We start from the raw sequence: 115,343 nt of genomic DNA, 5'->3' as shown, positions 1-115,343 counted from the left end.
GATGAAAGCCGAGCAGACGATCCGCGACATGGTAACCGTCCCCATGCCTAACAGTCAGGGATATAATGTGTCACTTTTCTTCCAGGATTATTTTCCGGGATACAAACGGGTCAAACTGAACCTGAAAGGTGTTCTTTCAGGCGGACTACCCTTTATTGCTCCACGAACGAAATACGAAGACGTAAAAAGCACTTTCCGTACCCCTGCTTACAAACGTGTCGACCTGGGATTCTCCTACCAACTGGCCGGAGAGTCGGATGCGATCATGGACAGGGGCTTTTTCCGCCATCTGAAGAACATTTGGGTAGGGATCGACGTATTTAACTTATTCGATATAAAAAATGTTAGTTCCTATTATTGGATCACCAACATCGACAATCAGCAGTTTGCCGTACCGAATTACCTGACAGGCCGTCAACTCAATGCCCGTCTGATAGTTGATTTCTAAGAATATACTATTCATATAGCGTAAAAGAGCCAATAAAAGATTCCCCCTTTCATTGGCTCTTTTAATTATTGGCAAAATGACACATTATTACCTCTAATAATTAGTGAAAATTTTCTTGATTCTTCAAAAAAGAATGTACCTTTGCCTGCAAAACAAAAAGCATTATCAATTATTAAATTATTATTGACATGGAAATTACACATATTGAGCATCTGGGCATTGCAGTGAAAAGCATCGAAGCTTGTCTGCCGTATTACGAAGAAATTTTAGGTATGAAATGCTACAACATCGAAGAAGTTGCAGACCAAAAAGTAAAAACAGCATTCTTCAAAGTTGGCCAGACAAAAATCGAATTACTGGAACCGACCAGCGAAGACAGTACTATCGCTAAGTTTATCGAAAAGAAAGGCGAAGGCATTCACCACATTGCATTTGCCGTACCTGATGTACAGGCAGCATTGGATGAAGCTGAAGCAAAAGGCGTTAAACTGATCGACAAAGCTCCCCGCGGTGGTGCAGAAGGCTTAAACATTGCATTCCTTCACCCGAAATCAACTTGCAGCGTACTGACAGAGCTTTGCATGCCGGGTAAATAAGATAATAACTTCATTTCTAACAACAAATCAGAAATACAATGAGTAACCAACTTGAAAAAGTAAAAGAGCTTATCGCTCTTCGCGAACAAGCCCGTCTCGGTGGTGGAGAAAAAAGAATCGAGTCTCAACACAAAAAAGGCAAGTACACAGCACGCGAACGTATCGCCATGCTGCTTGACGAAGGTAGTTTCGAGGAGTTTGATATGTTCGTTCAACACCGTTGTACCAACTTCGGTATCGAAAAAACAAAATTCCTGGGTGATGGCGTTGTAACAGGTTATGGTACGATCGACGGCCGCCTGGTTTACGTCTACGCACAAGATTTCACAGTATTCGGCGGTGCTTTGTCAGAGTCATTAGCTATGAAGATCTGTAAAGTAATGGATCAGGCCATGAAGATGGGTGCCCCTGTCATCGGTCTGAATGATTCAGGTGGAGCACGTATCCAGGAAGGTGTTAACGCATTGGCCGGTTATGCTGAAATTTTCCAGCGTAATATCCTGGCTTCAGGCGTTGTGCCGCAGATCTCCGGTATCTTTGGCCCATGTGCCGGTGGTGCCGTTTATTCTCCTGCTTTGACAGACTTCAACATCATGACACGCGGAACAAGCTATATGTTCCTGACAGGTCCGAAAGTAGTAAAAACAGTTACCGGAGAAGATGTAACTCAGGAAGAACTGGGTGGAGCAAGCGTGCACACCACCAAATCGGGTGTGGCTCACTTCGCTGTCGACACAGAAGAAGACGGTCTGCAGTTGATCCGTAAATTAATCAGCTTCCTGCCGCAGAACAACCTGGAAGAAACTCCGCTGATCGAATGTAAAGATCCGATCGATCGCCTGGACGACGTATTAAATGATATTATCCCTGATAACACCAACCAGTCATACGACATGTATGAAGTGATCGGTACAATCATCGACAACGGTGAATTCCTCGAAGTACACGCTGATTACGCTAAAAATATCATCGTAGGTTTCGCCCGCTTCAACGGTCAGACAGTTGGTATCGTAGCCAACCAGCCGAAAGTGATGGCAGGATGTCTGGACAGCAACGCTTCTCGCAAGGCTGGCCGCTTCGTTCGTTTCTGCGACGCATTCAACATTCCTCTGGTAACATTGGTAGACGTTCCGGGATTCCTGCCGGGAACAGGCCAGGAATATAACGGCGTTATCCTTCACGGAGCCAAATTGCTTTATGCTTACGGTGAAGCAACTGTACCTAAAATCACAGTTACCCTGCGTAAATCTTACGGTGGTGCTTACTGCGTGATGAGTTCTAAACACCTGCGTGGTGATATGAACTACGCATGGCCAACCGCTGAAATCGCCGTAATGGGCCCAAGCGGTGCTGTAGAAGTTATCTTCGCAAAAGAAGTTGCCGCATCCGAAGATCCTGCAAAAGCAACAGCAGAAAAAGAAGCAGAATACAAGAAAGCATTTGCAAATCCTTACAATGCTGCTCAATACGGTTATATCGACGATGTGATCGAACCGCGTAATACTCGCTTCCGTATCATTCGTGCTTTACAACAATTGCAGACTAAGAAGTTAAGCAATCCTGCTAAGAAACATGACAATCTGCCTCTATAATTCTTAAAACAGGAAAATGAATATGATTAAAAAAAGATTTGGAGTATTGCTGCTGTTCGTTTTGCTCGTTTCATTCGGGGCACAGGCGCAGCGTGCAGCCTCCATGCGAATAAATGAAGTGCTGGTCATCAACGACGATAATTTCGTTGACGACTATGGCAAACGCCACCCCTGGATAGAATTATTCAATACTTCTGCCGGAACGGTTAATATCGCAGGATGTTTTTTGACAGATGACAAAAACAATCCGAAAAAATATCCGATTCCAAAGGGTGATGTACTTACTCAAATACCACCCCGTCAGCATACATTATTCTGGGCTGACGGAGAACCGAGCCGTGGTACTTTCCATGTCAACTTCACATTAGATCCGTCCAAAGAGAATTATATCGGTCTATACGATGCTGACGGTAAAACACTGATCGATGAAATTACTATTCCGGCTGCACAAAAAAGTGACATTAGCTATGGTAGAATAATCGACGGAGGAGAAGAATGGGCTATACTTCCAAAAGTTACTCCCAGCACAAACAACCTGACGTTAGACTCTAACGAAAAGATTGAAAACTTCAAAACGAACGATTCTCTAGGTATTGGTATGACCATTACAGCTATGGCTGTTGTGTTCCTCGGATTACTCCTACTCTTCCTTATCTTTAAACAGGTAGGTAAAGCAGCTATCGCAGCTAGCAAACGTAACGCTCAGAAAGCCGGTGCTCCGGTTTCAGCCAGCGCTCCGGACGAAGTATCAGGAGAAGTTTTTGCAGCAATTTCCGCTGCTTTGTATGAAATGAGCGACGACAACCACGATGTTGAGAACACTGTCCTCACCATTCGTAAAGTTGCCCGTACTTATTCCCCGTGGAGCTCGAAGATCTATAGCTTACGTGATGTACCCAGAAAGTAATTATCTCTAAAAACAAACAAGAATGAAAAGTTTTAAATATACCATCAACGGTAACGTATATAAAGTACACATCAATTCAGTGGTTGACGATATCGCTGAAGTAGAAGTAAACGGTACTCCCTATCAGGTAAAGATGGAAAAACCGGCAAAAAAACAAATGGTAACTCTGAAACGTCCGGCACAGGCTCCAACTACCCCCAGTGGCGAATCAGTTATTACCCGGCCGGCTGCATCTACCACACAGGGTGCCATCAAATCTCCGCTTCCCGGCGTGATCCTGCAATTGAAATGTAATGTAGGCGATACTGTCAAGAGAGGACAGGTTCTACTTATTCTCGAGGCTATGAAGATGGAAAACAACATCAACGCAGACCGCGACGGAAAGATTATTGAAATTAAAGTACATAAAGGGGATTCTGTACTGGAAGGTGCCGATCTCGTTGTAATCGGATAAGAGTATGCAAGAGAGTTTTATGTCATTCCTGGGTGACAACCTACAGTTGTTCCTCACCTACACAGGAGTATATAATGCAACTCCGGGGCATCTCGTTATGCTACTGGTTGGTTTGCTTTTTATATTCCTTGCGATAAAATACGAGTTTGAACCCATGCTTCTAATCCCTATCGGATTCGGTATCCTGATCGGTAATATTCCTTTCAAAGATGCAGGACTTCAGGTAGGTATCTACGAACAAGGGTCTGTACTGAACATCCTCTACCAGGGTGTAACCTCCGGGTGGTATCCACCATTGATCTTCCTCGGTATCGGGGCCATGACCGATTTCTCCGCTTTGATATCCAATCCTAAGCTGATGTTGATCGGTGCTGCTGCCCAGTTCGGTATCTTCGGAGCTTATATTATTGCTCTTCAGATGGGATTCGAACCGAACCAGGCCGGTGCTATCGGTATTATCGGTGGTGCTGACGGTCCTACGGCTATCTTCCTATCTTCAAAACTGGCTCCGAACCTGATGGGTGCTATTGCGGTGTCGGCCTACTCATATATGGCGTTGGTACCAATTATCCAGCCACCATTTATGAGACTGCTTACTACGCAGAAGGAACGTTTGATCCGCATGAAACCGCCGAGAGCTGTATCTTCTACCGAGAAGATTATTTTCCCAATTATCGGTCTGTTGCTGACTTGTTTCCTGGTACCTTCCGGTCTGCCTTTGCTGGGTATGCTGTTCTTCGGAAACCTGTTGAAAGAAAGTGGTGTAACACGTCGTCTGGCTGAAACAGCCCGCGGCCCGCTGATCGATACGATCACGATCCTGTTGGGTATCACTGTCGGTGCTTCTACGCAGGCTACTCAATTCTTAACACTAAACTCGGTTAAGATCTTCGGTTTGGGTGCATTATCTTTCGTGATCGCAACCTGTGCCGGTATCCTGTTCGTTAAATTCTTCAACCTGTTCCTCAAAGAAGGTAACAAGATCAACCCGCTTATCGGTAATGCCGGTGTATCTGCCGTACCCGACTCGGCACGTATCTCTCAGGTAGTAGGTTTGGAATATGACCCAAGCAACTATCTGTTGATGCACGCTATGGGTCCGAACGTAGCAGGTGTGATCGGTTCTGCCGTTGCAGCCGGTATCTTGTTAGGATTCCTCGGATAATCAATCAGATTATATACTCAAAAAGGGACTGTATCAACAACGATACAGTCCCTTTTTATTTACTCGTACTTTCTATTAAACATTCTGTTCGATCATCATCGGATCTGTTTCAGGATTAGTGACTTCTTCCAGCGTCGTTCCCACAAACAACCATACCATCAGTAGGACAATAGCAATAATTACACCGATGACCAGCCATAGATTTTTCTTTTTCATACCTTATCTGCAATTTCTGTTTATATTGTATTAGGTTAAAACAGCACAAGATGTTATTTAGTTTAAAAAGAAAAGTATCTATCTTTTATTAAGCTGGCTTTGCAGCTTGGCATAATGCTCTGCCGTCATCTGTAAATAAGAGGCGATCAGGTATTGGGGAACTCTTTTGAGAAGCATCTGAATCTCATGATTTTCTATATAATACCGGATGCGCTCAGCCGGAGACAGACTCCTCATCCTAAAATACTTCTCCTCATACTCTATGGCATGTTTTTCCAGAATGGCATAGATTAGACAGGCAAAATCGTCAAAACTCTTCCACAAATATTCAAAATTCCTCCGGCTAACACAAAGAACTGTTGTCTTTTCACTTGCCCTCACACAAAGGAAAGACTTCTTATGCCCCAGAAAACCATGAAACGAGGTACAGAAATCGCCCTCTTTAAAGAAACGGACAACATGCTCTCTCCCATCCTTTTCAAAATAGCATATACAAAAGCCTTCCGATATAAAATATAAATTATTACACGCTGACCCGGCAGAGATCAACAATTCCTTTTTAGAAAATTCTTTTTGTTCGCAGCAGGTTAACAAAGCCTCACAAAGCTCGTCAGATACCGGATAATATTGTTTCAAATATTCATACATAAGCCTGACTGTTTGGTATCCATCAGTTCCCGGAGTGGATGTATCAAAAAAGAAAGAAGGCGCAGGAACTGTAATCTACACTCATTCTGGAGGCTCTAGACTGCCCACGATGATAAGTATAAACAACAGCCCACGCCCTTTATCTTGATCATACAAAACAATGTATGTAATTAACAAGAAAAGAAACGTGAGCGTTTGCTGCCTACTATCCTTACCATCGTTAGAAAGTGTCTAGATTTCCAAAATGAGGATAATATTTTTTAAACGCTTCTCGTTTATTCATATATTGCAGACCTTGCAACTCTTTGCATCAGACACTGCATTCAATACAAAGATACATGAAAAAGGATATAATCAAAAGAGAAACGCCTGTTTCGATAGAAAAAAACTATTTATGTTATTTATATATTTTTATTCCGACGAGCCAATATCTTGGCAAAAGTCTCGGGAGTCATATTCAAATAGGAAGCTATACAATATTGGGGCACATGTTTCATCAAATGCTGAATCTCATGTGTTTCACTATAATGTTTTACCCGGTCTTCCGCACAGTTGCTACGCATCAGGTAATACATTTCTTCACGCTCTATTGCGTAATTTTCAAAAACCTTATAGAAGAGCAATACAAAATCATGATATTCATGCCAAAAATAATCAAAATTATCACGGCTAACGCAAAGAACAAGTGTATCTTCTGTTGCTTTCAAATTCAAAAATGCCTTTTGACGAGAAAGGAAAGTATGAAACAACATTCCAAAATCGCCCTCTTTGAAAAAATGAAGTATATACTCCTTACCGTCCTTTACATAGAAGCAAGAGCAGAACCCTCTCATTATAAAATAGATATTATGACATTCCCAGTCTTCACTGACAAATAGTTCACCCTTTTTAAAGTGAACAAAAGGACACTTGTCGAATAATTCATCACACAATTTATCAGATACCGGATAATATTCTCTCAAATAGCGACACATCAAATTATAGGTTTCATCGTATAAGTCTTCCATATTCCTCTTTATTGGCTTTTGTTGGATCAATCATCAATCCTTTAGATAATACTTACTATTTCTAATTGACACAAAGCCATTATTTGTGACAGTTTAGATTAACAAAAACACCTCAAGAACCTTTATTAGCCAAAAGCCGATAAAAACCAGGGCATTGTTTATTTACAAAGTTAGAGAACTGTCAACAAATATTTCTTAATCTAAAATAAGATCAAACCAGGGAAGCCAAAGTTATCGGTGGATAGAAGAATTCATCTGTAAACTATCCCAAACCTGTATGCTATCTTTTTGACGTATACTATCCGAATTTATTCCTATCGAATCGGTAGCGTGAAATACCGGCATCTTATCCATATCCAAATGATGATCCATTCCTTCCGGAATATTGAAAAACAGATAGCTTCCAATTGAACTAACTATAAGCAAGCCTATCGCCGCAGCATACCATTTATACGGTTTATACCGTTCAAACCGAATTACAACAGGAGTACTTTCTTCCTCAATCATCAATCTCATGCGTTTCAAAGTATCCTGACACACTTTACAATGGATTAAATGAAACTGAAAATCTTCCGTTTCCCCCCAGCTCATCTTATTTTTCAAATAAGCCAGTAAATCTTCCTCTCTATACTCTTTACATGTATCCATTCAAATCCTCCTTTCCTTCTTTCAACAGCATTTCCAGAAAACGCTCTTTCAATATTTTACGTACCCGCGACACATCCTGACGCAATTTAACCTCCATTTTTCGGATCTCATCACCGGATAATTCGGGGGCTACTATTACTGCGATCTCCCGATAGGTCTTTTTTTCGATATAATATAATTGCAAAGCTTCCACTTTATTCTCCATACCACAAACCAGTCTGCTATACCAAGGTTCGCACCTATCCCATAAGATTGTCAAAAAAGCACATTTCACCTCATATTCGTTTTGTATATCTACTCCCCAAAGAGGATTACCCCTATTCATACCTTCCTCAAACAAATAACTTATATCGGTCGGTTGAAAGATTACGTCAGACATAACAGCCGGATCATCCAATGAGAGTATTTCTTTTCGTGCCGTATTCCTACGCTCCGCTTCATAACACTTATTTATACAAATACGGCTAATATAATGCCTGAAATGGGTAGCCGTTTCAAACACCGGAAGTAAACCGGCAACTGTCTTATCGTGTAATAACAGCGATGCATCACTCCACACATCTGCAATAGTCTCCTCTTTATACTGTTGGGAGAAAAGATGGCCGGATACAATATATTCCGCCATCTTTTTAACTAACAAATAAATAACAGACCATAACTCTTCATCCTCCTTTTCCAGATAATGGAATACTCCCCTCAAAGGTAAAGGATAACGCTTATTACAAGCTGCTTCGCACCTATCTTCCAAATCCCAGGGCGACTTGATGGAGTCACACGCACGAAACAAAAGGACGTTTTCATCCTTCGATATCATTTTTGAAAGTTTATAGGCCAAAGTATGGGGAGGGACTGCCAAGTCAGCATCAATAGTCGGCGAGATATTATCCTGCCACAAACGATCAACTATTCGCTTTCTCATAAAAAACAGATAGCGTAGAAATGGCTCCATATCTTTTTGCTTCCGAATAAAACCTGCATAATCCATTCTTGAATAAAAAAGATTCAGAAGCCCCCTCCTCCACTGCCTGAATTTCTCCCGATCTTCCCAGGCATCATCCGGAGGTTGCGGCAACAAAGAACACAAAACATCCGTTTCCTCCTCTACCGATGAAAGTAACTTCCATTCAATAAGCCGATACCGCTCACATTCCTTTCTGATTATCTCCGATATAATTTTTTTTATTGTGCCAGTCATAGTTATCTGTTTTAATCTACATGCAAATAGTTTCAACACCTGAATTTCAAGACAAATATAACAACACACATCGCTAGAATATCTTAATCTATATCAAGATTTATCACAAATAAGAGCTATACATTTGTCACAAAACGGCAAAACACGACAAGTATAATAAACAATCATACTAATTAAATACAGAACAATATGAAGAACATCTATTATTTACTGGCAGCAACATCAATTTCCATAGCAACTTTTACTGCTTGTGGTAGCTCCAAACCACTCCCTCAAGGTGATGTAGAAATAATTGTACCTTGTTCTGGTTCTAACTATTCGACGAACAACGAATATGTACGTGCCAGTGCTATGGGATTATCGACAGATATGAATATCGCCAAGAAAAAAGCATTATCTTCTGCACGATCGGAAATAGCGACAGCGATCGAAGCTAAAGTTAAAATATTAACAGAGGATTATATCTCATCTTATCAGAACGGAGAAAATGATGAAAGTAAAAGGCGTTTTCAAGAAATGGCACGCACAGTAGTCAACAGGAAGTTAAACGGAGTACGCACTATATGCGAACAAACCATGAAAAGCCCGGAAGGGAATTATAAGGTGTACGTTGCCGTTGAATTAGCCAACAATGAGCTATTAAAGGATATTGTGAAAAACATACAGGAAGACAAAACACTAAGAACTGATTTTGAATACGAGAAGTTTAAAAAACTTTTTGAAGAAGAAATGGGCAAAACAGAATAACCATCTTACAATTCACAAATAATGAAACGGCTTCATCCTCTTTTATACTTCTTATGTTTGTTGACAACTTCTATTCTCCAGGGACAATCCCTTCAAGAGGAGTATATACACTTTGCACAGAAACAGCAACAGGAATACGCAGACTTCAGAAGAAAAGAGAATGAAGCTTTTTCTAAATTTCTACAGAAAGACTGGACTGGTTATCATCAGGAAAATCCGGTAGAACGACCTGCCAAGCCAAGTCCTAAAGAACCTCTATTCACACAGAAGCACCCGGGATATAAACCGGTCGATATTCCGAAAGTTGTCGACAGACCAGTTAATAATCCCAGTTCCGCACAAGAGAAAGACGAATGGTTGAAAGAGCCGTTCATCCTATCCGGCATATCGGAAAAAGAGATTGCTTATGCCTGGGAGTCACTCAGTCAAACCACGTATGAACCTTTTATACGCCATTCTCTTCAAATGAAGAAAGAGAACCACTGGTGCGATTGGGCCTATGTCCTGTTCATTCGCCAGTTAGCCGACAAGTTATGCCGAGAATCCGACAACAATTCAAAAATTATCATACAAATGTTTCTTTTATGCCAATCGGAATATAAAGTCAGATGCGGACGCAGTGGCGATCAGCTGGTGTTACTTATTCCCACTGATTGTATGCTCTATAATAAAATGTACCTGAACATTGATAATGAGAAATATTTTATATTTGGCTACGAAACATATAATCGTCAACCGGTTTATACTTTCCAAAAAGATTTCGACCTGTCCAGTCGAAAAGTCAGTATGTATATATTACCCGGACAAACAATGTCGGCAGAGACTCTTTACTCCCGGGTTTATTCAAACCGGCAGATCACTATAAATGCAAATACAAATAAATCTCTGATCGATTTATATAAAGAGTATCCCCAATGTGATTTTAGTGTTTACCTGAAAGCACCGGCCAGTCAGGAAGTAAGCCTTTCGGTTCTTCCATCCTTAAAGAAAGCTATTCACGGGAAAACAACAAAAGAAGCTGCCGGTATTCTATTGTATTTCGTACAAACGGCATTCAAATACCAAACAGATCAGCAACAATTCGGTTTCGAAAAACCATTCTTTATCGATGAATGTTTCTACTATCCGGCCTGCGACTGTGAAGACCGTGCCGTACTATATGCTTTCTTAATACGTACACTTTTAAATCTGAACGTAGTTCTACTGGACTACCCTCAACATATAGCTACAGCTGTTTGCTTCGATGAAAATATACCCGGGGACCATTTGGATATAGATGGCAAACGATATATGATCTGTGATCCGAGCTATATTAATGCAGGAATAGGGATGGCTATGCCGGCATTAAAAAATACAGAAGCGAAAATAATAAGATAAGAGTCTTAATCTATATTAAGATTTATTTGAAACAACAGAAATATATTTGCACTCAACTAATACGCTCACAGCATGAATAACTTTACTTATCGAATAGTCTTATTAATCTGCATGTTAACCATATTCACCAACATACAGGCACAAAAAACAACCGGGCACTCCGAAAATATCCGTCCATCATGGATGGACAACCCTCCTATCCCTGGAAACAATACTTTTTATTATCGCACCATCGTCAATCAATCATCGACGCTGGAACAGGCACGCAATAACAGTTTGACAGACTTGTCCGAATATATTAAAAAGGAAATGGATATTTCCGGCGAAATACGGATACGTACCACATCAGATATGGTAAACGACAAAGAAGATATCCAGTCTTACTTCGAATATAATTATGACATAAAAAGCCAGCCTCAAAAAATCATTTACAACAAAGTAGACGAATACTGGGAATACATCTGTTATCCGGACGGTTCCTGTAAATATAGTTTACATACCTTATATATGATCGCGAAGGAAAGCAACAAACGGGCCGCATTCGACCAGATACGCTTCACGCGCAAATACGGGATCAGTGCCGTTGCACGTTCGATCATACCCGGCTGGGGACAATTATACAAAGGCAGTACAGCCAAAGGATTATGTATCATGGGAGGAGAAGTAGCTCTTGCCGGAGGTATTATCTCTTTCGAAAGCATGAGAAGCAATTACAGGAAGAAAATACGGCAAACGCAAAATGCCGATCATATTCGTAACTACTCTACCAAAGCCAATAACTGCACTACATTCCGGAATATCTGTATAGGAGGAGCCGCTGCTCTATATGTCTATAACCTGGTCGACGCTCTGGTAGCAAACGGAGCTAAACGAACAATTATCCGGAAAAACAAAATAACCTATTATCCGGTAGCCTCTCCTGATTGTAATGGTGTCGGTTTATCCTATCATTTTTAATTCACATAATAAACAACTATAAACATGAACAGACTTAAGTATTTGATTTTGATTTGCTCTGCGATTCTTTTTTGCGGAGTGACCTCTTCCTGTACGGAAGACGAAGCGGAAGTAAACGGTAATGTACATGGATACGTTTCGGATGAAACTACCGGCGAACCAATCCGCACAGCCAGCGTCACCCTAAATCCGGGAGGTAAAAAAACAGCAACCGGCAGTGACGGACGTTTTGAATACAACGACCTGGAAGCCGGACAGTACACCTTACAGGTTTCTAAAGACGGTTATCAAACCAATACGGCCGGAGTTACCATCATCGCTGGACAAACGGCACAATGCGATATCTTATTAAAACCTGGCACCGGCAATCTGGCAGCCAATAAGACAGAACTCAACTTCGGAAAAGACAATACCATTCTTGCTTTCGAAGTAGTAAACACCGGAAAAACAGAAATTCAGTGGAACATAAAAAAAGATTGCAGTTGGATTAAAGATATAGACCCTATATCCGGCACTACTGCCGCTGACAAAAAAAGTCCGGTCAGCATCACAATAGATCGTAGCAAACTGGAAGCCGGAAAAACTAATGCAACGACAATCATCATTACCTCCAATTCCGGAACGGCAGAAATAAATGTACTTGCCGAAAGTAAAAGTACGACTCCCGATCCGGATGATCCGGAAACTCCCGGCGAAGATATCAATATCACAGCCGGTCTGCTGGCCTATTACACTTTCGACAACAGTGATGCAAGCGATATCAGTGGAAACAAAATGAATGGGGTAGCCCTGAACGAACCAGAGTTTACAACCGACTCACCATCCGGAAAAGGAAAAGCCCTTTTCCTCAATGCAGCCAAGGAACAACTAGTAAATATACCATACAATCCGCTAAAGGGTAAATACAGCTACTCTATCTCTTTTTGGATCAAAGATTTCGGATCACTTGGATACATCATCGGAGGTGTCAGTAAAAGTTGGATCGGAGAATGCTATCCGCGAATTTACGTGGCAGATAACAAATTCGGATTTTCTCACGAAGGTTTCAGTATGCCACTCATGGGATCTATAGAACCTGATCCATTTACTTACCCGGTGAAACAATTACAAAACGGGAAATGGTATTCTATTGTCTTCACTGCTTCTGCCAACAAGGATAACAAAGTGGAAAAACTATTGTACATAGACGGGAACCTGGCGGACAACCTAACCGCCAAATATAACGTCGGTAATGATGATTCCAGCACTAAAATACAGATAGGCGGTACACTTGACGGTCAGGCTACAGACGCCATGAATATGAAAATAGATAATGTACGTCTCTACGACCGGCCACTGACAGCTGCCGAAGTAGAAACTATTTATACTTCTGAAAAAGCACAGTAAAAACAAACAGATAATCAACTGAAGGTGTGCTACCTGCAATAGCGAAGGTAACACACCTTTTTATTCTTTCTATTGCCATGAGACCAATACGACTACTGCTCTGTTTCATATTATGTACGAGTTATATCCATGCACAGCAATCCGAATCCGACAGAGAGCTATTGGAACAACTACGTCAGGAATACAAAGACTTCCGAAGACAAAGAGAACAGGAATACGCAAAATATCTTCAACAAACATGGATTGATTTCCAGCTTTACAAAGGGCTGAATCGATTCAACCAACCTAAGCCGGATACAATACCCGATGCATTACCGGACCAATCTATTTACTCCGATGAAATAACTTCATACAAAATAAGTGATACGCCGGGTAACACATTTATTCCTCCAATAGAAATCAACTCACAACAACAGGAAAAACAGACATACCAGGCAATCATACCTTTTTATGGTACCACTTTTCCTCTAACTCATATCCCACCCCCATCCGTACTTAATGGAACCGGGAAAGATATGATCGGACATTTGTGGAAAAGTTTCGGATGCAAAGAAACCGATCAGCTAATAGCTGATATCTTCTCATTCAAAATAAAGCATAAACTCAACGACTGGGGATTATTTTTACTTGTCAAAGAAGTCTGCAACCACCTGCCTCAACTTTCTGACGAAAATGTATGTACTCTGTTCAGGCATTTCATATTATTCAGTTATGGGTATAACGTACGTCTCGGCATCATCGACCGGACTATAGTACTACTTGTTCCTTTCCGGGAAACTGTTTATAATCAACCTTTTCTGTATGAAGATAAAAAAAAGTATTTCTTATTTACCGATAAGGCACTCCAATCTTCTACGATCGTCAGGACACTTCCTCTATTTAAAGATAAAACCGAAAAAGTCCTTTCATTGGAAATCAAAGAGAATATGGATCTGGGAAATGATTCATTCGACATTTCCCATACTTATCAGGATACCAGCTTTAACATAACAATAAATAGAGAGCGTACCCGCTTCTTTCAAAATATCCCTTCTACCGATTTAACCATTTATACAAATGCCATGGCTGACCCTATATTCGAGGATAGTCTTTTCTCCTTTCTGAACCAATTCAATGATCTTGAAAACGTACCGGAGACATTAAATGATCTGCTCCATTTCTGCCAATCAACTTTCACTTATAAGACAGACGAAGAACAATTCGGATACGAGAAAACGTTCTTTCCCGAAGAAACATTCTTCTATCCCTTCTCCGATTGTGAAGACCGGGCGGTTTTATTTGCCCATATAGTTCGCAAGACACTGAAACTCGATACTATTTTATTAAAGTATAGCAACCACGTTGTAACAGGAGTTGCCTTAAAAGGGAATATCCCCGGTACTTATATACAATTTGACAAAAAACGCTATCTGCTATGTGATCCCAGTTACCGCAAAGCCGATATCGGGCAATGTATGCCTGATTACAAAAATGAAATACCACAGATTGTTCCATTACAATAAACCCGTCAACAAATCTTTCTTACTTTGATTTTCTTAATCTAAGTCAAGATTTACAAATAAACAACTATTTACCTTTGTGGAAAATATAACTTTCAATTATAAACACTTAAAAAACAAACTTGTATGAAAAAAGTATTATTATTTTTCGCATTTATCATGTCAGTCTTAACTATTCAGGCGCAAGACGTTTTCAAAAAAGGAGATAATATGGTAAGTGCCAGTGTAGGAGTCGGTAACGGTATTCCGGTTGCCGTATCATACGAACGTGGTATTGTCGATAATCTGTTTGGCGGAAACGGTTCCATCGGACTTGGTGGTTATCTGGGATATTACTCGGATAAAGACGAAATCAATTATGAAGGGATAAAAGCCGGTTGGAAATACAACGACATTATGATCGGTGTAAGAGGAAACCTGCATTATCAATTTATTGAAAAGTTAGACACTTATGCAGGATTAATGCTCGGTTATGAAATTGTAAAAGCAAAAGCCATAACTGAAGGATATGACGAAAAATATACCGGTAGTGCAGACGGAAGTGGAATAGGTTTCTCCATTCACGTGGGTGGCCGCTACTATTTCACTGACAATTTCGGAGCATTTGCCGAAGTTGGATACGGAATTGCTTATGCAAATCTGGGTGTCAGCTTAAAATTCTAACATAACCGTAAGATGAAACAAACCCTGATTGTTTTATTTCTTTTAGTCACGTTCTTCGCCTCTGCACAAAAGTCAGCTTTTAACGGAACATGGTACGCCAAAGAACCAGATCCTTCTACAGGCAAAACCTTTGCTGTCAGTCTGAAAGTCAAAGACGGAGAAATAAAAAAAGGACAAGTAGCTTCTATTTCCATGAAAGATAACAAGGGAGAAAACGGGAAACTGGAGTCTGCTGTACTGGAAGGAAACACGGTCATGATCACCTATTCGACTAAAGATGGCGGAATACACAAAGGTTCACTGGTCTACAACGAAAGCGAGAAAACCGTATTCTGGAAATTATTGTCGTCTGAAAACGGAAAGACACTGGCACCGGATGAACTTAAACTTGATGCTCATCATTATTGATGGCATCATCTTCAATAATAACAAAGGGGCTTTTGAGCCCCTTTGTTATTTTCTATTATTTTAACCCCCAATATCCGGGATATACTAAAAACTACATTGTATCTAACAACTACAAAAACATTAGTCATATCTTTCATTGATACTTATCATCCAAGCGGATAATCAACTCATTATCACCTCCACAAAATAACAAGTCCCTCTATTCGTCCGCTTATTCGGTACGTTATTTCGCTTTAAAAGCTTGCCGAAGTTGAGTATCATCGTTTTTGTGATGATAAAACCGGGGTGTTTTTCGGCTATAATATCCAGTATTTCGGTAGCGAGCAAAGGTTTCAAGCCCTCCGTATCTTCCGGGATCGTGAAATAACGAAGGAACAATTGCTCTTCGGCCGGGACTTGCTGGAAACGCTGGTTGTTCTCCACGATTGCAGCTTCCTCCTCGTGCGTAAACCAGAAACGCTCGCCACGGCGCAACATCTCTTTTGCTTCGGCGTAAAGCTGTCCGTAATCGACCGGCTGAAGATAATCGATCAGGCCTTCGATCTCTACACAGACGAAACGACGGCTTCCGGTCGGATCGGTCAGCAAATCAAAATTATTACTGGTAGCGATAAAAGTAGCATAACGACGAAGGCTGCGCGTCGAACTCTGATAAGGCAAGCGGGCATTGACCACCGCCTTCTGCAACACATGCTTCAGAAAACTCTGGTGTGAAGCCTTCACCGAGTCGAACTCGTCGATATTGATCAACGCATAGCGGTGCAAAGCCAGTTCCGCCTCCTTCTTATTGCCGAAATCGATGCTGTCCGTATAAAAAGGACGGAGCGCCGGCGGTAATAAGTTCAGGCAAAAAGTTGACTTTCCGCACCCCTGGTCACCCACCAGCAAAGGCGTCGTACTGTTCCCGTGATCCTTATCCATCTGCATCCAATGGGCTACCATGCTCAGGAACCAACGGTAAAAACAATCCTGCCACAGCGGATTACTGTTAGGTACCCGGTCTGCCAGCGCCCGGATATGTGGTTTACCATCCCAGGCCGGAAGGTTAGCCAGGAACGACTCGATCGGATGATACGACGGGATCTGGTCGGAATGTACATACCGGTCGATGTCCTTATCCCACACATTCAGCCCCTCTTTCTGCGCCTCCAGGCAGATAGTATTACGAACCTTCTGTGTATAAGGATGATAAACAAACTGGATAACCGATCGATCCAGATATTCCACCTCCCCGTTCATCTCATTCAAACGGAAATAATAACGCCGCGACATAAACTCTTCCAACTGCATCACCAGCGAAAAACATTCCGGCAAAGGTAATTTGCCTTCCCCTACCTTCTTCAGCAAATAAACCGAACGGAATACACTGCGTATCAGTACCTTCTGAGGTTTCAGCAAGTCATACCGCAGCATCCATCCTACCGCTTCCTCCTCCGGTATTCCCAGACGGCAACAGTTTTGCGCCATCTCTGTAAATAATGCCTGAAGATCGTTACCGCCGATAGCGGCAAATTTACGGACAACCTCAACCAGCGCCACACTGAAAAGCGTAGCAACCTGCGAGTTACGCTCCAACCCCGGCAACAAGCGGTCGACCGGATCGACCGGAGCATCCTGCACGATACGCAGTTCACCCTCGGAAGGCATCTGCAAAGGTTGCTCTATCCGGATAGCCACCGCATCCGGATTATAATACAACCCGGCATCGTAACTGATCCGGGTACCCCGCGAAAGCACCGGCTCCTTCAACGTGACCATACTGCTCAACTGAGGCTGGTAATACCTGACTGCCAACTGGTAAGCTGCCGCATGAAATAATTTCGCCTTCTCTTCCGAGCGGGGTAACTTTCCGTCCGGCAAGGTAAACGGCACGATTATCTTCACCGACTTGCCGCTCAACCCGATAAAAGCCAATAACGTCTGCGGCATGGCGGAAGCTTCTTCGCGCACACGAGCAGCCTCTGCCATATCCGACAAGCCGTTCACTTCCAAAACAATACATCCCGTATAGGTCTTTATCCGAACCTGCCCCTCTTCTTTTCGATAAGTGGCGCCCCAAACGATAACCGGCAATTTCCCAGTCCATTCATTAAGATATCCAGGCAATGTAAAACAGAGCCTGTTACGTACTGCTGCAATCTGTTCTGCCAGACTGTCGGAACGCAACGTTTCCACAACCGCTTCCAGGTTGCGGATCTGCACCATTAGTTGCTCTTTCTTATAACGGTATTGTGTAACTTTCATTCGAACGGGTATCTTTCAAATTTAAAATACTTCATTTCTTTACGCAGGCGCGGACTCATCCTGAAACAAACGCGTTTCGCTTTCACCCGATGGGGAGTACAATCCTTTTTGTCCTCATATCCTTCACTGGCAGCCGAAAGATATAAATCACCCATATCCTTGAGTTCTACGGAATATCCGTCTTTAAGGCATTCCCTAATCACATCGCTCAGCTCGCAGACGGTTGCCAGCACATCTCCGCGCGTCAATGAACAACGGTCGGCTATCACTTCAGCCAACTTTTCGGTTGTAACTCGTCCCGTACTAACCGGAACACCATAAAACAGCTTCTTTTCTACCGGACCTGTCTTATCCGTTTTTGCTCGGACTACATAGAAATGTGCCATAAATAAGGAGTTTTTATTAATAATAATACTAGTAAACTTCACCAAGACGGGCATTTCAGCCCATTTTACACCCGGATCTGAACGATGCTCACACCCGGGTCTCAATCCCCTCGACACCCGGATGGCGGCAACTTTATCTCCTTACAAATATAAGAAAAATATTGCATACAAACAATGTTTTTCAATAGTTTATTTCATTTTTTCTTATTATATTATTCATATAAAAAGGAGTAAAAACCGGGCGTTCCGGCAAATAAAAAAGTGATAGTATGGTGATAGATAGTGATAGTTTATTTTACATACTATCACGCTATAAATAGGTAATAATCTTATATTTATAATAAAAAGTGATAGTGTGATAGTTGTTTTTTATAAAATCTGTGTATATTTGTCAGATATGAGAGAACTACTTTAGTAAAAATAAAAGGAGTATAGAACCACTAAATTGAATATAAAATGGGACTTTTTAGCAGACCTACAGTACCATCGCCTTCCGGCGGGCATTCGTTCGTTGATGTAATTCAAAATGAGGGCAACAATACGGGACGCGGACTTATCGCCTGGCGACATCCCAGCAGTGACTTCAACACCCATTCAAAAATACTTGTCCGCAAAGGAGAAGAGGCCATTTTTGAAAACGGCGCCAGCGAGTGGGCGGTCTTTCCCAGTGGGACGGAATGCGAATTGAAGACACAGAACATTGCAGTGATACGGTCTTTCCGTGAAGCATTGTCCGGCGGAAAGAGTTATTTCCCTTGCCGGGTTTATTTCGTATCCGTCGAAGAATTTGAAATTCCCTGGGGTACCATAGATCCCATCGGATACACATGCCCTTTGCTGGGTGCCGGTGCCCAGTTGAGAGGCGGCGGTATTTATGTCATACGCGTTATCGATACGGAAACTTTTGTTAAGAAGGTGTTACGCGACAACAACAGCTACACAATAGATCATTTGAAAGAAAAGCTGTTCGAACGTGTTTACCAGGAAATTGCCGATATCATTTCTTCGGTATTGGAGAAGAACGGCATCAATTCGATGGAGTGCTCGAAAAAGAAAAAGGAGATAGCACAACTCAGCCTGCCGGACATTCAGAAGTTACTGGAAGCTTACGGTATCATGCTGGTCGACTTCACCGTCAGTCTCGAACTGGACGAAGAACAACGCCAGATGTACGAACAAGCTGTCCGCCTGCAACGCATGAGTGCACAAGGCGAAGCACAAGCCCGTATCATCGGCGCACATAGCAAAGTGGAAGAACTCCACACGATGGGGAATGCCTACGCCACCATCAAGGGGATGGATATGCTTCAGACGATTGCAGAAAATCCGGGAGCCGGCGGTATAGCCAGCGCAGGTGCCGGCCTGGGAATGGGCATGGCGGCCGGTGGAACGTTTGCCAATATCACCCAATCCGTATTTCCCGGCAACCAGGTTCAGCAACCCGCACAGGCACCGGCACAGCCCGATCCGATGGAGTCGTTGCAAAAGATGAAGCAAATGCTGGATGCCGGATTGATACCGCAAGCTGCCTACGACCAGAAAGTGGCAGAGATATTAAGCAGATTGTAATACCCTATATCTAATCATATTTATGAAAACAACATTAATCCGTATTGTTTTTACATTGGTGTTCCTGGTGGTCTTCAACACTTTGTTTTTTCTGCTGAGTGGCACAGACAATCCTACTTCCGTATGGGTTTCGTATGCGTATATCCATGTGGCGTATTTCACCATACTCTTCCTGCCCGTATTGAAAACGAAGGGGGATGCTTCTTACTACCTGTCTTCCGTCCTCTACGGACAGGCCATAACGTATTTCATCCTGGAGTTGATAGCCGGTGTGGTTTTCATTATCTACCGGATGGAATCGCCTGTTTGGTCGCTGGTGGTACAGACCGCTCTCTGGCTGATTTTCGTAGTCCTCATTTTAGGAAATGCCTGGGCGAATCAGGCCACCGCGCAATCGCTTGAAAAACGCAAGCAGGATATAGATGCTTACCAATCGATGCGGATGAGCCTGAAAAGACTGATGGCGAAAACAGACAAACCGGAACTTAAACGACTGATCGCCGATTGTTCCGATAAGTTGGAAGCCAGTTCTTCGCGGCAAACTCAAGAGTCTGAAAAGATCGACATCGAGATAGAACAGGCGATCGCTTCCCTGCGACAATCCATAACGGGAGACGATGTTGAAGAATCCACGTCATTAGCCAGACAGTTGGCAGGCCTGATCGAAGAAAGAAAAACAATATTAAAATATTCTCATTAACTTATTAACTCATTTAATATTTGATATTATGGCAGAAACTATGCAATTGCAGATCGTGAAGTGCCCGGCATGTAATCAGACGCTCACTTCATTCAGTGCTTTTAAGTCGACAGCAACATGTCCCCGTTGCGGCACCGTGATGAAGAACCCGTTGGCGACCGCTAAAGAAGAAGTTCGCCCTGAACGTATCATCCCGTTCACTACACAGGAAGGCGATTTTGAAAAATGTTTGGTGAATACCCTGATCAATCAGGATTTCGTTCCCAAGAACATCTTCGAATCCATCAACACCGACAATGTGTTCCGTGCTTATTTGCCGATGTATCTTTTTGAAGGTACTTACCAATCTTCATGGAGCTGCGAATCATCTTACGAAGACCAGAAAGTAGATATTTCGAGAAACTGGACAGACAGCGGCAAGACTATTTCGACAAAGACCGTAAAGAAATGGCGTCCGCAAAACGGTAATGCAGCAGGCAATTTTGCATTCTTATGCCTTGCCAATGAAGACAGTGAAGACTTACCGGTAGAACTCCGGAATTTCACCTATCAGTTCCCCTACGACGTGATGATGTCAAAACAGTTTGACGGTGATATGCTGAACGATGAAGATGAACGCATGATAACCATTCCCCGTAATGCCGACACCAATATAGTATGGCAGAAACACGGGAAAGATTTGGTAGACGACACGGCACAGGATGCTGCACTCAACCAAATCGGCGATCAGGAAATCCGTAATTTCCGCGCGTCTTCCAGTTTCAACCTGGCTACGAAAGGGGAATACATCCTGGCTCCGTTCTGGTTTGTGTACTACACTTACAACAACCAGCGGTATAATTTTATGATGGACGGAACCGGACAGCGTACCTCTTACAACTATCCGATAGATCAGGACGAAGTAGATTTTGTCAATGGAAAAGAGAAGATCAAGAAAATCGTCAAATGGCTTTGGTTGCTGTGCTTTGTATTAATGTACCTCATCAACATCACAGCCGGTATTGTATTCCTCGCCATCTGGTTCGTCGGCAAGTTTATCGTGAACAAGATGATGGATAATCAGATCCAGGCTCATTTACAGGAATCGAAAGTTGCCCGCCAGGCTAGTGCGGCCAGACTGGGAGTATAACAAAAAATATTATTCCGACACAACTGCTTATCGGGTTCGCTTAAATGCCCGATAAGCAGTTTTTGTTTTATTTATAGCAAAGACAGGAACGACCGCTTTCGAGCCGCCGTTATCCCAACACCTTATTCTTCGCGATCGTAGCCTGGAATTCTTTCAGGTAGAACGGTTCGAAATAGGCGACATCTTCAAACTGTCCGGCAGCAAAAGCCTTTTCCGCCAGGGGAATCATATTGACAGCCAGGGGATGGATACCATCGATAAAAACGGCATTCGGCGAAGCGATCACTTCGCGGCACTTTGCGGCACCGTTGCCAAAGAAACAGACAGTTCCTTTTTCCAGGTAAGCGGCATAAGTCTGCTCATCCACGACATCGGCCGATGTTGCACGTATAGTGTTCAGGTCGGCATCATAGATAGTGGCATACACTTCCATACGGCGTGCATCGAGCATGGCGCAATACAGCCCGCCATCAGCCAGCGGTTGTTGACGGATAGCGGTAGCAGCCAGAATATCGAGCGTATGGATACCGATCAGCGGAATGCCAAAACCGAAACATAACCCTTTCGCTACGGAAACGCCGATACGCAGGCCAGTATAAGAACCGGGGCCACTGCTGACGGCCACTGCATCCAGCGTCAATGCTTTTGCTTTCAGTACAGCAAGAGCTTCTTCTACAAATACACCCAGTAAGGCGGCATGCGAAGGTCCGTCGAAAGAGGTCTTTTCAAAAAGCACCTCCCCGTCTGCCGATAGGGCCAGGGAACAGACCAATGTTGAAGTATCAATATTTAAAATACAAGACATAACAGTTGATAGTTGACGGTTGATAGTTGGCAGGTATTTTTTGATCGGACACTGCCGGTTATCAACCGGATTAATTGGTCGCAAAAGTACTAAATCGTCTTTACACGAATGAGAAAATAACGAACTTTTTATACATAGAACCAAATAATTGTCAACTGTCAACTGTCAACTATCAACTGAATACCCTATCTTTGCACAAATTTTTAGAACAATGATACAATCAATGACTGGATTCGGTAAGGTTACAGCCGAACTTCCTTCAAAAAAGGTAACCGTAGAAGTAAAAGCGCTCAACAGCAAACAGCTGGATTTATCAACCCGCATTCCGTCTATCTACAAAGACAAGGAAATGCAGATCCGCAGCCAGTTGCTCCAATCGCTTGAACGGGGTAAGGTCGATTTCAGCATTTACATTGAATATATAGGGAAGGATACTCCCACGCAGATCAATCTGACAGCTTTTGAAAGCTACTACAATCAGATCAAAGAGATTGCGGAAAAACTGAATATAGATGTACCCGCCGACTGGTTCCAGACATTACTGAAGATGCCGGACGTCATCAAGTCGGAAATCGTTGAAGTGGACGAAAGCGAGTGGGAAGTCGTTTTCACTGCGGTAAAAGAGGCCATCAAGCATCTTTGCGACTTCCGTATCCAGGAAGGTGCCATGCTGCAAAAGCTGTTTGAGGAAAAGATCGGCAACATCGCCCGCCTGCTTTCCGAAGTGGAAGAATACGAAGGCGAACGTATCGAAAAGATCAAAGCCCGCATCATGGATAACCTCACAAAGGTTGCCAACCAGGATTACGACAAGAACCGTTTCGAGCAGGAAATGATCTACTACATCGAAAAGCTGGATGTAAACGAAGAAAAGAACCGCCTCGACAACCATCTGAAATATTTCATCAGCACGATGAAGGACGGACACGGACAGGGTAAGAAACTCGGTTTCATCGCTCAGGAAATGGGACGCGAGATCAACACCCTCGGTTCGAAAAGCAATCATGCGGAAATGCAGAAGATCGTCGTTCAGATGAAAGACGAACTGGAACAGATCAAAGAACAGGTACTAAACGTTTTATAATATGGCTGGTAAACTAATTATATTCTCCGCCCCGTCAGGCTCAGGTAAATCAACCATTATCAACTATCTGCTGAAGCAGAACCTGAACCTGCATTTCTCTATCTCGGCGACAAGCCGTGCACCGCGCGGAACAGAAAAGGACGGGGTGGAATATTATTTCCTGACTCCCGACGAATTCCGTGCCCGCATCGCTGCCAATGAGTTTCTGGAATACGAGGAAGTATATACCGACAAATATTACGGCACACTGAAAAGCGAGGTGGAGCGCCAACTGAACGAAGGCAACAACATCATATTCGACGTCGACGTGGTAGGCGGCTGCAACATCAAGAAATTCTATGGCGACCGTGCCCTGTCGGTATTTATCCAACCGCCCAGCGTGGCTCATCTGCGCGAACGACTGGAAGGACGCGGCACCGATGCGCCGGAAGTAATCGAAAGCCGTATCGCGAAAGCGGAATTCGAACTGGGATTCATCCCCCACTTCGATGTCTGCATTGTGAACGACGATCTTGCCACTGCACAGGCCGAAGCTTTTGAAGTAATAAAAAACTTCCTGTCATAACCATGAGTACCAACGGAAAATTATCCCGCAAATGGGGATACATCTTTGCCCTGACCGGCATAGCCGCCCTGGGTACCTGCATCGCAGGCCTTATTTATAAAGAATATCTGATCGCTTCTGCTACCGGGATCGTTTTCGGTGCACAAGTATTCAACTTTATCAAGTGGTTCAAACAACGGTAAAAGAAAACAGGATACTGAAAACCGGAATCTTCTCCGGTTCTTTCAACCCGGTTCACATCGGTCATCTGGCTTTGGCCAACTGGCTGTGTGAATTTGCAGGGTTGGATGAGGTCTGGTTCGTTATTACTCCGCATAACCCACTGAAAGAAAAAGAGGAACTGATGGACGACCAGCTCCGTTACGAACTGGTGAAAGCCTCCATTGCCGGTTATCCGAAATTCCGTGCCAGCAACTTCGAGTTCTCCCTGCCCCAGCCGACTTACACGATCGACACGCTTCGCGCGCTCGAACAGGCCTACCCCGACCGCCGGTTCCACTTTATCATGGGAGCCGACAACTGGGCTTTTATCGGACGCTGGAAAGAATCGGAAGCACTGGTATCCGGCTACCCTATCCTGGTCTATCCCCGCAAAGGATATGAGATCCATATACCAGACAGTCTCCCCACCGTCCGTGCGGTAGACGCCCCGCTGATGGAAATATCATCCACTTTCATCCGCCGGTCACTGAAGGCAGGCAAAGATGTACGCTTCTTCCTCCCCGAAGCGATACGTAATCATAAGTGCCTTTTAAATATATAATTAAGTAAACTACTCCCTACTTTTAGCCGATAAATAAGAAAAGTTTTGTACTTTTGCGCCGTATTATACAAAATAATAGCGTAATGAATCTATTAGAACTGAGTGAACAGGAAATCATAAGACGCAATAGCATGGAGCAATTGCGCCAAATGGGGATAGAACCTTATCCCGCTGCCGAGTACGTAACAAACGCATATTCCAATGAAATAAAGGCATCCTTTAAAGACGATGCAGAACCCCGTCCTGTAACCATTGCAGGCCGTATCATGAGCCGCCGTATCATGGGCAAGGCTTCCTTCATGGAGTTGCAGGATTCGGAAGGCAGAATACAGGTGTATATCTCCCGTGATGATATCTGCCCGGACGAAAACAAAGATTTATATAACGTCGTTTTCAAGAAGCTGCTTGATATCGGAGACATTGTAGGAATCAAAGGTTTTGTATTCCGCACACAGATGGGTGAAATCTCCGTACATGCACAAGAGATAACAGTATTATCCAAATCACTCAGACCGCTGCCTATCGTTAAATACAAAGACGGTGTAGCTTATGACGGATTTAACGATCCCGAACTACGTTACCGTCAGCGTTATATCGACCTGATCGTAAACGATGGCGTAAAGGATATTTTCATGAAACGTGCAAAAGTGATCAAAACAATGCGCGCTGTGCTCGACGAAGCCGGATATACGGAAGTAGAGACTCCGATCCTTCAGTCTATCGCCGGTGGTGCAAGTGCACGTCCGTTTATCACGCATCATAACTCATTGGATATTGACCTTTATCTGCGTATCGCTACCGAACTGTACCTGAAAAGACTGATCGTCGGTGGTTTCGAAGGAGTTTACGAAATCGGGAAAAACTTCCGTAACGAAGGTATGGACCGGACGCACAACCCGGAATTTACCTGCATGGAGTTGTATGTCCAATATAAGGATTACAACTGGATGATGAGTTTCACGGAACTATTGCTCGAAAAGATATGTATGGCAGTCAACGGCACATGCGAAACCGTAGTCGACGGCAAGACCATCAGCTTCAAGGCTCCTTTCCGTCGCTTACCTATCCTGGAAGCCATTAAGGAAAAGACCGGCTACGACCTGGAAGGCAAGAACGAAGATGAAATCCGTGCAATTTGTAAAGAATTGAAGATGGAGATCGACGATACGATGGGTAAAGGTAAGCTGATCGATGAAATCTTCGGAGAATTCTGCGAAGGTACATTCATCCAGCCGACATTCATTATCGACTATCCGGTTGAAATGAGCCCGCTTACTAAGATACACCGTAGCAAACCGGGACTGACAGAACGTTTCGAATTGATGGTGAACGGTAAAGAGTTGGCAAATGCTTATAGCGAGCTGAACGACCCGATCGACCAGGAAGAGCGTTTCAAGGATCAGTTGAAGTTGAGCGAAAAAGGGGATGATGAAGCGATGTTCATCGACCAAGACTTCCTGCGCGCACTGCAATTCGGTATGCCTCCTACATCCGGTATCGGTATCGGCATCGACCGTTTGGTGATGTTGATGACCGGTCAGACAACCATCCAGGAAGTATTGTTCTTCCCGCAGATGCGTCCTGAAAAGACTGTAAAGAAAGATGCAGCCGATAAATACGTGGCATTGGGTATCGATGAAGCCTGGGTTCCCGCCTTGCAGAAAGCCGGTTATCTGACAGTCGACACCTTGAAGGAAGTCAACCCCAATAAGCTGCGCCAGGAGCTTTGTGAAATGAACAAGAAGTATAAGCTGGAACTGCAAAATCCTGCGGCCGAAGAGGTCGAAGCATGGATTGCAAATGCAGCCAAATAATAAGGTGGTACCATGAATTTACCCGGAAAAATTGCAATAATGGGAGGTGGTAGCTGGGCTACCGCCTTAGCCAAGATTGTACTTTCTACACAGGATAGTATTAATTGGTATATGCGCCGGCAGGATCAGGTGGACGATTTCATTAAGATGGGACATAACCCCGGTTATCTGTCTGCCGTTAAGTTCGATACCGACAAAATAAACTTTTACACTGATATTAACGAGGTAATTCAGGACTCCGATACACTGATCTTTGCAACCCCCTCTCCGTTCCTGAAACAACACCTGATGAAGGTTACGACACCGTTGAACGAAAAGTTCATCATTTCGGCCATCAAAGGGATCGTTCCGGACGAGAACATGCTGATTGCCGACTACTTTGCCGAATATTACAATGTCCCGATGGAGAACATTGCCGTAATAGGCGGCCCGTGTCATGCAGAAGAGATCGCACTCGAGCGTCTTTCCTATATCACGCTTGCCTGTTCAAATATCGAACATGCAAAGGCTATTTCATCCGTCTTTCAAAATCCATACCTGAACAACTCCTGTTGCAAGGATGTCAGAGGGATAGAATATGCATCCGTTCTGAAGAATGTCTATGCGATCGTAGCAGGTATCTGCCACGGCATGAAATATGGTGATAACTTCCTGGCTGTTTTCATTTGTAACGCCATTGAAGAGATGCGTAACTTCCTGAACTCGGTGCACAGCCTGGAACGAGACGTGACCGACTCGGTATATCTCGGCGACCTGCTGGTGACTGCTTATTCACGCTTCAGCCGCAACCGTACTTTCGGCACCATGATCGGAAAAGGATATTCGGTCAAGATAGCCCAGCTGGAAATGGAAATGATCGCCGAAGGGTATTACGGCACCAAGTGTATCCACGAAATAAACGAAAGATATAAGGTGAAGATGCCGATCCTGGATGCCTTATACGATATATTATATGAAAGAAAATCGCCGACTACCATCATACGGCAGTTGACAGAAACATTTAAATAGGTATGAAAAACATCAGTCTTAACATCGACAAAGCACTGGGCGCTGTTACAAAGGAACAGGTGTACGCACAGGAAGCGAAGGCAAACGAATGTATTGCCACTTTACATAATGGGAACGGAGCCGGTAACGACTTTCTGGGTTGGTTACATCTTCCTTCTTCTATCACCGATGCAGAGTTAACAGACATCGAAAATACAGCAAATGTACTTCGTTCCAAATGCGAAGTGGTTGTTGCCATCGGTATCGGAGGTAGCTACCTGGGTACAAAAGCTGTAGTTGAAGCCTTGAATAATAGTTTCGACTGGTTGCAGTCTGACCGTAAGAACCCGGTTGTTCTATATGCCGGACAGAATATCGGCGAAGATTATCTGTACGAATTGTGCGAAGTGCTGAAAGGCAAACAGTTCGGTCTGATCAATATCTCCAAATCCGGTACGACAACCGAACCTGCTCTGGCATTCCGTATGCTGAAGAAACAGCTGGAAGATGCCGTAGGTAAGGAAGAAGCAAAACACCGCATCGTTGCTATCACAGATGCTAAGAGAGGTGCTCTTCGTACGTTGGCTGATCAGGAAGGTTATAAGACATTTATCATCCCCGACAATGTAGGCGGACGTTTCTCCGTACTGACTCCGGTTGGTTTGCTGCCTATCGCAGTAGCAGGTATCAGTATCCGCGACCTGGTGGCCGGTGCTGTTTCTCTGGAAAAGGCTACGGGTATCGAAGTACCTTTCGCTGAAAACCTGTCGGCTATCTACGCTGCTACCCGCAACGAATTATATAAGAGCGGTAAGAAGATCGAGATCCTTGCCAACTTCCACCCGAAATTGCATTATATCGGCGAATGGTGGAAACAGTTGTACGGCGAAAGCGAAGGTAAAGACGGAAAGGGTATTTTCCCGGCTTCTGTCGACCTGACAACCGACCTGCACTCAATGGGCCAGTGGATACAGGAAGGCGAACGCATCATCTTCGAAACGGTTATCTCTGTTGAAGAACCGACCCATAAAGTGATCGTTCCGACCGATGAAGCCAACTTGGACGGATTGAACTTCCTGGCAGGCAAACGTGTCGACGAAGTAAATAAGATGGCGGAACTGGGTACTCAGCTGGCACACGTAGACGGCGGTGTTCCCAACATCAAGATCACCATGCCGGAAGTAAATGCTTATTACATCGGCCAGTTGTTCTATTTCTTCGAAAAAGCATGCGGTATCAGCGGTTACATGTTGGGCGTCAACCCGTTCGACCAGCCGGGTGTTGAAGCTTACAAGAAAAACATGTTCGCGTTGCTGAACAAGCCCGGATATGAAAAAGAAAGCGAAGCGATCCGCAAGAAACTATAAGACGGATATTCAGTAATCATAAAAAGAGGGAGAATCGGTTCATTCCGGATTCTCCCTCTTTTTGTTTAAACGAAAGTCATTTCTTATTTACATACGGTACCGTATCCCGGCCATTGCCGTTCCCATATGTCCGAAACCGACCTCTACAAAGCCGGCCATTTGTCTTCCCAGCTCTATACCGATAGGTGAAACCTGATACATAAAGAAGGCTTTTACGCGGGTATCTTCGTCGGGCTTATTCTCTTCATTGATAAAAGACGCTTTTGCCGTTGCAATAGCGATTCCGGCATTCACCCGGGAGTACAACGTGATAAAGTTATAATTATACCAGTTATATTTGAAGGAAGGACAAATAGAGTGGTATGAGTTGAAAAAGTCGCCGACTATTTTGTCGCCGGCAAGAATACGCTTGTCACTGTTCGTATAAGAATAGACCAGGCCGATACCCCAGTCTTCATCCGGATAGAAGAGATAGCTGATATTTAATGCACCGAACTTACCCTTATCATCATACAAATCGACCGACTCGGCAGAGGGATCGAAATAACGCTCATAATGGTGCAGCAAATCGGCTACCGGAAGACCACCATAACTCAAAGAAACCTCATGCTGCATATCAGTCCAGTCCTGGGCTTTACTCTGGAAGCACAGAGCAAACAGCATCATCGTAAACAATAGTACACTCTTCTTCATACTCATCCATTTTTATTCGTTATTACTGCACCCGCTTTTACGGGTTGTTCACACCAAAGATAAAAAATAAGTACAAGATTTTTCGTAACTTTGCAAAGATTATTAAGAATAAGAACAGAATGATACAAGAAGCTGTCAACCGTTATCTGCTAAAGCGTAAGCAGACCTCTCTTTCACCCAAAGCCGTACTTTTCGATATGGATGGCGTACTCTACGACTCAATGCGTTTTCACGCCCGCGCCTGGTACGAAACGGCCATGAATCACCATCTTCAGGCTGTGCAGGCGGACTTCTATATGTTTGAAGGCCGTACCGGCGAAAGTACGATCAACGAATTATACCGGCGCACGTTCCAACGCGACGCTACCGATAAGGAAAAACAAGAGCTATATGACGAGAAAGCAATGCTTTTCAACAAATACAACGACGGCAAGGCGATGACCGGTGCCGGGGATGTGCTGAAACAGGCTCAAACCCACGGACTACAAACACTGGTCGTTACCGGTTCCGGACAGCATAGCCTGATCAATAAGTTGGAGCATACCTATCCCGGTTGTTTCAGCCGCGAGAAGATGGTAACTGCCTTCGATGTGAAATACGGCAAACCACATCCCGAACCTTACCTGATGGGACTGGAAAAAGCCGGCGTCCGTGCGAATGAAGCATTCGTCGTGGAGAACGCTCCGATGGGTGTAGAAGCCGGTGTTGCCGCTGGTATCTTTACCATCGCCGTCAACACAGGCCCCCTGCCCGACAAAGTATTATTGGATGCCGGAGCCGATCTGCTCTATCCGGATATGGAGAGCCTGGCAAAGGATTGGGATAATATTATGAAATGTATGGGATAAACGCAAAAAGGCGGGTTTGAAACCCGCCCTTATGAAATATCGTCTTTTGATTTACTTTTATTTCACATAATCCGCCTTGTTCAGGAAGTCGAAACTCTGCTGGCAGCTTTCCACCGGATCGTTGTTGGTGTATTCTTCCACTTCAACATACCAGTCTTTTACCTTGTTAGCATACATCTGGTCGAAGATCGGTTTGAAATCGATCTTTCCGCTTGCACCGATCTCCATGTCGTCCTTGATATGGATCGTCTTGAACTGGCGCGGACGGGCTTTCAGGTAAGCAACCGGATCGGCACCTCCTTCTTTCACCCAATAAACGTCCATCTGGAAGAACACATGGTTCGGACTTACGTTATCCAACAGGAAGTCGTAGATCAACTGATCGTCGATCTTACGGAATTCGAAAGCATGATTATGATAACCGAATGCGATGCTGGCTGCAGCCGTCTTATAACCTACCGTATTGAAATAGTCGCAATACATCTTCAGGTCGTCGAGTGTCGTCTGGTCGTTTACCGGCATCCAGGGCTGAACCATATATTTAACCCCCAGTTCGTTGTGGGCAGCAATAGCCTTGTCCCACCAACTCATTACTTCAGCTTCTTTTTCTTTTGTAAACTCCTGTCCCAGGTGGGCGCTGGTACATTTCATACCCAAGTCGTTACACATTTTCTTGAACTCGGCAGGAGCCATACCGTAGATCTTACCGTTGTCGTAGCCTGCTGTTTCGAGATTTGTATAACCCATTTTGGAAGCAGCTTCCAGTACCTTCTGAATTCCTTCTTCTTTTACAAGGTCTCTCAAAGAATACAACTGTAAACCGATATGTTTGGTCGATTCTGAAGTAGCTCCTTTCCCGGCACAAGAAGATAATAACTGAGGAGCAACCATACCTCCTGCAAGCATCATAGAGGCGCGCTTTAAAAAGTCTCGTCTGTTTTGCATAGTAGTAAATAAATTAAGTTTGATTGAGAATTTGTACAAAAGTAAGACTATAATCGAAGGATACTAACATTATTTCGTTAAAATCTGTCAACTACCGACTGAACTGTCAACAGGGAAATCTGTTATCTTTACAACATCTATAAACACGAACGAAATGACAACAGTAAAAACAAGAAAAGGTAAACACCTTCTCCTCACCGAATGTATCCGCAGGCGAGTCGAAAGCAAGCGGTCGATGGGGAAAGATAGTACGGCCGACCTCTACCAGGCAGCCGGCCACCGGTTCCTCGAGTTCCTGGGGGAAAAGGACATTTATCTCAACGAGATCACCCCGACACAGGTGAGCGACTTCCAGGGCTATCTGCAAGCAAAAAACCTGAGGATCAACACCATCAACAGCTATACCAGCAGCTTGCGGGCCATATTCAACTCCGTGCTGAACGACCACCCCTTCAAGATGGGAAAACATCCTTTCCTGCATCTGAAACTGAAACGGGATGTAACGGTCAGGCAACCACTCACATCGGCCGGCATTGAGAAGATCGCCACAACCGACTTCAGCCACGATCCCCGGCTGGCATTCAGGGCCGACCTTTCCCTCTTCAGTTTCATGGCCTATGGAATGCCTTTCGTCGACATGATCCACCTGAAGAAAAGCAACATACAAGGCCGCGATATCGTTTACAACCGCCACAAGACAGGTATACAGATACGGATGCAAATCACCCCCGGCATGTGGCATATCATCCGGAAATACCGCAACGACGGCGAATATCTTTTCCCGGTGATGTCGAAGCCTGTCACCCACAGTCAATACAAAGGGATGCTGGCCGCCTACAACAAAGCGCTGAAAACGATCGGCAAGCTGTTGAAGATACATCCCAACCTGACCTCGTATGTCATGCGGCGCAGTTGGGCGGCAGAAGCGCAACGGCGGCATGTCTCGGTCTCGGTGATCGGCAAGGGAATGGGGCACACGTCAGAGAAAACAACGCGTTACTACCTCGGACAACTCGACCAGTCCGAGCTGAACAAGGCCAACCGGGCAATCACTAAATCCATAAACTTACTATTGGTAAAAAATGTGAAAGGTGGTACCGGGAAGAGTGCTTATTTATGAAATAAGGCTGTACAGAAAATGTTTGTTGAATATCCAACGATATTTTTTGTTACCCACTGCTTATGCGCAACAAATGTAGAAGATTAAACGGAATAAAGGAAGTAAAACGGGAACATTTTTTTTCCTGAGGCGGCAATCTCTTACACCGTATAGCGGTTTTTACTTTTTTATAGATGTTTTTGGTGAATATGTTACTTGTTATGCCCTCCTGCGGATATGTAGGGGTATGACGAGCCGCCCTTCTCATGCTTTAACATCCATTATTCTAATATTTGTTTTTAAAACACCCGGAGTTTAACACTTTAGGAAGGGGAAATACGGGAAATAAACATTTATTCAGACCTCTTTTACCCTATTACAATCTACTTGGCAGGGGGTATTTAACTTATTTCATAAATAAGTTGAACTGTAAAACAAACACTAGTATGAACAAAAGTAAACTCGAATCGATTATAGCCCGTAAACTGGACAAACCTGTAGGCGAAACCCACCTGTTTGTTAATACGATGTTGGAATCCATCGCAGAAGCGCTGGCAGCAAACGAAGAAATCAATTTACGCAATTTCGGAAAACTCTATCCCAACCGCCGGAAAGAACGCCTGGTACGTAACCCCAAAAACGGTGTCCCCTGTATGCTTAAACCGACCCTGTCGGTCAAATTCACTCCCGGGAAAGGCCTGATCGATTACATAAATATAAAATAACACGCTGCACTGCGGAACCGGTGCGCGATGAATAATAATCTTAAAATTTAAAATCATGAGTGCTAAATACAAATTAGTCAAGCGGAAAGATTTTTCCAAGGATGCACCCGAGGACGCAATAAAATATTTTGCGCAGTTAGTGAACAACGGAACCGTCGGTTTCGAGGAAATATGTGGCGATGTGGCCGAGGAAACAGCCTTGACCAGCGCTGATGTAAAGAGCTGCATTGACCGTGCCGCTCATCATATTGCTAAAAATGTAAAAGAAGGCCGCCTGGTCCAGATGGGTGAACTGGGCAGCTTTCTGCTCTCAGGAGGAAGCAAAGGCTCCGCTACCCCGGACACGTTCGATGCTGCCACGATGATGAAGAAGCCGAAGGTTCAATATATCCCCGGAAAGCTTCTCCAGGATATACGTGGAAAAGTAAACTTTGAACGCGTAAAGGAAAAAACAGAAAAGACACCCGGCGGAGGTGGTGAAGACGACCGTCCGGTAATCGAATAACCCCGCTCCGGAAGCACCGGAAGCCCCTTACCGACCTCTGCGGCACCCATCGTCCGAGAGTCGCGGCAACCGGCTTCCGGAGGGTGCGGCACCTTTGTTCCGAAGGGTGCGGCACCCATCACCGGAGAGGTGCGGCACCCTTACTAAGAGGGCTGCGGCACCCCTGGGAGGAAGGCTGCGGCACCTCTCGGCAACTCCCTACGGCACCCTTTTTCATCAGTCCCCCGATCCGCGTCATCCGCGTCTGAAAACACATTGTATTACAATTATTTAAACAAATGACCCAACGTAAACTGACATATCTGGTAACCGCCCTGTTGCTCCTTCTTTCCGCCTGCTCCAACGAAATTCGCGTAGGAGGAGACGGCGACGACCCGGCAGTCGCCACCCTGTCTTACCTGCGGGTATCCCTCCGCTGTCCGCCCTCCTCCACAGGCAACGGCACCCGCTCGAACCCCGCCGGGGGCGAAACGGGCAACGGAAGCGAGACCGGACTCGACAACGAGAACCGCATCGACAACTTCCTCCTCCTCTTCTACCGGGCCGCAGCACGCAGCAACGCCCCGGCAGGCACGCCGATCGACAAGATACTGTATTTCGACCGCGCGGCGAACGAAAAAGACACCACGACCCTGATCGCCGTCGACCTCCCCGAAGGAGAATACGACCTGCTGGTAGCATCCAACACGGGCGACCTACGCCCTTCCTTCAGCGGCAAGACGCTCGGCGACATCCGCGACTACCTCCTCACCTCCGCCTGGACAGAGGACAAAGGCACCTGCTCCCGTTTCGTCATGACCTCCGACGGACATACCGCCGACCGCGTCACCCTATGCGGCAACCCCGAAAACAATCCCGCCGACGCAACCGTCGAAGTGGAGCGCCTGGCGGCACGCATCGACTACCGCACCACGCAAACCGCCTATCCGGTAGCCGACCCCGACTACGGCAACGCCCGGGTTTCCATCCTCGGCGCAGCCATCCTCAACAAAATGCAGGCGGGCAGCTACTTCCTCAAACGGGTAACCGACGCCGATACCGACGGCCGTCTCACCGCAGCATCCCCCGTCGAATACTTGGGCGACGAACTCCCCGCAACCGGCGGCCCGCAGCAAAACTACGTGGTCGACCCCTGGAGCCTTCGCAAAACAAACATCGATGTTTCCGCGCTCTACGCGAATTACTATACCTCCTTTGGCAACACCCCCGCAGACTGGGAAAACGTCGCCACCTCCGGCACACCCGCAGGCGACTGGCTACGGCTGGGCTACACGATGGAAAACACCATCAGCCGCGAACACCAGACCGATGCCTACTGTACCACCGTCGTCTTCCGCGCCCGCTACATCCCGCAAGGGTTCAGCGAAGGACAGACCTTCTACGTCTGCAACGGCCGGCTCTACGCTTCGCACGAAGAAGCCGCGAAAGAAGGCGCGACCTACCGGATGCCCGTCCACGAATATCCCGGCGGCATCTGCTACTACACCTGGCGCGTGCGTCACTCCAACGACGGCGACGACACCCGGCAAGGCATCATGGAATATGCCATCGTGCGCAACAATATTTACCGGCTGAAAATCTCCGGTATAGACCGCCTGGGCGGCGAAGTCCCCTTCCCGGCTCCCGACCCCGAGCCCACACCGCCCGACGAACCGGGGCCCGGCCCTGAACCTGACCCGGGTCCTGATCCCGGTCCTGATCCTGGTCCCGGCCCCGAACCCGGAAACAACGGAATAAACATAGAAGCCTCCGTCGAAACATGGACTAAGATGGATGGAGACAATATTTACTTATAAACAGAATAAAGATGAAACTCAACACGACGATATTCCGGCTATTACCGCTCCTGGCGCTCCTCGGTGCAGGCCTCTTTTCGTGCGACTCGATCCGCGAAGACCTGCCCCCCTGCCGACGCCACCTGCAATTCTCCTATACCTATAATATGAAGTTCGCCGACGCCTTCGCCCACGAGATGACCAACCAGCAGAAAGCCAAACAGATGGAACTCTATATCTACGACAAGGAAGGCCGTTTCCTCTCCTCGCACACCGTAGCCGGAGAGGAACTGACGGCCAACCGCGTAGAACTCGACCTCGCCCCCGGCACCTACCGGCTGATGGCATGGGGCGGACTGAACGAGGCGGACTACACCTGGAGCACGCCCCAACCGCGCGACCCGATCGGCGACTGGAAGATGGCCGTCAAACCCGACTCCGCCAACATCGTCGGCCGCGAACTCTCGGGACTGTTCCACGGACAGCAGGAACTCACGGTAAAAGATACGGAGGATGGCACCGACATCCTCTTCCCGCTCGTCAAGAACACCAACAAACTCCGTCTCGTCCTGATCGACACCAACAGCGGAACCGCCATCGATCCCGCCGGCTTCAAGGTCGCAGCCACGACAGTGGTCGGCAATCTCGACGCATCGAACGCCCCGCTCTCCTCCGATACCTTCACCTGGCTGCCCTACTATACAGGCACCGGCCGGGTGAACGCCTCCGATGGCAAACCGGCCTACTCCGCCGCCATCTACGAACTCAACACACTCCGCCTGCTCGACGGCACGGCTACCTCGCTCCGCATCATCCAACAGGGCGAAACGGCTCCTTTCCTCAGCGTCGACCTGACCGGCTTCCTGCTCCTCACCCGCATGGAAAGCCACGACATCAGCGCACAGGAATATCTCGACCGCCAGGACGAATACACCATCCTGGTCTACCTCGACATGCGGAGCGGCAAAGCACATTATCTTGAAATCATCGTCAACGACTGGACGATCCGGCTCGACGATATAAATCTGGGAAAGGAGACACACTATGAGCAATAAACAGGCCCTATACATACTGTTTATTGCGGGGCTGGCAGGCTTTTTGCTTGTAGCCGCCCTGTCCGGATGCTCCGCTGAGACAGCAGGGGCATCCGGAATCCCCGCAGATAAACCCGTGCCCGTCACCATCAGGGTCGCCCCCGAAAAGACGGAGACTGCTACCGCCACAAAGGCCGGCGACACATCACTCGCCACCGCCCCGGAAATTTCCGCAGACGGCAAGATCGATGCACTCGACATCTATATTATAAATGATAAAGGAAATGTCGAGAAGCATGTAACCGAGACGGATTTCACGATCTCCGGTAGCGGCGATGGTAACGGCGACCAAGCGACCACCTCGTCGTCCATCGAACTGCTTCCCGGTGCAAAAACAGTCTATGCCTTTGCCAATTGCAGGGGCAGCGGCTTCTCCGCCCTGAAGCTGGCTAGCGGCTCCGGTGACTGGACAGACGTGCCGGATGCCGTCACTAACAACACCGCATTCAACGTTATCCCGGAGATAACCGACGCCAACGGTTTCCCCATGTCCGCCTTTACCTCCTGGGAAGTAACCGAGAGTTCCGAAGCGCCCTACACCGTCCTACTCGTTCGCATGGCTGCAAGAATGGAGATAACGATTGAAGATGAGAGAGAGAGCACAACCAATAAGATCACCTCCCTGACGATCAAAGATTTCTTACGAGCAAACACCTCCCTTTTCCGGACTGCTATCGGAAAAGACAACCCCACAGCCGGCACATCGACCCCGGCCGACTGGGAATGGGTACAGCCTTCCGGTAGCACGGATGCCCCGTCGATCGCCCCTTTCTACCTGCATGAAATAATTGAAACAACGTCCGCATTCGGCGTATCGATGCAGATCGATGGCGAAACAAACCCGCGCACAACGACATTTCATCAGGCCATCCCCCGCAACCGTGTCTATCCGCTGACCATCCACCTGACCGACTATTCACTGAATATAACGGGCACGTACGAACTGGCTGCGATCGGCACGATAGCGGTAAGTAAGAATATAGGCAACGGCTACACGATCGAACTTCCGGAAGGATGCAGCAACGTCAAGATCGACATCCAACTGAAAGAAAACGGGATGGAAAAGAAGAGTGGCGTAACATGGTCTTGCAACCCGACTCCCGAATATTTCACCTGCAACCTGTCAGGAGAGAATGCCACCCTCGTACTTTCGAGCGAGGCCATCCCGGCAACAGTCGTTGCAGCTCAAAATATTACCGTCAGTGCCGAGTTCACGAAAAGCGGCAACCGGATAACCCGTTCGTTCCCCCTGACTATCCAAGTCAGCCCGCTGACCGACGACCTGACGAAAGCCGCCCCCGGCTCCCAACCCATCCATATAGAACTATAAAACAAAAACCGGATATGAGAAGCAGAAAGAACATATACATCCGCCTGATAGCCTTGTCGATAACCTTCGCCCTTTCCTCGTTGGCTTGGGGACAGACGGTTAAAAATTATTATAAAAACGATTACTCCTCATATTCAATCCAATACAAAACAAAGACCAAGTGGCACGACTTACGCACAATAAAAGATGACACTGATGTAAAAGACAAGTTCGATGAAAACGAGACCTTCACAGTCACAGTAGACGGAAGCTATCAAAACATACAGCCTTCGCATGTACTTATCGACACGATCTATGTTCATAAAGGATCAAAATACCTGCTTTCGTTGCCTGACCGATCGGAAAATAGTTACAGCATAAGAAGTTATCAGCGATGGTATAATTTAAAGACGGGTAAGACTTTTGAGGTGGGGAGTGATGGCGTTACCGTCGACACAAATGAGTTAGTAAAGGATTTATTGTACCCTAAAGATTATAAAACCCAAGATATAGAAAAACCCGCTCGCTTTACTAACGGGTATGTAGGAGATCCTTTGGCTTTAACCTCTGCAATGGCATCTATACCGGCCCTCGATATGTATTTCTATTATCCTAAGGAGGAGCAATATAATAAATTCCCAAAAGAAAACGAAAAAACCCTGGTCAACCCTGATAATAATGAATACCTGATAGCCTGCGATGTGTCTGGGTATACCGACTATAAGGATGGCTTTGAGATAGATTCTGAGATGCATTTTGGAGGCTCCGACTGGAAAACATACACCGAACCCACCCTTTCACACCGCATCATCTACTGCATACGAGCCATTGAGAATGAGAAGGATTGGCGTTATAAGTTTTTTACTGACAACAAGAACGAAGATAAGTACCTGGAAGAATACGAAATCAACATGCCGGCCATACGCATTCCCGACAAAACACAGGAAATGGTATGTATCGCTACCGCAGCCAATGCGTATGCCGTGCCGACAAACACGAATGATACAGAAACACTTACTGTTAATCTAATAGATGGAGACGGTGCTGGAAGTAATAAATCCGATATACAATTATGTGATGCCGATGGAAATACTTTAACCTCATCGACATTAAGCGGAACCAACCGCATCATCCATTTCAAATACCCCGGCAATCCAGACACCAATGGCACGCTATCCGTCACGGACGGCTCTACCGCCACTATCCTAGTAACCAAAAAAGTTGGTGGCAAGACTTTCCGTATCGCCCGTTTCAAGCTCACCTTTAATAAAAGTTCCGTCTTACTGACACAAAGCCAGATCAACCTGATCGATAATCCAACCAGTACCTCAGGAGCAAAGGCTGATGCATCGTTAACAGAATATACATACCGCACGCCAAAATACCTGGAAGAACATTATACCTGCGTCACAGATCTGGACTTCGATTTTCCCTCTGAAATTGCCGGTAAATACGGGCAACCACAGGTCTACCCTTATCCCCTCGGATGGTCTGAAAGCAGCTACGGCTTCTACGACGGTAGTGCCCAAAAACGTGAAGGATCCGGTGATAATGTAAATTTCATGGGGCAAGGTGGTGGCCGAGAACTCCCTCAATGGGGATATTATGCTATTCTAAACGACTATGTCGAAAATGGAAATACAACTTGGGGGCTGAACTCCTCTGTACCAACAGCCCCTACATTATCAAAAGAAAACAGAAAAGGGAAAGACAGTTCCTACCACCTGTATGTCGATGCATCCGACCAACCGGGAATGATTGCCCGCCTAACATTCGATCATCCTCTTTGTCCGGGTTCCCAGCTGTTCGTGAGCGCCTGGGTGAAAGTGGCACAGCCATATAACACTGGAATGTTTGCTAAGTCAGATAATGCCGCCATGCTGTTTACGATTATGGGAGTTACAGAAGGTGAAACTGGTAAAGAGAGAGACAGAAGCTACACTCCGATCTACCGCTACCAGACCGGACAGATACCGGGTACTTATACCGCCAAGACTCACCCCAACATCCCCGGCTTTGGTGGTGAAGATGATTGTAACCAATGGCTACACGTCCATTTCTCCTTTACCAACAAAAGTGCATTGCAAACCGCTTACGATTCTTACGTCTTGCAGATAGACAACAACAGTGCCTCGACCAAAGGCGGCGACATGTATATAGACGATATCCGTGTCTATATAGCCTCTCCCAAAGTCGAGGTAAAGCAAAAATCACCGACTTGCCATGCCAACAATGTCGATGCCTTATTACAAATGACTCTCGATTGGGATCGCCTGTTGTCGCGGCTAGGGGTGGAAGAACTAACAACAGAACCAACAGGGGATATAGCAAAAGCACACGTCAGCTTCTGCTTCGTCGACTCCGCAAAGTTTATCTCCGCATACAATAAGATTTCCAATCCAATCAATAATGAGGAAGCATGCAAGACAGCATTTAAGGAATCAATTATAAAACTGGCCTACCCCACCCAAAAAGGCAGTACTCTCCAAACTAGTTCTTATGAGTTCGGAAAATTGCTTTTCAATCCTTATTATAGTGATAACAATGAGTATAATGATAAGGAGACCAATATACAAGATATTACGGATGCTAAAGATGCCGGGCATTTCTATCGCCTGGGTGATGGTCTGGGAAAGGCGCTTGTTGCCGATATTCATTGTGCACTGGAGCCTTTCCGTACCTATTTCCTGGTATTGGAAGAAAATCACGGGGAAGTTCATGATGGAGATAATTTAGTACCGGACATAGAACGATTCAAATACTACTATAATGCACCGCTGGCAGCAAATTCATGCGTAGCCAAAACGAGCTTCCAACTGGAAGCGCAGAACAGTATCAAGGTGAACGGCATGCTTTCGGAAAACTCAGATCATACGTTCTGTAACGGCCAGATCGTCAACTTCGGCGTACAGCTCAAAGCCGACACCGATGGTTCGGGGGAGGTAAAACCTATCACAGAAAACGTTTATTACGACTGGTATCTGAATTCGCTGGAAGAATTTCAGAAAGAACCGGGCAGTGTCGGTACAACAACTACCACCGGCAGCAATAGTGTCCATCAGGCCCTGATAAACTTCCGCGAAAGTTGTCCCGATGCCACCACCCCGGATGAATGGACAACGGCTAGCCAATCAGATAAAGACTTATTGGCCACCCTGGTAAAGGAAAATAAGCTGATCCTAAGACAAGCTACCCTGAATACCCATGCCACAGACAATGGCGATAATAAGTTCAAGCTCGTAGTCGTCCCTATTCCGCTCGAACTGGGAGAGACCGATAAAAAGACCATCATCTGCACAGACCCGATGGAAATACAACTGGATATCAACGGAAATGCCCCGGTAGCCCACGTCGGCTTCGAGGATGTGGTTTATCCCGACGAAAGAACTGACAATCCCGATAAGACTTACTTCCCAACCATCCGGGCAAGCAAAGGGATACAGGAAGCCTGCAACTCAGAGAACGCTTTGTTGGAGATTCCTTTGAGAAACATCAAACTCAATTCAGCAGGTACGTCGACGACCAGTTCTACAACAGCTCCATCATTCACAATAAACACCGCCCATCCTTACCTGTACCTGATAGACTCTAACGATCCAGTTGTAGCAAACAAAATAGCTAAGATAAACGAAACAGGAACCTTTGATAGCCACACATGGCCGGTCGCTACCATAAAGGCTATAAATGCTGTACCAAACAGCACCAGCGATATATCCAAAACTGCCGACCAGTATATCCGTGTCTATTTCGAGACTCCCACCACAGCTACATTGGAAGGAATGTCAGCTCCCAAGTTCCGCGAAGGTTACTGGTACACATTAATGGCCTATTTCGAAGAAAGCGGTACTTCGTCCCTTTCAACCACCGCCACCTGCGAAGGCAACCTCACCTTCAACCTGAAGGTCGTCCCCGAATACCAGAAATGGTCAGGCCCCGCCGACGGCTCCGGCAACTGGAACAACGACAACAACTGGCTCCGCTCCACTGCCGACGAACTGCATATGACCGGCTCCAATGCCAACAGTTACAACAACGGCTATAATACGTCCGGCGAAACTTATTACGGCTTTGTCCCGATGAGATTCACAAAGGTTACCATTCCCGAAGGAAAGCAGGTACAATTATACGAGGCTACTCCAAACACGACTTCTATTGGAAGTTCTGACCATCCGATCCTCGATCTAGCTAAGTCCGCCACCATAACGAATCCGGCAACAACGCATATCGAATACGATCTGATGGTAAAGGAAGCTACTACCCCATCAAGTAACAATGTCGCATACAACTGCGAAACTTATTATACCAACACCGTCGACCAGATCCATTTTGAACCGTCGACCGCCATGCCGCACACTGAACTCCTGACCTACAATAAAGCCTGGATCGATTACAAACTGGCAGGTAGCCGTTGGTACACACTAGCCTCTCCACTACAATCCGTAGTGGCCGGCGATTGGTATACCCCAAAAACAGGCAGCCAGGCAACGGAGTACTTCAAAGATATTAAATTTAACACGACCGAATACAACCGCTTCCAACCATCCGTTTATCAACGTGGATGGAAACAACAAGCCAATATGATAACAATAGGTAGCAGCAGTGGCAAAACAGTCGCCGTAGCCGGTAATTGGAGCGGAGTATACAATGATGTGGCTGTACCCTACACGCCAGGATTGGGCTTCTCCGTCAAAGTTCTCAACCTGTCGACAACAACAACCCCGGCAACCGATCCGGCAATAGCTTTATTCCGCTTCCCGAAAGCAGATACACAGTATAGTTATTACGACTCCGGTACTACCATTACCGGCAATCAGGTTAATGTACGCACAGATGAAGAGCAAAAGAAAGCCGGCAAGCTGATATCCAACGAACTAAAGCCTACAGGATCAACACCCGATACCCCAACAATCAACATCACACTTGGGGAAAACACAGCCAGTAAGGATGCCGACTATCATTTGATCGGCAACCCCTTCATGGCATACCTGAGTACAAAGGAGTTCTTTAAAGCAAACAAAAATCTAGAATCGAAGTACTGGCTGGTAACAGGCGATAACCAAACCGCCGCCGTTGGTGGTACTGACGACAGCGACTGGATAACGACGAACACAAAGGAAGCAGCACCGATCGCCCCGCTCCAATCGTTCTTCGTAAAAAAAGCAGAGACATCAACGTATGCAGATAATAATACGGTAACCTTCAGTGCCAACATGCAGGCATTAGCCCCCACCGGCACCTCCGCAAGTTCCGCCGCCTTAAAATCATCCTCCCCGCTCCCACTCCTCACGCTTGTTGCCACCACCGCCGACGGACGCCAAAGCCGCGCCGTCATTGCCTACGACCGGACAGCCTCCGAAGAGTACACAGCGAATGAGGATGCCGAACTCTTCCTCGACTCCAATCTGGGCGACCTCCCGTCCATCTACACCGTAGCCGGAACAATGGCCGCCAGCATCAACCGTACCTCCGTCCTGTGGAACATCCCGGTCGGCACGTACAGCAATCGCAGTGGAAACAATGGAAATAACCCGGAAACAGTCACCCTCACTTTCGAAGGTCTCGACCGCTTCACCAGCACCACCCTCTATGACGTCGAAAAGAAAACAGAGACAGCCCTGCACCACAACAGCAGTATCACAATAGCCGCCAACACATACGGCCGCTACTTCCTGCGTGCAGGTACCCCCACCGGTAATGAGAAGATCGAAACAGAAACGATCCGTATCTACACGATTGCCCGCGGGCAACTGATCGTCACCGCCACGGAGAACCTTCAAACCGTCGCCATCTATGATTTTGCCGGCCGGTTGCTTCGTTACTCAGATACCCCGTCGGGCTGTCTCTTCACGACGCATCTCGACAAAGGCAACTACATTGTCCGTGCAACCAGCGAACATCAACAACAAACCTCTAAAATACAGATACGATGAATTACTTTTGATGCAATACCTGCTTCATCTTCATATGCCGGTATTGCTTAATGATCAGTTTGCGGCTGCGCATGATCTGGTACCTGTAGATAACGCAAGCTGTAATGAAATAAGCACCGGCCTGTATCCAGAGCGTTCGGTACTCATGGGCGACCTCATTCAGGCTGGCACCTGCCGTATTGATCCGGATAAAACCTTGTATCCCCGGCGTGGAAGGGAACAGATACCCAACCGCTTTCCAGAACGGCGGGATCGCTTCTTTCGGCCAGGATACCCCGGAAATGAACAGCAAGATAACCGAAGTGAAAACAAACACCAGCATCGGCGATTCGCGGCTCGTCATAAAGCCGGACAGTGTCATCGACAGGAAGATGGATGCAAACAGATAAGGCAGCACAAACAACATGACTGTCCACGGCTCTCCCACCTGCGGCAAAGAGAACAACTTCGGAACTACCGCCAAAGCCCAGATACATACGACAACATATAATAAAAGGTAAGTAAGCGATTTCCCGAATACGATACGCAACGTTCCGTTAAAATGGCGGCTGACCGGCACCAGGCTGTGGAAACGGTTCTTCTCGCGCGCCGTCCCTCCCAGCATACCGATCCCCAGGATCAGTGTCTGCTGAATAACCAGTATCAGGATAGCCGGCACCAGAAAGCTGGCAAAGCCGTTCTGCGAGTTAAACAGGGCGACCGACTCATACGGGATGGGATTGATCGTGATCTGTTCCTGCTCGATCGTCGACGACGGGTTGTTCTGCGCCCGTATCTCTCTACCTATTTCCAGAGACACTTCGGTAGTTGCCAGCAGGAACGCTTTATAAAACAAAAGGGCGCTCATATCGCAATAAAGAGAGACTGTGGCCTGTTTTCCTTTGTGTATATTTTTACTGAACTCGCTCGGAAAATAGAGGATACCATACGCCTTTTTCTCATTCAGCATCCGCTTCGCCTCTTCCATATCCGCACAGACAGCGACCACCTTCACATCGGCTGTAGCATCCACCTTACGGATATATTCGCGGCTCAGGTAGGAGTCCGACTGGTCAACCACCACCATTTTGGCATTGTGCACCACCTCATTGTTATAGATGAACGCATACAAAAGCGGGTAGACGAACGGAACCAGGAAGAAAAAGATCATAACCCCTGAGTCTTTGAATACATTCTTCAGTTCATCTTTCCAGATAAAAAAGGTATCCTGAATGCCTTCTTTGATTATATATCGTAAACGATGTTCTCTTTTCATTACTTTCAGTTTTACGGAATATATTTAAAGTACAGCAATGCATTTTTAAGATGTTTCCCGATCAAGAAAGGCAGGATCAGGAAACCGGCCAGCCAGGCATATTCAGTCCATGAATAGAACAAGTCTCTCCCGTTTAACGCCTGATCCACATAGATCAGGAAATAATGCCGCAGAGGGAACAAAGTACTCAGAGCCTGTAACGTTGGATCCATACCCAGAACCGGGAAGGAGAAACCGACAATCGAGAAAGCGATCATCCCGAACAGGCTGGCAAAGCTCAATCCCAGACGCAAAGTGGGCAGTGTCCCGATCATAAAGACACCCACCGCCTGTGAAGCGACCACCAGCAGGAACAGGGCGGCGACCATGGGCATCCAGCCGCTGTTCAGCGGGAATGCATTGAAACCATACAACGCGGAACAGCACAACATTGCCACGACCGTGAAAATAACGGTTTGCGGAAGAAGTTTTCCCAGCAAGCTCAAGGTAAACGAGTTGCCTCCCGTCTGTATCCACTGGCGGGCTGTCGAGTATTTTATCTCCGTACCGATACTGAATACCGTCACCAGGAAGATCATCAATTGAAGTACTCCCGGCAGGATCGTATTGTTCAGGTAAACGGAATAGTTCAGCCAGGGGTTACCGAGCGCATGCGTGTCGACCACAACCGGCTGGAGCTGTCCCATGATCTGGTCGGTCGTATAGCCTTTAGCCAACCCGGTCTGCAAACCGACCGAAGCGCCTGCCAGAACAGACATCGTCTTCATATCCCTGAAAAGCAGGGATGCGGCGATCAGGTAGGTGCCGTTGGTATAGAAAGACAAAGTCGGTTGCTTTCCCGTAGTAGCTTCGACGGCAAAGTCTTTCGGTATATAGAAAATACCGTATACATTTCCCTTTTGCATCTCCCGGCGTGCCTCATCGAAGGTAGCTGTCTTGTAGACAACTTCCGTCTGTTCGAAAGCATCCAGCTGGCGGATCAGGTTGCGGGATGTGGCAGAGCCGTCCATGTCGACCACTGCGATCGGCAGATTGGTCGGCAACCCGTCCTGCATCAGCGACAGGAAAAAGACAACACAGAGAGCCGGAGCGACCAGCATACAGAAGAAATAGATCGGCTTCGATGTCAACCGGTGCATTTCCCGCTTCGCCACATTCCAGATACTATGTAAACTCTGCTTCAGGGTCATAATATTTCGTTTCCTTTTTTCTTCATCACAACAGACATTCCGGGACGCAGGTCAGCAATCTTCTCCTGCGGACGGGCACGTACCTCAAAGGTCTTCGAGTCGAACTGGCCGGTTGTCTTAGTCGCTTTCCAGGCTGCATACGAGCCCATATCCTTCATATAATATACTTTCAGCTTGATCGGTTTATTGTCGAGTGCAGGGATGAACGCATTCAACTCGGAACCGATCTTGATATCTTTCAGCAGGTCTTCACGGATGCTGAAAGAAACCCACATATCGTTCAGGTCAATAATATTCATGATCGGGGCACCGGTTCCCACCAACTCGCCTACCTGCGGAAAACGTTCCGATACTTCCCCGTCGATCGGCGATACCAACGCCGACTCTTTCAGATACGATTCCACTTCAGCTACTGCACCTCCTGCCTGTTGAACCAGGGCTGCAGCTGCGGCCTTATCTTCCGAACGGGCACCGTCCATAGCCATGTCATACTGTGACTTGGCTGCTTTCTCCGTGGCAACCATCGCCTTATAATTTGCTTCCGCTTCATCCCTTTTCTGAGCAGACATTACCCCTTTTTCATATAAGTTCTGCACACGGGTATACGATTTCTTAGCTATTTCAAGGCCGGCCTGCGCCTTTTGCCACATTTCGTAGGCTCCGGCTATTTCCTGTACGCGGGCTCCCTTGATAGCTTTGGCACTCTGGGCTTCGGCAGCTTTCTGCGCGGCTTCGGCCTGTTGCAACTTCGCCAGGACTTCCGGGGTATTCAGGTAAACCAGCGTATCGCCGGCTTTCACCCGGTCACCCTCATCGAAACGATACGACTCGACACGTCCGGGTACCTTTCCCGAAATTCTAACCTGGTTTGCTTCGGCTTGTCCCATAATAATATCATCGGGCGGAGTCAGCAAAAAGAAACCGGTCAGTGCGACTAATCCGATCACGACCAATACCGTGATAAATGCCAACATCATGTTGCTGATCGAAAACTTTTTATTCTCGTTCATCTTTGTATATTTTTATTGTTATTACTTCTGTTCATTGACCGAGAGCTTACCCATCGACTTCGTCAGGTAAACTTCCGTTAGTTTGACTTCAATCTGGGCGTCGATCAGACTGGAACGCGCCGATACCCAGGCGGTTTGTGCCTCCATCAGGTTCAGTGCAGGGATCACGCCTTCTTCAAAACCCAGATTGGCATGACGCAGGTTTTCTTCCGCATTTTCCATGTTACGGTTCGAGGCGGTCAGCTTCTTATTGGCCTCGTTCACTTTGTAGACAGACTGGTTCACCTGCAACTCCACCTTTTCACGGGCTTCCATCAGCTGAAGGGTCTGGATACGGGTTTCCGCACGGGCGGCATTTCTTTTATATGTACCTTCCCACCAACCGGACAGGGGTACTTTCACCATCACCCCGACATTGAACATGCCGGCAAATTCATTCTTAAATCCGTTGAATGCATTGGGATTCGTCACCAAGTAGTTGGCTGACAGGGCTACATTCGGTAGCATATCCGCCAGAACGATACGTTCTTTCTTCTGGTAAATCTTTGCCGCCAGTTCGAGACTCTTTAACTCGTCACGGTTCGCAAAGGCTTCGTTTACATTCGCCGTGGCATCGTTGGAGTGGACAGGGAAGCTCTCTATGTTTTCGTCAGCCAGCGCCAACGGTTCATCCAGCGGCAATCCGCAGATCTGGGCAAGCAGCATACGGGTCAGCGCCAGTCCGTTTTCCACTTTGGTCTGCGCCATTTCCGCCTCGTTCAGTTTCACCTTCACAGACAAGCCATCCGCCTGGGTAGCGACACCTTCTGAGATCATGGCAGTCACATCGCTATCCATCTTCCGGAGAAGGCTGACATAGGCATCCGCTAACTTTTTCTTATTGATAAGCGAAATTACCTGCCAGTAAGTTTCATCCGTTTTATAAATGACTTCCTGCAACTGAAGGTCGTTCATCGACTCAGCCAGTTCACGGGCATATTTGGTTATCTGGTTATAGGAAACGATCTTCCCTCCCATAAAGACCGGCTGAACCAGCGAGACACCTCCCACCCAGATATTCTGCACATCCAGATGCTGCATCTCATCGATTCCTCCCATCAGTTGTCCGAAAACAGGAAGCTGGGCAATCGGCCCCAGAGCGGAACCGAGCTTGGCGCTCAAAGCATCCATATCCAGCAAATTGATATCTTTCTGATTCCACATATATCCTCCCATAGCGGAGAGCTGTGGAAAGTATTTGGTAAAAGCCGCCTTTCTCTCTTCGTTAGCCGCCTTCACCTTTTCGCCGGACATTTGTAACTCCTTATTATTCTGAATAGCTAAGTTTCGACATTCTTCCAATGTCAAAGTTTGTTGGGAATTAGCATAACCAGACCAGACCAACAATCCTACTAATACGATAATGCGTTTCATCTTTCTTATTGTTTTTTCATCCGGAGACTTATATAATCACTAATACATCTTATCACCTTATTCTTAATAAAAAACAACTGGCGATCTCCGATTGTTTATACACGACCAGGATACATCCGTCGCTTTCAGACAAATGTACGATAATCGATGCAAAAGTACTGGTTTACTTTAAATATAAAATTGAATTAATTCAATTAAAGATGCGCTTTTTCAGCTTACAATACCATGCATTGCTGATCCCCATATATTGAGCAATATATTTATCGGGAACACGCTGCATGATCCACATGTAGTGGTTATAAAGATATTCGATAAACTCTTCGGCGGTACATGACTGCCGGATAGCGAACATGGAATAAAGTTTCGATATGATGGTCAGCATCGCATTTTGGTAATACGAGGCAAATAAGGGATAGCGCAAAGACAGATCCTCGATATGCGTACGGGAGAATTGAAGCAGTTCGCCGGATTCCAGTGCTTTAATCTCGAATTCAGAAGGTGCTTGTGTAAAATATCCGATAGCGGAAAGAAAAGGGTACATATAGTCGGACGAAAAGCCGGTTACGCATTCGTCCCCTTTTTCACTTACATATAAATTAATGAAGAGACCTTTATTTATGAAATAGGCATCCTGGCATAGTTCGCCGGTACGGAGAAGATAATCACCTTTATTGACAGATACCACTTTGGCTATACTTTTCAGTTCACTCACAAAAGCTTCATCACGGGCCAGGGATTCCGGAAGATCCGCTAAAAGTCTTGCAAAGTGGCTATCTGTTTCCATTGTTAATCTTCCAGAACGAAGTTTTTCTTTCCGATCAAGTTGCCGTCTACAAATATATCCACCCGGTAAGTACCCGGAGAAAGGAACTCTTCAATGTCCCAATACATTGTAACCGGATATTCTTCCCCATCGTATTCGATCAACTTCTTCATCGAATAGTTGATATCTTTCCCTTCAAAGGGGAATACATCGGCACGGCTTTTTACCAGCACGTCATCGTCCGGCTTCATAATCCGTACATATACTGTTTTTTCCCCGACAGGAGCGGTAATATTCTTGGCAATGCGAAAGTCAACTACGAAACGTTCCATTCTCTTAATCTTCTTAGCCAACTTTCCGCGTGAGTTTACCGGAGTGACAGTGATTCCCGTTGCGTCCAGGCGGCTGGCCAGAGTAACACGTTCCGACAATTTTTCTTTTTCTTTCTTCAGAGTAGCAGCCTGGGAAGTAGCGCGCTGGTATTTCTGAACCACCTCTTTCTTTTCTACTTTCAGCTGTTCGTTTTCCCTATTTAATGAATCGATCTGAGCCACATAGTTACGCATAATCTTACGCATGGTCTCAAGCTCTTTCTTCAAACGGGCTATTTCTTTGGTATTGGTTGCTTTTACGGTACGCAATTCCTCCATCAAACGTTGCACTTTGGCCTGTTCAGTAGACAACAAACTCATCAGCGAGTCATTCCCCACCTGGAATTTATAACCTTCATATTGCATGGACAACTCGTTGAACTCATCTTCGAGCGATTCCTTATCCAGATCATACGCCTGAACCAGGTCGCTCATCTGTTGTTTCTGCTGATAAATATAGTAACCTGCACCAGCGATAATCAAGACTAATATCACTACCGCCATGATTAATAATGAGAGCTTATTTATTTCCTTTGTTTCTTTCTTTTCTGTATCCATACGGTTCCTGATAAAATGAACGTACAAAGGTAATGTTTAATCGGATGTATAAAAACACATCCGGCCTGTTTATACATTTTTTAAGAAAGAGGGAGATCATTCAACATTTGTATTGTCAGATATGGAAGATGGTTTACAAGTTTTTAGAAATAAAATTACTACCTTTGCCCCACTCAATTAAATAATAACACTGCATGCACGAGAAACTTATTATTCTTGATTTCGGCTCGCAAACAACTCAATTGATTGGCCGCAGGGTCAGAGAGTTAAACATGTATTGCGAGATTGTTCCTTATAACAAATTCCCTCATGATGCTACCGATGTGAAAGGTGTAATCCTTTCAGGAAGCCCCTACTCCGTATACGACGAAAATGCATTCAAGACTGACTTGAGTGAAATTCGTGGCAAGTACCCGGTATTAGGAATCTGTTACGGAGCTCAGTTTCTGGCTTATACATCCGGAGGCAATGTTGAACCAGCCAACTCACGTGAGTATGGACGTGCCAATCTTTCATACATTAATAATGATGATCCTTTACTGAAAGGTATCGATACAGGTTCCCAGATCTGGATGTCGCATGGAGATACAATCACGGTATTACCTGAAAACTTCAAAGTTATTGCCAGCACAGACGATGTGAAAGCTGCTGCTTATCATGTTGAAGGCGAATCGACCTGGGGTGTACAATTTCACCCGGAGGTATTCCACTCTACCGACGGAACCAAACTGTTAGATAATTTCCTGAATATCTGCGGATGCGCCAAAGACTGGACACCTGCTTCTTTTATCGAATCAACGGTAGCCGAACTGAAAGAGCAGTTGGGAGACGATAAAGTGATCCTGGCATTATCCGGAGGCGTTGACTCTTCCGTTACAGCCGTACTGCTGAATAAGGCAATCGGTAAGAACCTGACCTGCATCTTTGTCGATCATGGTTTATTACGTAAGAATGAGTTCGAAAACGTAATGAGAGATTACGAACATCTGGGACTGAATGTGATCGGAGTAAACGCAAAAGACCGGTTTTATAAAGAACTGGCGGGTGTTTCCGATCCTGAAAAGAAAAGAAAGATCATCGGCAAAGGCTTTATCGATGTATTTGATGAGGAAGCCCACAAGCTGAAAGATATTAAATGGCTGGGACAAGGTACGATCTATCCGGACGTTATCGAGTCTCTGTCTATTACGGGGACTGTCATTAAGAGCCATCATAACGTAGGCGGACTTCCCGACACAATGAAGTTGAAACTGGTAGAACCTCTTCGCCTTCTTTTCAAAGACGAGGTTCGCCGCGTAGGTATGGAGATGGGTATGCAACCGCACCTGATCAAACGCCATCCGTTCCCCGGCCCGGGTCTGGGCATCCGCATCCTGGGCGATATCACACCGGAGAAAGTTCGTATCCTGCAGGATGCCGACGAGATCTATATGTCGCTGATGCGTGAATGGGGATTATACGACAAGATCTGGCAGGCCGGAGTGATCCTGCTTCCGATCCAGTCTGTCGGAGTAATGGGTGATGAACGTACTTACGAAAACACGGTCGCTTTACGTGCCGTAACATCTACCGATGCCATGACTGCCGACTGGGCGCAACTGCCTTACGAATTCCTGGCTAAAGTTTCCAACGAGATCATCAATAAGGTTAAGGGCGTAAACCGCGTCGTGTACGATATCAGCTCCAAACCGCCCGCAACGATCGAGTGGGAATAAGCATATAAGAAGGATAATCTAATTAACTTAATAATTTTAGGAGGAATACGATGAAACAAGATATGATCGTTATTTTAGACCTGGGAAGTCATGAAAATACGGTATTAGCTAGAGCTATCCGTGCATTGGGTGTTTATAGTGAAATTTATCCTCACGATATCACAGTAGAGGAACTGAAGGCATTACCGAATGTAAAAGGTATCATCATCAACGGTGGCCCGAACAATGTGATCGACGGTGTTGCTATCGATGTAAATCCGGACATTTATTCCCTGGGGATTCCTGTGATGGCTGCCGGCCACGACAAAGCATTATGTGAAGTAAAACTCGGTGAATTTACCGACGATATAGAGGCCATCAAAGCAGCTGTGAAGTCTTTCGTTTTCGATACGTGCAAAGCGGAAGCAAACTGGAACATGACAAACTTTGTCAACGACCAGATCGAACTTGTCAGACGTCAGGTTGGCGATAGAAAAGTCCTGTTGGCCCTGTCAGGCGGAGTTGACAGTTCCGTTGTGGCTGCCTTGCTTCTGAAAGCGATCGGCGATAAACTGGTTTGCGTACATGTAAACCACGGTCTGATGCGTAAAGGTGAATCGGAAGATGTTGTTGAGGTATTCAAAAACCAACTTCAGGCTAACCTGGTTTACGTTGACGTTACGGATCGTTTCCTAGGCAAACTGGCTAACGTGGCCGATCCGGAAGAAAAACGCAAGATTATCGGTGGCGAATTTATCCGTGTATTCGAAGAGGAAGCCCGTAAACTGGATGGTATCGATTTCTTAGCACAAGGTACGATCTATCCGGATATAGTGGAAAGCGGTACAAAGACAGCCAAGATGGTAAAATCTCACCATAACGTCGGCGGTCTGCCCGACGACCTGAAATTCGAGTTGGTTGAACCTCTGCGTCAGTTGTTCAAGGATGAAGTTCGTGCATGTGGCCTGGAATTGGGCTTACCTTACGAAATGGTTTACCGCCAGCCGTTCCCTGGCCCAGGTCTGGGTGTACGTTGTCTGGGTGCTATCACCCGTGACAGACTGGAAGCAGTTCGTGAAGCCGACGCTATCCTGCGCGAAGAATTCCAGCTTGCCGGATTAGACAAGAAAGTATGGCAATACTTTACTGTTGTTCCTGATTTCAAATCAGTAGGTGTACGTGACAATGCCCGTTCTTTCGACTGGCCTGTTATCATCCGCGCCGTCAACACAGTAGATGCCATGACAGCCACCATCGAACCGGTTGACTGGCCTATCCTGATGAAGATCACCGACCGTATCCTGAAAGAAGTAAAGAACGTAAACCGCGTTTGCTACGATATGTCCCCGAAGCCCAATGCAACTATTGAGTGGGAATAACAGATATACGGTTAAAATATAACCCGCAGTATCGCAAAAGAAGCACCCCCTGAAAGTAAGACAGGTTCTTTACGCTATATTTTGATAAAGAGTTCGGTATTGTACCGGACTCTTTATTTTTTTAACTCTTTCATTGTTACAACACTCTATCCAACCTATATATAAAAAAAGCCTCCAAATGTTTTTCCAACATTTGGAGGCTTTTCAATAGAGAGAGTTTTTATATTTTAACCGCTATATTACTTACTTGAAGAAGAAGCGGAACAGGTCGTTACCATTTGCGTAGATAAGCAGGGCAAAGAGCAGGAACATACCCGTAATCTGTGCATATTCCAGGAACTTATCACTCGGCTTACGGCGGGCGATCACTTCATAGAGCAGGAACATCACATGACCACCGTCCAATGCCGGAATAGGCAATATATTCATAAAGGCAAGGATGATCGACAGGAATGCCGTACGTGTCCAAAACACCTTCCAATCCCATGTGGCAGGGAACAGACCACCGATCGTACCGAAACCACCCAGGCTTGAAGCTCCTTCCTTCGTAAAGACATACTTCATGTCGTTTACATATCCTTTCAGCGTATTCACACCTAAACGGATACCGGCAGGGAACGACTCGAAGAAACCGTATTTAATAGTCTTTGTCTGGTAGAAATCCAGAGGAGTCTTGGCATAAATACCCAGTTTTCCCTCTGCATTTGTAGAAACCGGCAACGACATTTCCTGACCGTTACGATAGAAACCGACCTCTACTTCTTTTCCTTTATTATCAGCCAGCATTTCGGCTGCATCATAATAAGTAGGGGTTTCCTTTCCATTGATTGAAACGATACTATCGTTCGGCTGCAAGCCGGCATCACGGGCAGGCGAGTCTTTATCGGGAAGCTCTTTTACGACCATCGGGATCGGGAAATTGCTTGCATCGACAAAACCGTCTTTGTTACGCATCATGCGCTGCATCATATCGTCGGGCATCGGGATCACTGTTTCTATGCCATCACGTAGTACGGTTACATTCTTAGCTTCTACCACCTGGCGTAAAGCAAACTCATCCAAACGATCCAGTTCCTGCGCATCGGCATAACGGAGAATATCCCCGTCCTTGAAGCCGACTTCTTTCATTGTCTCGCTGTAAAACATACCATGTGAAATGTTCTTCAGCGGCAGATATGTTTCGCCCCAGGTATAAAGTACCATCGAGTAGATGAACAAAGCCAGCAGGAAGTTGAACAACACTCCTGCGATCATGATCATCAGACGCTGTCCGGCAGGCTTGGAACGGAATTCATACGGTTTGGCAGGCTGGGCCATTGCTTCTTTATCCATGCTCTCGTCGATCATCCCGGAGATCTTGCAATAACCTCCCAACGGCAGCCAACCCAGACCATACTCCGTTTCACTGTTCTTCGGTTTGAATTTGAAGATTGCAAACCAAGCATCGAAGAAAAGGTAGAATTTCTCTACCCGAACCTTGAAGATACGGGCAAAGATAAAGTGCCCGAACTCGTGGACAAGGACTAATATCGATAAACTCAAAATGAGTTGTAACGCCTTAATTAAAAATGTCTCCATCTATTGTTTGTCTGTATTAATTTATTTCTTTTTACTCATATATTTGTTCCATATCCTATCTGCCGGTCGTTTCCATGACGGCTGTCGCGATCCGGCGCGCTTCCGCATCGGTTGCCACATAATCTTCATACGTGGGAGCTGTAATGAAGGAAACCTTTTCCATTGTCTTTTCAATCACATCGCTCATTTGCAGGAAGCCGATTGCATCACGCAGGAAAGCGGCTACCACTATCTCGTTCGCCGCATTCAGGATACAAGGCATATTTCCTCCTTTGCGGATTGCATCGAATGCAAAAGCAAGATTGCGGAAACGTGTCATATCGGGCTCTTCGAAGGTCAGGGTGGAATATTGGTTGAAATCCAGGCGGGGCGCTTTACTCGTCAACCGCTTCGGATAAGAAAAAGCGTAACTGATAGGCAACTTCATATCCGGGATGCCCAGCTGTGCCATCACAGCGCCATCCTCGAATTGTACCATCGAATGGATAACAGACTGCGGATGCACCACGACCTGTATCTGTTCGGGAGTCACACCGAACAACCATTTCGCTTCGATCATCTCGAAACCTTTATTCATCATAGAAGCCGAGTCGATCGTCACCTTCGCTCCCATCGTCCAGTTCGGATGTTTCAGTGCCTGAGCTTTGGTCACCACGGCCAACTCTTCCATCGTCTTTGTACGGAAAGGGCCGCCGGATGCAGTAAGCAATATCTTTTCTACCTGATTCTCCCACTCTCCGGCTAAACACTGGAAAATAGCTGAATGTTCAGAGTCGACGGGCAAAACCGGAACTTTATATTCTGCGGCAAGCGAGGTGATCAGTTCACCGGCCACCACTAGTGTTTCTTTATTGGCAAGGGCAATCGCCTTACCAGCCTTAATGGCCGCGATCGTCGGTTTCAGGCCGGAATAGCCGACCATTGCCGTCAGCACCATATCGATCGGCTCCGACTGCACCACCTGCGCGATTGCATCCGAACCTGCCCAAACCTTGATAGGCAGGTCTTCGAGCGCCTCCTTCAATTCGGGATATTTCTGTTCGTTGGCAATGACTACCACTTCGGGCATATATTTACGTGCCTGGTTGATCAGTAAATCCACCTGGTTATTAGCTGTCAAGGCATACACCTCAAACAGGTCGGCATGTTCGCTGACAACTTCCAGCGCCTGTGTGCCGATAGAACCGGTAGAACCTAATATGGCTAAACTTCTTTTCATGGATACTTAAAAAGCTATGTATTCTTCGGGATTGACCGGATTACCTTTATACCACAACTCGAAATGAAGATGCGGCCCGGTAGAAAGTTTCCCTGTGTTTCCGACCAAAGCAATCGCTTCACCGGCCACTACATGGTCGCCAATCTCCTTCAGTAATAATTCATTATGTTTATAAACGGAAAGAAAACCATTCTTGTGCTGCAACTGGATCACATTTCCAAAATTCGGGTCGAAACCGGTAAATACCACTGTTCCGTCGAGCGTAGCCAGTACGCTTTCTTTCGGCGCGGCCACCAGGTCTACCCCGAAATGGCGGGCGTCCGCTTCGTAATGAGAAGAAACGACACCATTCACCGGCTTATAGAAAAAGATGCCATCGGTAGGAACGGGATTAGGGTTCAGTACCGTCAGGTTATATTTCTCTTCTTCCTCGAAATTCTTTACGAATTTCTCTTCCGACTTTGTACGGGGTATCTCGTAGTTGGCATCCACATGAGCCAGCGAGTCTATCTGGCGGATAGAGTCTAGTTCGATCGTTCCCGACAGGATGCCGGCCACATTTTCCAGGTACAGCGACTGGATAGAGATCATCCGTTCCAACGAGTCCGCCCGCAAAGCGTTTTGCATGATCTCTTTACGAATTTCCACATCCAGATAACCCGGCAGGTAGTTGCGTATCGGTGTCTTGATAATGATCAGGGCGGTGACTGCGATCAGGAAGAAGGCAAACAAGGCAAGCGACAGAAAGGCAGATAATTGCGACAACCGGAAAGACCACACTTCTTCAAGCGTCGTTTCATTAAAGAAGGACAGCTTGTATTTAAACCGGATCCGGTGCCAGAATGATTTCTTATTGTTCTTTCGTTGTTTTCGTGCCATGCTTTTATGTTAAAACGCAAAAGTAGCAAAAACCGTATCTACACGGGCATTGTTTACTCTAATTAACGTTTTTATAAATCAAGCAAACCTTCGGGCACAGAAACCTGAAGCGTTTTGTTATCATGATCTGCAGAGGTTATCAGTTCTTCTGCGGCCGGAAGAAGCAGTTCTTCTCCGTTATGGTCGATCTGTAAAAGAACGTTGATCGTTGTTTCGTCCACATCGGTTATTTTTCCAAGTTCACCGTGATGCTCGTCGATAACGGTATAGCCGATAAAGCTGTCCCAGGTCATATCGCCTACCAGGTCATCCTCATCGACTGCATCCAGCAAAAAGAATGCTTCGCGGTTCGTAAACTCGCGGGCAGCTTTCTCGTCGTTCACATTTTCGAGTTTTAACAGGATGACCGTATCGGTCTTATAACGGTATTCTTCCACAAAGAACGGTACCAGGATGCCGTCTATTTCACAGATCACGCAGGGATCTTCCGCATCGTCGAACACGTCACTGTTCGTCACCAGCGAGATCTCCCCTTTTATTCCGTGGGGCTTGGCAAACATACCGATCTTAAATACTTCTTCTTTTTTTATCATAACAGGGAATATCAGAGCCGTGTGATACGGGCTCCTATGCTATTCAAACGTTTATCGATATTCTGATATCCACGGTCTATCTGGTCGATATTGTGGATATGGCTGGTTCCTTCAGCACTCATCGCAGCGATCAGCAGGGCGATACCTGCACGGATATCCGGCGACACCATATTGGAACCACGCAATTTGAAACGGTTACCGAGCCCGATCACCGTTGCCCGGTGAGGGTCGCAAAGGATGATCTGTGCCCCCATGTCGATCAGCTTGTCGACAAAGAACAGGCGGCTTTCGAACATCTTCTGATGGATCAGCACACTACCTACGGCCTGTGTAGCCACAACCAGGAAGACACTCAGCAAGTCGGGAGTCAGTCCCGGCCAGGGCGCATCGGCGATGGTCATGATAGAGCCGTCGATAAAGGTATCTATTTCATACGATTCGTGAGTAGGGATATGGATATCGTCGCCGATCTGTTCGACGGTAATACCCAGACGGCGGAATGATTCGGGGATAATTCCCAATTTATCATATCCGGTATTCTTTATAGTGATGTCGGAAGCGGTCATGGCGGCCATACCGATGAAGCTGCCGACTTCGATCATGTCGGGAAGGATGGTATGGGTCGTTCCGCCGAGCGAGTCGACACCTTCGATTGTCAATAAGTTGGAACCTACGCCCGAGATGCGTGCTCCCATCCGATTTAGCATGGAAGAGAGTTGTTGCAGGTAGGGTTCGCAGGCGGCATTATAGATGGTGGTGGTTCCTTCTGCCAGCACAGCGGCCATCAGGATATTGGCGGTACCGGTCACCGAGGCCTCATCCAAAAGCATATAGGCGCCTTTCAGACGTTTGGCTTCGATCTCGTAGAGCTGGCGTTCGGCATCGTAGCTAAAGCAGGCACCCAGCTTCTGGATACCGACAAAGTGGGTGTCCAGCCGACGACGACCGATCTTATCACCTCCCGGTTTCGGAATCAATGCCTTTCCGAAGCGGGCAACCAACGGGCCGACAATCATCACCGAACCGCGCAGGGAGCCACTTTTACGAATGAATTCATCTGTATTCAGATAATCCAGATCGATGGCATCCGCCTGGAAAGTATAGGTATCGGTTGCCGGATGGTCGACTTTCACCTGCATATCGCGAAGTAGCTGTATGAGGTTGTTTACATCGAGGATATCCGGCACATTATGGATAGTTACTTTCTCCGGGGTCAATAAAACGGCACAGATCACTTCGAGGGCTTCGTTCTTAGCGCCTTGCGGAGTGATCTCTCCCGATAATTTATATCCACCTTCTATAACAAATGAACTCATCGGCTTTTACGGGGATAATTCTTTTTGTTAGTATTATTACGCGCGAGGATATCGCGGCTTTCAGTCAGCTTATGCACTTCTTCACTCAATACGATAGCTCCGCCCGACAGTTCGTCGAGATCTTTAAATATCTTACGGTCGTCAACGGATTCTTTGTTCCAGGTAAGGAACGATTTCTTCATCTGGGTAGCCAGCAGTTTGATAAGCTGGTCTTTTTCAACACCCGGATTCAGTTCGGTCGCTTTACGGATCATCAACTCCAATGTCTTTCCGTAATGACGGTAGCGGATACGGTTATTATTGTAAGGAATACGCGGCGGACGGGCGTAAAGATTTTCTTTCTTCACGATCTCGTACGGGTAATCGATATCCAGTTTAAAGTCGGCCATAATAGCCAGGTGATCCCACAAAATGTGTTTGAAATCGTTTACATCACGCAAGTGGGGAAACATGTTTCCCATGATGTTGATTATCGTATTGGCGCAGCGCTTCCGCTCTTCTCTGTCCTCAATAGCAACACAATAATCAACCATGTTCTGGATATTGCGTCCGTATTCGGGCATAACCAATTTCTTTTCTTCTGTATTATATTTCATTATCATATTCTTTTATCCGGCAAATGTACAGATTATAATTGATTTACACAAGATAGGCAATAAGTGAACAACGAGCATACAATTATTGTTTCCTCACATAAAACAAAAAAAATTTCCCGGAGAGAAATAACTCTTTCTCCCCGGGAAATAACACAACTCCCTTGATCGGTGATTACTTACACCTTCTGCTTATTTTGATAATTGGTTAATTACTGCTTGATTTGCTTTCTTTACAGCAGCTTCATTGATCTTTATTTCTTTACGGTCGTAAGTCATCAGACCGTTTACTTCACCTTCTACGTCGGTAGTCTGGGTATAAACTGCGGCAGAGAAACCACGGTCGACCATGCCTTTCAGGTCGTCGGCATATTTCACGTACTCGGCAGTCACCTCGTCGCTGTTCTTGAACTGTACATATCCCCAGTTACGCTTGTTCCACCACAGATGGTTTTCCAACGGAAGACCGATACCGCCGTATTCGCCCAATACCGTTACACGCTGCGGATCATACAGGAACATGTTCGGGCCCGGATAGTTATGCAGGTCGAGGATATCGCCGCAAGCACGGTGGTTACCACCACTGGCCGGGTTCACCAGACGGGAAGGATCGTAATTCTTTGTCCATTCAGCCACTTTTTCGGTGTCAAACTGTCCCCATGCCTCGTTGAAAGGAACCCAGACAACGATAGAAGGATATGAAATACACATGTCCATGATCTCTTTCCATTCCTGGTAATAGTTGGCAACAGATGCAGCCGAACGGTCTTTATCCGTACCGCCGTTGTAAGTATGAGGAGCCCATTGGTTACCCATGTCGCCGCTCGGCATATCCTGCCAAACGAGGATACCTTCCTTATCACAATGATAATACCAGCGGGCAGGTTCTACCTTCACATGCTTACGGATCATATTGAATCCCCAGTCTTTTGTTTTAACGATATCATACAACAGCGCTTCGTCGGTCGGAGCCGTATATAATCCGTCGGGCCACCAACCCTGGTCGAGCGGGCCATACTGGAACAGGTTCTTATTGTTCAACTGCATACGCATAACGCCGTTTGCATCTCTTTTGCTTGAAATTTTACGGAAAGCAGTGTACGATTTAACATCGTCGAGCACTTTACCGTCCTTAATCAACGATACTTTCATATCATACAGATAAGGATTGGAAGTATCCCAAAGAGTCGGGTTCTGCACAGCCAGACGAAGTTCTTTTCCTTGCAGACCTTTGGCAGATGCCACCACCTGTCCTTTGTCCAGCAATTTTACTTCTACTACGGAAGTATTGCAACAAGGAGCTGAAGTTCCGACTGTCACGTTCATTGTTCCGTTATCGATATCCGGAATAGATTTAACGGAAGTGATATGATTGGTTGCAACCGGTTCCAGCCATACTGTCTGCCAGATACCTGTTACCGGAGTGTACCAGATACCTTCCGGATTGGAAGTCTGCTTACCGCGCGGCTGATATCCTTTATCACTCGGATCCCATACGCGAACCACCAGTTTCTGGTTGCTCTTGCCTGTCAGATAAGGAGTGATATTGAAAGAGAACGGAGTGAAACCGCCCTGGTGTGAACCAATCAGGATGTCATTCACGAATACATCCGCTTTCCAGTCTACTGCACCGAAGTTGAGGACGATATCTTTGCTTTTCCAGTTAGCCGGAACAGAGAACGTCCGTTTATACCATAATTCATTATTTTCACCTACTTCTTTCTGGACACCCGACAAGGAAGATTCCACAGCAAAAGGCACCAGGATATTTCCGTCGAACGAAGCCGGTTCGGCCTGTCCTTTCGGCTTGATGGCATATTCCCATTCACCGTTCAGGTTCACCCAGTCGGTACGCTCCAATTGCGGACGCGGGTATTCGGGTAATACATTTTTCGGATTGATTTGTTCCGCCCATTTTGTCTTGATCTTATCACCGACGGGCTTCCATTGCGCCTGTGCACCCAGCGTAAGTGCCAACGCACAGCATACTAAAAAGGTCTTTTTCATGCTACTTGATATTTAAAGTTATTACATTGAAAATTCGTTTGTTTTTCTGGTGGCAAAGTAATTATATTCCTGACAGAGAGGCTTTCAATTATCGTGCAGAATCTTTCAATAATCATTCAAAGGCATGAAAAGGCCGCTATTTGGCGCATATTTCCCATTTTACAGATAAAGATTTAATCGTTTTGTCCTTATATTTGCCTGCATGAAACAAATACATCTTTATCTTATCACATGCCTGCTTTTGCTGCTTCGCTCTGTCGGTGGGTCGGCGGAAGAACTACATTTCAGGCATTACAACAATAAGCAAGGATTATCGCATAATACGATCTACAGTTCGCTGCAAGACCGGAGAGGTTTCATGTGGTTCGGGACGGAGGACGGGTTAAACCGCTTCGATGGCCATACCTTTAAGATTTACCGGCATAATTCCTACAACTCCAACAGCCTGCCGAACGACCATATCGGCCACCTCTTCGAAAGTTCCGACGACAAAATATGGATCTGCACCTCCGGGGGAACCTGTTACTATGATTACCAGACAGACACGTTCCATCCTTTCCGCCTGTCGACCGCCCAAAGCGAGCCGGAGTCGTTTTCAGCCGTCACCGAAGATAAAGACCACCAGCTATGGTTTATCAGGCATAACCGCATCGTCCGTTACAATCCGGCCGACAGCAGTTCCCGCGTTTATCCGGCGGAAAAGAATTTCTATCCGAACCAGATCACGTTGACAGACGAAGGGACTCCCCTCTTCTCCGACCAGAGAGCCTTATACCTCTACAAAGCGGAATCGGATAATTTCCAGAAGATCGACCTCCTGACCGAGCAACAGGTAAAAAAACAAATCAGCATACAGGCCATCCGGCAGGTTCCCGAACTGGGCATACTGGCCGGAACCAACCTTGCGGGATTGATGCTTTACAAATATCAGGATCAATCCGTCACGACCATCATTCCGGACATACAGGTTCGTGCCATCACCCCTTACAACAACAATACTTACTGGATCGCTTCCGAATCGGGTATATACATATATAATATACTCAACCAGACGGTCGTCAACCTCCGCAAATCGCTGACCAACGAATATACCATTGCCGACAACGCCATCTATTCCCTCACCAAAGACCGCGAAGGGGGCATGTGGGCAGGCTCGTTCTTCGGCGGTATCAGCTACCTGCCGAAAGAGTACACGCGGTTCAACCATTTCATCGGCGGAAAGACGCACCCCCAACTGCCGGGCAACGCGATCCGCGAAATCGTGCCCGACCAATACGGCAACCTGTGGCTGGGAACAGAGGATAACGGCATCAACTGCTACAACCCGGCAACCGGGCAGATCACCAACTACTCTTACAACAACCCGCAACACCCGCTGTCGGCAACCAACATCCACGGATTGCTGGCCGACGGCAACCGTCTCTGGGTGGGTACATATAATAAAGGTATAGACGTACTCGACATTCCTTCCGGGAAAATCGTCAAACGTTACTCGCGCGAAACGCCCGGCAATCCGCTCAACGATAACTTTGTCCTCTGTTTCTACAAGACCCGCAATAACGAATTCCTGATCGGAACCGGCAGCGGGATCATGCTTTATAATAAGCAGACGGAATCGTTCAGCCGCTGGAATAACATCTATGCCCTGATCCGGCAAATCTACGAAGACAGCGAAGGGGATATCTGGGCGGCAACGGCCAGCGGCATCTACCATTACCTGCGTGATAAGAATGAAGTGGAACATTACACCGCCGACCCGAACAAATCGCAAAGTATCGGAAGCAACAATACCACCTCCGTCTTTGAAGATTCCAAAAAGCGGATCTGGGTGACTACGGTGAACGGCCTTTCCCTGTTCAACCGGGAAACGCAGTCTTTCAACCGGATCACCACCGAGAACGGGCTGCCCAGCAATATCATTTACCGGATCGTGGAAGACAAGGATCATTTTTTCTGGCTGTCCACCGCCAACGGGCTGGTGCGGTTCAATCCCGATACCTATGCCATGCGCACCTTTACTTATACGGATGGGCTGCATGAAACACAATTCAATTACAGTTCTTCTTACCAGGCTCCCGACGGGACGATTTATATGGGGACGATAAACGGCATGTTGTCGTTCAACCCGTCGTTGTTCAGGGAAGATACCTTCTCTCCCCCGGTATATATCACGGCCATCCATGTTCCCAACAATGAAGAAAACCGTCACAGCCTTGCCTCCCCTTCTATCGAGAATACGGAAACGCTCAAGTTGCCTTACGACGCTTCTACGTTCACCTTGTCGTATATCGCCCTCAGCTACACCTCGCCGGATGCCATCCGCTATTCTTACAAGTTGGAGGGGGTAGACAAAGACTGGAATTACATGAACCAGAATAAAGATGTCACTTTCGCCAACCTCTCCCCCGGCAAATATACTTTTAAGGTGAGATCCACCAACAGCAGCGGGATCTGGCAGGAGAACGAGCAGGCACTGCATATCATTGTCACTCCCCCGTTCTGGGCAACGGGCTGGGCGTTCTTCCTGTATGCCGTGCTCATCTGCATCCTGATTGTACTTTTCTACAATTATAAGAAAGCGAAACTGGAAGAGAAACACCGCATCAACCAAGATTTATTCGAGAGCCGGAAAGAAAAGGAACTATACAATGCAAAAATCCAGTTCTTCACCTTCATCACCCACGAGATACGTACGCCATTGACACTGATAAAAGCGCCTTTGGAGAAAATACTCCGTTCCGGCGACGGCACAGTCTCCACCAAGGAGAATCTGCGGATCATAGAAAAAAATACCCAGCAACTGCTCAACCTGAGCAACCAGTTGCTTGATTTCCGGAAGACAGAAAGCCGGGGCTTCAAACTGAATTATGTAAAAACGGATGTCACGCTTTGGCTGAACACCCTCCTGCAACCTTTCCTTCCGGTGATGGAAAAGGAGAAAAAATCCTTCACCTGCGATATACCGGAAGGCCCCTATTTTGCCTACATCGACCGGGAGGCTTTCTCCAAGATCGTAAATAATCTGCTAACAAATGCCATCAAATATTCGGATCGGTATATCTTCCTGCACATGCAGATACAGGAAGATAAAAAAGAATTTTCCATCACCGTAATCAACGACGGGCTGCTGATCCCGGAAAGCGAAAAGGAAAATATCTTCAATCCTTTCTACCGCCTGAAAGAGACGGAAAACCAGCAGGGCAGCGGCATCGGATTGTCCCTGGCCCGCTCGCTGACCGAGTTCCACAAAGGAACCCTCTCCTACCAGCAAACGACGGATGGAAAGAATCAATTCCAGCTCGTCTTACCCGAAGAGCAGGAAGATTGTTACCAGCTGATGCCCGAAAAAGGCACGGAAGATGCTGCCAATCCGGATATAAAGGAAGAAAACACCGAAAAGCCGGCCGTGCTGATAGTGGAGGATCAAACGGATATGCGCCAGTTTATCGCAAAAGAATTATCCGAAACATACCGCGTGCTCGAAGCCGCCAACGGTAAAGAAGCGGTCAGCTTATTAAAAGGAAATACGGTGAACCTAATCATCAGCGATGTCATGATGCCTGTCATGGACGGCTTCGAGCTTTGCAACGTGGTGAAAAACGACGTCAATTTCAGCCATATCCCGTTCATCCTGCTGACGGCGCAACATAACCTCCAGTCGCGTTTGAAAGGGTTGAATAACGGAGCTGACGCCTATATGGAAAAACCATTCTCCATAGAATTGCTGACAGCCCAGGTGCTCAATCTGCTCAAAAGCCGGGAAATGCTCACCAAAACCTATCGTGAAATGCCTTCCGTACCGGCCGCCACACTGGCAGTCTCTACTGTCGACGATCTTTTCCTACGAAAGTTCAATACTTATCTGGAAGAAAATATTTCTAACGAAGCCCTGAGTGTCGAAATGCTGGCGTCGGAAATGGGTATGAGCACATCCAGCCTTTACCGGAAAGTAAAAGGCCTGTCCGGTTTAACGCCCGTCGAATTTATCAGGATAACCCGGTTGAAGAAAGCCGCCGAGCTGATGCAAACGGGAGAAAACCGCATCAATGAAATAGCCTTCCGGACAGGTTTCTCCTCTCCGGCCTATTTCTCTACCTGTTTCCAGAAGCAATACGGCAAGTCTCCGACTGATTTTATGAAAGAACGTTAGCCAATGGCAAGGTAAAACGGAACGTCGAGCCTTCACCTACTTTGGAAGAGACGGACATTTCTCCTCCCATCCGGTTCACCAACCCTTTGCAGATTGCCAGCCCCAGGCCGATACCGTTATTGGCGCCTTTCAGTTGGACAAAACGGCCGAAAATATGTTCCAGATCTGTCTCGGGTATTCCCTCGCCGGTGTCGGACACATAGAAATGCAGGAAATCGCCTACCAGTTTATATCCGAAACGGATAGAGCCCTGCCTGGTATGTTTCATGGCATTGGTAAGCAGATTGCTCAACACTTGCATCCAACGGCTTCTATCTGTCCTGAACGTAATATCCGGACAAGGATCCAGTATAAGCTCTACATTTTCAGGCATCCGCAACTGCATCACACTATGCATATCTTGCATCGCGGAAGGGAGATAGACGTCGGTATAGGCAAAAGCCACCATCCCCGACTCTATTTTGGATATATCCAACACATCATTTATCAGACGAAGCAATAATTCATTATTTGTCTTTATCAGACTGACATAGGTATCCCGCAATTCCGGATCTGTCTCAATGGAAAGCAGATCGGAGAAACCGACTATCGCATTCAGCGGAGTACGGATTTCGTGGGTCATATTGGCCAGGAAAGTGGATTTCAGCAGGTCGGCATTCTCCGCCTTTTCTTTTGCCTCTATCAATGATTGTTCATATTCGACATACTTCTGGTTATCGACCATACATCCAACGATCAGGTTGGCAAAACCATCCGGGTCATATTCCAACGGCTTGCCTATCACTTCATAATGCCTGAATTCTCCCTCGTCGTTCTTCAAGCGGAAGTTCACAGCAAACTCCGGCAGTTTTTTATTTCTGATCTCATTGAACAACAGGAAAAAGTCAGCCCGATCATCCGGATGGCGCAAATTAGACAGAGCGCGGCAGATATATTTATTCCTGTCGAGCAGATAATTATTGGCTCCGTAAAACTGGAAACAATGGTTGCAATGCTCCTTATCGCATGCTTTGAAACGCTGAAAATTAAAAGAATAAGTGGTGATATGGCTATTTTTCAAAGCCAGTTCCATCATCGTACGGCTTTCCGTCAGCTTACCGGCCAGCATCTTATTCTCTTTCTCTTTTTCAACCTGCTCGGAAATATTACGGATATATATCACAACATACTTATGATGCAGCGGAACCATTCTTATTTTAAAGTAAACGACAGGCACATTATGTCCCGGAATAGACAAGTCCAGATTAATAACCTCCGAGGTATCCAGACATTTTCTTACGATCACAGACATATTTCTCTTCGTCTCCTCCGGATAAATAAATCCGGGCAAATCGTCTATACGCCGGTTTACAGCTTCGGGAGTAATACAGGTTTCCGTGGCATAGGCAATAATACGTTCCACAACCAGTTGGCTATTCACCAGCAAAATCGTGTCAGGAACAGATTCGGCCACTTTTTTTGAAATGTCCGTTAGTTCCTGCAACTTCTGGTCATAACGTGCGATATCTTGTTCTTCCGGATCTGAATCCGTTAATAGCAAGGTGTATCCTATAATTTCATCATCTTCGTTAAACCCTGGGATAATAGAAAATCCCATAGGTAAAGTATGACTTACAACACTGCCTTTTCGCAAATAAGTCTTTTGTATATCCGACAGGTAATTCGTTTCAAATAAATTATTCAAAAGAAAATCAGACACAGCCGTCACAGGAAACTTCTCGCTCATTGCTTTATTTAGAGCGACCAGTTGTCCGTTACTATCGTACAAAGCCCCTCCTTTGGGATAGTAAGTGAAAAAATTTGTCAGCAATTGTAGTTTAACTAATGTATTTTCCATCACCGCCATTTTTATATGCATCTGCAAAGTAAGTCAAACTTTATAATTCAAAGACTACTTATACAAAAAACTTTCACTTTCCACTCGAAATTAACAACAAAATAGATTCTGTCTATCTCGTTATAAATTCTATCCATCAAATAAGTTTGGCCAAACAGAAGGAATAGGCGAACTTTGAATAAAGATTTAGGAAAAAGAGATAGGTTAGATAAAAGGCAAAAGGCGATAAGAGCTACCTAATGAGATGAATTCAAGGTACCTCGATCATAACTAAGAGAGGGTTAATCCCGGGAATATTTCCCGGGATTAATTATTTATACACACTTCTATCCTTTAATCCGTTTACATTTACCGGAGATATGTTCAATGTCCAACCGTAAAATATTCGTCCGGTGAAACGATTTGGCTATATACTTTTCACCCCGCTCCTCGTATTCCGGCGAATATTTCTTTGCCAGCAGCCGCAAAGCGTGCAACCGCTCTTCATCAGGTAGATCGGTATGGATCGTTCCAAAGGCAATGGCCGACTCATAAGCTGTAGTGAAATCTCCCGGAATCAACCGGGTAGCCCCTACTACACAGAAACTTACTTTCGGATTCTGTGTGATACATTCCAGTTTGTATCCTTTCGGGGCACAGTGATAATAGATATGGCTTTCGTCGTCCATCACATAGCTGATAGGTATTCCATAACCAAAACCGTTCGCCCCGGACATAGCAAGAAAACCATACTCCCCGGTTTCCAACAGCCGGACAGCCGACTCATTATCCAATATTCTGTCTTTTCTTCTTATTTCTGTAAACATATCACAACATTTTAGAACCACAAATCTACAAAATACATTATATTTGTGCGTACAAAGAACACCTAATAAAAACATGAAAATATGAGAACAAAGATTTCCTTATTTCTAATCGCCGTCCTTTGCAGCCTTAATAGCTTTGCACAGGGCGAATTTAGTAAACATTTCGAGAAAAAAAGCCTGCGGATAGACTTTGCCTTAAGCGGGAATTCCCAATTCCAGTCAGCCGCCATACAGCAACTGCGCCAGGAACCGGTATGGGGAGGCCCTGTCAAGAACTTGATCGACAAATTTAATTATGGTGGTTATTATGTAAATATATATGATAAAGGTAGCAACGACTTGATCTACTCACGCGGCTTCAATACGCTGTTCGAGGAATGGCGTTCTACCGAGCAGGCCAAAACCGAAACCCAGGCATGGACCAACAGCATCTCCGTCCCCTATCCTAAAACAACGGTCGTTGTGGAAATAGCAGCCCGCGACAAAGCTGATATGCAATTCCACTCACTGCTTAAAATGGATATCGACCCGACCAGTATTTTCATTGACCGGGGCAAGCTGAAAGACAATAAAATTACCCAAATCCAATACAAAGGCGACCCAAGCGAAAAAGTAGACCTGGTATTTATAGCAGAAGGTTATACAGCCGCTGATCAGGATAAATTTGTAGCCGATGCCAAGAAGTTTGCGGAGTCCCTGTTTAACACTCCTCCCTACACAACCCGCCGGGAAGATTTCAACATCTGGGCGGTCGACCTGGTTTCCGAAGATGCCGGAACCGATATTTCCGGAAAAGGTATCTACAAGAATACCGCATTGAATTCGGGCTACTACACATTCGGCGTCGATCGTTACCTGACTACTCCCGATATGAAATCGATTCGCGATGCCGTATGGAATGTCCCGTGCGACGCTGTATTTATCCTGGTAAATACCGACACATACGGCGGTGGCGGCATGTATAATTTCTATGCTATCGGCACAGCCGACAACGAACGGACACAACATGTATTCGTTCACGAGTTCGGACACAGTTTTGCCGGACTGGCGGATGAATACTTTTCTTCCGAAGTGGCTTACCAGGACTTTTACAATTTGAAATATGAACCGTGGGAACCGAATATCACGACATTGGTCGACTTCGACAGCAAATGGAAAGACCTTCTGCCAGCCAATACACCGATCCCTACACCACTGGATGACGCTCATAAAGACAAAGCCGGCGTATTTGAAGGTGGCGGCTATATTTCGAAAGGGATTTACCGCCCGATGGATCATTGTATGATGCGCGATTATGCGCCTTTCTGTCCGGCATGCAGCCGTGCTATCCTACGAATGATCGATTTCCTGTCCGATAGAGATTATTAAGGATCTCCATAACAAAGAAAAGGGTTCCAGCTAAATCCCCGGAACCCTTTTTATAAGAATCGATACACTTACTGCATCGGAACTTCCATCAGCAAAATCTTCGCATCTTTCAGCACTTCGACAGTAATACTGTCCGTATCATAAAAGCCGGCACCATCCCGTTTGGAAAGAACCGTATTGCTCACTTCCACCTCTCCTTCGATAACAAAAAGATAGACTCCCATGCCTTCGCGATGGAACTTATACTCTTTGATCTGTCCGGCATCCAACTCACCGATCGAGAACCAGGCGTCCTGATTGATCGCAGCGGGCGTTTCACCGTCCGGCGAAAGGACTAACGACAACTCGTTCTTCTTCAACAGCGGACGTATATCGTAGTTGTTGTACTTCGGAGCCGTATTTTCCTCACGCGGGAAAACCCATATCTGCAAGAATTCAAGCTGCTGTTCGGCACTGTCATTGAATTCGCTATGGAAAATACCTGTTCCGGCACTCATTACCTGAATATCGCCCGGGGTAATCGTTTTACTGTTCTTTATACTGTCGCCATGTCGCAGATAACCGTTCAGCGGAATAGAAATCACTTCCATATTCTTATGTGGATGCGTATCAAAACCTTCGCTCGGAGCTACCGTGTCGTCATTCAAAACACGCAACTTGCCGAAATGTACCCTTTTCGGGTTATAATAATTAGCAAAACTAAATGTATGATGAGTTTTAAGCCATCCGTGGTTTGCATATCCGCGTGAATTTGCCTTATCTACTACCATTTTCATAAAATATTCCTCCTCTTTAAATTCACTTATATAACATTTTACTCATTGAAAAAGTTCCGGCTCCGGCCTATACCGAAATATTCCCCTTTAATTAGTATGAAAAATGCGATGAAATGAAAACATATCTGAGGAGAATTCAGTACTTTTGCACAAAAATTCATCCAGTAAATATTAATCACTATGGCAGTTTACTTAAACGATGTTTCAAGAACCTTCGGAGAATACCTGCTTATTCCCGGCCTGACCACTAAACAGTGTGTACCCTCCAATGTTGTACTGAAAACGGCACTTGTGAAGCACAATGTCAGCGAAAAGTCTCCTATCGAATTAAATATCCCGTTCGTTTCAGCTATCATGCAATCAGTATCCGGCCCGGAACTGGCAATTGAACTGGCTCGCAACGGAGGACTTTCATTCATTTTCGGTTCACAACCTATCGCCAGCCAGGCAGAGATGGTAAGAAAGGTAAAGAAATTTAAAGCCGGTTTTGTAACCAGCGACTCCAACCTGACTCCGGAAAACACTCTGGCCGACGTAATTGCCCTGGTCAGCCAGACAGAACATTCCACCATCGGTATTACCGACGACGGAACGCCTAACGGTAAACTGCTGGGATTAGTTACCAGCCGCGACTATCGCGCTGAGAAAGACGATCCTGCCACAAAAGTAAAAGAGTTTATGACTCCTTTCTCCAAACTGATCGTCGGTGAAGTGGGCATTACATTAAAAGAAGCAAACCAGATTATCTGGGATCACAAACTGAATACCCTGCCTATCATAGATAAGGATCAGAACCTGGCTTACTTCGTATTCCGTAAGGATTATGACAGCCATCGTGACAATCCGAACGAAATGTCAGGGGCCGACAAAAAACTATTGGTTGGCGCAGGCATCAACACCCGCGACTATATGGAACGCGTTCCCGCCCTTGTAGAAGCCGGAGTAGACGTATTATGTATCGACTCTTCCGACGGTTATTCGGAATGGCAGTACGAAACATTGCAGTGGATCAAGAAAGAATACGGAGACAAAGTAAAGGTCGGAGCCGGAAACGTAGTAGACCGGGAAGGCTTTATGTATCTGGTGGAAGCCGGAGCCGATTTTATCAAAGTCGGTATCGGTGGCGGTTCGATCTGCATCACGCGCGAACAGAAAGGTATCGGCCGAGGACAGGCAACTGCCCTGATCGATGTAGCCCAGGCTCGCGATGAATATAAAGAAAAAACAGGCATTTATGTTCCTATTTGCAGCGACGGTGGTCTGGTTCACGATTACCACATGGTGCTGGCTCTTGCAATGGGCGCAGACTTCCTGATGATGGGTCGTTATTTTGCCCGTTTCGACGAGTCTCCTACAAAGAAACTGCGCATTGGCAACAATTATGTAAAGGAATATTGGGGTGAAGGTTCAAACCGTGCCCAGAACTGGCAGCGTTACGACATGGGCGGAACGGAATCGCTCAAATTTGAAGAAGGCGTAGACAGCTACGTTCCTTATGCCGGCAAGATGAAGGACAACCTCAACCTCACACTGGGTAAGATTAAAGCAACCATGTGCAGCTGTGGTGCTACGACAATCCCCGCACTGCAAAAGGATGCCAAGATCACATTGGTATCTTCTACAAGTATCGTTGAAGGTGGTGCACACGACGTAATTCTGAAAGAACAGAACTAATTATAGTTGATATTTAATAAAGCATCCGCAAATATCTCATGATCTGAGATTTTGCGGATGCTTTATATTTACACATTGCTACCAAGACACTATCCAAATCAATCAATATGCTACAAATAAACCTATTTCAAAAACACGACACGCACACAAACCACTCCTTCCAAAGAAACCATATATACATATATTAACAAATAAGCCATCGACAGCTCATTTTAAAATCCGTTTAAAAGAAATTACAACTCGTTTTAAACGAAAAAAAAATTCCTTTTAAACGAGATATGGTTCTAGTTAAGTCGAATTTCATGTTAAAGGATGATAAATAAAAATCAGAAAGTATACTTTTACGCTTCAAAACCTATGCTAAACAGCATATTTCTTCTCCAGAACAGAGCAAAATCCACTCCCTTTTAATATACCACAATCACACCTATTAAATAAAACACAAAACAAATTAATCATCCATAACCCATATATCAACCATTATACACAAATATCAGAGAAACCACATCATTAAGACATTCCAGAACTTCCGTACAATCAAATATTTAGATACGAACACGACACAGAATCGTACAGAGCACATACAAACCTGCAAAAATATCATTTTGTCAAAATAACAAAATAACACGAAGTATATATCTCTAAAAATCAAATATTTGAATATCTTTGGAAACTGATTATAGTATCCAAGATTATTAATATCCAAAAATCGAATAAAGTAAGGTTAGATGGAACAAAGAAATAGGACAAAGAAAAAAAGTAAAGCACGTAAACCCAGCAAGATCCGCATAAAAAGAGATATTAAATATCGCTCTACGATTGCTTTCTTTAAGAAACACGAAAGATGGCCTTCTCCTACGGCTAAAGACGAAAAAGAATTAGAATTGGGGCAATGGGTCGTTCGGGTCAGATACGTCCGAAACCATCATCCTGAAAGATTACCTGAAAAAGTGATCCGGTTAATCGACAAGATCGATGCTGCCAAGTTGCAAAAAAGCATCGATCAATGGGAAGGTAATTATTATAAACTTAAAGATTTTGTGACCAACGAAAAACGTTGGCCGGTACCCAATGAATCTAACCCGGAAGAAACCCGGCTATACAATTGGTGTACCACTCAGAAAAGCGTAAGAAACGGCATATTGCAGGGACGTTTGAGCCAAGAACGTATCATGATGTTAGATGCAATCGGATTTACATGGCAGAAAAACAGGAAGAAAAGAAGCTGGAATGAATCGTTTGCCCTAGTAAAAAAATACCACGCACACTACGGAAGATGGCCGGCTCATGCCACCAATTCAGAAGAAACCAGGCTGGCTAAATGGTGCAGCAAAATGAGGGCTTACAGATATGGAACAGACCCTTCAGGCAAACTGACTTCCGCGCAGATCAAAAAACTCACAGACATAGGTTTTGAATGGGAAATCAGCGCAACAAGCAATGGCCGCTCGGAAGAACAGCTGAACCGGATATGGATTGGAAGATATACCGAGTTTTGTGATTTTATCGCCACGAACAAGCGATACCCTTCCGTCACAGCCCGCGAGGAAAAGGAAAAAGCCCTTTATTCCTGGTGGATGAGGATGGCCTATCTGAAAAGAAAAGGAAAATTGAACAATGACCGCATTCAACTGCTCGACAGTATCGGATTCAGATGGGGAAAAAAGGGAAGGATATAAAGGAAATAAAAAAAGGTTTGAAAATAAATTTCAAACCTTTTTTATGTTGTTCTACCAGGGCTCGAACCTGGAATTTCAGGACCAGAATCTGACGTGTTACCATTACACCATAGAACAGTTTTTGTTGTCTCGAGTAGTATGTTTCTCGATTACGGGTGCAAAGATACAGACATTTTTTATATCTGCAAATATTCTGCGAAAAAATTTTGTCAAAATAAACATTTTCATCTTTTCCCTGTTTTGAAAATACAGGGTTTATACATATATTAAATAGAGAAAGCATGTAATAATAAATATAAGAAGTATATTTGCAACTTCGAAATATTATTCAATAAAAAATAGATGGATCAAACAAAAGAATTAGTAAAAACAATTGTAGAAGGTCTACAAGAAAAAAAAGGCAAAAATATTGTAACCGTAGATTTAACCCAGTTATCAGGGGCAGTATGCCAGTACATGGTAATCTGCGAAGGAAATACTCCCACCCAGGTATCAGCCCTGTCTGATTCTGTATGGGATTTTGCGCGTAGAAATGCAGGTGAAAAACCACTGTCTATCGACGGCAATCAAAGTTCCTTGTGGATAGGTATGGATTATGGCACGGTTCTTGTACATATATTTACCCCGGAACAACGTGAGTTCTACAATCTGGATAATCTATGGTCTGACGCTAAAGTCACCCAGATTCCGGATCTCGACTAAGACCGGATTAATATTATCGAATTCAAAGTATGGAAAATAAAAACGACATGTTCAACAAAGCACCGAAGAACAATAAGCCTAAGATGTTCCGGTTCAACCTGTATTGGATGTATGGGCTAATTTTCATGATGCTTATTGCTTTGTATCTGACTAACGACTCTTCGGCGTCAAAAGAACTGGGATGGACTGAATTCCAGAAGCTGGCACAGGAAAATGTATTCGACAAGATGGTTGTCTACAACAAGAAAAACCTGGTTGAAGCCAGCGTTAAAAGCGGTCAAAAAGGATTAGTATTTAAAAGTGACAGTGCCGCTTTGGGGACAAACCCGAAGGTGTACGTAAAAATACCGTCGGCGGACAAATTTTCCGATTTCTACGATAAAGCGGTTACCGATAACCATATCGACACCCAGGTGCGCTTTGAAGAGGGAGACGATGCCATATGGAACTTCCTGGTTTCATTCGGCCCCATCATCCTGATCATCGTTGTATGGATTTTCCTGATGAGAAGAATGTCAGGAGGTGCCGGAGGTGGCCCGGGTGGCGTTTTCAGTGTCGGTAAGGCTAAAGCGCAACTATTCGACAAAGATAATGACCGGAAAGTAACATTTAAGGATGTGGCAGGATTGTCGGAAGCCAAGCAAGAGGTGGAAGAAATCGTTTCCTTCCTTAAGAGCCCGGAAAGATATACGGAACTGGGAGGTAAAATACCTAAGGGCGCCTTATTGGTAGGCCCTCCGGGAACAGGTAAGACATTGCTGGCCAAAGCGGTGGCAGGCGAAGCGGATGTTCCGTTCTTCTCCCTTTCAGGTTCCGACTTCGTTGAGATGTTTGTCGGTGTGGGTGCATCACGTGTTCGTGACCTATTCCGCCAGGCAAAAGAGAAATCTCCGTGTATCGTATTTATCGACGAGATTGATGCTGTTGGCCGTGCCCGTGGCAAAAATGCCAATATGAACAGTAATGATGAACGCGAAAACACATTGAACCAGTTGCTGACAGAAATGGACGGCTTCGGTTCCAACAGTGGAGTAATCATCCTGGCTGCAACCAACCGTGCCGATATTCTGGATAAGGCCTTACTTCGTGCCGGACGTTTCGACCGTCAGATCAGCGTGGAATTGCCCGACCTGAACGAGCGTAAGGAAATATTCGGCGTACATTTACGCCCGATCAAGATAGACGAGAGCGTGGATGCGGAATTCATGGCCCGTCAGACTCCGGGATTCTCTGGTGCTGACATCGCCAATGTGTGTAATGAAGCCGCATTGATCGCCGCCCGTAGCGATAAGAAGTTCGTTCAAAAAGAGGACTTCATGAACGCTATCGACCGTATCGTCGGCGGTTTGGAAAAACGCTCTATGATAACGACGGCGGATGAACGAAAGAGCATTGCTTTCCACGAAGCCGGCCATGCTACATTAAGCTGGTTCCTCGAACATGCCAATCCGTTGGTAAAAGTAACCATCGTCCCCAGAGGTAAAGCGCTGGGAGCTGCCTGGTATATGCCGGAAGAACGTCAGATCACCACCCGCGAACAGATGCTGGATGAAATGTGCGCAACTTTAGGCGGACGTGCGGCAGATGAATTTTTCCTTGGCAAAATAACAACCGGAGCATCCAACGACCTGGAACGTGTAACCAAGCAAGCTTATGCAATGGTTGTTTATTTCGGTATGAGCGAAAAACTGCCTAACCTGAATTATTACGATTCAACCGGTCAGGACTGGGGATTCACCAAACCGTACAGCGAGGAAACATCCCGCATGATCGACCAGGAAGTACAAAAGATCATCAGCGAACAGTATGAACGTGCCAAGAAAATCCTGTTTGAAAACAAGGAAGGACATCACGCATTGGCACAGGTTTTACTTGAACGGGAAGTGATCTACACAGAAGATGTAGAACATATCTTCGGTAAACGTGCCTGGGTTTCCCGTTCGCAGGAAATTCTGGAGTTACAGGAAAAAGCAAACAACAGCAAACAGGAACAGGCTGCTGCCAACGAAAATGACACCCAGGTTTCACCTGCAGGTGACAATACGGCAGATAAAATTGCCTGACCCGTTCATCTCTGAAAAATAAAATGAGGCCGGATAGTTCTTTATTGAAGATACTATCCGGCCTCCCTGTTTATATTTGGATTTATTCTTTATCTTTGCACGAAAAATAAATCAACAAACGAACTAAACAATACGGCTTTGAAAAATCTGATAATACGAGCACTTACCGGTATAATCTTCGTTGCAGTTCTGGTCGGAGCGATCTGCTACCACCCGATATCTTTCCTTGTTATATTCAGTTTGATCACCGGATTGACGGTATGGGAGTTTTGCGGTCTTGTAAAACATTACGAAGACGCTTCCATCAAACGATTTATCAGTTCGCTGGGAGGAGCCTACCTGTTTGCTGCCACATTTGCCTATACCAATCAACTGACAAACGGAATGATCTTTCTCCCCTATTTGCTATTCCTTATATATACGTTAGTTGCCGAACTATATTACAAAGCCCCGAATCCGATCAACGACTGGGCTTTTACTTTTTTCGCCCAGGCGTACTGTGCTGGAACATTCTCGATGCTGAACTTCATTGCCGCCATTCCCGACACTCCGGGAACGATCGCCTATTCGCCGCTATTCATTATGGCTATTTTCATTTTCATCTGGTTGAATGACACAGGCGCTTATCTGGTTGGTTCCATGATCGGCAAAAGAAGATTATTCGAACGCATATCGCCCAAGAAGTCATGGGAAGGATTCTTCGGCGGACTGGCAGTTGCCTTAGGCGCCTCGCAGGCATTGGCCTGGTATGCACCCGAAATCAGCTGGTATAATTGGTTGGGATTATCGGCAACAGTAGTCGTATTCGGAACTTGGGGCGATCTGGTTGAGTCTTTATTGAAACGTACATTAGGCGTAAAAGACTCCGGCCATCTTCTTCCCGGTCACGGTGGTATGCTCGACCGCTTCGACAGCCTGATGCTGGCAGCTCCTGCCGCCTATATCTATATAGAACTCTTTATTCGAAATTAAACGTCAGCACGACCATACGGGAAGTAGCTTTCGATAATGCATTCGGATATTTGATCAATTCTTTATCCGTCAGGTCGCTGCGGTCTTTCTGCAACAGGTCTACCAGGCCGAAACAGAATTTCAACTCCGGACACAGTTTAAAGAACGGCAGGTAGATATCGCATCCGATACCGAACTCCACTCCGAAATCAGCCCCTTTAAGCAGAACGGGCATTCCCTTTTTACGTCCGAGATCCATAGCTCCGTAAATCCCGCCGATCAGGTAAGGGCGGTAGTTGTTTAACCGGAGAGCGGAATATTTCACATCCAGCGGGAAACTGAGAATAGTAGAGCGCACAGAAGTAGTGAACTCCTCCCCTGTCTCCTGTTCACGAAACATAAACTTTTTATCCCCGAAATGGACAGTCGGTATGAAACGCAGGTTAAAATAAGGATTCAAATACATATCCCCGATCACTCCGACACTGAAACCCGGCGAGTAACTGGGTATTTCGGCAAACCATATTTGGCCATCGGTAGTAACACCCGAATTTGTCAACAACATATCCTGCGCATGCAGTCCGACATGGAATCCTAAATGGAGCCATTTCAAATCGGCATACGGCTGATTCTTCACCTTCTCTTTTTGCGCCAGTACACCCGGTACGGCAAGGCTACATACCAATAATAGAAATAATAGACGTCTCAACTCTCAATCAATTTTGAATTATAACGAAAAAGATAGGAACTTATTGCAGAAATACAAATAAAACTCTATTTTTGCACCAACTAATAGTTATCAATTTAAACGTTTAAGAAAATGGCTTATTTAATTAGTGAAGATTGTATTGCTTGCGGTACTTGTATTGACGAGTGTCCGGTAGGAGCTATCTCAGAAGGTGATATCTATCATATCGATCCTGAAATGTGTACTGATTGCGGAACTTGCGCAGATGCATGTCCGACCGAAGCAATTCACCCGGTTGCATAAACCGCAGTAAAATAGGCAACCGAAAAGGATACCTATAAAAGATAACGAGCAGTTTGTTCTTTATAAAGAAAAACTGCTCGTTATTATTTTCACCCCTTCTTAAAAATCGATGTTCAGCTTTATCTCATCCGAACCATCGTCTGTCTTTGTCTCCGTACCCGGGGCTTTTACGTTTAAATCTTCAGAGTTATGCTGTTTGATGTAATTGATTACATCATTCATTCCCTCCATAAACTTTTCAAAATCCTCCTTATAAAGGAAAATCTTATGCTTCTCAAAAGATACCTGTGTTCCGTTTTTAGGCTGCACCTTCTTACTTTCGGTTACAGCCAGGAACAAATCGTCTTTTAAGTTCTTCTTCACATCCAGGTAATATATTCGTTTACCTGCCTTTATAGCTTTAGAGTACAGAATCTCTTTATCGCCACCTTCAACCTGTGTTTTCTTCACCGACTCATCCATATAGCCAACTTTTGTTAAATACCGACCCGTTTATCATAACTTGCTTCAAATATGTGCATTTTTTTTTAAACAACAACTATTTTAACTCATCAAAATGTATGATTTTACGTTTCAAAGTGTAAAATAACAACTAACGCACATAAAATTAAGTAAACCCGAACCCTTTTATCAAAAGAATGACTAACTTTGCAGCCTAAATTTATAACAAGTAGTTCCTTCAAACGATGATCAACAGAATTTTAATCCGCATTAAAGTTTTACAGATAGTATACTCATTCTATCAAAATGGAAACAATGACCTCAAAGTAGCGGAAAATGAATTGCTTTTCAGCTTACGGAAGTCGTATGATTTATATCATTATTTTCTTCTTCTAATTATCGAAGTCACCAACCTACAAAAACGGACACTTGACGTCAAAAAGAACAAGTACATGCCGACTCATGCGGAGTTAAACCCGAACACTCGTCTGATAGACAACCGTTTCGCCGCCCAGGTGGCTGAAAACGCGGCACTTCAGAAGTATGTGGCCGAGCAAGGTCTGTCATGGGCGAACGATGAAGAGTTCGTAAAGAGCGTTCTTGACATCATTCTGGCTTCAGACCTGTACAACGAATATCTGGACAACGAGAACGATTCTTATGAAACAGATAAAGAGTTCTGGCGTTGCGTATTCAAAAAGCTGATCTGCGGCAACGAAGTTATCGAAGATTTCCTGGAAGATAAAAGTATCTATTGGAACGACGATATCGAAATCGTTGAAACATTCACATTAAAGACAATCAAGAAGTTCGAGGAAAAGAACGGAAGCAAGCAGGAATTGTTGCCGATGTTCAAAGACTTGGAAGATCATTCGTTTGCGATCAAACTGTTCCGCCAGACCTTACTGAAAGGCGCCGAATACCGCGAACGCATCAACAATCATATGAAAAACTGGGAAACGGAGCGTATCGCCAATATGGACTTGATCATCATGCAGGTTGCACTGGCTGAAATCATGACTTTCCCGTCGATCCCCATCAACGTAACACTGAACGAATACATCGATACGGCAAAATACTACAGCACGCCTAAAAGCGGAAACTTCATTAATGGAATATTAGATTCTATTGTTTCGGAGTTAAAAAAAGAAAAGGTATTGCTCAAAGATTAATTATTATACTTACATTTGTACCTAGTCAAATAGGTACAAATTTATAAACGAATATAGTGAATATGAGCTTAGTTAGTATTTTACTCCAGGCTGCCGGAGGCCAGTCACAGTGGTCAGGCATCCTTATGATGGTAGTTATTGTTGCGATCTTCTATTTCTTCATGATCCGTCCGCAGCAGAAAAAGCAGAAAGAGATCCAGAAATCCCGCGAAGCATTGAAAACGGGTGACAAAGTAATCACAGCCGGCGGCATCTATGGTAAGATCAAAGAAATTGGTGACACTTATATGCTGATAGAAATCTCAGACGGCGTTCGTATCCGTGTAGATAAAACTTCTATCTTTGCTTCTTCAGAAGACGCACAGCAAAAATAAGAAACAACAAATATGTCGCAGCTTGATAGAATAAATCAATCGTTCAAGTCTGCCCGGATAAAGATTAATGCTTTTCTGCGTCGTCAAAGATGGAAAGAAGCATTAATCTTTTTCTCTTTCGTACTATTGTCTTTCGGCTTTTGGCTATTACAGAGCTTGCAGCAAGAATATGAAATAGAGATCAACATTCCGGTCAGATACAAGAACATTCCACCGGATATTTCTTTTACGGAAACACCACCTCAAGAGGTCGTTGCAAGAGTAAAAGACAAAGGAAGTGTTTTGCTGAACTATTCCTTCGGGCGTTCGTTTGCCCCTATCGAAGCAAATATGAAAAATCAGGCGGAGAAAAGCGGTTCTTTATCAATCGCCAAAAAGACTATACAAAGCGACATCCAAAAGCAGTTGTTGGCTACCACTACTTTAATGGGGTTCGAACCTCAACTTATCGAAGCGGCCTACAGCAAACGCATCAAGAAAGATATACCGGTCGTTTTCAACGGAACAATACAAACGAACCCGGGCTTTCATGTGTCCGGAAATATCACAATCTCTCCTGCCAGTATCAGCGTATACGCCAGTGATGTGGTACTCGACACGCTGAATCAGGCAAAAACCGTATTCACGGAGATAAAGAAAGGCAATAAAACGGTGACCAAAACGATCCAGCTGCAAAAGGTAGACGAAGCAACTTATGATCCGACAAGCGTCACCATAACAATTCCTATCGAAGAATTTACGGAAAAGACATTGGAGATACCTGTGCTCTGTACAGATCTGCCTCCTCATTATACCTTGCGTACTTTCCCTTCAATCGCAAAGGTGACATGCAGCGTTCCGCTATCCCGCTTCAAAGACTTGTCGGAAGATGCTTTTGAAATTAAGTTTTCTTTTAAAGACCTGGAACAAAACGTATCGGGCACCTTACCTATTCATCTGACTAAAAAGCCGGATTGGGTAACTTCTGCAACTCTTGTTCCGGATAAAATAGAATTCATACTGGAACAAAACAACCAGCATGATTAAAATAGGCATAACCGGCGGTATCGGAAGCGGCAAATCTGTTGTTGCTTCCTTATTAAACTTATACGGCATACCTGTCTACGTGGCAGATACCGAAAGTAAACAACTCACAGCCACCTCCCCCGTGATCAAAGAAAAGCTGACCGCTTTATTCGGCAAGGAGCTCTACACGGATGGAGGACTGGACAAAAGACTATTAGCATCGTATATATTCGGTAATCCGGAATACCTGAAGCAGGTTAATGCCATCATACATCCGGAAGTCGACCGCCATTTTACCGAATGGACAAAAAGGCAGTCGTCGGAGTTCTGCGCCATCGAGTCGGCCATTCTTTTTGAGTCCGGCTTTAATAATGCAGTAGATAAAAGCCTGATGATATATGCACCGCTGGAGCTTCGCATCCAACGGGCTTTATTGCGCGACAATGTATCCAGGGAAGAAATCGTAAGCCGCATCAACAGCCAACTGCCGGATGAGACTAAAAAAGATCGGTCTGATTATGTGATCCATAACGACGACAAACAGGCATTACTCCCTCAGGTTGAGAATTTTTTGGCTTCGCTTCGAAATAATCCGAGCGAACAAGCAATTTAAATCACTCCCTATTTCATATTTTTCTTTCCGATTGTATCGGTTAAATCGTATAGTTATGCTACATTTGCAGCTTTAAAGTTTAACACTATTAGAAAACGAAGTATTATGTTGAAGACTATTTTGTCTATTTCGGGAAAACCGGGATTATTTAAATTGGTTTCCCACGGAAAGAACATGCTGATTGTCGAATCGCTGACAGATAAGAAAAGAGTACCTGCGTATGCAAAAGATAAAGTGATCTCATTAGGTGATATTGCTATCTATACAACTGAGACAGAAGTACCTTTGCACGAAGTACTTACCAGCGTAAAAAATAAAGAGAACGGAGCAAAGGTAACCGTACCTTCCGATTCGAAAGAACTGCGTACTTACTTTGCAGAAGTATTGCCAGATTTTGATCGCGAAAGAGTATATCCCAGCGATATCAAAAAGCTTTTAAGCTGGTACAACATCCTGATCGGCGCAGAAATCACAGATTTCACTCCGGAAGAAGCACCGGCTGCAACTACTGAAGAAGTGGAAGCAGAAGAAACAAGTACAGAAGAAAAAGCTTAATATAAGCCTATCAGCACAAAAAAACCGACACATTAATCGATGTGCCGGTTTTTTTATTCTTAATAAATGGCGGGATAAACCCGCTATCCCATTTGTTAGAACAACGGATTATCCACTTTTTCTTTCAGTAAAGCAATATCTATTACCTGACGAATATCTTCCACATAATGGAAAGTAAGTCCTTTTACATATTCGGCTTTGATCTCTTCGATATCTTTCTGATTTTCTTTGCACAATATCAATTCTTTGATCCCCGCCCGTTTAGCAGCCAGGATCTTTTCCTTGATACCACCCACCGGAAGGACTTTACCACGAAGCGTTATTTCGCCTGTCATTGCCAGGTTCTTTTTCACTTTACGCTGCGTAAAAGCAGACACCAAGGATGTAACCATAGTTACACCGGCACTGGGGCCATCCTTCGGAATAGCTCCTTCGGGAACATGGATATGTACATTCCAATTTTCGAATAACTCTTCGTTGATACCGAATAAAGAAGCATGGGCATGAATAAACTCCAATGCCAACATGGCAGATTCTTTCATTACCTCTCCCAGATTTCCTGTCAGAGTTAACTTGGAACCTTTCCCCCGACTCAGGCTCGACTCCACGAAAAGGATCTCACCTCCTACTGCAGTCCAGGCTAATCCTGTAACCACACCGGCGTATTCGTTGCCCTGATATTTGTCACGGCTATATTCTATCTGTCCCAGATATTCATGAAGATCTTCCGGCTTGATCTGTGAGGGGATCGCTTCATCAGAAGCTACCTTACGGGCCAGCTTACGCATGATTTTGGCAATCTTCTTGTCCAGTTCACGAACACCACTCTCGCGGGTATATGACTCGATAATAACCTGCAAAGTCTTTTTAGGCAGTTTCACCTTTCCTTTACTGAGGCCATGTGCTTCCAGCTGCTTCGGCACCAGGTGACGGGCGGCGATTTCCACTTTCTCTTCCAGAATATAACCGCTTACCTCGATCAACTCCATACGATCTAGCAACGGCTGGGAGATCGTATTCAGGTTATTGGCAGTAGCGATGAACATAACCTTGCTCAGATCATAATCAATATCCAGATAGTTGTCATGGAATGTCGAATTCTGTTCCGGGTCGAGCACTTCCAGCAAAGCAGAAGCAGGATCGCCTTTAAAGTCATTCGTCACTTTATCTATTTCATCCAGGATAAATACAGGGTTCGAACTTCCTGCCTTCTGAATATTCTGGATGATACGACCTGCCATCGCACCGATATACGTACGACGGTGACCGCGTATCTCCGCTTCATCATGCAATCCGCCCAGAGAGATACGGACATACTTACGATGCAATGCTTCGGCAACCGACTTTCCTAAGGAAGTTTTACCGACACCCGGAGGGCCATACAGACAGATAATAGGCGATTTCATATCCCCTTTCAACTTCAATACGGCCAGATGCTCGATAATACGTTCCTTCACTTTTTCCAGTCCGTAATGATCGCGGTCGAGCACTTTCTGAGCATGAATCAGGTTAAAGTTATCTTTACTGTATTCATTCCACGGCAGGTTGATTATGGCCTGCACATATTGTGTCTGTATAGAAAAATCGGGCGACTGCGGATGCAGACGTTCCAACTTACGAACTTCTTTTTCAAATATTTCAGCGACAGCAGCCGGCCATTTTTTACGGGAAGCCTTTTCACGCAATTCCCTTATCTCCAGATCATTTATATTACCACCCAGTTCTTCCTGGATCGTTTTGATCTGCTGTTGCAGGAAATATTCTTTCTGTTGCTGGTTGATATCCTCATGCGTCTTCATCTGGATGGAAGCTTTGAGTTCCACCAGCTGGTATTCACGGTTCAGGATAAACAACAAGCGGTAAGCACGGTCTTTCAGGTCACCGATCAACAAAAGTTCCTGCTTCTCAGCCGATCCGCTGGGAATATTGCTACAAGAGAAATTGATCAGGTAAAGAACATTCTTATTATTCTTTATTGAAAAGATCAGATCACGGGGCGGTTCGTTCAAAGCGCCCAGCATTTTAATCGTCAGATCTTTGATAGTGGAGATCAGTGCTTCAAACTCACGGTCGGACTTTTTCGGCATTTTATCTTCCAGCAATGAGATCTTACCTTTCAGATAAGGCTCTGTATCTTTCAGAGAGTCCAAGGCAAAACGTTTCTTTCCCTGCAGGATCACAGTCGTCGTACCATCCGGCATTTCCAGGACACGCACGATATCAGCAATCACACCGGTAGTATACAGATCGTCGAAACCCGGATCTTCCGTATTCATTTCTTTCTGGCAAACAACACCGATCAGCGCTTTTTTATGGACAGCTTCTTTAATCAGACGCATAGATTTCGGGCGACCCACTATTACCGGCATCGCCACGCCCGGAAAAAGAACCATGTTCCTCAACGGGAGAATAGGTATTTCGCTACCCACTTTTTCTATACCTTCTGTAAAATCCTCATCCACATCACACTCGGTAAGGATAGGCATTACAATCCCAATATTATCATCCAAATCGTCGTACGACTCTTCGGCAAACCTCTTCATTCTTTCTTTCATCATATTTTGTTCCCTATCAATTGTATGTACAGATACAATAAACGTGCCAAAGTTACAGTTTTTTCAATCAATTCTAACTACTTTTGCGCTTCACATTATAAAATAGTATGGCAAATCCTTATTTCCGGTTCAAAAAGTTTACAGTCTATCATGATAAATGTGCGATGAAAGTCGGCACGGACGCGGTATTGCTCGGCGCTTGGGCAGACACGAGCTTTTGCAGGAACATACTGGATATAGGAACCGGCACCGGTATTATCGCTTTGATGCTGGCACAGCGGAGCCAGGCAACAGTCGAAGCGATCGATATAGATAAAGAGGCATGCGTACAGGCCACGGAAAATGCAGCGGCCTCCCCTTACACAGAAAGAATAAAGGTCGTACATGCTTCCTGTGCGGACTTCGCAGCTTCAAACCAACAGAAAAGATATGATCTGATTGTATCCAATCCTCCTTATTTTATCAATTCATTGAAATGCCCGGACAATAAACGTACAGTGGCCCGCCATACTGACACCTTGTTACTTTCCGATCTGATCAGGGAAGCCCAGACCCTGTTATCACCCAGCGGACGGATTGCATTGGTTTTACCTTACGAACGGCTGGAAGAGGTGAAGGCGCTTGCTTCGGCAAACCATTTATATATCTGCAGGCAGACGGATGTGATCCCTACTCCCGGAGCAGCCCCCAAGCGGTTGCTGGTGGAACTATCCACCACAGAAGAAAACATAAAAAACCGGGATACACTGACTATCGAAGAAGCTCGTCATCAGTACACCCCGGAATATATTGCCCTCACCAAAGAGTTTTATCTGAAAATGTAAGGTAATCTTTTATCGAAGAAACGGGTCACTTCCCCGAACAGGTTATGTACTTCTTTCGTAAAAGAGACAACCTCGGGAGTGATAACATGCAGGGACTGCGGAATAACAGAAATGTCAATCCTACTATCGGCCATGATAGGTTCACCGTCCAGGTGCATCACACCCGGTTCCTGACGGATAATTGTAACCTGCTGGGCTTTCAGTGTCTTGATCTTACTGTTGCGGTCGATCTGCTTCGTGAAAAGCTGGATTGCCAGCGGTGCAATGTCCAGGGGAGTGAAAGGAGACAGAATGGTCAGATCCATTCTTCCGTCCTGGATATTGGCATGGGGAGCGATAAACGCATTATTCCCGTACTGCGATGCATTGGCACATGCCACCAGGAAAGCCTTTTCCTTGATCGTCTGGTTATCCACCAATAACTCATAAGGTTCCGGTTTGTAACTCAGATATTCCTCCACCGTGTTCTTTATATAGGTAAGAGAGCCGCGACGCCTTTCTTCGGCAAACTTCTGGCTGACGGCAGCATCAAAGCCCACTCCGCAAGTACAGAAAAACACCTGGCCGTTTGCCCTACAGCAATCGATTGTCGAAATATGCCCTTTCGCAATCAGATCCAGTGCCCGTTTGGCGTCCATCGGAATATGCAGCTCACGCGCCAGTCCGTTACCCGATCCTTTCGGAACAATCCCTAATACAGCATCCGAATGAAGCATGGCACGGGCTATTTCATTAACCGTACCATCCCCCCCTACTGCTATAATGCAGTTGGCGCCCTCATCAATCGCTTTTTTCGTCAACTCACTTGCATGCCCCCGGTATTCGGTAAAAGAGATATCCAGCAGACAGTTGCCCTTTTCGCACATCTGTTCTATCATTTTGGGTATCTTTCTTTTTGAACCTACTCCGGATATAGGATTTATTATAGCCTGCACCTTTATTATTTTCCCGTCCATCCTAACTGTTTATAAAGATTGAAGGGACAAAAATAATGCTTTTGTAAAACTTTTAAAGCTTTAAGGCAACTATAAGTTATTTTTTTACTACTTTTGCGGCTGGATTTGCCGAAACATAGGTGAATATGTATGCGACAAACCTACAGTTCTCTAATAGAATTTTAAAAAGCGAGAAAATCATTCTCTTCAATAATAATATGAAACTTTTACAAGAGAAACTAGCAAAGTACGATGCTCCTCAAAAAGCAATGGCTGCAGGAATTTACCCTTATTTCAGAATGATCGAAAGCGATCAGGACACTGAGGTAATGATCAGCGGTAAGAAAGTCTTGATGTTTGGTTCTAACGCTTATTTAGGATTGACTAACCATCCTAAAGTAAAAGAAGCGGCAATCGAAGCGATCAAGAAATATGGTACAGGCTGCGCAGGTTCGCGCTTCCTGAATGGTACGCTTGATATCCATATCCAATTGGAGAAACGTCTGGCTGAATTTGTCGGCAAAGAAGACGCAATCGTATACTCTACGGGTTTCCAGGTTAATCTGGGAGTAGTATCCTGCCTGACAGGACGTGAAGATTATATCCTATGGGATGAATTAGACCATGCCTCTATTATCGAAGGTCATCGTCTTTCCTTCTCCACCAAGCTGAAATACAAGCATAACGATATGGATTCGCTGGAAAAACAACTCCAGAAATGCGAACCCGACAAAGTAAAGTTGATCGTTATCGATGGTGTATTCAGTATGGAAGGCGATGTAGCCAAACTACCGGAGATCGTTGCCCTGGCTAAAAAATACAATGCCAGCATCATGGTCGACGAAGCACACGGCTTAGGCGTTCTGGGAGATCACGGACGTGGAACCTGTAACCACTTCGGCGTTACGGACGATGTAGACCTTATCATGGGTACGTTCAGTAAATCACTGGCCTCTATCGGCGGATTTATCGCATCGGATAAAGAGACGATCAACTACCTTCGTCACAATTCACGTTCGTATATATTCAGCGCAAGTAATACACCGTCTGCTACCGCAGCTGCCGGTGCCGCTCTCGATATAATGCTGAGCGAACCGGAACGTATCAAGCATCTTTGGGATCTGACCCATTATGCCTTAGACGGTTTCCGTAATATGGGTTGCGAAATCGGACATACTTCAACACCGATCATCCCGTTATTCATTCGCGATAACGACCTGACATTCCTCATCGTTAAAGAATTATTCGAAGAAGGAATTTTCGTTAATCCGGTGGTTTCACCTGCCGTTGCTCCCGAAGATACACTGATCCGCTTCTCCCTGATGGCTACTCATACGAAAGAGCAGCTGGACAAGGCGCTTGAAGCGATACACAAAGTATTTAAAAGTCACGGCTTAGTAAAATAAACTGTTACTATATTTATAATTAAAGGCCTTCAAACGGTAGTTATACTGGTTTGGGGGCCTTTCACATTTCCGCCATTCTTGTTTTTTCACTATACCTTGCTCATTCTCTGAGAATATTTGACTATTTTTGCGTAATTGTAGACACTATAAATACATATATATTACCAGACAATGGATTTCAAACTAAATACAGGTGGTTGCTGCATGGGGAAAAAAGGATGCAGCAAAATACAAAATAATAAACTAAATACCTACGATTGGCTCTGCGACGTTCCCGATGCGGAAAATGCAACCGACTACGTAGAAGTACAATTTAAGAATACCCGCAAAGGGTATTTTCTGAACAGTTCCAAAATACCTCTCGAAAAAGGGGACATGGTAGCCGTAGAGGCCAGTCCCGGACACGATATAGGTACCGTCACGCTTACCGGGAAACTCGTTCTTCTTCAGATGAAAAAGAATAATGTACGTACCGGAGAAGGGTATGAACCTAAAAAGGTCTACCGCAAGGCTAAACCGACCGACATCGAAAAATACGAAGAGGCTAAGGGCAAAGAACATGCAACCATGATCCGTTCGCGCCAGATCGCGGCTGATCTGGGACTGAACATGAAGATCGGCGACGTGGAGTATCAGGGAGACGGCAACAAGGCCATCTTTTACTATATTGCCGACGAGCGTGTCGACTTTCGCCAACTGATTAAGGTTCTGGCTGAAGCTTTCCGTGTCCGTATCGAAATGAAGCAGATCGGTGCCCGCCAGGAGGCCGGACGTATCGGTGGTATCGGGCCATGCGGTCGCGAACTATGTTGCTCGAGCTGGATGACAAGTTTCGTATCTGTTGCAACCGGAGCTGCTCGTTACCAGGATATTTCTATGAATCCGCAAAAGCTGGCCGGACAATGCGCCAAGCTGAAATGCTGTATCAACTACGAAGTCGATGCATATGTCGAAGCACAGAAACGTTTGCCGTCGCGGGAGATCGTACTGGAGACAAAGGACAACAACTACTATCATTTCAAGACAGATATTTTCAAACGCGAGATCACTTATTCAACAGATAAGTCATTTGCGGCGAACCTGATCACAATATCAGTCGATCGCGCTTTCGATGTGATCAATATGAATAAGAAAGGAAGTAAGCCGGTCACACTGGAAGCCGATACGAAACCGCAACCGCCTAAACGCGATGCACAAGACATCCTCGGCCAGGACAGCGTTACCCGCTTCGACTCTGTTAAGAAAAAGAAGAAAAAACGTCCGGCCGGAAATAACGGAGGTGGCAATAACGGTACCCCGACAAACAACAATGCTCCTGCCAACGGAGAAAATGGCAACAGCAAACCGGCCAATAATCGTCCGGCAAACAACCGACCGGCTCCGGCTAACGGCGAAAAGCCATCCGGCAACGAAAACAACAGGAATTCCGGAAACAACAATAATAACAACAACGGAAACAGAGGCGGTGGTAACAACAACCGCAACAACAATAACAACCGGAATAACAGAAACAAACAAAAGCCTAAAGGTAATAATGACAAGCCTGCGAATAATGACAAACCTCAGCAACAAGCTAAACCGGGGAATAAGCCGGAGAACAAGCCCGAAGCTTAAGGGACTCATTGTCGTTCTATTTATATCCTTATGCTTCTCCTGCGATCAACAGGCCTTGTACGACCAGTACCAGGCCATTGATAATACAGCGTGGGGGAAGGATAAGGAATATTACTTCTCTTTTCAGGTAGACGACATCTCCGTTCCTTATGATCTGATACTCGAAGTACGTAACAATAATATGTACCCTTATCAGAACCTCTGGTTATTCTGCAATGAAGAACAGCCGATAGGCCCGCTGAAAAGAGATACCGTAGAGTGCGTATTGGCCGATGAGTTCGGTAAGTGGTACGGACATGGCATTTCGTTATTCCAATCCAGTTTTCCGATACGGGAGAAATACAGATTCGAACATACAGGCATGTACACATTCAGTTTCCGCCAGGGAATGCGCGACAGCACTTTAAGAGGGATTCAGGAGATAGGTTTCCGGGTGGAGAAGGCGAAGTGATTACCGTTCTCTCCGGGAAGCATCCAGCCGCAGAAAGATAAACAACAGGATCGTAAACCCGAGCAAAGAAGAGCCTCCATAACTGAAAAAAGGCAACGGAATACCGATCACCGGAGTCAATCCGGTCACCATACCCACATTAATGGCCAGATGGAAAAAGAAAATAGATGCGACACTGTATCCGTAGACCCGACCGAATGCCGTATTCTGCCGTTCGGAAAGGATAACTAACCTGACTATAAATACTCCGAACAGAAAAAGCACCAGGGTGGAACCGATAAATCCGTGCTCCTCTCCGACCGTGCAAAAGATAAAGTCTGTTTCCTGCTCCGGCACATATTTCAGCTTGGTCTGTGTCCCGTTTAAAAAGCCTTTTCCGGTGAGTCCTCCCGATCCGATGGCGATCTTCGACTGGTTCACGTTATATCCGGCACCACTCGGATCGTCTTCCAACCCCAATGATACTTTGATACGGATTTGCTGGTGAGGTTCCAGTATCTCATCAAACACATAATCCACCGAATACATAAATGCCATAGATCCCAAAGCGAAAGCGGCGATCAATGCATAATGCCATACCCAGTTCCGTACGGAAAGATAAACCAGGTAAACGACAGCCAGCCCGACCAGTCCCATCGATACCCAGGCAAAATTAACGGGCATGAACAAAGAAACGATGTAAGCAGCCAGATAAACAACTCCTGTTCCTCCCAACATTACCTGCAACGCCATCCTGTCCTTACGTACCACTACGACAAGAATAAAAGATATAACAAGTATCATCGTCGAAACGATCAGCTCTCCCATCGCGGTCGCCCCAACCATGACATCCGAAAATTTCATGGTCGTCACAAAGAAAGCCACGGCACAAACTCCTGCCAACAAAATATATCCGGACATACCTTCCCGGTAGAGCATCAGAAAGAAAGCAAAATAAACCAGTGCTGATCCTGTCTCCTTTTGCAGGATAATACAAATCATCGGCAGGAAAATAAGCATTAGCGTTATGGAGAAATTCTTTACGGTAGTCAGTTTAAATCCATAGGAGTTCATAAACTTCGCGACAGCCAACGCCGTGGCAAACTTCGCGAACTCAGCCGGTTGAATGCGGAAAGAACCCAACTGCAACCAGGAATGTGATCCTTTGACATTAGGAGCCAGAAAGATTGTAGCTATCAACAAGACAATGACGGCGGCATAGATCAGGTAGGCGAATACATCAAAAAAGTCGCTTTCGAGCATCAATATAACGAATATAACCACCATCGATATACCGACCCACATCAACTGTGATCCCGGCCGGCCGTTTATATCGAACAATCCCATACTGTCGAATTCGAAGCTCGCACCACAAATCGTAAACCAACCGGCCACTATCATCAACAAGTAAAGTATGATGGTGAACCAGTCGACCGTTTTCCATATTTCCGTCTTTCTATAACCCACGATCTACTAAAGAATATATTCTGTCAGAATCCACTACCGTATTACTTATCTGTTCTTCCAGCACCTTATCTTCCGGAGCGATTTCTCCTTTCAAATAAAGTTCCATCATCAGCTTACCGATCGGTACACCGAATGCCGCCCCGAAACCTCCGTTCTGCACATACACGCAAATCGCGACCTTAGGATCTTTATAAGGAGCAAAACCAATAAAGGCCGAATGATCCTTTCCATGAGGATTCTCCGCTGTTCCGGTCTTACCGCATACTTCGATACCGGGAATAGCCGCTCTCCAGCAAGTACCGCCCAATACAGCATTGCGCATCCCCTCGGCTACAATATCATAATATTTCGAGTCAATCGTCGGATAACGTTTATTCGTATATAGCGTATCCAAAGGTGTGTCCTGTACTTCCTTTACCACGTGCGGGGTTATAAAATACCCTCGGTTGGCAATCGTTGCGGCCAGATTACATATCTGTAACGGCGTAGCGGAAACTTCTCCCTGTCCGATCGCAATGGAAATAACGGTGCTGGAATTCCAACGTCCTCCGTATACTTTATCATACACCTTACTGTTGGGTATATATCCCCTTTTCTCTCCGGGTAGGTCTATACCTAACGGATAACCATATCCCATCGATACAAGATGATTTTTCCAAATTTCAAAAGCTTCCTGAACACTCGGATACCGACGCCGGCTATCCAACATATCATGTAAGCCCCAGCAAAAATAAGAGTTACACGAAGTAGCCAAAGCGGGAACCAAGCTCAAAGGAGAAGGATGTCCGTGACAGGCAGGTTTTCCTCCGCGATAGGTGTAACCATGTGCACAGGTATACATCGTTTCAGGAGTAATAACCCCTTCCTGTAAAAAGATCAGTCCCTGTGTAGGTTTGAATGTTGACCCGGGAGGATAAAATCCAGTGATCGCACGGTCGATAAGAGGCTTTTGAGGATCTTCACTCAAAAGGTGATGATTCTTTCCTCTCTGACGTCCTACCAGCAAGCCAGGATCATAGTTCGGCGAAGAGACCAGGCAAAGCACTTCGCCTGTCGCCGGTTCTATCATCACGATACTTCCAACCTTATTTCTCATAAGCTTCTCGCCATAGGCCTGCAAATCCATATCGATAGAAAGCGTCAGGTTCTTTCCGGATACAGGTGCGACGTCACTGTTTCCTTCATCATATTTACCTTTGATACGCCCGTGTACATCCCGGAGAAGGATCTCCACCCCTTTTACACCACGCAGCTCCTTTTCATACGATCGTTCCACTCCTGAACGTCCGGAGTTATCCCCCTGCACATAATAGTCATCGCTTTGAATATCTTTCCGGTTCACTTCACCGATATTCCCCAGTACATGGGCTGCATTCGGATATTCATACTGCCGGATCGTACGGTTCTGGATATAAAAGCCGGGGAATTTATAAAGCTTTTCCTGCAAAACGCCACACTCCTGTGCCGACAGGTGATTCATAAAGACCTGCGGTACATAAGAAGAATAACCGGGATTCAACCGCCGATTCTTTATATCGGCAATACGTTTATCGAATTGTTCTCTCGATATACTCAAGATCTTACAGAAGTCCAGTGTATCGAAAGGCTGTACTTCACGCATAATGAGCATAACGTCATAAGCAGGCTGGTTATATACAAGAAGTTTACCATTGCGGTCATAAATTATCCCACGGGAAGGATACAACGTCTTTTTCAGGAATGCATTACTGTCTGCCCATGCTTTATAGTCGTTCTCCACCACCTGAAGGTAGAACAAACGAGCAATAAAAATGAGAACCAACAGAACCACGGCGCCTATTATAACATAACGCCTGTTCTCAAGTGTATACTTTGCATTAGTCTCCACTCTTCTGTGTCTCTATATTGAATGCTTCTATTGTACAAATTAATAATGTAGTCGTTATCACACTCGCTCCGATACGGAGGGCAAGGAACAACGGGTCGAATAAGGTCAGCGACTCGATCAGGAACAAGGTTACATGATGAATCACCACTAATGACAGTACATACCGGAAGAAACCACCATATCCGAATGTCTTATAAGAAGGATATATCCCGTCGGGAAGATCCTTACCCATATAAAAACGTATCAACGGCTCACGGATAAATCCGGTCAGGGTACATGCTGCGGCATGCATTCCCGAGGTATTTGAAAATACATCGATCACCAGACCGATAAGGAACGAGAAAAGAACAACCAGATCACGTGGTGAACCGACCGGCATCTTTACGATAAAATAAAGATACAGGAACGGTGTTGCGATCCGCAGAAAATGGATATTGTTCAGGATCAACACTTGAATCAACACCAATACAACAAAATAAAGCAATCCTCTTATTAAATTATTAATCATTTCTTCTTGCTTCTTGTTCTACCCTTATCTGTTCTTCCTGATTATAATTCTTTATGATACGAACGTTCTTCAATGACTGAAAATCTGTTGCCAGTTCTACTTTCAGCGTAAAGAAGTTATCGTCATGCTGTTTCTCGAAATCAGCGACCGTCCCCACAACAATTCCAGCAGGGAATACACTCGAATAACCGCTGGTAACGATCGTATCGCCTTTCTGAAATTCCACATGCCGGGGCAATTCTTCCAGATTGGCATATCGTGTGCTACGTCCGTTCCAACTCAATGAACCGAAATAACTACTTCCCAATACCTTGCAGCTAAGCTTCGATTTAGGATTAAGTAACGGAATAATAACGGAAAAATGATCTGCCACAGTCGAAACAATCCCTACGACTCCCTGTACGGAAACAACACCCATATCCGGAGCAATCCCATCTTTACGCCCTTTATTCACAGTGATATAATTCGAGAGGTGGGTCACACTGTTATTCGTCACCTCCGCTAAAACAAAACTATACGGAAACTGCTCGACCGAGTCAGGAGCAAATCCGGCAAAATGTACCGTATCAGCCATCATCATATCCAAACGATCCTGCAACTCCAGTAAATCCATTTCCAACTGCCCGTTCCTTTCCAACAACTCCTTGTTTATTTCACGAAGGTCGAGATAGGAAGTCACATAACCGGAGACAGAAGAGACATGTCCTGTCAATACATTTGCCGAACTGAAGATAATATTCCGCTGGTACGCATTATTGCGATAAATCAACATCAGCGAAAGAATCTCAAGCAAAACAAACAGAAACCAATGCCTCTTTCTTACCAGGAAGTCCAGCAGTTTACGCATAAATAATAATGTGCCAATTTGATAATGTGCCAATATGCCAATTAATCAATACACCAACGAATGCGCCTATTATTGGCACATTGGCATATTGATTAACTGGCACATTATTTCCCTTATCGAATAAGGAAATTAAATTTATCTATATTCTTCAATGCTACGCCCGTACCTTTCGCTACCGCATGCAACGGATCTTCGGCAATATGGAACGGAATATTGATCTTATCAGTCAAACGTTTATCGAGTCCGCGCATCAGGGCACCGCCACCGGCCAGATAGATACCGTTACGAACGATATCAGCATACAGTTCAGGCGGAGTCTGTTCCAATGCGCTCAGGATAGCCGCTTCCATCTTCGAGATCGATTTCTCCAGACAGTGTGCAATTTCCTGATAAGAAACAGGTACTTCCATCGGAAGAGCTGTCATCTGGTTCGGACCGTGTACGATGTAATCTTCGGGTGGATTATCCAGGAATGTCAATGCAGAACCGACATTGATCTTGATCAACTCGGCAGTACGTTCACCCACCTTCACATTGTGCTGGCGACGCATATATTCCATAATATCAGCCGTCAGGTCGTCTCCTGCTATACGGATCGATTTATTGGAAACGATACCTCCCAGCGAGATAACAGCGATCTCGGTTGTACCACCGCCTATATCTACGATCATGTTGCCTTCGGGTGCTTCCACATCGATACCGATACCGATCGCAGCAGCCATAGGTTCATAAATCATATATACATCACGGCCTCCGGCATGTTCGGCAGAGTCGCGTACGGCACGGATCTCGACTTCAGTGCTGCCGGAAGGAATACATACTACCACCCGGAGCGAAGGAGAAAACCAACGGTGTTTCGGATTTATCATTTTGATCAGACCGCGTATCATTTGCTCTGCAGCAAAGAAGTCGGCAATCACACCGTCACGAAGCGGACGGATCGTACGAATATTCTCGTGCGTCTTTCCGTGCATCTGGCGTGCCTTTTCACCGACAGCCAGCACTTTGTCGGTACGTCTGTCGAGGGCTACTACCGATGGCTGATCCACTACTACTTTACCACCACTGATGATGATAGTATTAGCAGTACCCAGGTCCATCGCTATTTCTTGTGTGAAAGAAAATAATCCCATTTTTTAATAAGGTGTTTTTTTAATGTTTGAAATGACGGACTCCCGTCTTAACCATAGCCAAGCCATGCGCGTTGCAATATTCAACGGACAACTTGTCATTTACAGAACCACCCGGCTGAATAACTGCAGTAATACCTGCCTTATCAGCTATTTCAACACAGTCAGGGAATGGGAAGAATGCATCAGAAGCCATAACAGCACCTTTCAAATCGAATTCGAAAGCGTTTGCCTTTTCAATAGCTTGCTTTAAAGAGTCTACACGCGATGTCTGACCGATACCACTTGCGCAAAGCTGTTTGTTCTTTACCAGGGTGATAGCGTTTGACTTACTGTGTTTCACCAATTTATTAGCGAACAACAGGTCTTCTACTTCCTGAGAAGTAGGTTGTTTGTCAGTCATCGGTTCCAGATCTGCAGCAGTCTGGATACTGAGGTCTTTTTCCTGCATCAGGGCACCATTCAACAGTGAACGGAACTGCATCGGACAAGTCTTTGCTTCCTTACGGATCAGGATGATGCGGTTTTTCTTCTGCATCAACACTTCCAAAGCGTCTTTTGTATATTCCGGGGCGATGATCACTTCGAAGAAGATCTTGTTGATCTCTTCAGCTACTTCTTTATCGATCGGCGTGTTGGTAATCAGGATACCGCCGAATGCAGAAACCGGGTCACCAGCCAGTGCATCTTTCCATGCTTCGAGCACAGTCGGACGGGATGCGATACCACAAGCATTATTATGTTTGAGGATAGCGAATGTCAGTTCATCGAATTCGTCGATCAGATTGACAGCGGCATCGATATCCAGCAAGTTATTGTAGGAGATCTCTTTGCCGTGGATCTGGTCGAACATATCGCTGAACTTACCATAGAACTTAGCTGCCTGATGAGGGTTTTCGCCATAACGTAGGCTCATCGGCTGGTCTACAGTAGCACGGAAATGTGAACCTTCGCGTCCGTCAAAATAATTGAAAATAGCGGAATCATAACCGGATGAAACGGCAAAAGCTTCTTTGGCGAACCATTTACGGTCTTCCAGGGAAGTTTCCGCCCCTTTTTCATTCAGCAACTGCATCAAGGGCTGATACTGTGCTTTGGAAGCTACGATTACTACATCTTTGAAATTCTTTGCAGCGGCACGGATCAATGAGATACCGCCTATATCTATCTTTTCGATGATTGCTTGTTCTTCCGCACCCGAAGCAACTGTTTCTTCGAACGGATATAAGTCTACAATCACTAAATCAATTTCAGGAATTTCGTATTGTTCAATCTGGCCTTTGTCACCTTCGTTGTCTCTACGGGTAAGGATACCACCGAATACTTTCGGGTGAAGCGTCTTAACACGTCCTCCCAGGATAGAAGGATAACCTGTCAGGTCTTCCACAGCATCACAAGGGATGCCTAATGATTCGATAAATGTTTGAGTTCCCCCTGTTGAAACGAAGCTAACACCTTCGTTATGAAGCTTTTTTAAAATTTCATCCAGTCCCTCTTTATGGAATACAGAGACTAATGCACGCTTAATACGTTTTGTTGCAGCCATCTTTGTTGAGTTTATTTTAATGTTTTAGAGCACAAAAATAGACAATTATTTTCAATATGTACATTAATGTAAGTATTTTATTCCAGAGCTAATTATTTAATAAAACTTAGAATCTGTTGAAAACTGTGGGGCAATAGTCCTCTACATATATATAAGAGCCACAAAGCCATATACGGATATTTTTTAGTATCTTTGCGCTCTCATTCGAAATTTAATAGGTATACAAGATATGATAACGGTTAACAATCTGGACGTACAGTTCGGTAAACGTATCCTCTTTCAGGATGTAAACATGAAGTTTACGCCGGGCAACTGCTACGGCATTATCGGTGCCAATGGTGCCGGGAAATCAACTTTCCTGCGTGTGATCAGCAAACAACTGGATCCGACACGCGGCACGGTAACTTTAGGCCCGGGGGAACGCCTCTCGGTATTAAGCCAGGACCACTTTGCTTTCGATGAGCATACAGTAATGGATACTGTCCTGATGGGACACACCACGCTGTGGGAAGTGATGAGCGAAAAGAATGCGCTCTACGAAAAACCTGATTTCAGCGATGCCGACGGTATCCGTGTATCGGAACTGGAAGAAAAGTTCGCCGAGATGGAAGGATGGAATGCCGAAAGTGATGCAGCCAACCTTTTGAGCGGTCTGGGTATCGCCGAAGAGTATCATTACAGCATGATGAAAGACCTTAGCGGTAAGCAAAAGGTTCGTATATTACTTGCCCGCGCCCTTTTCGGACAGCCGGACAACCTGCTTTTAGATGAGCCGACCAACGACCTCGACCTTGAAACGGTGGGCTGGCTGGAAAACTATCTGTCTAACTCCGACCATACAATCCTGGTAGTGAGCCATGACCGTCACTTCCTCGACTCTGTTTGTACACATACGGTCGACATCGACTTCAATAAGTTGCAGATGTTTGCCGGTAACTATAGCTTCTGGTACGAATCAAGCCAGTTGGCTCTCCGCCAGCAGCAGAACCAGAACAAAAAGGCTGAAGAAAAGAAAAAGGAACTGGAAGAGTTCATTCGCCGTTTCAGTGCCAACGTAGCAAAGTCAAAACAGACTACCAGCCGCAAGAAGATGATCGAAAAGCTGAATATCGAAGAGATTAAGCCGTCTTCGCGCCGTTATCCGGGTATTATCTTTACACCTAACCGCGAACCGGGTAATCAGATCCTGGAGGTGAAAGGGCTGACAAAGAGGATCGAAGGAAAGACTTTATTCAAAGACCTGAACTTCAATGTCGAGAAGGAGGATAAAGTTGTATTTATTAGCCGCGACCCGCGTGCCATGACTGCCTTGTTCCAGATCATCAACGGGGAAGAGAAAGCCGACGAAGGTACTTATCAATGGGGACAGACCATCACAACAGCCTATCTGCCGTTAGATAATGCCAAATATTTCGAATCGGACTATAACCTGATCGAATGGTTAAGCCAGTTCTCTCCTGATACGAACGATGTGTTCCTGAAAGGTTTCCTGGGACGTATGTTATTCTCGGGCGAAGAACTGCTAAAGAAAGTAAGCGTACTGTCCGGTGGTGAAAAGATGCGTTGTATGATATCCCGCATGATGTTGACTGATGCCAACTGCCTGATCCTGGATACACCGACCAACCATCTGGATTTGGAATCTATCCAGGCATTCAACAATACTTTACAAACATTCAAAGGTAACATAATTTTCTCCAGCCATGACCACGAATTCATTCAAACCGTGGCTAACCGTATTATTGAATTGACCCCGAACGGTATCATCGACAAGATGATGGATTATGATGATTATATCACCGATCCGACTGTAGCCGAACTACGCGAAAAGTTATATAAATAATCAAGACAAGGGCGGCTGTAACAGTCGCCCTTCTTTATTTTAAGTAACATCTAAATACCCGTAAAGATGAAAAAACGTATTTTGTTTCTTCTGGCAGTATTTATCACCTGGCTTCCGCTTCTTGCTATTCAAAAGCCGGTCTTTATGTTATATCACCATGCCTTAGCGAACGGATGTTCGCTAATCGATTACCTTAAGGTAATTACTCATGGACTATTACTGGACTGTACGGTTTCAGGATACCTGACGGTGATACCGTTTCTCTGCGTACTGGTTTCTATCTGGTTGCCGGGAGCTTTTTACAAAAAAGTCCTGAAAGGATACTTCCTGGTGATGGGACTGGTCATTGCGGCTATCTTTGCGGTCGATGTTGCTTTATACGGATATTGGGGGTTCAGGCTGGATGCCACCCTGTTCTTTTATCTGCAATCGCCGGCAGATGCGATGGCTAGCGTGCCTGTCGGAACATTCTTTTTGCAGTTTGGGTTATTCCTATTATATGCATACGGAATCTTTCAGGCTTTCCAGAAACTGATCATTCCTTTATTCCCGGTCACATCTGCACACAACCGGGTGGGTGGATCGGTCGCAGTCTTGCTTCTCGGAGGTATTTTGTTTATTCCTATCCGGGGTGGGGTAACGACTTCTACAGCCAATGTGGGAATGGTTTATTTCAGTAAAAATCAATTCCTGAATCACTCGGCAATCAACCCGGCCTTCAGCCTGCTGGCTTCATTAAGCAAACAGCAGGATTTTGCGGCACAGTTCAATTTCTTTCCGGAAAAAGAAAGACGGGAACGCTATACAGCACTCACCCATCACAACGACAGCCTGACAAACAATACGGAAAAGGTCGAGCTATTGACTACCGACCGACCTAATATCCTGATCATTCTGCTGGAAAGTTTCTCGGCTAATGCCATTGAAGCCGTCGGTGGAGAAGCAGGGATCACGCCCAACCTGAACAGGCTAAGCAAAGAAGGAGTTACATTTACTAATATGTATGCCAACTCCTTCCGTACCGACCGTGGGATAGTCGCCGTACTGAACGGTTATCTGGCACAACCTACAACATCCATCATGAAGTATCCGGCCAAAAGCCAGACACTTCCTTCCATTGCCAAAAGCCTGAACGAACAGGGATATACAGCCGATATGCTTTATGGTGGAGACATCAACTTTACCAATATGCAGAGTTATTTCTTCGGCTCCGGATACAGTAAAATCACAGCCGACCGGGATTTCCCGCTGACCAGTCGTCTCAGTAAATGGGGAGCCAACGATGATATCACTTTCTCACATCTATATGAGTCGATCAAAGAGAGAGACGAAAATACTCCCTGGCTGAGTACATTCCTGACATTAAGCAGTCACGAGCCGTTCGAGGTTCCTTTCCATCATCTGGAAAATCCTTATCTCAACTCGGTGGCTTTTACCGACAGCTGTATCGGTAGCTTTGTAGACAAGCTAAAGGAACTACCCGTCTGGAAAAACACATTGATCGTGCTGATATCCGACCACGGTTACCGTTATCCTTCTTCCATCCAAGAACACGGGCCACTTCGTTTCCACATACCGATGATATGGCTGGGCGGTGCAATCAAAGAACCGGTTGCCATCGACACGTATGCTAATCAGACAGATTTGGCGGCCACCTTACTAAGTCAATTAGGATTACCGCACGATCAATTCACCTTTAGCCGGGATATACTTGATCCGGGATATCCAAAATATTCCTTCTATACGTTCTCTAACGGCTTCGGGATTATCGACAGCACAGGTGTTTCAGTTTATGACAACGAAAGCAACAGACCATTGCTCGAAGAACCTTCCACAGGCAGCGAAACCCGCCTGGATAAAGGAAAGGTACTGTTACAGACATTATATGACGATTTAGGAAATCGGTGACAATAAAAAAAGAGGTTGCAGCTTTCTGACTGCAACCTCTTTTCTTTACTATCCACATCAGGTATTTCTATTCCTTCCCTTCTTCTTTTTCTGCATTCACCTTCTTCTCATAAGCAGTACGCAGACAGATCGTAATATAACCGAACAACAAACCGATCGTACAATAGATCATTTCTGTCAAAGCGGCTGTACAGAAAGTCGCATTCGGCACATAATTCATAAAGGCGAAAAACGCTCCGGCTCCGATGAACAGGGCTGGCACCAGAGAAAGCCACTCATTACGCTCACAGAAGATCGCACAGAAAGCAATCACGCCCACTGCCACAGGGACGGCGAAGAAGCCTAAAGCCGGAGTCAATGCACCACCTAGCACCATAATAACGATAGAAGCTGCAATACCGATCGCATACGCAATAAAGGCTTTTATCCCTCCCCTCACCGTACAACCGGCCAGGAAATAAACAGCCCACGACTGAAAAGAAATCCAACTGAAACCGACATTTCCTTCGGGGGGAACAGAAGAGTACAACAACTGGTCTAAAGCCTGGATCAGGCACGCTAAAACACCGATAATTACGGGAATTAAAACAAACTTTTTTAGTGTCATGTGGTAAAAGATTTAAATGAGTTATTAGATATAGAATATTAGTGATTTTAGATCTATCGCAACAAATATATTAATTAAACCAATAAAACACAAAGCCATAGTCAAGGAGAACTCACTGTTATTGTGTAAAATAGAGTATTATCACCGATGGAAGCTGTAAACAGTATCGTTTAAGAATGAACAGCTGCACAAAATAAAAATGGCCGATCTTTACCGATCGGCCACCTTATTATTATGTATACAAAATATACTTAACGACTTTATTTTGCATAACTTACAGCACGGGTTTCACGGATAACCGTGATCTTCACCTGTCCCGGATAAGTCATTTCATCCTGTATCTTCTTTGCAATCTCGTTCGACAGGTTTTCTGTATCCTTGTCGTCGATCTTGTCTGCCCCAACAATGACGCGAAGTTCGCGGCCTGCCTGGATAGCATACGTCTTAACAACACCCGGATAAGAAAGAGCCAACTGTTCCAGATCGTTCAAACGCTTGATATAAGCTTCTACGATTTCACGACGGGCACCCGGACGAGCACCTGAAATAGCATCACAAACCTGAACGATCGGAGCCAACAGCGTCTGCATTTCGATCTCATCGTGGTGAGCACCTACCGCATTACAGATATCCGGTTTCTCTTTATATTTTTCGCAAAGCTTCATACCCAAGATAGCGTGTGGCAATTCCGGTTCATCATCAGGCACTTTACCTATATCGTGCAACAGACCTGCGCGTTTTGCTTTCTTCGGGTTCAGTCCCAGCTCAGAAGCCATCACAGCACAAAGGTTGGCTGTTTCACGGGCATGCTGCAACAGGTTCTGACCATAAGAAGAACGGTATTTCATCTTACCGATCATACGGATCAACTCCGGATGCAATCCATGAACACCCAGGTCGATCACGGTACGTTTACCGGTTTCCACCACTTCGTCCTCAACCTGTTTCTTCACCTTAGTAACCACTTCCTCAATACGTGCCGGATGGATACGTCCGTCCTGAACCAGCTGGTGCAATGCCAGACGGGCAATCTCACGGCGAACCGGGTCAAATCCGGAAAGAACAATTGCTTCAGGCGTATCGTCCACAACGATCTCAATACCGGTCGCAGCTTCCAAAGCACGGATGTTACGGCCTTCACGACCGATGATACGTCCTTTGATCTCGTCCGATTCGATATGGAATACGGTAATAGAGTTTTCAATAGCTGTTTCAGTAGCAACACGCTGGATAGACTGGATAACGATTTTCTTCGCTTCCTTATTAGCCGTCATCTTCGCTTCTTCCATGATCTCATTAATATAAGAAGTAGCTTCCGATTTCGCTTCATCCTTCAACGATTCGATCAGTCGTTCTTTTGCTTCATCGGCAGACAGACCAGAAAGAGCTTCCAGTTGTTCGATTTCCCGCTGATGAAGTTTTTCCAGATCATTCTTTTTCTTATCCACCAGCTCCAACTGGGCGGCCAGATTTTCTTTTACTGCATCGATTTCACTGTTCTTACGCTGCAAATCTTCCTGACGCTGGTTGAGTGTCAATTCACGCTGTTTCAGTTTACCTTCCACCGACTGGATCTTGGCATTCCTTGCCGATACTTGTTTTTCCAGGTCAGCTTTCAGGTGCAAAAACTTTTCCTTTACTTCCAGCAACTTATTTTTCTTGATCACTTCCGCTTCCTTTTCAGCCTCCCTAAGCACGGAATCGTACCTCGACTTCAGAAGAAAACGCATGCTCAACCATGTCAACAACCCTCCTATCAGGAGAGCTACAATTGATGATATGATTATATACACTGTCATTTTACTTATAGTTTAAATTCATTTATATATAAAACAAAAAAAGCACTACAATACACGGTTCACCGTGCAGAGCAGTGCGGAAACTCTTCTTACAATTATATTATAATTACTTATCCTTCAAATACTTTTCCAACTCACTCGTGAGTTCCTGTACCTTATCTGTAATAGGACTTGTATCGTTTTTATCTTCCAATTGCAAATTACTCATAGACAACTGAAAAGCAACCATGGCTAACAAATCTTTTACATCCACATCGGATTGAGCAAAATTCTGCCGATACTGATTAATCTTATTACGAATCTGCTTGGCGGCATCCCGCGCAAGTTGCTCGTCCTTCCGATCGATCCAGAGACCATAGCTCTTTTCGGCTATTTCTAAATGTATAAGAAATTTATCGTCCATCGCTTCTATTCGTTTAATAGTGCAATGCACTTGTCTACTTCCCGCACTAACTTCGATAATCGCATCCTCGCACTTTTCATTTCTCCTTCGTTTACAGAAACGACTCTTGCGGTCAGCAACTTATCGCACTTGGTATTCAACTCTTCAATCGTATTTATTGCCTGCTTCAACTCCGCTTCTTTACGGAACAAAGTAGTTTTGAGCTCGTCAATCGTATGGTTTTGCTTGTTACATAACTCCATCAAATCGCGAACTCTCACCTCAAATACAGCCAACAATCTCTTTTGATCTTCGGTCATTTCACACCAAATTCTATACAAAAGTAAAATTTAGAATTGAATAAAGCAACAGTCAGTCCGTTTTTTTGAACTGAAAACGTCCAGACACACAAAAGGCCGTCCAAATATCATCCGAACAGCCCTCCTTAATCTAGTATCGGCTACGCTATTAGATCAGCGCAACAAATAATTCACCTTCAATCTCTTCGAAAGCAAGCTTGCCTTCTTTAGCTAACCAACCAAATGCAGCATACATGTCTTTTTCTGCTTTGATTTTAGTTGCTTTCTTTACTGCCTTAACACTCATTTTTCCGCCTTCGTTCAATACTGTCCAAACGAGGCCGGCGTTTGTTCCAATCAATTCGATCATTTTCTTTTCGTTTTGTTAATTCTTAACGGGGGCAAATTTATAGATTAATCGATTAAAACAAAAGGAAATAGATGTTTTTTAGCATAAAAACGCCCACTTTTGAGGTTTATAAACATAATTAACGCGTTTATAACATAATTTTCACTCTACTTTCGGGTGTTATCAGTTCCATTTCCAAATTAGTGATTGATACATATCGTGTTAAAAGGGACACTCCATAGGCAACCGCCTCTTGTAAACCATCTTTCCCCGAATAGCCATTTATAATCATTAACAGCTTTTCCGTATTGATATCGATCTTGGTTCGTTCCTCGTCGCTGGTCGGTGTGCCGACGCCTCCCAGGTTATCGCGATAAACCGGAAGCCCGGCGATATTCAACTCACCCCGGCCTATTCCATGATAGACTTCCCCCTCCTTTCCTACTCCCAACACGAGGTTGCCATCTATCTTTGCGGCATCGAAGCCACCGATAGAATAACCGCTTTGAATAGATAACAGATTGATTATATCGACCAAGGTATCTATCTTATATAAAGGTAGGTCACGAAAGATACGCCTGCGAAGCGCCTCAGCAGAAGGACGATACCGGTTCGGATCTTTACCCAACCGCTTATACGCCTGCCGGGTGGCTTGTATGGGAAGAAATTTATTTATGTCTTCCAGCTTACCGGATGAACGGATCGTATTCTCCATTTCGGTAATTTCCTTCCACAGTTGTTCGTCGTATACCGTATTCTTTACATCACATGCCACGACTGCCACATGCAAGTCCGGACATGCCTTTGCTATTTCTTCTGAGATAGAAACGTGTATCATATATACAATTAGTCTTTAATCATTATTCCGGACAGGATACGCCCGCTTTTTATTCCCAACCGGCGGGCAGAGAAAAAGTCGTCAGGATGCTGATATGTGCAGATGCCGGATACTTCTATCCGTTCAGGTTGAAGACCGGATTGAAGCAGTTGCATACGGTTGGCTTCCCATAGGTCGATATGTGCTTTGCCTGTCCGGGCATTCCGTTCCATAATGCGATTCATATCGACTCCGGTCGCCCGGAAAGCTTCTGCCACCTCATCGCCCACCTCAAAGGATTCTTTGCAGATAGAAGGAGCAATACCTGCCAGCATCAGCGAAGGATCGCAACCGTAACGGGCAATCATATATTCAACAGTCTTTGCTACAATCTGCTTTACCGTACCACGCCAGCCGGCATGGATCGCTGCTACGACTTTCTTATCCGGGGCATATACCAGCACAGGGACACAATCGGCCGTGGAAACAGCTATGCATATCCCGGGGACAGCCGTCACCAGAGCATCTTTCCCGTTCAGTTCCTCTTTCTGCCGGTCGGGAGTAAGAGAAAGGAAACGGGCATCGATACAAGCTATTTCCGCTTCGTGTATCTGGAAGGGGGCAAAAATCCTTTCGGAAGAAATTCCGATTGCATCCGAAAGAAGTTGTCGGTTCATCCGAACGGATTCCGGATCATCACCGCTATACTCACCCGGATTCATCGAAGCATAGTTACCCAGGCTGACACCACCGTGACGGGTCGTTATAAAATGAGAAATGTTGCATTCTCCGCTTAATCCGGAGAATTGCAACATTTCAACTTTATTACTTTTCAGTTTCTTCATCATCTTCATCCCATTCGTATTCTTCATACTCTTCATCCGGATCATCCTCTTCGACAGGGAAGACGTAATCGTCGTCGTCGTCATCGAACTGGATCGAACTGACGTCGATATCCTTATGAACGATACGTTCGACTTCGTGGAAGGTTTCCTTGTTCAGTTCCTTCCAGAGCAAGTCTTTCAGTTCCGTAATGCCCTGCTGGGTAATTGAAGAGATAAATACATGAGGAACACCTTCCGGCAGATCCTCAGCGAGCGCTTCCATCAGTTCGTCGTCCAGCATATCGCTTTTGGTGATTGCCAGCACGCGGCTCTTGGTCAGCAACTCCGGATTGTACTTTACCAGTTCGTTATGAAGGATCTCATATTCTTTCTTTATATCGTCGGAATCTGCCGGGATCATAAACAGAAGCAGCGAGTTTCGTTCGATATGACGCAGGAAACGAAGTCCGAGACCTTTCCCTTCACTGGCCCCTTCGATGATACCGGGGATATCAGCCATTACAAACGAACGATGGTCGCGATAGCTCACGATACCCAGATTCGGTTCGAGTGTAGTAAACGGATAATTGGCGATCTTCGGTTTGGCAGCCGATACGACAGACAGCAAAGTAGACTTACCCGCATTCGGAAAACCTACCAGACCGACGTCGGCAAGCAACTTCAACTGAAGGATCACTTTACGTTCCTGTGCCGGTTCGCCCGGTTGAGCATAACGGGGAGCCTGATTGGTAGATGTCTTGAAGTGCCAGTTACCCAGTCCGCCACGACCGCCTTTCAGCAGCATGACTTCCTGGCCGTCTTCGGTCACGTCGCAAATGTATTCGCCGGTTTCGGCATCATACACAACGGTTCCGCACGGAACTTCGATAACACGGTCTTCACCATCTTTCCCGAAACTACGTTTGGCACTGCCGCCTTCACCGCTTGTCGCCATGATATGACGCTCGAACTTCAGGTGGAGCAACGTCCAGTAATTTCGGTTACCACGAAGAAACACATGGCCTCCTCGCCCTCCGTCGCCTCCGTCGGGGCCTCCTTTCGGAATATATTTCTCACGACGAAAGTGAGAAGACCCTCTTCCGCCCTTCCCCGAGCGGCAATAGATCTTTACGTAATCTACAAAGTTTGATTCAGCCATTTTACTATTCTTTCTTATTTTACTTTATTTACTGCTTCTTTAATACGATCGAAGATTTCTTCGACTGTACCCATACCGTGAATACCCACGTGTTTGCCTTCGCCTACATAATAGTCAGCCAAAGGAGCTGTTTGCTTGTGGTAAACATCCAGTCTGGATTTGATTGTTTCCAGGTTATCGTCAGAACGGCCTGAAACTTTACCGCGTTCCAACAGACGGTTGATCAGTTCTTCTTCTTCCACCTGCAGGTTCAACATAACAGATACATCCGTACCACGTTTGTTCAACATTTCTTTCAAAGCCTTTGCCTGCGGGATTGTGCGGGGGAAACCGTCAAAGATAACGCCTTTAGAACCTGCTTTGCTGTCGAGTACCTTTGCCAGCATGTCTACGATCAGTTCATCCGGTACAAGCTGACCTTTTTCGATGTAATCTTTTGCGATCTTACCCAGTTCGGTTTCTTCTTTCATTTCTGCACGCAATACATCGCCTGTAGAGATGTGATTCAAACCGTATTCTTTAATAATCAACTCGCTCTGTGTTCCTTTTCCTGAACCCGGAGCTCCAAAAATAACAACGTTCAACATAATATTGTTTCTTATTTATATAAATGTATATCCTTTTAACCAATAACCTTATATATATCCCTGTAAGCACGTCCCATCTCGTCATAGTCCAGACCGTAGCCGACGATAAAGTCACTGGGGATCTGCAAACCGACATAATCCGGTTTCAAATCACACTTCAGCGAATCCGGCTTGAACAGCATGGTAGCCAGCCTGACATCGGCCGCCCCGTCATTCTTTAGCTTATCCATCACGAACTGCATGGTATAACCGGTGTCGATAATGTCTTCCAGCAGGATCAGGGTACGTCCCTTCACATCGGCCTGTACCGGCATGATCTCGCGAACAACTCCGGTCGTATTAAGGCCACGGTAGGATGAATACCGGGCAAAAGTGATCTCGTAGTGCGTATCCATCTGACGCATCAGTTCGGCGGTAAACATGAACGCTCCGTTCAGTATGCCGACAAACAGCGGGTTAGTATCTCCTACATCTGCCTTGATCTGTCCGGCTACCTTCGCAATAGCCGCCTTGATCTCCTTCTCCGGGATAAACAGTTCAAATTCTTTATCTTTTAATCGGATCTTATCCATATACCGTTTATTTTTCGAGGGAACAAAGGTACAATATTTTCAGCGAAGCACAAACATTGTTTTACGTTTTAGGGTTCATGCATTCATAACAAGGCTTTTCTCATTGATTCTCGGTTCTTACCGCATGAACCCGGCTTGGGCTTCCGGGTTCATTCGGGCTTCAAGGCGGGTTCATTATTTACGGCTTTCGGTCAGGATATTGCCGTCCATCATACGGATCAGGCGGCTTGCCATCCGGGCATTCTCTTCCGAGTGGGTCACCATAACGACGGTCGATCCTTCTTTGTTGAGTTCGAGCAGGAGATTCATGACTTCGTTGCCGTTCACCGAATCCAGGTTTCCGGTCGGTTCGTCCGCCAGGATGATCTGGGGATTCGTAACGATGGCACGGGCAATGGCTACACGCTGTTGCTGTCCGCCGGAAAGTTGTTGCGGGTAATGTTCCGTACGATGGGCGATCTGCATCCGGTCGAGGGCGGCATTCACTCGCGTCACCCGCTCTTTCATCGGGACTCCGGCATATAAAAGCGGCAATTCCACATTCTCAAAGACCGTCAGTTCATCTATCAGGTTGAAACTCTGAAAGACAAACCCCAGGTTGCCATTCCGCAAGTCCGTGCGGTTGTTCTCCGTATAGCGGGAAACTTCCTCATCCAGAAACCATAATTCACCGGAAGTCGGATTATCCAGCAATCCCAACAAGTTCAGCAAGGTAGACTTACCACAGCCCGAAGGCCCCATGATTGCCAGGAACTCCCCTTTGTTGATTTCCAGATTAACACCGTTCAGAGCCGTAGTCTCCACACTTTCCGTACGAAACACCTTCGTTAAATTTACTGCTTTTATCATGATCTTCTATTTTTATTTTATGCTTGTTACTTTATTCATACCGTAATGATTTCACGGGGTTACGCGATGCAGCCCGCCAGGTCTGTGCCGCCACCGTCAGGAAGGTGATCAGCAGAATGACCAGGCCCGAGAGCGGGAACAGCCACCAACCGATCGTGGTCTGGTAAGCGAAGTTACTCAACCAGCGAGCCATGAAAAGGTAACCCACCGGACAAGCCACCACAAATGCGATCCCTACCCAAACCATATATTCACGGCAGAACATCCGCACGATCCGATCCGAATGGGCACCGTTCACCTTCCTGATCCCTATTTCCTTCGTACGTTGTGCCGTCGAAAGGGCAACCAGGCCGAACACGCCCATCATCGCCACAAGAATAGCCAGCACCGTAAAGATCAGGAACATCCGGCTGAGCTGTTGCTCACGGGCATAGTTCCCGTTCAGGGTATCGGAGAAGAAGCGGTAAGAGAACACATTGTCCGGGCGCATCTCTTCATATTTATCTTTCAGGAATTTCAGCGTCTCCGCCTTATTCTCCGGGGATATCTTTATATACATCGTGTTCAGCAACTGACGGGAATAATACAGATAAGCCGGCTTCACCTCCTCGCGCAACGGCTGGAAATGGAAATCTTTTACTACGCCGACGATCTTCGACGTCTCACCGAACCAGCCTTTGTTTTGGACAACCATGCCTACCGGATCTTTCACCTGCATCATCTTCCAGGCGGTTTCATTGATGACGACAGGTAGTTCTTTCTTATAAGTCCCATCCATATACGCATCCTTATCCGCTCCGAACGATTCCCCTTTCAGCAGTGTCAGCCCTAATGTATTCATGAAACTTCCGTCGCCTACCACACCGACTACGGTCAGGGAGTCGACTTGTCCCTTTTCATTCATCCAGCTAAAAACACTTTCCTCCGTCTTGCGTCCCTGAAGATAATTGGCTATTTCCACTCCTCCGGCCACGCTTTTCACATGCGGATTCTTCATCACTTCGCGTCGGTAATCGTCTATTCCCTGGTTACCGAAATAAGCCATCAGTTCGAACTCCCCGCAATCGACAACCACCATATCTTCTTTGTCCAGTCCCAGATCTGCCTGTTGCAAGTAATGAAGTTGACGGAACACCACCGAAGTACAGAAAAGCATCGTTATGGCAATGACAAACTGCACGCAGACAAGGCCTTTAAGCAGCGTCCCTTTCTTACCCGTAGCCTTTCCGCCTTTGAAAGCCAGCAACGGATTGAACGACGACATATAAAAAGCAGGGAACGCCCCGGCCAGGCTGCCGACCCCTATAATACCGAACAGGATAAACAACAAGGTCTGCCAGTTAAACTGCAAGGCTATATCTTTTTCTACAAACTGATTGAAGGCCGGCAACAACAACTCCGTCAGCGCCAAAGCCAATACCAGCGAAAGGAAAGCCTGCACCAGACTCTCCGACAGGAACTGTGCGACCAGCATTTTACGTTTCGCCCCCGTCACCTTCCGGACACCGATCTCTTTATACCGCAGGGAAGCGCGGGCAGTCGACAAGGTCGTAAAGTTGAAAGCTCCCATAAAGATAATCAGCAGGGCTAAGGCCATAAACAAACGGATTTGCGACATATTCCCGTAGTTTTCGACCGACGGGTCTTTAAAGCCTGTATGCAGATGAATATCCTCCAACGGTTGGAACTCTAAAGCCATTCCGTCTTCCCGATGGTTTGTCCAGGCACGGCTCATGGCCTGCCGGTCGGTAGCCGATAAGTCCGCTCCCTTTCTCAACCGGATATATACATTTGTTCCTTCCACATAGTCCCAGCTTGCCGGCTCGAAATAAGCTTGCTCGCTCAGCAGGACTTCAAACTTAATATGACTCTTACGCGGTACCTTCAGGACTGCCGCCACCTTATAACGAAACGTCTGTCCGAGGAACTGGCAAGTCACTTCCTTGCCGACAGCAGAAGCTCCCCCGAACAATTTCCGTGCCGCAGACTCGGCCAGCACGATCTGTTGCGGGTCTTTCTTCAGCAGGGACGGATCGCCGGAAACTACCGGAAAGCTGAACACATCGAAGAAAGTCGTATCGACATACGTATATTTCGCTTCAATCAGGTTCTCCCCCGAATGAAGATTCAGCGTACCGAAGTTTAGTAAAAAGGTTGCATCCTCCACCTGCGGAAACTCCTCCCTGAGCGTTTTACTCAGCGGGGCTACCGTATAAGCCGACTCTTTTATCTCTCCTCCCGGTTCCCGTTCGACAGCGGTTACGCGGTAAATGGAGTGACGGTTCTTATGGAAATCCTCGAAGGTCAGTTCGTCTACCACCCAGAGATAGATAAGGAAAGCGGCTGTCATTCCCAGCACAAACCCCAACATATTAATAGAGGAAAACAGGAAGCTCCGTTTGATCAACCGGATCGCTACTTTAAAATAGTGTTTCAACATATCTTTATTCTTATAATGTTTTATTCATACCTTAATGATTCCACCGGATTGCGCGAAGCAGCCCGCCAGGTTTGTGCTATAACGGTCAGCATCGTTATCAGCAGGATAATACCACCGGCCAGCGGAAACAGCCACCAGCTGATCGTTGTCTGGTAGGCAAAATTGCTTAACCAGTTCAACATAAACAGGTAACCGAGCGGACAGGCTATCAGGAAAGCCAACCCTACCCAACTCATATATTCCCGGCAAAACATCCTGACGATCCGGTCGGAATGTGCACCGTTCACCTTGCGGACACCTATTTCCTTCGTCCGTTGCACCGTCGAAAGCGCCACCAGACCAAATACCCCCATCATAGCAACAATAACTGCCAACACCGTAAAGATCAGAAACATCTGGCTCTGCTGATGCTCACGGGCATAATTTTGGTTCAGCACATCGGTCAGGAAACGGTAGTTGAACAGCATATTCGGGCGAGCTTCCTCATATTTCTCTTTCAGGAACTTCAGGGTCGCCGCCTGGTCTTCCGGTGAGATACGGACATACAGGTGACTGAACATTTGAACGGTATAATACAGATAAGCCGGTTTTATCTTCTCGCGCATCGGTTGGAAGTTAAAGTCTTTCACGACTCCTACCACCCGTGAATTCCTGATACCGAAAGTACCGCCCCTCAGCAACATGCCGATTGGATTTTCCACTTTCAGCATCTTCCAGGCAGTCTCATTGATAACGATCGGCGACTCTTTCGAATAGGAACCATCCCAGTAATGATCGGGATTCGTACCAAACATCTCTCCCTTCAACAACGTCAGCCCCAAGGCATTGATAAAATTACCGTCGCCAACCATCCCGACCATCTTCAGCGAGTCGGTCTTTCCCGTCTCGTCTTCCCAACTGAAAAGGCACTCTTCCCAGCGAGACCCCTTCATATAATCCGTAATCTCCACCCCTAATGTCAGACTCTTTACATGCGGATTCTTCAGCACTTCCTGCTGAAACCCTTCCGACTCACGCCGCCAGTCCTGCACATCCACTTCGATCAAGTTCTCCTTATTCAGTCCCAGATCCGCATTTTGCAGGTAACGGAGTTGTTTGAATATCACTGTCGTACTAATAATCATGGTTATCGCGATCACGAACTGAACACAAACCAAGGCTTTAATAAAAGTTCCTTTCTTTCCTGTCGCCCTCCCGCCTTTGAAGGCCAGCAGCGGATTGAACGACGACATATAGAATGCCGGAAAGCTCCCGGCCAGACAACCTACTCCCACAATACCGAACAGGATAAACAACAAGGTCTGCCAGTTAAACTGAAGGGCAATATCTTTCCCGACAAACAGGTTGAACAACGGTAGTAATAATTCCGTCAGCGCCAATGCCAGCAGCAACGAGATAAAGGCCTGCACCAGACTCTCCGCCAGAAACTGCACGATCAGTGTTTTCCGCTTCGCTCCGGTCACCTTCCTGACACCTACCTCCTTAAAGCGCTGGGAAGCACGGGCCGTCGACAACGTCATAAAGTTAAACGCTCCCATGAAGATGATCAAAGCAGCCAGTATCGTAAACAGATAGATCTGTTGCATACTGCCGTGATTATTCACATCGCCCAGTTCTTTGAAGTTCGTACGCAGATGGATATCTTTCAAAGGCTGAAACGCCAAAGGCTTACCCCGTTGAGAATGTTTCATCCAAAGGTCACGCATGGCCAGCCGATCGGCATCCGTCAAAGTCGTTCCTTTCTGCAGTTGGATAAAGACGTGCATACGCTCCGAGAAAGTCCAGGCTTCACTATCTAATCCATCCCATTTATAAGCATCCCAACCAGCCAGTACATCAAACTGTATATGGCTCTTGCGCGGCACTTTCAACACCGCCGCCACCTTATAATACTTCTTAAAAAATCTACAGGCAACTTCTTTTCCTATGGCCGAAGTCTTACCGAACAACTTCTCCGCAAGTGCTTCCGATAACACGATCATCTGCGGATCTTTCTTTATCAGGGACGGATCACCCGCCACAACCGGAAAGCTGAATACATCGAAGAAAGTCGTATCGACATATCCATAGTTAACCTCAAAGCCTACATTCCCGGCATAAATATCGTATTTACCACCATACTTTATAAAAGTCGCATTCTCCACCTTGGGATATTCCTTACGGAACGTTTCACTAAGGGCGACTACCGTTGAAGGAACCTGCCCCCCGACAGTCGCATCTTCCCGTATCACCCGGTAAATAGAATCCCCGTTCTTATTAAAATCTTCAAACGTCAGCTCGTCTACGATCCAGAGATAGATCAGAAAAGCGGCCGTCATGCCCAGCACAAACCCCAGCATATTGATCGAAGAGAACAGAAAGCTCCTTTTGATCAGCCGAAGGGCTACTTTCACATAGTGTTTCAACATAATATTCTTATTTTATCGTTAGCATGAATATATCCTACTGATACGGATAAGCATTCAATATCTATGCCATTTTCATAACCAGATAAAAATCAACCACATAAGCAGATCACCGTCATAACCAAGTGTACGATTTCGTACAGTTTGCCA

The 115,343-nt window shown here is 45.6% G+C and carries 101 protein-coding genes and 1 tRNA gene (1 of these 102 running past the window's edge); 52 read left to right on the top strand and 50 right to left on the bottom strand.

Annotated features, from left to right (window positions below):
• From HMPREF1212_RS04830 to HMPREF1212_RS04805, 6 genes are all read left to right on the top strand, one after another.
• Window positions 1-448, top strand: the 3' portion of a protein-coding gene (locus HMPREF1212_RS04830; protein ID WP_046148608.1) for a TonB-dependent receptor. 1,961 nt of this gene lie to the left of the window's left edge; only the last 448 of its 2,409 coding nucleotides appear in the window; its start codon lies beyond the left edge, outside the window; its stop codon occupies window positions 446-448.
• Between the two features lie 188 nt (window positions 449-636).
• Complete coding sequence (gene mce, locus HMPREF1212_RS04825; RefSeq protein WP_028727604.1) at window positions 637-1,044, top strand: methylmalonyl-CoA epimerase; 408 nt, start codon at window positions 637-639, stop codon at window positions 1,042-1,044.
• Between the two features lie 38 nt (window positions 1,045-1,082).
• On the top strand, window positions 1,083-2,636 hold the full coding sequence (locus tag HMPREF1212_RS04820; RefSeq protein ID WP_028727605.1) for an acyl-CoA carboxylase subunit beta: 1,554 nt from the start codon (window positions 1,083-1,085) through the stop codon (window positions 2,634-2,636).
• A gap of 22 nt (window positions 2,637-2,658) precedes the next feature.
• A complete protein-coding gene (locus HMPREF1212_RS04815) occupies window positions 2,659-3,543 on the top strand; it encodes a lamin tail domain-containing protein (protein ID WP_046150231.1) in 885 nt (294 codons plus the stop codon).
• 22 nt (window positions 3,544-3,565) lie between these two features.
• Window positions 3,566-3,997: a biotin/lipoyl-containing protein gene (locus tag HMPREF1212_RS04810; protein ID WP_028727607.1), complete on the top strand. Its 432-nt coding sequence runs from the start codon at window positions 3,566-3,568 to the stop codon at window positions 3,995-3,997.
• Window positions 3,998-4,001: 4 nt separating this feature from the next.
• Window positions 4,002-5,162, top strand: a complete 1,161-nt coding sequence (locus HMPREF1212_RS04805) for a sodium ion-translocating decarboxylase subunit beta (RefSeq protein ID WP_028727608.1) — start codon at window positions 4,002-4,004, stop codon at window positions 5,160-5,162.
• Between the two features lie 75 nt (window positions 5,163-5,237).
• On the opposite strand, the gene HMPREF1212_RS27100 is transcribed toward HMPREF1212_RS04805, so the two are convergent.
• The 5 genes from HMPREF1212_RS27100 to HMPREF1212_RS04785 form a co-directional block, all read right to left on the bottom strand.
• The gene (locus tag HMPREF1212_RS27100; protein ID WP_165359855.1) at window positions 5,238-5,378 is read right to left on the bottom strand and encodes a hypothetical protein; all 141 of its coding nucleotides are present in this window, start codon (window positions 5,376-5,378) and stop codon (window positions 5,238-5,240) included.
• A 78-nt stretch (window positions 5,379-5,456) separates the two neighbouring features.
• Window positions 5,457-6,026, bottom strand: a complete 570-nt coding sequence (locus HMPREF1212_RS26245; RefSeq protein WP_028727609.1) for a Crp/Fnr family transcriptional regulator — start codon at window positions 6,024-6,026, stop codon at window positions 5,457-5,459.
• 401 nt (window positions 6,027-6,427) lie between these two features.
• Complete coding sequence (locus tag HMPREF1212_RS04795; protein WP_046148607.1) at window positions 6,428-7,033, bottom strand: Crp/Fnr family transcriptional regulator; 606 nt, start codon at window positions 7,031-7,033, stop codon at window positions 6,428-6,430.
• Between the two features lie 231 nt (window positions 7,034-7,264).
• On the bottom strand, window positions 7,265-7,681 hold the full coding sequence (locus HMPREF1212_RS04790; RefSeq protein ID WP_046148606.1) for an anti-sigma factor: 417 nt from the start codon (window positions 7,679-7,681) through the stop codon (window positions 7,265-7,267).
• Window positions 7,668-8,876: a hypothetical protein gene (locus tag HMPREF1212_RS04785; protein WP_046148605.1), complete on the bottom strand. Its 1,209-nt coding sequence runs from the start codon at window positions 8,874-8,876 to the stop codon at window positions 7,668-7,670. The genes HMPREF1212_RS04790 and HMPREF1212_RS04785 overlap by 14 nt, the downstream gene beginning before the upstream one ends.
• Window positions 8,877-9,065: 189 nt before the next feature.
• Between HMPREF1212_RS04785 and HMPREF1212_RS04780 the strand changes: the two genes are divergently transcribed.
• From HMPREF1212_RS04780 to HMPREF1212_RS04750, 7 genes are all read left to right on the top strand, one after another.
• Window positions 9,066-9,623, top strand: a complete 558-nt coding sequence (locus HMPREF1212_RS04780; protein WP_028727613.1) for a hypothetical protein — start codon at window positions 9,066-9,068, stop codon at window positions 9,621-9,623.
• A 21-nt stretch (window positions 9,624-9,644) separates the two neighbouring features.
• On the top strand, window positions 9,645-11,000 hold the full coding sequence (locus tag HMPREF1212_RS04775; RefSeq protein WP_052724916.1) for a hypothetical protein: 1,356 nt from the start codon (window positions 9,645-9,647) through the stop codon (window positions 10,998-11,000).
• Window positions 11,001-11,111: 111 nt separating this feature from the next.
• Complete coding sequence (locus HMPREF1212_RS26240; RefSeq protein ID WP_052724915.1) at window positions 11,112-11,957, top strand: DUF5683 domain-containing protein; 846 nt, start codon at window positions 11,112-11,114, stop codon at window positions 11,955-11,957.
• A 24-nt stretch (window positions 11,958-11,981) separates the two neighbouring features.
• Complete coding sequence (locus tag HMPREF1212_RS04765; RefSeq protein WP_046148604.1) at window positions 11,982-13,343, top strand: carboxypeptidase regulatory-like domain-containing protein; 1,362 nt, start codon at window positions 11,982-11,984, stop codon at window positions 13,341-13,343.
• 77 nt (window positions 13,344-13,420) lie between these two features.
• Entirely contained in the window at window positions 13,421-14,845 is a 1,425-nt protein-coding gene (locus HMPREF1212_RS04760) for a hypothetical protein (protein ID WP_157316948.1), read from the top strand.
• 123 nt (window positions 14,846-14,968) lie between these two features.
• The gene (locus tag HMPREF1212_RS26235) at window positions 14,969-15,505 is read left to right on the top strand and encodes a porin family protein (protein ID WP_052349822.1); all 537 of its coding nucleotides are present in this window, start codon (window positions 14,969-14,971) and stop codon (window positions 15,503-15,505) included.
• 12 nt (window positions 15,506-15,517) lie between these two features.
• The gene (locus HMPREF1212_RS04750) at window positions 15,518-15,913 is read left to right on the top strand and encodes a hypothetical protein (protein ID WP_028727616.1); all 396 of its coding nucleotides are present in this window, start codon (window positions 15,518-15,520) and stop codon (window positions 15,911-15,913) included.
• A 162-nt stretch (window positions 15,914-16,075) separates the two neighbouring features.
• Here HMPREF1212_RS04750 and HMPREF1212_RS04745 read toward each other — a convergent pair whose 3' ends face one another.
• Window positions 16,076-18,157 carry a BT4734/BF3469 family protein gene (locus HMPREF1212_RS04745; RefSeq protein WP_046148602.1) on the bottom strand — a complete coding sequence of 694 codons (2,082 nt, stop codon included), beginning with the start codon at window positions 18,155-18,157 and terminating at the stop codon, window positions 16,076-16,078.
• Window positions 18,154-18,543 (bottom strand): HU family DNA-binding protein, encoded by a 390-nt coding sequence (locus HMPREF1212_RS04740; protein WP_028727618.1) that lies wholly within the window; start codon window positions 18,541-18,543, stop codon window positions 18,154-18,156. Before HMPREF1212_RS04740 ends, HMPREF1212_RS04745 begins: the two co-directional genes overlap by 4 nt.
• A 456-nt stretch (window positions 18,544-18,999) precedes the next feature.
• Between HMPREF1212_RS04740 and HMPREF1212_RS04735 the strand changes: the two genes are divergently transcribed.
• Genes HMPREF1212_RS04735 through HMPREF1212_RS04725 form a run of 3 tightly spaced genes read left to right on the top strand, consistent with a single transcriptional unit; the run spans window position 19,000 to window position 21,941 of the window.
• The gene (locus tag HMPREF1212_RS04735; protein WP_046148601.1) at window positions 19,000-20,112 is read left to right on the top strand and encodes an SPFH domain-containing protein; all 1,113 of its coding nucleotides are present in this window, start codon (window positions 19,000-19,002) and stop codon (window positions 20,110-20,112) included.
• A 22-nt stretch (window positions 20,113-20,134) separates the two neighbouring features.
• Window positions 20,135-20,812: a hypothetical protein gene (locus tag HMPREF1212_RS04730; RefSeq protein WP_046148600.1), complete on the top strand. Its 678-nt coding sequence runs from the start codon at window positions 20,135-20,137 to the stop codon at window positions 20,810-20,812.
• Window positions 20,813-20,840: 28 nt separating this feature from the next.
• Window positions 20,841-21,941, top strand: a complete 1,101-nt coding sequence (locus tag HMPREF1212_RS04725) for a hypothetical protein (protein WP_028727621.1) — start codon at window positions 20,841-20,843, stop codon at window positions 21,939-21,941.
• Window positions 21,942-22,050: 109 nt separating this feature from the next.
• Here HMPREF1212_RS04725 and tsaB read toward each other — a convergent pair whose 3' ends face one another.
• Entirely contained in the window at window positions 22,051-22,746 is a 696-nt protein-coding gene (tsaB, locus tag HMPREF1212_RS04720; RefSeq protein ID WP_046148599.1) for a tRNA (adenosine(37)-N6)-threonylcarbamoyltransferase complex dimerization subunit type 1 TsaB, read from the bottom strand.
• 211 nt (window positions 22,747-22,957) lie between these two features.
• Here tsaB and HMPREF1212_RS04715 point away from each other — a divergent pair, with 211 nt between their 5' ends.
• The 7 genes from HMPREF1212_RS04715 (at window position 22,958) to HMPREF1212_RS04685 (ending at window position 29,326) form a co-directional block, all read left to right on the top strand.
• Window positions 22,958-23,830: a YicC/YloC family endoribonuclease gene (locus HMPREF1212_RS04715; protein WP_046148598.1), complete on the top strand. Its 873-nt coding sequence runs from the start codon at window positions 22,958-22,960 to the stop codon at window positions 23,828-23,830.
• A gap of 1 nt (window position 23,831) precedes the next feature.
• Window positions 23,832-24,395, top strand: coding sequence for a guanylate kinase (gene gmk / locus HMPREF1212_RS04710; RefSeq protein ID WP_046148597.1), 564 nt, complete (start codon window positions 23,832-23,834; stop codon window positions 24,393-24,395).
• A 2-nt stretch (window positions 24,396-24,397) separates the two neighbouring features.
• Window positions 24,398-24,577, top strand: a complete 180-nt coding sequence (locus HMPREF1212_RS04705; RefSeq protein ID WP_046148596.1) for a hypothetical protein — start codon at window positions 24,398-24,400, stop codon at window positions 24,575-24,577.
• Window positions 24,559-25,158, top strand: coding sequence for a nicotinate (nicotinamide) nucleotide adenylyltransferase (nadD, locus tag HMPREF1212_RS04700; protein ID WP_046148595.1), 600 nt, complete (start codon window positions 24,559-24,561; stop codon window positions 25,156-25,158). The genes HMPREF1212_RS04705 and nadD overlap by 19 nt, the downstream gene beginning before the upstream one ends.
• 83 nt (window positions 25,159-25,241) lie before the next feature.
• On the top strand, window positions 25,242-26,972 hold the full coding sequence (gene lysS, locus HMPREF1212_RS04695) for a lysine--tRNA ligase (RefSeq protein WP_046148594.1): 1,731 nt from the start codon (window positions 25,242-25,244) through the stop codon (window positions 26,970-26,972).
• A 12-nt stretch (window positions 26,973-26,984) separates the two neighbouring features.
• Window positions 26,985-27,980 (top strand): NAD(P)H-dependent glycerol-3-phosphate dehydrogenase, encoded by a 996-nt coding sequence (locus tag HMPREF1212_RS04690; RefSeq protein ID WP_028727628.1) that lies wholly within the window; start codon window positions 26,985-26,987, stop codon window positions 27,978-27,980.
• A 2-nt stretch (window positions 27,981-27,982) separates the two neighbouring features.
• Entirely contained in the window at window positions 27,983-29,326 is a 1,344-nt protein-coding gene (locus HMPREF1212_RS04685) for a glucose-6-phosphate isomerase (RefSeq protein WP_046148593.1), read from the top strand.
• A gap of 87 nt (window positions 29,327-29,413) precedes the next feature.
• Here the strand turns inward: HMPREF1212_RS04685 and HMPREF1212_RS04680 are convergent, their stop codons facing one another.
• Window positions 29,414-30,019: a hypothetical protein gene (locus HMPREF1212_RS04680; protein WP_147337516.1), complete on the bottom strand. Its 606-nt coding sequence runs from the start codon at window positions 30,017-30,019 to the stop codon at window positions 29,414-29,416.
• A gap of 119 nt (window positions 30,020-30,138) precedes the next feature.
• Here HMPREF1212_RS04680 and HMPREF1212_RS04675 point away from each other — a divergent pair, with 119 nt between their 5' ends.
• Window positions 30,139-30,867, top strand: a complete 729-nt coding sequence (locus tag HMPREF1212_RS04675; RefSeq protein ID WP_046148592.1) for an HAD-IA family hydrolase — start codon at window positions 30,139-30,141, stop codon at window positions 30,865-30,867.
• A gap of 57 nt (window positions 30,868-30,924) precedes the next feature.
• Here the strand turns inward: HMPREF1212_RS04675 and HMPREF1212_RS04670 are convergent, their stop codons facing one another.
• Complete coding sequence (locus HMPREF1212_RS04670; RefSeq protein WP_028727632.1) at window positions 30,925-31,812, bottom strand: sugar phosphate isomerase/epimerase family protein; 888 nt, start codon at window positions 31,810-31,812, stop codon at window positions 30,925-30,927.
• Window positions 31,813-31,966: 154 nt separating this feature from the next.
• Between HMPREF1212_RS04670 and HMPREF1212_RS04665 the strand changes: the two genes are divergently transcribed.
• The 7 genes from HMPREF1212_RS04665 (at window position 31,967) to HMPREF1212_RS04635 (ending at window position 44,249) form a co-directional block, all read left to right on the top strand.
• A complete protein-coding gene (locus HMPREF1212_RS04665) occupies window positions 31,967-32,932 on the top strand; it encodes a site-specific integrase (protein ID WP_046148591.1) in 966 nt (321 codons plus the stop codon).
• A 425-nt stretch (window positions 32,933-33,357) separates the two neighbouring features.
• Window positions 33,358-33,636: an HU family DNA-binding protein gene (locus HMPREF1212_RS04660; protein WP_046148590.1), complete on the top strand. Its 279-nt coding sequence runs from the start codon at window positions 33,358-33,360 to the stop codon at window positions 33,634-33,636.
• 55 nt (window positions 33,637-33,691) lie between these two features.
• Window positions 33,692-34,141 carry an HU family DNA-binding protein gene (locus tag HMPREF1212_RS04655; protein ID WP_028727635.1) on the top strand — a complete coding sequence of 150 codons (450 nt, stop codon included), beginning with the start codon at window positions 33,692-33,694 and terminating at the stop codon, window positions 34,139-34,141.
• A gap of 278 nt (window positions 34,142-34,419) precedes the next feature.
• On the top strand, window positions 34,420-35,937 hold the full coding sequence (locus HMPREF1212_RS26860; RefSeq protein ID WP_046148589.1) for an Mfa1 family fimbria major subunit: 1,518 nt from the start codon (window positions 34,420-34,422) through the stop codon (window positions 35,935-35,937).
• An 11-nt stretch (window positions 35,938-35,948) separates the two neighbouring features.
• Window positions 35,949-36,971 carry a FimB/Mfa2 family fimbrial subunit gene (locus HMPREF1212_RS04645; RefSeq protein WP_046148588.1) on the top strand — a complete coding sequence of 341 codons (1,023 nt, stop codon included), beginning with the start codon at window positions 35,949-35,951 and terminating at the stop codon, window positions 36,969-36,971.
• A complete protein-coding gene (locus HMPREF1212_RS04640) occupies window positions 36,961-38,340 on the top strand; it encodes a fimbrial protein (protein ID WP_046148587.1) in 1,380 nt (459 codons plus the stop codon). Before HMPREF1212_RS04645 ends, HMPREF1212_RS04640 begins: the two co-directional genes overlap by 11 nt.
• Before the next feature lie 14 nt (window positions 38,341-38,354).
• Window positions 38,355-44,249 carry a T9SS type A sorting domain-containing protein gene (locus tag HMPREF1212_RS04635; protein ID WP_046148586.1) on the top strand — a complete coding sequence of 1,965 codons (5,895 nt, stop codon included), beginning with the start codon at window positions 38,355-38,357 and terminating at the stop codon, window positions 44,247-44,249.
• Between the two features lies 1 nt (window position 44,250).
• Here HMPREF1212_RS04635 and HMPREF1212_RS04630 read toward each other — a convergent pair whose 3' ends face one another.
• The 6 genes from HMPREF1212_RS04630 to HMPREF1212_RS04605 all read right to left on the bottom strand — a co-directional run bounded on the left by HMPREF1212_RS04630 (window position 44,251) and on the right by HMPREF1212_RS04605 (window position 50,809).
• Complete coding sequence (locus HMPREF1212_RS04630) at window positions 44,251-45,504, bottom strand: ABC transporter permease (RefSeq protein WP_046148585.1); 1,254 nt, start codon at window positions 45,502-45,504, stop codon at window positions 44,251-44,253.
• 11 nt (window positions 45,505-45,515) lie between these two features.
• Window positions 45,516-46,694, bottom strand: a complete 1,179-nt coding sequence (locus HMPREF1212_RS04625; RefSeq protein WP_046148584.1) for an ABC transporter permease — start codon at window positions 46,692-46,694, stop codon at window positions 45,516-45,518.
• Complete coding sequence (locus HMPREF1212_RS04620) at window positions 46,691-47,704, bottom strand: HlyD family secretion protein (RefSeq protein WP_046148583.1); 1,014 nt, start codon at window positions 47,702-47,704, stop codon at window positions 46,691-46,693. The genes HMPREF1212_RS04625 and HMPREF1212_RS04620 overlap by 4 nt, the downstream gene beginning before the upstream one ends.
• 21 nt (window positions 47,705-47,725) lie before the next feature.
• Entirely contained in the window at window positions 47,726-49,117 is a 1,392-nt protein-coding gene (locus HMPREF1212_RS04615; protein ID WP_046148582.1) for a TolC family protein, read from the bottom strand.
• 190 nt (window positions 49,118-49,307) lie between these two features.
• Window positions 49,308-49,901, bottom strand: coding sequence for a Crp/Fnr family transcriptional regulator (locus HMPREF1212_RS04610; RefSeq protein WP_028726330.1), 594 nt, complete (start codon window positions 49,899-49,901; stop codon window positions 49,308-49,310).
• Between the two features lie 2 nt (window positions 49,902-49,903).
• On the bottom strand, window positions 49,904-50,809 hold the full coding sequence (locus tag HMPREF1212_RS04605; protein ID WP_028726329.1) for a hypothetical protein: 906 nt from the start codon (window positions 50,807-50,809) through the stop codon (window positions 49,904-49,906).
• A 194-nt stretch (window positions 50,810-51,003) separates the two neighbouring features.
• Here HMPREF1212_RS04605 and guaA (HMPREF1212_RS04600) point away from each other — a divergent pair, with 194 nt between their 5' ends.
• Complete coding sequence (guaA, locus tag HMPREF1212_RS04600) at window positions 51,004-52,524, top strand: glutamine-hydrolyzing GMP synthase (protein WP_028726328.1); 1,521 nt, start codon at window positions 51,004-51,006, stop codon at window positions 52,522-52,524.
• Between the two features lie 50 nt (window positions 52,525-52,574).
• Window positions 52,575-53,882 carry a glutamine-hydrolyzing GMP synthase gene (gene guaA / locus HMPREF1212_RS04595; RefSeq protein ID WP_046148581.1) on the top strand — a complete coding sequence of 436 codons (1,308 nt, stop codon included), beginning with the start codon at window positions 52,575-52,577 and terminating at the stop codon, window positions 53,880-53,882.
• Between the two features lie 243 nt (window positions 53,883-54,125).
• On the opposite strand, the gene rseP is transcribed toward guaA (HMPREF1212_RS04595), so the two are convergent.
• The 7 genes from rseP to HMPREF1212_RS04560 all read right to left on the bottom strand — a co-directional run bounded on the left by rseP (window position 54,126) and on the right by HMPREF1212_RS04560 (window position 62,067).
• Complete coding sequence (rseP, locus tag HMPREF1212_RS04590; RefSeq protein WP_046148580.1) at window positions 54,126-55,460, bottom strand: RIP metalloprotease RseP; 1,335 nt, start codon at window positions 55,458-55,460, stop codon at window positions 54,126-54,128.
• A gap of 55 nt (window positions 55,461-55,515) precedes the next feature.
• Window positions 55,516-56,679: a 1-deoxy-D-xylulose-5-phosphate reductoisomerase gene (locus HMPREF1212_RS04585; protein WP_046148579.1), complete on the bottom strand. Its 1,164-nt coding sequence runs from the start codon at window positions 56,677-56,679 to the stop codon at window positions 55,516-55,518.
• A 6-nt stretch (window positions 56,680-56,685) separates the two neighbouring features.
• Window positions 56,686-57,558: a M23 family metallopeptidase gene (locus HMPREF1212_RS04580; RefSeq protein WP_028726324.1), complete on the bottom strand. Its 873-nt coding sequence runs from the start codon at window positions 57,556-57,558 to the stop codon at window positions 56,686-56,688.
• Window positions 57,559-57,629: 71 nt separating this feature from the next.
• On the bottom strand, window positions 57,630-58,151 hold the full coding sequence (gene rimM, locus HMPREF1212_RS04575; RefSeq protein WP_028726323.1) for a ribosome maturation factor RimM: 522 nt from the start codon (window positions 58,149-58,151) through the stop codon (window positions 57,630-57,632).
• Window positions 58,152-58,162: 11 nt separating this feature from the next.
• On the bottom strand, window positions 58,163-59,467 hold the full coding sequence (murA, locus tag HMPREF1212_RS04570; protein WP_046148578.1) for a UDP-N-acetylglucosamine 1-carboxyvinyltransferase: 1,305 nt from the start codon (window positions 59,465-59,467) through the stop codon (window positions 58,163-58,165).
• Complete coding sequence (locus HMPREF1212_RS04565) at window positions 59,464-60,063, bottom strand: DUF4290 domain-containing protein (RefSeq protein ID WP_028726321.1); 600 nt, start codon at window positions 60,061-60,063, stop codon at window positions 59,464-59,466. Before HMPREF1212_RS04565 ends, murA begins: the two co-directional genes overlap by 4 nt.
• 189 nt (window positions 60,064-60,252) lie before the next feature.
• Entirely contained in the window at window positions 60,253-62,067 is a 1,815-nt protein-coding gene (locus tag HMPREF1212_RS04560) for a glycoside hydrolase family 2 protein (RefSeq protein WP_028726320.1), read from the bottom strand.
• 202 nt (window positions 62,068-62,269) lie between these two features.
• On the opposite strand from HMPREF1212_RS04560, the gene HMPREF1212_RS04555 reads away from it, so the two are divergent.
• Complete coding sequence (locus HMPREF1212_RS04555) at window positions 62,270-66,217, top strand: hybrid sensor histidine kinase/response regulator transcription factor (protein WP_046148577.1); 3,948 nt, start codon at window positions 62,270-62,272, stop codon at window positions 66,215-66,217.
• Here HMPREF1212_RS04555 and HMPREF1212_RS04550 read toward each other — a convergent pair.
• Both HMPREF1212_RS04550 and HMPREF1212_RS04545 read right to left on the bottom strand, forming a co-directional pair.
• Window positions 66,201-68,054 carry a PAS domain-containing sensor histidine kinase gene (locus HMPREF1212_RS04550; protein WP_046148576.1) on the bottom strand — a complete coding sequence of 618 codons (1,854 nt, stop codon included), beginning with the start codon at window positions 68,052-68,054 and terminating at the stop codon, window positions 66,201-66,203. The genes HMPREF1212_RS04555 and HMPREF1212_RS04550 overlap by 17 nt on opposite strands.
• A 326-nt stretch (window positions 68,055-68,380) precedes the next feature.
• Entirely contained in the window at window positions 68,381-68,860 is a 480-nt protein-coding gene (locus HMPREF1212_RS04545; RefSeq protein WP_046148575.1) for a pyridoxamine 5'-phosphate oxidase family protein, read from the bottom strand.
• An 81-nt stretch (window positions 68,861-68,941) separates the two neighbouring features.
• On the opposite strand from HMPREF1212_RS04545, the gene HMPREF1212_RS04540 reads away from it, so the two are divergent.
• Entirely contained in the window at window positions 68,942-70,228 is a 1,287-nt protein-coding gene (locus HMPREF1212_RS04540; RefSeq protein ID WP_046148574.1) for a M64 family metallopeptidase, read from the top strand.
• A gap of 68 nt (window positions 70,229-70,296) precedes the next feature.
• Here HMPREF1212_RS04540 and HMPREF1212_RS04535 read toward each other — a convergent pair whose 3' ends face one another.
• Complete coding sequence (locus tag HMPREF1212_RS04535; protein ID WP_046148573.1) at window positions 70,297-71,004, bottom strand: pirin family protein; 708 nt, start codon at window positions 71,002-71,004, stop codon at window positions 70,297-70,299.
• 180 nt (window positions 71,005-71,184) lie between these two features.
• Between HMPREF1212_RS04535 and HMPREF1212_RS04530 the strand changes: the two genes are divergently transcribed.
• Both HMPREF1212_RS04530 and HMPREF1212_RS04525 read left to right on the top strand, forming a co-directional pair.
• Window positions 71,185-72,678, top strand: coding sequence for an IMP dehydrogenase (locus tag HMPREF1212_RS04530; protein ID WP_028726314.1), 1,494 nt, complete (start codon window positions 71,185-71,187; stop codon window positions 72,676-72,678).
• A 728-nt stretch (window positions 72,679-73,406) separates the two neighbouring features.
• The gene (locus tag HMPREF1212_RS04525; RefSeq protein WP_044191353.1) at window positions 73,407-74,357 is read left to right on the top strand and encodes a helicase associated domain-containing protein; all 951 of its coding nucleotides are present in this window, start codon (window positions 73,407-73,409) and stop codon (window positions 74,355-74,357) included.
• A gap of 46 nt (window positions 74,358-74,403) precedes the next feature.
• Here the strand turns inward: HMPREF1212_RS04525 and HMPREF1212_RS04520 are convergent.
• A tRNA-Gln gene (locus HMPREF1212_RS04520) sits at window positions 74,404-74,474 on the bottom strand.
• 225 nt (window positions 74,475-74,699) lie between these two features.
• Here HMPREF1212_RS04520 and rsfS point away from each other — a divergent pair.
• The 3 genes from rsfS (at window position 74,700) to HMPREF1212_RS04505 (ending at window position 78,094) form a co-directional block, all read left to right on the top strand.
• Entirely contained in the window at window positions 74,700-75,059 is a 360-nt protein-coding gene (gene rsfS / locus HMPREF1212_RS04515; RefSeq protein WP_028726312.1) for a ribosome silencing factor, read from the top strand.
• Window positions 75,060-75,088: 29 nt separating this feature from the next.
• Window positions 75,089-77,122, top strand: a complete 2,034-nt coding sequence (gene ftsH / locus HMPREF1212_RS04510; protein ID WP_044191349.1) for an ATP-dependent zinc metalloprotease FtsH — start codon at window positions 75,089-75,091, stop codon at window positions 77,120-77,122.
• 138 nt (window positions 77,123-77,260) lie between these two features.
• The gene (locus HMPREF1212_RS04505; RefSeq protein WP_046148572.1) at window positions 77,261-78,094 is read left to right on the top strand and encodes a phosphatidate cytidylyltransferase; all 834 of its coding nucleotides are present in this window, start codon (window positions 77,261-77,263) and stop codon (window positions 78,092-78,094) included.
• Here the strand turns inward: HMPREF1212_RS04505 and HMPREF1212_RS04500 are convergent.
• Window positions 78,081-78,782 (bottom strand): type IX secretion/gliding motility protein PorT/SprT, encoded by a 702-nt coding sequence (locus HMPREF1212_RS04500; RefSeq protein WP_028726310.1) that lies wholly within the window; start codon window positions 78,780-78,782, stop codon window positions 78,081-78,083. The genes HMPREF1212_RS04505 and HMPREF1212_RS04500 overlap by 14 nt on opposite strands.
• 111 nt (window positions 78,783-78,893) lie before the next feature.
• Here HMPREF1212_RS04500 and HMPREF1212_RS04495 point away from each other — a divergent pair, with 111 nt between their 5' ends.
• On the top strand, window positions 78,894-79,064 hold the full coding sequence (locus tag HMPREF1212_RS04495) for a DUF362 domain-containing protein (protein WP_007658993.1): 171 nt from the start codon (window positions 78,894-78,896) through the stop codon (window positions 79,062-79,064).
• Between the two features lie 99 nt (window positions 79,065-79,163).
• Here the strand turns inward: HMPREF1212_RS04495 and HMPREF1212_RS04490 are convergent, their stop codons facing one another.
• Window positions 79,164-79,526 (bottom strand): DUF3276 family protein, encoded by a 363-nt coding sequence (locus tag HMPREF1212_RS04490; RefSeq protein WP_028726309.1) that lies wholly within the window; start codon window positions 79,524-79,526, stop codon window positions 79,164-79,166.
• Window positions 79,527-79,750: 224 nt separating this feature from the next.
• Between HMPREF1212_RS04490 and nusB the strand changes: the two genes are divergently transcribed.
• The 5 genes from nusB to HMPREF1212_RS04465 all read left to right on the top strand — a co-directional run bounded on the left by nusB (window position 79,751) and on the right by HMPREF1212_RS04465 (window position 83,224).
• Window positions 79,751-80,677, top strand: coding sequence for a transcription antitermination factor NusB (gene nusB, locus HMPREF1212_RS04485; protein ID WP_028726308.1), 927 nt, complete (start codon window positions 79,751-79,753; stop codon window positions 80,675-80,677).
• A 62-nt stretch (window positions 80,678-80,739) separates the two neighbouring features.
• Window positions 80,740-81,051 (top strand): preprotein translocase subunit YajC, encoded by a 312-nt coding sequence (yajC, locus tag HMPREF1212_RS04480; protein WP_007658999.1) that lies wholly within the window; start codon window positions 80,740-80,742, stop codon window positions 81,049-81,051.
• Between the two features lie 12 nt (window positions 81,052-81,063).
• Window positions 81,064-82,077 carry a YbbR-like domain-containing protein gene (locus tag HMPREF1212_RS04475; protein WP_046148571.1) on the top strand — a complete coding sequence of 338 codons (1,014 nt, stop codon included), beginning with the start codon at window positions 81,064-81,066 and terminating at the stop codon, window positions 82,075-82,077.
• Window positions 82,070-82,669 carry a dephospho-CoA kinase gene (gene coaE / locus HMPREF1212_RS04470; RefSeq protein WP_046148570.1) on the top strand — a complete coding sequence of 200 codons (600 nt, stop codon included), beginning with the start codon at window positions 82,070-82,072 and terminating at the stop codon, window positions 82,667-82,669. Before HMPREF1212_RS04475 ends, coaE begins: the two co-directional genes overlap by 8 nt.
• A 105-nt stretch (window positions 82,670-82,774) precedes the next feature.
• On the top strand, window positions 82,775-83,224 hold the full coding sequence (locus HMPREF1212_RS04465) for a DUF5606 family protein (RefSeq protein WP_046148569.1): 450 nt from the start codon (window positions 82,775-82,777) through the stop codon (window positions 83,222-83,224).
• A 95-nt stretch (window positions 83,225-83,319) separates the two neighbouring features.
• On the opposite strand, the gene lon is transcribed toward HMPREF1212_RS04465, so the two are convergent.
• Complete coding sequence (lon, locus tag HMPREF1212_RS04460; protein WP_369800835.1) at window positions 83,320-85,779, bottom strand: endopeptidase La; 2,460 nt, start codon at window positions 85,777-85,779, stop codon at window positions 83,320-83,322.
• A gap of 107 nt (window positions 85,780-85,886) precedes the next feature.
• Here lon and HMPREF1212_RS04455 point away from each other — a divergent pair, with 107 nt between their 5' ends.
• A complete protein-coding gene (locus tag HMPREF1212_RS04455) occupies window positions 85,887-86,603 on the top strand; it encodes a tRNA1(Val) (adenine(37)-N6)-methyltransferase (RefSeq protein WP_028726295.1) in 717 nt (238 codons plus the stop codon).
• Here the strand turns inward: HMPREF1212_RS04455 and HMPREF1212_RS04450 are convergent.
• Complete coding sequence (locus HMPREF1212_RS04450; protein WP_028726294.1) at window positions 86,588-87,559, bottom strand: diacylglycerol/lipid kinase family protein; 972 nt, start codon at window positions 87,557-87,559, stop codon at window positions 86,588-86,590. The genes HMPREF1212_RS04455 and HMPREF1212_RS04450 overlap by 16 nt on opposite strands.
• A gap of 197 nt (window positions 87,560-87,756) precedes the next feature.
• Between HMPREF1212_RS04450 and HMPREF1212_RS04445 the strand changes: the two genes are divergently transcribed.
• From HMPREF1212_RS04445 to gldH, 3 genes are all read left to right on the top strand, one after another.
• The gene (locus HMPREF1212_RS04445) at window positions 87,757-88,944 is read left to right on the top strand and encodes a serine palmitoyltransferase (RefSeq protein ID WP_028726293.1); all 1,188 of its coding nucleotides are present in this window, start codon (window positions 87,757-87,759) and stop codon (window positions 88,942-88,944) included.
• A 171-nt stretch (window positions 88,945-89,115) separates the two neighbouring features.
• Window positions 89,116-90,558: a PSP1 domain-containing protein gene (locus tag HMPREF1212_RS04440; RefSeq protein WP_046148568.1), complete on the top strand. Its 1,443-nt coding sequence runs from the start codon at window positions 89,116-89,118 to the stop codon at window positions 90,556-90,558.
• Window positions 90,497-91,009 carry a gliding motility lipoprotein GldH gene (gldH, locus tag HMPREF1212_RS04435; RefSeq protein ID WP_028726291.1) on the top strand — a complete coding sequence of 171 codons (513 nt, stop codon included), beginning with the start codon at window positions 90,497-90,499 and terminating at the stop codon, window positions 91,007-91,009. The genes HMPREF1212_RS04440 and gldH overlap by 62 nt, the downstream gene beginning before the upstream one ends.
• On the opposite strand, the gene rodA is transcribed toward gldH, so the two are convergent.
• The 6 genes from rodA to purH all read right to left on the bottom strand — a co-directional run bounded on the left by rodA (window position 91,010) and on the right by purH (window position 98,353).
• Entirely contained in the window at window positions 91,010-92,455 is a 1,446-nt protein-coding gene (gene rodA, locus HMPREF1212_RS04430; RefSeq protein ID WP_028726290.1) for a rod shape-determining protein RodA, read from the bottom strand.
• Window positions 92,445-94,322: a penicillin-binding protein 2 gene (mrdA, locus tag HMPREF1212_RS04425; protein ID WP_028726289.1), complete on the bottom strand. Its 1,878-nt coding sequence runs from the start codon at window positions 94,320-94,322 to the stop codon at window positions 92,445-92,447. The genes rodA and mrdA overlap by 11 nt, the downstream gene beginning before the upstream one ends.
• The gene (mreD, locus tag HMPREF1212_RS04420) at window positions 94,312-94,830 is read right to left on the bottom strand and encodes a rod shape-determining protein MreD (RefSeq protein WP_046148567.1); all 519 of its coding nucleotides are present in this window, start codon (window positions 94,828-94,830) and stop codon (window positions 94,312-94,314) included. The genes mrdA and mreD overlap by 11 nt, the downstream gene beginning before the upstream one ends.
• Complete coding sequence (gene mreC / locus HMPREF1212_RS04415; protein ID WP_046148566.1) at window positions 94,823-95,677, bottom strand: rod shape-determining protein MreC; 855 nt, start codon at window positions 95,675-95,677, stop codon at window positions 94,823-94,825. The genes mreD and mreC overlap by 8 nt, the downstream gene beginning before the upstream one ends.
• Window positions 95,678-95,790: 113 nt before the next feature.
• Window positions 95,791-96,810 (bottom strand): rod shape-determining protein, encoded by a 1,020-nt coding sequence (locus HMPREF1212_RS04410; RefSeq protein ID WP_028726286.1) that lies wholly within the window; start codon window positions 96,808-96,810, stop codon window positions 95,791-95,793.
• A gap of 19 nt (window positions 96,811-96,829) precedes the next feature.
• The gene (gene purH, locus HMPREF1212_RS04405; protein ID WP_046148565.1) at window positions 96,830-98,353 is read right to left on the bottom strand and encodes a bifunctional phosphoribosylaminoimidazolecarboxamide formyltransferase/IMP cyclohydrolase; all 1,524 of its coding nucleotides are present in this window, start codon (window positions 98,351-98,353) and stop codon (window positions 96,830-96,832) included.
• 229 nt (window positions 98,354-98,582) lie between these two features.
• Here purH and HMPREF1212_RS04400 point away from each other — a divergent pair, with 229 nt between their 5' ends.
• Together HMPREF1212_RS04400 and HMPREF1212_RS04395 are read left to right on the top strand one after the other, a co-directional pair.
• Window positions 98,583-100,196, top strand: a complete 1,614-nt coding sequence (locus tag HMPREF1212_RS04400; protein ID WP_046148564.1) for an ABC-F family ATP-binding cassette domain-containing protein — start codon at window positions 98,583-98,585, stop codon at window positions 100,194-100,196.
• A 66-nt stretch (window positions 100,197-100,262) separates the two neighbouring features.
• Window positions 100,263-102,104 (top strand): LTA synthase family protein, encoded by a 1,842-nt coding sequence (locus HMPREF1212_RS04395; protein WP_046148563.1) that lies wholly within the window; start codon window positions 100,263-100,265, stop codon window positions 102,102-102,104.
• A gap of 67 nt (window positions 102,105-102,171) precedes the next feature.
• Here the strand turns inward: HMPREF1212_RS04395 and HMPREF1212_RS04390 are convergent, their stop codons facing one another.
• From HMPREF1212_RS04390 to HMPREF1212_RS04330, 13 genes are all read right to left on the bottom strand, one after another.
• The gene (locus HMPREF1212_RS04390) at window positions 102,172-102,711 is read right to left on the bottom strand and encodes a DUF1097 domain-containing protein (RefSeq protein WP_028726282.1); all 540 of its coding nucleotides are present in this window, start codon (window positions 102,709-102,711) and stop codon (window positions 102,172-102,174) included.
• 260 nt (window positions 102,712-102,971) lie between these two features.
• Entirely contained in the window at window positions 102,972-104,510 is a 1,539-nt protein-coding gene (gene rny, locus HMPREF1212_RS04385) for a ribonuclease Y (protein WP_046148562.1), read from the bottom strand.
• Window positions 104,511-104,616: 106 nt separating this feature from the next.
• Complete coding sequence (locus HMPREF1212_RS04380) at window positions 104,617-104,913, bottom strand: cell division protein ZapA (RefSeq protein ID WP_028726280.1); 297 nt, start codon at window positions 104,911-104,913, stop codon at window positions 104,617-104,619.
• A gap of 5 nt (window positions 104,914-104,918) precedes the next feature.
• A complete protein-coding gene (locus HMPREF1212_RS04375; protein WP_028726279.1) occupies window positions 104,919-105,212 on the bottom strand; it encodes a hypothetical protein in 294 nt (97 codons plus the stop codon).
• 148 nt (window positions 105,213-105,360) lie between these two features.
• Window positions 105,361-105,561, bottom strand: a complete 201-nt coding sequence (locus HMPREF1212_RS04370; RefSeq protein WP_028726278.1) for a winged helix-turn-helix domain-containing protein — start codon at window positions 105,559-105,561, stop codon at window positions 105,361-105,363.
• A gap of 127 nt (window positions 105,562-105,688) precedes the next feature.
• Window positions 105,689-106,378 carry a B3/B4 domain-containing protein gene (locus tag HMPREF1212_RS04365; protein ID WP_028726277.1) on the bottom strand — a complete coding sequence of 230 codons (690 nt, stop codon included), beginning with the start codon at window positions 106,376-106,378 and terminating at the stop codon, window positions 105,689-105,691.
• 8 nt (window positions 106,379-106,386) lie between these two features.
• Entirely contained in the window at window positions 106,387-107,238 is an 852-nt protein-coding gene (pgeF, locus tag HMPREF1212_RS04360; RefSeq protein ID WP_046148561.1) for a peptidoglycan editing factor PgeF, read from the bottom strand.
• Window positions 107,183-108,340 carry a GTPase ObgE gene (gene obgE / locus HMPREF1212_RS04355; RefSeq protein WP_046148560.1) on the bottom strand — a complete coding sequence of 386 codons (1,158 nt, stop codon included), beginning with the start codon at window positions 108,338-108,340 and terminating at the stop codon, window positions 107,183-107,185. The genes pgeF and obgE overlap by 56 nt, the downstream gene beginning before the upstream one ends.
• Window positions 108,341-108,354: 14 nt before the next feature.
• Complete coding sequence (locus tag HMPREF1212_RS04350; protein ID WP_028726274.1) at window positions 108,355-108,927, bottom strand: adenylate kinase; 573 nt, start codon at window positions 108,925-108,927, stop codon at window positions 108,355-108,357.
• A gap of 35 nt (window positions 108,928-108,962) precedes the next feature.
• Entirely contained in the window at window positions 108,963-109,499 is a 537-nt protein-coding gene (hpt, locus tag HMPREF1212_RS04345) for a hypoxanthine phosphoribosyltransferase (protein ID WP_046148559.1), read from the bottom strand.
• A gap of 174 nt (window positions 109,500-109,673) precedes the next feature.
• A complete protein-coding gene (locus HMPREF1212_RS04340; protein ID WP_046148558.1) occupies window positions 109,674-110,348 on the bottom strand; it encodes an ABC transporter ATP-binding protein in 675 nt (224 codons plus the stop codon).
• A gap of 31 nt (window positions 110,349-110,379) precedes the next feature.
• On the bottom strand, window positions 110,380-112,788 hold the full coding sequence (locus HMPREF1212_RS04335) for an ABC transporter permease (RefSeq protein ID WP_046148557.1): 2,409 nt from the start codon (window positions 112,786-112,788) through the stop codon (window positions 110,380-110,382).
• A gap of 20 nt (window positions 112,789-112,808) precedes the next feature.
• Window positions 112,809-115,196 (bottom strand): FtsX-like permease family protein, encoded by a 2,388-nt coding sequence (locus HMPREF1212_RS04330; RefSeq protein WP_046148556.1) that lies wholly within the window; start codon window positions 115,194-115,196, stop codon window positions 112,809-112,811.
• Between the last annotated feature and the right edge of the window lie 147 nt (window positions 115,197-115,343).

It is taken from the genome of Parabacteroides sp. HGS0025 (genome assembly GCF_000969845.1).
Lineage (GTDB): Bacteria > Bacteroidota > Bacteroidia > Bacteroidales > Tannerellaceae > Parabacteroides > Parabacteroides gordonii.
This window is presented reverse-complemented; position numbering and strand designations above follow the sequence as displayed.

Bases quoted from the DNA above. Each gene is read 5' to 3' on its own strand.
- mce (WP_028727604.1), top strand. From the start codon at position 637: ATGGAAATTACACATATTGAGCATCTGGGCATTGCAGTGAAAAGCATC.
- HMPREF1212_RS04820 (WP_028727605.1), top strand. From the start codon at position 1,083: ATGAGTAACCAACTTGAAAAAGTAAAAGAGCTTATCGCTCTTCGCGAA.
- HMPREF1212_RS04815 (WP_046150231.1), top strand. From the start codon at position 2,659: ATGATTAAAAAAAGATTTGGAGTATTGCTGCTGTTCGTTTTGCTCGTT.
- HMPREF1212_RS04810 (WP_028727607.1), top strand. From the start codon at position 3,566: ATGAAAAGTTTTAAATATACCATCAACGGTAACGTATATAAAGTACAC.
- HMPREF1212_RS04805 (WP_028727608.1), top strand. From the start codon at position 4,002: ATGCAAGAGAGTTTTATGTCATTCCTGGGTGACAACCTACAGTTGTTC.
- HMPREF1212_RS27100 (WP_165359855.1), bottom strand. From the start codon at position 5,378: ATGAAAAAGAAAAATCTATGGCTGGTCATCGGTGTAATTATTGCTATT.
- HMPREF1212_RS26245 (WP_028727609.1), bottom strand. From the start codon at position 6,026: ATGTATGAATATTTGAAACAATATTATCCGGTATCTGACGAGCTTTGT.
- HMPREF1212_RS04795 (WP_046148607.1), bottom strand. From the start codon at position 7,033: ATGGAAGACTTATACGATGAAACCTATAATTTGATGTGTCGCTATTTG.
- HMPREF1212_RS04790 (WP_046148606.1), bottom strand. From the start codon at position 7,681: ATGGATACATGTAAAGAGTATAGAGAGGAAGATTTACTGGCTTATTTG.
- HMPREF1212_RS04785 (WP_046148605.1), bottom strand. From the start codon at position 8,876: ATGACTGGCACAATAAAAAAAATTATATCGGAGATAATCAGAAAGGAA.
- HMPREF1212_RS04780 (WP_028727613.1), top strand. From the start codon at position 9,066: ATGAAGAACATCTATTATTTACTGGCAGCAACATCAATTTCCATAGCA.
- HMPREF1212_RS04775 (WP_052724916.1), top strand. From the start codon at position 9,645: ATGAAACGGCTTCATCCTCTTTTATACTTCTTATGTTTGTTGACAACT.
- HMPREF1212_RS26240 (WP_052724915.1), top strand. From the start codon at position 11,112: ATGTTAACCATATTCACCAACATACAGGCACAAAAAACAACCGGGCAC.
- HMPREF1212_RS04765 (WP_046148604.1), top strand. From the start codon at position 11,982: ATGAACAGACTTAAGTATTTGATTTTGATTTGCTCTGCGATTCTTTTT.
- HMPREF1212_RS04760 (WP_157316948.1), top strand. From the start codon at position 13,421: ATGAGACCAATACGACTACTGCTCTGTTTCATATTATGTACGAGTTAT.
- HMPREF1212_RS26235 (WP_052349822.1), top strand. From the start codon at position 14,969: ATGAAAAAAGTATTATTATTTTTCGCATTTATCATGTCAGTCTTAACT.
- HMPREF1212_RS04750 (WP_028727616.1), top strand. From the start codon at position 15,518: ATGAAACAAACCCTGATTGTTTTATTTCTTTTAGTCACGTTCTTCGCC.
- HMPREF1212_RS04745 (WP_046148602.1), bottom strand. From the start codon at position 18,157: ATGAAAGTTACACAATACCGTTATAAGAAAGAGCAACTAATGGTGCAG.
- HMPREF1212_RS04740 (WP_028727618.1), bottom strand. From the start codon at position 18,543: ATGGCACATTTCTATGTAGTCCGAGCAAAAACGGATAAGACAGGTCCG.
- HMPREF1212_RS04735 (WP_046148601.1), top strand. From the start codon at position 19,000: ATGGGACTTTTTAGCAGACCTACAGTACCATCGCCTTCCGGCGGGCAT.
- HMPREF1212_RS04730 (WP_046148600.1), top strand. From the start codon at position 20,135: ATGAAAACAACATTAATCCGTATTGTTTTTACATTGGTGTTCCTGGTG.
- HMPREF1212_RS04725 (WP_028727621.1), top strand. From the start codon at position 20,841: ATGGCAGAAACTATGCAATTGCAGATCGTGAAGTGCCCGGCATGTAAT.
- tsaB (WP_046148599.1), bottom strand. From the start codon at position 22,746: ATGTCTTGTATTTTAAATATTGATACTTCAACATTGGTCTGTTCCCTG.
- HMPREF1212_RS04715 (WP_046148598.1), top strand. From the start codon at position 22,958: ATGATACAATCAATGACTGGATTCGGTAAGGTTACAGCCGAACTTCCT.
- gmk (WP_046148597.1), top strand. From the start codon at position 23,832: ATGGCTGGTAAACTAATTATATTCTCCGCCCCGTCAGGCTCAGGTAAA.
- HMPREF1212_RS04705 (WP_046148596.1), top strand. From the start codon at position 24,398: ATGAGTACCAACGGAAAATTATCCCGCAAATGGGGATACATCTTTGCC.
- lysS (WP_046148594.1), top strand. From the start codon at position 25,242: ATGAATCTATTAGAACTGAGTGAACAGGAAATCATAAGACGCAATAGC.
- HMPREF1212_RS04690 (WP_028727628.1), top strand. From the start codon at position 26,985: ATGAATTTACCCGGAAAAATTGCAATAATGGGAGGTGGTAGCTGGGCT.
- HMPREF1212_RS04685 (WP_046148593.1), top strand. From the start codon at position 27,983: ATGAAAAACATCAGTCTTAACATCGACAAAGCACTGGGCGCTGTTACA.
- HMPREF1212_RS04680 (WP_147337516.1), bottom strand. From the start codon at position 30,019: ATGAAGAAGAGTGTACTATTGTTTACGATGATGCTGTTTGCTCTGTGC.
- HMPREF1212_RS04675 (WP_046148592.1), top strand. From the start codon at position 30,139: ATGATACAAGAAGCTGTCAACCGTTATCTGCTAAAGCGTAAGCAGACC.
- HMPREF1212_RS04670 (WP_028727632.1), bottom strand. From the start codon at position 31,812: ATGCAAAACAGACGAGACTTTTTAAAGCGCGCCTCTATGATGCTTGCA.
- HMPREF1212_RS04665 (WP_046148591.1), top strand. From the start codon at position 31,967: ATGACAACAGTAAAAACAAGAAAAGGTAAACACCTTCTCCTCACCGAA.
- HMPREF1212_RS04660 (WP_046148590.1), top strand. From the start codon at position 33,358: ATGAACAAAAGTAAACTCGAATCGATTATAGCCCGTAAACTGGACAAA.
- HMPREF1212_RS04655 (WP_028727635.1), top strand. From the start codon at position 33,692: ATGAGTGCTAAATACAAATTAGTCAAGCGGAAAGATTTTTCCAAGGAT.
- HMPREF1212_RS26860 (WP_046148589.1), top strand. From the start codon at position 34,420: ATGACCCAACGTAAACTGACATATCTGGTAACCGCCCTGTTGCTCCTT.
- HMPREF1212_RS04645 (WP_046148588.1), top strand. From the start codon at position 35,949: ATGAAACTCAACACGACGATATTCCGGCTATTACCGCTCCTGGCGCTC.
- HMPREF1212_RS04640 (WP_046148587.1), top strand. From the start codon at position 36,961: ATGAGCAATAAACAGGCCCTATACATACTGTTTATTGCGGGGCTGGCA.
- HMPREF1212_RS04635 (WP_046148586.1), top strand. From the start codon at position 38,355: ATGAGAAGCAGAAAGAACATATACATCCGCCTGATAGCCTTGTCGATA.
- HMPREF1212_RS04630 (WP_046148585.1), bottom strand. From the start codon at position 45,504: ATGAAAAGAGAACATCGTTTACGATATATAATCAAAGAAGGCATTCAG.
- HMPREF1212_RS04625 (WP_046148584.1), bottom strand. From the start codon at position 46,694: ATGACCCTGAAGCAGAGTTTACATAGTATCTGGAATGTGGCGAAGCGG.
- HMPREF1212_RS04620 (WP_046148583.1), bottom strand. From the start codon at position 47,704: ATGAACGAGAATAAAAAGTTTTCGATCAGCAACATGATGTTGGCATTT.
- HMPREF1212_RS04615 (WP_046148582.1), bottom strand. From the start codon at position 49,117: ATGAAACGCATTATCGTATTAGTAGGATTGTTGGTCTGGTCTGGTTAT.
- HMPREF1212_RS04610 (WP_028726330.1), bottom strand. From the start codon at position 49,901: ATGGAAACAGATAGCCACTTTGCAAGACTTTTAGCGGATCTTCCGGAA.
- HMPREF1212_RS04605 (WP_028726329.1), bottom strand. From the start codon at position 50,809: ATGGATACAGAAAAGAAAGAAACAAAGGAAATAAATAAGCTCTCATTA.
- guaA (WP_028726328.1), top strand. From the start codon at position 51,004: ATGCACGAGAAACTTATTATTCTTGATTTCGGCTCGCAAACAACTCAA.
- guaA (WP_046148581.1), top strand. From the start codon at position 52,575: ATGAAACAAGATATGATCGTTATTTTAGACCTGGGAAGTCATGAAAAT.
- rseP (WP_046148580.1), bottom strand. From the start codon at position 55,460: ATGGAGACATTTTTAATTAAGGCGTTACAACTCATTTTGAGTTTATCG.
- HMPREF1212_RS04585 (WP_046148579.1), bottom strand. From the start codon at position 56,679: ATGAAAAGAAGTTTAGCCATATTAGGTTCTACCGGTTCTATCGGCACA.
- HMPREF1212_RS04580 (WP_028726324.1), bottom strand. From the start codon at position 57,558: ATGGCACGAAAACAACGAAAGAACAATAAGAAATCATTCTGGCACCGG.
- rimM (WP_028726323.1), bottom strand. From the start codon at position 58,151: ATGATAAAAAAAGAAGAAGTATTTAAGATCGGTATGTTTGCCAAGCCC.
- murA (WP_046148578.1), bottom strand. From the start codon at position 59,467: ATGAGTTCATTTGTTATAGAAGGTGGATATAAATTATCGGGAGAGATC.
- HMPREF1212_RS04565 (WP_028726321.1), bottom strand. From the start codon at position 60,063: ATGAAATATAATACAGAAGAAAAGAAATTGGTTATGCCCGAATACGGA.
- HMPREF1212_RS04560 (WP_028726320.1), bottom strand. From the start codon at position 62,067: ATGAAAAAGACCTTTTTAGTATGCTGTGCGTTGGCACTTACGCTGGGT.
- HMPREF1212_RS04555 (WP_046148577.1), top strand. From the start codon at position 62,270: ATGAAACAAATACATCTTTATCTTATCACATGCCTGCTTTTGCTGCTT.
- HMPREF1212_RS04550 (WP_046148576.1), bottom strand. From the start codon at position 68,054: ATGGAAAATACATTAGTTAAACTACAATTGCTGACAAATTTTTTCACT.
- HMPREF1212_RS04545 (WP_046148575.1), bottom strand. From the start codon at position 68,860: ATGTTTACAGAAATAAGAAGAAAAGACAGAATATTGGATAATGAGTCG.
- HMPREF1212_RS04540 (WP_046148574.1), top strand. From the start codon at position 68,942: ATGAGAACAAAGATTTCCTTATTTCTAATCGCCGTCCTTTGCAGCCTT.
- HMPREF1212_RS04535 (WP_046148573.1), bottom strand. From the start codon at position 71,004: ATGAAAATGGTAGTAGATAAGGCAAATTCACGCGGATATGCAAACCAC.
- HMPREF1212_RS04530 (WP_028726314.1), top strand. From the start codon at position 71,185: ATGGCAGTTTACTTAAACGATGTTTCAAGAACCTTCGGAGAATACCTG.
- HMPREF1212_RS04525 (WP_044191353.1), top strand. From the start codon at position 73,407: ATGGAACAAAGAAATAGGACAAAGAAAAAAAGTAAAGCACGTAAACCC.
- rsfS (WP_028726312.1), top strand. From the start codon at position 74,700: ATGGATCAAACAAAAGAATTAGTAAAAACAATTGTAGAAGGTCTACAA.
- ftsH (WP_044191349.1), top strand. From the start codon at position 75,089: ATGGAAAATAAAAACGACATGTTCAACAAAGCACCGAAGAACAATAAG.
- HMPREF1212_RS04495 (WP_007658993.1), top strand. From the start codon at position 78,894: ATGGCTTATTTAATTAGTGAAGATTGTATTGCTTGCGGTACTTGTATT.
- HMPREF1212_RS04490 (WP_028726309.1), bottom strand. From the start codon at position 79,526: ATGGATGAGTCGGTGAAGAAAACACAGGTTGAAGGTGGCGATAAAGAG.
- nusB (WP_028726308.1), top strand. From the start codon at position 79,751: ATGATCAACAGAATTTTAATCCGCATTAAAGTTTTACAGATAGTATAC.
- yajC (WP_007658999.1), top strand. From the start codon at position 80,740: ATGAGCTTAGTTAGTATTTTACTCCAGGCTGCCGGAGGCCAGTCACAG.
- HMPREF1212_RS04475 (WP_046148571.1), top strand. From the start codon at position 81,064: ATGTCGCAGCTTGATAGAATAAATCAATCGTTCAAGTCTGCCCGGATA.
- coaE (WP_046148570.1), top strand. From the start codon at position 82,070: ATGATTAAAATAGGCATAACCGGCGGTATCGGAAGCGGCAAATCTGTT.
- HMPREF1212_RS04465 (WP_046148569.1), top strand. From the start codon at position 82,775: ATGTTGAAGACTATTTTGTCTATTTCGGGAAAACCGGGATTATTTAAA.
- lon (WP_369800835.1), bottom strand. From the start codon at position 85,779: ATGAAAGAAAGAATGAAGAGGTTTGCCGAAGAGTCGTACGACGATTTG.
- HMPREF1212_RS04455 (WP_028726295.1), top strand. From the start codon at position 85,887: ATGGCAAATCCTTATTTCCGGTTCAAAAAGTTTACAGTCTATCATGAT.
- HMPREF1212_RS04450 (WP_028726294.1), bottom strand. From the start codon at position 87,559: ATGGACGGGAAAATAATAAAGGTGCAGGCTATAATAAATCCTATATCC.
- HMPREF1212_RS04445 (WP_028726293.1), top strand. From the start codon at position 87,757: ATGAAACTTTTACAAGAGAAACTAGCAAAGTACGATGCTCCTCAAAAA.
- HMPREF1212_RS04440 (WP_046148568.1), top strand. From the start codon at position 89,116: ATGGATTTCAAACTAAATACAGGTGGTTGCTGCATGGGGAAAAAAGGA.
- gldH (WP_028726291.1), top strand. From the start codon at position 90,497: ATGACAAACCTCAGCAACAAGCTAAACCGGGGAATAAGCCGGAGAACA.
- mreD (WP_046148567.1), bottom strand. From the start codon at position 94,830: ATGATTAATAATTTAATAAGAGGATTGCTTTATTTTGTTGTATTGGTG.
- mreC (WP_046148566.1), bottom strand. From the start codon at position 95,677: ATGCGTAAACTGCTGGACTTCCTGGTAAGAAAGAGGCATTGGTTTCTG.
- HMPREF1212_RS04410 (WP_028726286.1), bottom strand. From the start codon at position 96,810: ATGGGATTATTTTCTTTCACACAAGAAATAGCGATGGACCTGGGTACT.
- purH (WP_046148565.1), bottom strand. From the start codon at position 98,353: ATGGCTGCAACAAAACGTATTAAGCGTGCATTAGTCTCTGTATTCCAT.
- HMPREF1212_RS04400 (WP_046148564.1), top strand. From the start codon at position 98,583: ATGATAACGGTTAACAATCTGGACGTACAGTTCGGTAAACGTATCCTC.
- HMPREF1212_RS04395 (WP_046148563.1), top strand. From the start codon at position 100,263: ATGAAAAAACGTATTTTGTTTCTTCTGGCAGTATTTATCACCTGGCTT.
- HMPREF1212_RS04390 (WP_028726282.1), bottom strand. From the start codon at position 102,711: ATGACACTAAAAAAGTTTGTTTTAATTCCCGTAATTATCGGTGTTTTA.
- rny (WP_046148562.1), bottom strand. From the start codon at position 104,510: ATGACAGTGTATATAATCATATCATCAATTGTAGCTCTCCTGATAGGA.
- HMPREF1212_RS04380 (WP_028726280.1), bottom strand. From the start codon at position 104,913: ATGGACGATAAATTTCTTATACATTTAGAAATAGCCGAAAAGAGCTAT.
- HMPREF1212_RS04375 (WP_028726279.1), bottom strand. From the start codon at position 105,212: ATGACCGAAGATCAAAAGAGATTGTTGGCTGTATTTGAGGTGAGAGTT.
- HMPREF1212_RS04370 (WP_028726278.1), bottom strand. From the start codon at position 105,561: ATGATCGAATTGATTGGAACAAACGCCGGCCTCGTTTGGACAGTATTG.
- HMPREF1212_RS04365 (WP_028726277.1), bottom strand. From the start codon at position 106,378: ATGATACACGTTTCTATCTCAGAAGAAATAGCAAAGGCATGTCCGGAC.
- pgeF (WP_046148561.1), bottom strand. From the start codon at position 107,238: ATGAAGAGTATGAAGAATACGAATGGGATGAAGATGATGAAGAAACTG.
- obgE (WP_046148560.1), bottom strand. From the start codon at position 108,340: ATGGCTGAATCAAACTTTGTAGATTACGTAAAGATCTATTGCCGCTCG.
- HMPREF1212_RS04350 (WP_028726274.1), bottom strand. From the start codon at position 108,927: ATGTTGAACGTTGTTATTTTTGGAGCTCCGGGTTCAGGAAAAGGAACA.
- hpt (WP_046148559.1), bottom strand. From the start codon at position 109,499: ATGGATAAGATCCGATTAAAAGATAAAGAATTTGAACTGTTTATCCCG.
- HMPREF1212_RS04340 (WP_046148558.1), bottom strand. From the start codon at position 110,348: ATGATAAAAGCAGTAAATTTAACGAAGGTGTTTCGTACGGAAAGTGTG.
- HMPREF1212_RS04335 (WP_046148557.1), bottom strand. From the start codon at position 112,788: ATGTTGAAACACTATTTTAAAGTAGCGATCCGGTTGATCAAACGGAGC.
- HMPREF1212_RS04330 (WP_046148556.1), bottom strand. From the start codon at position 115,196: ATGTTGAAACACTATGTGAAAGTAGCCCTTCGGCTGATCAAAAGGAGC.